General features: G+C 47.3%; 97 protein-coding genes and 1 riboswitch (2 of these 98 cut by a window edge). Of the genes, 74 read left to right on the forward strand and 23 right to left on the reverse strand.

Annotated elements, in window-relative coordinates:
* From MKY95_RS02485 to MKY95_RS02565, 17 genes are all read left to right on the forward strand, one after another.
* Positions 1-242 carry the 3' end of an arsenic transporter gene (locus MKY95_RS02485; protein ID WP_047840355.1) on the forward strand. Its footprint begins 1,051 nt before the window's first position, so only the last 242 of its 1,293 coding nucleotides appear in the window; the start codon falls outside the window, past its left edge; the stop codon is at positions 240-242.
* A gap of 308 nt (positions 243-550) precedes the next feature.
* Complete coding sequence (locus tag MKY95_RS02490; RefSeq protein WP_339196712.1) at positions 551-2,416, forward strand: PRD domain-containing protein; 1,866 nt, start codon at positions 551-553, stop codon at positions 2,414-2,416.
* A 17-nt stretch (positions 2,417-2,433) separates the two neighbouring features.
* Entirely contained in the window at positions 2,434-3,312 is an 879-nt protein-coding gene (locus MKY95_RS02495; protein WP_036616777.1) for a ketose-bisphosphate aldolase, read from the forward strand.
* A gap of 15 nt (positions 3,313-3,327) precedes the next feature.
* Positions 3,328-5,253, forward strand: a complete 1,926-nt coding sequence (locus MKY95_RS02500) for a PTS fructose transporter subunit IIABC (RefSeq protein ID WP_047840353.1) — start codon at positions 3,328-3,330, stop codon at positions 5,251-5,253.
* Positions 5,254-5,735: 482 nt separating this feature from the next.
* Positions 5,736-6,662: a phosphate ABC transporter substrate-binding protein gene (locus MKY95_RS02505; RefSeq protein WP_339196717.1), complete on the forward strand. Its 927-nt coding sequence runs from the start codon at positions 5,736-5,738 to the stop codon at positions 6,660-6,662.
* Positions 6,663-6,804: 142 nt separating this feature from the next.
* A complete protein-coding gene (pstC, locus tag MKY95_RS02510; RefSeq protein ID WP_100528178.1) occupies positions 6,805-7,713 on the forward strand; it encodes a phosphate ABC transporter permease subunit PstC in 909 nt (302 codons plus the stop codon).
* Between the two features lie 2 nt (positions 7,714-7,715).
* The gene (pstA, locus tag MKY95_RS02515; protein WP_036616846.1) at positions 7,716-8,603 is read left to right on the forward strand and encodes a phosphate ABC transporter permease PstA; all 888 of its coding nucleotides are present in this window, start codon (positions 7,716-7,718) and stop codon (positions 8,601-8,603) included.
* 12 nt (positions 8,604-8,615) lie between these two features.
* Positions 8,616-9,371, forward strand: coding sequence for a phosphate ABC transporter ATP-binding protein PstB (gene pstB / locus MKY95_RS02520; protein WP_036616781.1), 756 nt, complete (start codon positions 8,616-8,618; stop codon positions 9,369-9,371).
* A gap of 199 nt (positions 9,372-9,570) precedes the next feature.
* On the forward strand, positions 9,571-10,587 hold the full coding sequence (locus tag MKY95_RS02525) for a phosphotransferase (protein ID WP_339196721.1): 1,017 nt from the start codon (positions 9,571-9,573) through the stop codon (positions 10,585-10,587).
* Between the two features lie 192 nt (positions 10,588-10,779).
* Positions 10,780-11,490, forward strand: a complete 711-nt coding sequence (locus tag MKY95_RS02530; protein ID WP_047840351.1) for a response regulator transcription factor — start codon at positions 10,780-10,782, stop codon at positions 11,488-11,490.
* The gene (locus MKY95_RS02535; RefSeq protein ID WP_339196724.1) at positions 11,487-12,977 is read left to right on the forward strand and encodes a HAMP domain-containing sensor histidine kinase; all 1,491 of its coding nucleotides are present in this window, start codon (positions 11,487-11,489) and stop codon (positions 12,975-12,977) included. The genes MKY95_RS02530 and MKY95_RS02535 overlap by 4 nt, the downstream gene beginning before the upstream one ends.
* Entirely contained in the window at positions 12,913-14,073 is a 1,161-nt protein-coding gene (locus MKY95_RS02540; RefSeq protein WP_127547824.1) for a hypothetical protein, read from the forward strand. Before MKY95_RS02535 ends, MKY95_RS02540 begins: the two co-directional genes overlap by 65 nt.
* Positions 14,074-14,277: 204 nt before the next feature.
* Positions 14,278-16,053, forward strand: coding sequence for a collagen-like triple helix repeat-containing protein (locus MKY95_RS02545; RefSeq protein WP_339196726.1), 1,776 nt, complete (start codon positions 14,278-14,280; stop codon positions 16,051-16,053).
* A gap of 134 nt (positions 16,054-16,187) precedes the next feature.
* Positions 16,188-16,312, forward strand: a riboswitch (glycine riboswitch).
* A 280-nt stretch (positions 16,313-16,592) separates the two neighbouring features.
* Complete coding sequence (gene sdaAB / locus MKY95_RS02550) at positions 16,593-17,282, forward strand: L-serine ammonia-lyase, iron-sulfur-dependent subunit beta (RefSeq protein ID WP_074093257.1); 690 nt, start codon at positions 16,593-16,595, stop codon at positions 17,280-17,282.
* The gene (gene sdaAA, locus MKY95_RS02555) at positions 17,272-18,210 is read left to right on the forward strand and encodes an L-serine ammonia-lyase, iron-sulfur-dependent, subunit alpha (protein ID WP_339196729.1); all 939 of its coding nucleotides are present in this window, start codon (positions 17,272-17,274) and stop codon (positions 18,208-18,210) included. The genes sdaAB and sdaAA overlap by 11 nt, the downstream gene beginning before the upstream one ends.
* A 187-nt stretch (positions 18,211-18,397) precedes the next feature.
* Positions 18,398-19,612 carry an ABC transporter permease gene (locus tag MKY95_RS02560; protein WP_315372319.1) on the forward strand — a complete coding sequence of 405 codons (1,215 nt, stop codon included), beginning with the start codon at positions 18,398-18,400 and terminating at the stop codon, positions 19,610-19,612.
* Between the two features lie 54 nt (positions 19,613-19,666).
* Complete coding sequence (locus MKY95_RS02565) at positions 19,667-20,179, forward strand: helix-turn-helix transcriptional regulator (protein ID WP_076329668.1); 513 nt, start codon at positions 19,667-19,669, stop codon at positions 20,177-20,179.
* A gap of 140 nt (positions 20,180-20,319) precedes the next feature.
* Here the strand turns inward: MKY95_RS02565 and MKY95_RS02570 are convergent, their stop codons facing one another.
* Entirely contained in the window at positions 20,320-22,074 is a 1,755-nt protein-coding gene (locus MKY95_RS02570; RefSeq protein ID WP_339196733.1) for an alpha-glycosidase, read from the reverse strand.
* A gap of 227 nt (positions 22,075-22,301) precedes the next feature.
* Here MKY95_RS02570 and MKY95_RS02575 point away from each other — a divergent pair, with 227 nt between their 5' ends.
* From MKY95_RS02575 to MKY95_RS02595, 5 genes are all read left to right on the forward strand, one after another.
* Entirely contained in the window at positions 22,302-22,985 is a 684-nt protein-coding gene (locus MKY95_RS02575) for a response regulator transcription factor (RefSeq protein ID WP_339196736.1), read from the forward strand.
* A gap of 26 nt (positions 22,986-23,011) precedes the next feature.
* On the forward strand, positions 23,012-24,553 hold the full coding sequence (locus MKY95_RS02580; RefSeq protein ID WP_339196738.1) for a HAMP domain-containing sensor histidine kinase: 1,542 nt from the start codon (positions 23,012-23,014) through the stop codon (positions 24,551-24,553).
* An 80-nt stretch (positions 24,554-24,633) separates the two neighbouring features.
* On the forward strand, positions 24,634-25,548 hold the full coding sequence (locus MKY95_RS02585) for an ABC transporter ATP-binding protein (protein WP_047840345.1): 915 nt from the start codon (positions 24,634-24,636) through the stop codon (positions 25,546-25,548).
* On the forward strand, positions 25,545-26,261 hold the full coding sequence (locus tag MKY95_RS02590) for an ABC transporter permease (protein WP_036607500.1): 717 nt from the start codon (positions 25,545-25,547) through the stop codon (positions 26,259-26,261). Before MKY95_RS02585 ends, MKY95_RS02590 begins: the two co-directional genes overlap by 4 nt.
* Before the next feature lies 1 nt (position 26,262).
* On the forward strand, positions 26,263-26,997 hold the full coding sequence (locus MKY95_RS02595; protein ID WP_036672186.1) for an ABC transporter permease: 735 nt from the start codon (positions 26,263-26,265) through the stop codon (positions 26,995-26,997).
* Between the two features lie 93 nt (positions 26,998-27,090).
* Here the strand turns inward: MKY95_RS02595 and MKY95_RS02600 are convergent, their stop codons facing one another.
* On the reverse strand, positions 27,091-27,651 hold the full coding sequence (locus MKY95_RS02600) for a DapH/DapD/GlmU-related protein (protein ID WP_101314919.1): 561 nt from the start codon (positions 27,649-27,651) through the stop codon (positions 27,091-27,093).
* A gap of 679 nt (positions 27,652-28,330) precedes the next feature.
* On the opposite strand from MKY95_RS02600, the gene MKY95_RS02605 reads away from it, so the two are divergent.
* On the forward strand, positions 28,331-31,039 hold the full coding sequence (locus MKY95_RS02605; RefSeq protein ID WP_339196745.1) for a PAS domain S-box protein: 2,709 nt from the start codon (positions 28,331-28,333) through the stop codon (positions 31,037-31,039).
* Positions 31,040-31,203: 164 nt separating this feature from the next.
* Here MKY95_RS02605 and MKY95_RS02610 read toward each other — a convergent pair whose 3' ends face one another.
* A complete protein-coding gene (locus MKY95_RS02610; RefSeq protein WP_036607494.1) occupies positions 31,204-32,157 on the reverse strand; it encodes an L-lactate dehydrogenase in 954 nt (317 codons plus the stop codon).
* 545 nt (positions 32,158-32,702) lie between these two features.
* Here MKY95_RS02610 and MKY95_RS02615 point away from each other — a divergent pair.
* Both MKY95_RS02615 and MKY95_RS02620 read left to right on the forward strand, forming a co-directional pair.
* On the forward strand, positions 32,703-33,389 hold the full coding sequence (locus MKY95_RS02615; RefSeq protein WP_053061335.1) for a hypothetical protein: 687 nt from the start codon (positions 32,703-32,705) through the stop codon (positions 33,387-33,389).
* A gap of 105 nt (positions 33,390-33,494) precedes the next feature.
* Positions 33,495-34,346, forward strand: coding sequence for a protein kinase (locus tag MKY95_RS02620; RefSeq protein ID WP_339196751.1), 852 nt, complete (start codon positions 33,495-33,497; stop codon positions 34,344-34,346).
* 216 nt (positions 34,347-34,562) lie between these two features.
* Here MKY95_RS02620 and MKY95_RS02625 read toward each other — a convergent pair whose 3' ends face one another.
* Entirely contained in the window at positions 34,563-34,772 is a 210-nt protein-coding gene (locus MKY95_RS02625) for a hypothetical protein (protein ID WP_074093270.1), read from the reverse strand.
* Positions 34,773-34,979: 207 nt separating this feature from the next.
* Here MKY95_RS02625 and map point away from each other — a divergent pair, with 207 nt between their 5' ends.
* Both map and MKY95_RS02635 read left to right on the forward strand, forming a co-directional pair.
* Positions 34,980-35,726: a type I methionyl aminopeptidase gene (gene map / locus MKY95_RS02630; protein WP_036607489.1), complete on the forward strand. Its 747-nt coding sequence runs from the start codon at positions 34,980-34,982 to the stop codon at positions 35,724-35,726.
* A gap of 174 nt (positions 35,727-35,900) precedes the next feature.
* A complete protein-coding gene (locus MKY95_RS02635) occupies positions 35,901-36,914 on the forward strand; it encodes an NADP-dependent oxidoreductase (RefSeq protein WP_036607487.1) in 1,014 nt (337 codons plus the stop codon).
* A gap of 119 nt (positions 36,915-37,033) precedes the next feature.
* Here the strand turns inward: MKY95_RS02635 and MKY95_RS02640 are convergent, their stop codons facing one another.
* Entirely contained in the window at positions 37,034-37,519 is a 486-nt protein-coding gene (locus tag MKY95_RS02640; RefSeq protein WP_176873064.1) for a cytochrome c biogenesis protein CcdC, read from the reverse strand.
* A gap of 217 nt (positions 37,520-37,736) precedes the next feature.
* Here MKY95_RS02640 and MKY95_RS02645 point away from each other — a divergent pair, with 217 nt between their 5' ends.
* Genes MKY95_RS02645 through MKY95_RS02655 form a run of 3 tightly spaced genes read left to right on the forward strand, consistent with a single transcriptional unit; the run spans position 37,737 to position 41,499 of the window.
* The gene (locus MKY95_RS02645) at positions 37,737-38,891 is read left to right on the forward strand and encodes a HEAT repeat domain-containing protein (RefSeq protein WP_339196756.1); all 1,155 of its coding nucleotides are present in this window, start codon (positions 37,737-37,739) and stop codon (positions 38,889-38,891) included.
* The gene (locus tag MKY95_RS02650; RefSeq protein WP_339196759.1) at positions 38,872-40,314 is read left to right on the forward strand and encodes a glycosyltransferase family 2 protein; all 1,443 of its coding nucleotides are present in this window, start codon (positions 38,872-38,874) and stop codon (positions 40,312-40,314) included. Before MKY95_RS02645 ends, MKY95_RS02650 begins: the two co-directional genes overlap by 20 nt.
* 54 nt (positions 40,315-40,368) lie before the next feature.
* The gene (locus tag MKY95_RS02655) at positions 40,369-41,499 is read left to right on the forward strand and encodes a hypothetical protein (protein ID WP_339196762.1); all 1,131 of its coding nucleotides are present in this window, start codon (positions 40,369-40,371) and stop codon (positions 41,497-41,499) included.
* A gap of 1,263 nt (positions 41,500-42,762) precedes the next feature.
* On the opposite strand, the gene MKY95_RS02660 is transcribed toward MKY95_RS02655, so the two are convergent.
* A complete protein-coding gene (locus tag MKY95_RS02660) occupies positions 42,763-43,335 on the reverse strand; it encodes a TetR-like C-terminal domain-containing protein (protein ID WP_036607476.1) in 573 nt (190 codons plus the stop codon).
* Positions 43,332-44,063: an MBL fold metallo-hydrolase gene (locus MKY95_RS02665; RefSeq protein ID WP_076254456.1), complete on the reverse strand. Its 732-nt coding sequence runs from the start codon at positions 44,061-44,063 to the stop codon at positions 43,332-43,334. The genes MKY95_RS02660 and MKY95_RS02665 overlap by 4 nt, the downstream gene beginning before the upstream one ends.
* Positions 44,064-44,493: 430 nt before the next feature.
* On the opposite strand from MKY95_RS02665, the gene MKY95_RS02670 reads away from it, so the two are divergent.
* Together MKY95_RS02670 and MKY95_RS02675 are read left to right on the forward strand one after the other, a co-directional pair.
* Positions 44,494-44,958 carry an Rrf2 family transcriptional regulator gene (locus MKY95_RS02670; RefSeq protein WP_047840338.1) on the forward strand — a complete coding sequence of 155 codons (465 nt, stop codon included), beginning with the start codon at positions 44,494-44,496 and terminating at the stop codon, positions 44,956-44,958.
* Positions 44,959-45,221: 263 nt separating this feature from the next.
* Positions 45,222-45,848, forward strand: coding sequence for a nitroreductase family protein (locus MKY95_RS02675; protein WP_076329674.1), 627 nt, complete (start codon positions 45,222-45,224; stop codon positions 45,846-45,848).
* Positions 45,849-45,963: 115 nt separating this feature from the next.
* On the opposite strand, the gene MKY95_RS02680 is transcribed toward MKY95_RS02675, so the two are convergent.
* Both MKY95_RS02680 and MKY95_RS02685 read right to left on the reverse strand, forming a co-directional pair.
* Positions 45,964-46,647, reverse strand: a complete 684-nt coding sequence (locus tag MKY95_RS02680; protein WP_076329675.1) for an S-layer homology domain-containing protein — start codon at positions 46,645-46,647, stop codon at positions 45,964-45,966.
* Positions 46,648-46,792: 145 nt separating this feature from the next.
* A complete protein-coding gene (locus MKY95_RS02685; protein ID WP_179087964.1) occupies positions 46,793-47,653 on the reverse strand; it encodes an AraC family transcriptional regulator in 861 nt (286 codons plus the stop codon).
* 235 nt (positions 47,654-47,888) lie between these two features.
* Here MKY95_RS02685 and MKY95_RS02690 point away from each other — a divergent pair, with 235 nt between their 5' ends.
* From MKY95_RS02690 to MKY95_RS02720, 7 genes are all read left to right on the forward strand, one after another.
* Entirely contained in the window at positions 47,889-48,944 is a 1,056-nt protein-coding gene (locus MKY95_RS02690; protein WP_076329676.1) for a lactonase family protein, read from the forward strand.
* Positions 48,945-49,138: 194 nt separating this feature from the next.
* Positions 49,139-50,506, forward strand: a complete 1,368-nt coding sequence (locus MKY95_RS02695; RefSeq protein WP_083677579.1) for a helix-turn-helix transcriptional regulator — start codon at positions 49,139-49,141, stop codon at positions 50,504-50,506.
* A 365-nt stretch (positions 50,507-50,871) separates the two neighbouring features.
* Positions 50,872-52,617, forward strand: a complete 1,746-nt coding sequence (locus MKY95_RS02700) for a rhamnogalacturonan lyase (protein WP_218640812.1) — start codon at positions 50,872-50,874, stop codon at positions 52,615-52,617.
* Between the two features lie 484 nt (positions 52,618-53,101).
* Complete coding sequence (locus tag MKY95_RS02705) at positions 53,102-54,181, forward strand: sulfate ABC transporter substrate-binding protein (protein WP_036672174.1); 1,080 nt, start codon at positions 53,102-53,104, stop codon at positions 54,179-54,181.
* 87 nt (positions 54,182-54,268) lie between these two features.
* On the forward strand, positions 54,269-55,105 hold the full coding sequence (gene cysT / locus MKY95_RS02710) for a sulfate ABC transporter permease subunit CysT (RefSeq protein ID WP_036672173.1): 837 nt from the start codon (positions 54,269-54,271) through the stop codon (positions 55,103-55,105).
* A 67-nt stretch (positions 55,106-55,172) separates the two neighbouring features.
* Positions 55,173-56,048 (forward strand): sulfate ABC transporter permease subunit CysW, encoded by an 876-nt coding sequence (gene cysW, locus MKY95_RS02715; protein ID WP_036672171.1) that lies wholly within the window; start codon positions 55,173-55,175, stop codon positions 56,046-56,048.
* A gap of 156 nt (positions 56,049-56,204) precedes the next feature.
* On the forward strand, positions 56,205-56,444 hold the full coding sequence (locus MKY95_RS02720; RefSeq protein WP_036607453.1) for a YezD family protein: 240 nt from the start codon (positions 56,205-56,207) through the stop codon (positions 56,442-56,444).
* Between the two features lie 98 nt (positions 56,445-56,542).
* On the opposite strand, the gene MKY95_RS02725 is transcribed toward MKY95_RS02720, so the two are convergent.
* Together MKY95_RS02725 and MKY95_RS02730 are read right to left on the reverse strand one after the other, a co-directional pair.
* The gene (locus MKY95_RS02725; protein WP_036672170.1) at positions 56,543-58,183 is read right to left on the reverse strand and encodes an extracellular solute-binding protein; all 1,641 of its coding nucleotides are present in this window, start codon (positions 58,181-58,183) and stop codon (positions 56,543-56,545) included.
* A 251-nt stretch (positions 58,184-58,434) separates the two neighbouring features.
* Positions 58,435-60,756, reverse strand: coding sequence for a helix-turn-helix domain-containing protein (locus tag MKY95_RS02730; RefSeq protein ID WP_036672169.1), 2,322 nt, complete (start codon positions 60,754-60,756; stop codon positions 58,435-58,437).
* Between the two features lie 364 nt (positions 60,757-61,120).
* On the opposite strand from MKY95_RS02730, the gene MKY95_RS02735 reads away from it, so the two are divergent.
* Complete coding sequence (locus MKY95_RS02735; RefSeq protein WP_036672221.1) at positions 61,121-63,832, forward strand: S-layer homology domain-containing protein; 2,712 nt, start codon at positions 61,121-61,123, stop codon at positions 63,830-63,832.
* 934 nt (positions 63,833-64,766) lie between these two features.
* On the opposite strand, the gene MKY95_RS02740 is transcribed toward MKY95_RS02735, so the two are convergent.
* Entirely contained in the window at positions 64,767-65,654 is an 888-nt protein-coding gene (locus tag MKY95_RS02740; protein WP_036672168.1) for a hypothetical protein, read from the reverse strand.
* Positions 65,655-65,834: 180 nt separating this feature from the next.
* Here MKY95_RS02740 and MKY95_RS02745 point away from each other — a divergent pair, with 180 nt between their 5' ends.
* The 4 genes from MKY95_RS02745 (at position 65,835) to MKY95_RS02760 (ending at position 69,944) form a co-directional block, all read left to right on the forward strand.
* On the forward strand, positions 65,835-66,653 hold the full coding sequence (locus MKY95_RS02745) for a DUF1629 domain-containing protein (protein ID WP_036672166.1): 819 nt from the start codon (positions 65,835-65,837) through the stop codon (positions 66,651-66,653).
* A 28-nt stretch (positions 66,654-66,681) separates the two neighbouring features.
* A complete protein-coding gene (locus tag MKY95_RS02750; protein ID WP_036672164.1) occupies positions 66,682-67,110 on the forward strand; it encodes a GNAT family N-acetyltransferase in 429 nt (142 codons plus the stop codon).
* 318 nt (positions 67,111-67,428) lie between these two features.
* On the forward strand, positions 67,429-68,061 hold the full coding sequence (locus MKY95_RS02755) for an NAD(P)H-binding protein (protein WP_036607440.1): 633 nt from the start codon (positions 67,429-67,431) through the stop codon (positions 68,059-68,061).
* Positions 68,062-68,264: 203 nt separating this feature from the next.
* On the forward strand, positions 68,265-69,944 hold the full coding sequence (locus MKY95_RS02760) for an NAD(P)H-hydrate dehydratase (protein WP_339196777.1): 1,680 nt from the start codon (positions 68,265-68,267) through the stop codon (positions 69,942-69,944).
* A gap of 880 nt (positions 69,945-70,824) precedes the next feature.
* Here the strand turns inward: MKY95_RS02760 and MKY95_RS02765 are convergent.
* From MKY95_RS02765 to MKY95_RS02780, 4 genes are all read right to left on the reverse strand, one after another.
* The gene (locus MKY95_RS02765; protein ID WP_036607433.1) at positions 70,825-72,477 is read right to left on the reverse strand and encodes a methyl-accepting chemotaxis protein; all 1,653 of its coding nucleotides are present in this window, start codon (positions 72,475-72,477) and stop codon (positions 70,825-70,827) included.
* A gap of 26 nt (positions 72,478-72,503) precedes the next feature.
* The gene (locus tag MKY95_RS02770; protein WP_339196780.1) at positions 72,504-73,511 is read right to left on the reverse strand and encodes a BMP family ABC transporter substrate-binding protein; all 1,008 of its coding nucleotides are present in this window, start codon (positions 73,509-73,511) and stop codon (positions 72,504-72,506) included.
* A 368-nt stretch (positions 73,512-73,879) separates the two neighbouring features.
* On the reverse strand, positions 73,880-75,490 hold the full coding sequence (locus MKY95_RS02775; protein WP_339199892.1) for a gamma-glutamyltransferase family protein: 1,611 nt from the start codon (positions 75,488-75,490) through the stop codon (positions 73,880-73,882).
* A gap of 124 nt (positions 75,491-75,614) precedes the next feature.
* Positions 75,615-76,514 (reverse strand): glucose 1-dehydrogenase, encoded by a 900-nt coding sequence (locus MKY95_RS02780; protein ID WP_036607429.1) that lies wholly within the window; start codon positions 76,512-76,514, stop codon positions 75,615-75,617.
* A 155-nt stretch (positions 76,515-76,669) separates the two neighbouring features.
* On the opposite strand from MKY95_RS02780, the gene fosB reads away from it, so the two are divergent.
* Together fosB and MKY95_RS02790 are read left to right on the forward strand one after the other, a co-directional pair.
* The gene (gene fosB, locus MKY95_RS02785; protein ID WP_036607427.1) at positions 76,670-77,089 is read left to right on the forward strand and encodes a metallothiol transferase FosB; all 420 of its coding nucleotides are present in this window, start codon (positions 76,670-76,672) and stop codon (positions 77,087-77,089) included.
* A 135-nt stretch (positions 77,090-77,224) separates the two neighbouring features.
* Positions 77,225-77,428, forward strand: a complete 204-nt coding sequence (locus MKY95_RS02790; protein WP_036672153.1) for a hypothetical protein — start codon at positions 77,225-77,227, stop codon at positions 77,426-77,428.
* 120 nt (positions 77,429-77,548) lie between these two features.
* Here the strand turns inward: MKY95_RS02790 and MKY95_RS02795 are convergent, their stop codons facing one another.
* Entirely contained in the window at positions 77,549-78,799 is a 1,251-nt protein-coding gene (locus MKY95_RS02795) for a helix-turn-helix transcriptional regulator (protein ID WP_036672152.1), read from the reverse strand.
* Between the two features lie 184 nt (positions 78,800-78,983).
* On the opposite strand from MKY95_RS02795, the gene MKY95_RS02800 reads away from it, so the two are divergent.
* From MKY95_RS02800 to MKY95_RS02880, 17 genes are all read left to right on the forward strand, one after another.
* Positions 78,984-79,178 carry a hypothetical protein gene (locus tag MKY95_RS02800; RefSeq protein ID WP_036672150.1) on the forward strand — a complete coding sequence of 65 codons (195 nt, stop codon included), beginning with the start codon at positions 78,984-78,986 and terminating at the stop codon, positions 79,176-79,178.
* A gap of 121 nt (positions 79,179-79,299) precedes the next feature.
* Complete coding sequence (locus MKY95_RS02805; RefSeq protein ID WP_051449819.1) at positions 79,300-80,310, forward strand: 3-oxoacyl-[acyl-carrier-protein] synthase III C-terminal domain-containing protein; 1,011 nt, start codon at positions 79,300-79,302, stop codon at positions 80,308-80,310.
* Entirely contained in the window at positions 80,249-81,637 is a 1,389-nt protein-coding gene (locus tag MKY95_RS02810) for an ATP-grasp domain-containing protein (protein ID WP_051449818.1), read from the forward strand. The genes MKY95_RS02805 and MKY95_RS02810 overlap by 62 nt, the downstream gene beginning before the upstream one ends.
* Complete coding sequence (gene lysA, locus MKY95_RS02815) at positions 81,638-82,924, forward strand: diaminopimelate decarboxylase (RefSeq protein ID WP_036672146.1); 1,287 nt, start codon at positions 81,638-81,640, stop codon at positions 82,922-82,924. It abuts the gene before it with no gap.
* An 18-nt stretch (positions 82,925-82,942) separates the two neighbouring features.
* Positions 82,943-83,203, forward strand: coding sequence for an acyl carrier protein (locus MKY95_RS02820; protein WP_036672144.1), 261 nt, complete (start codon positions 82,943-82,945; stop codon positions 83,201-83,203).
* Positions 83,203-84,081 carry a hypothetical protein gene (locus MKY95_RS02825; RefSeq protein ID WP_156946136.1) on the forward strand — a complete coding sequence of 293 codons (879 nt, stop codon included), beginning with the start codon at positions 83,203-83,205 and terminating at the stop codon, positions 84,079-84,081. Before MKY95_RS02820 ends, MKY95_RS02825 begins: the two co-directional genes overlap by 1 nt.
* A 20-nt stretch (positions 84,082-84,101) precedes the next feature.
* Complete coding sequence (locus MKY95_RS02830) at positions 84,102-85,058, forward strand: 3-oxoacyl-[acyl-carrier-protein] synthase III C-terminal domain-containing protein (protein WP_339196788.1); 957 nt, start codon at positions 84,102-84,104, stop codon at positions 85,056-85,058.
* 15 nt (positions 85,059-85,073) lie between these two features.
* A complete protein-coding gene (locus tag MKY95_RS02835) occupies positions 85,074-85,796 on the forward strand; it encodes a hypothetical protein (protein WP_036672138.1) in 723 nt (240 codons plus the stop codon).
* A complete protein-coding gene (locus tag MKY95_RS02840) occupies positions 85,796-86,953 on the forward strand; it encodes an acyl-CoA dehydrogenase family protein (protein ID WP_051449817.1) in 1,158 nt (385 codons plus the stop codon). Before MKY95_RS02835 ends, MKY95_RS02840 begins: the two co-directional genes overlap by 1 nt.
* Positions 86,946-87,914, forward strand: a complete 969-nt coding sequence (locus MKY95_RS02845; RefSeq protein WP_036672135.1) for a hypothetical protein — start codon at positions 86,946-86,948, stop codon at positions 87,912-87,914. Before MKY95_RS02840 ends, MKY95_RS02845 begins: the two co-directional genes overlap by 8 nt.
* Positions 87,915-87,932: 18 nt before the next feature.
* A complete protein-coding gene (locus MKY95_RS02850) occupies positions 87,933-89,321 on the forward strand; it encodes an MATE family efflux transporter (protein ID WP_036672133.1) in 1,389 nt (462 codons plus the stop codon).
* 27 nt (positions 89,322-89,348) lie between these two features.
* Positions 89,349-90,530 (forward strand): arginase family protein, encoded by a 1,182-nt coding sequence (locus tag MKY95_RS02855; protein WP_339196792.1) that lies wholly within the window; start codon positions 89,349-89,351, stop codon positions 90,528-90,530.
* Positions 90,531-90,532: 2 nt separating this feature from the next.
* Entirely contained in the window at positions 90,533-91,510 is a 978-nt protein-coding gene (locus MKY95_RS02860) for a hypothetical protein (protein ID WP_339196795.1), read from the forward strand.
* Between the two features lie 25 nt (positions 91,511-91,535).
* Positions 91,536-92,843 carry an insulinase family protein gene (locus MKY95_RS02865; RefSeq protein ID WP_339196798.1) on the forward strand — a complete coding sequence of 436 codons (1,308 nt, stop codon included), beginning with the start codon at positions 91,536-91,538 and terminating at the stop codon, positions 92,841-92,843.
* The gene (locus MKY95_RS02870; protein ID WP_339196801.1) at positions 92,836-94,059 is read left to right on the forward strand and encodes a pitrilysin family protein; all 1,224 of its coding nucleotides are present in this window, start codon (positions 92,836-92,838) and stop codon (positions 94,057-94,059) included. The genes MKY95_RS02865 and MKY95_RS02870 overlap by 8 nt, the downstream gene beginning before the upstream one ends.
* Positions 94,060-94,089: 30 nt before the next feature.
* Positions 94,090-94,896, forward strand: coding sequence for a 4'-phosphopantetheinyl transferase superfamily protein (locus MKY95_RS02875; protein ID WP_339196804.1), 807 nt, complete (start codon positions 94,090-94,092; stop codon positions 94,894-94,896).
* Between the two features lie 107 nt (positions 94,897-95,003).
* The gene (locus MKY95_RS02880; protein WP_339196807.1) at positions 95,004-96,848 is read left to right on the forward strand and encodes a S9 family peptidase; all 1,845 of its coding nucleotides are present in this window, start codon (positions 95,004-95,006) and stop codon (positions 96,846-96,848) included.
* Between the two features lie 149 nt (positions 96,849-96,997).
* On the opposite strand, the gene MKY95_RS02885 is transcribed toward MKY95_RS02880, so the two are convergent.
* Complete coding sequence (locus tag MKY95_RS02885; RefSeq protein ID WP_036607386.1) at positions 96,998-98,032, reverse strand: aminoglycoside phosphotransferase family protein; 1,035 nt, start codon at positions 98,030-98,032, stop codon at positions 96,998-97,000.
* Between the two features lie 21 nt (positions 98,033-98,053).
* On the reverse strand, positions 98,054-99,028 hold the full coding sequence (locus tag MKY95_RS02890; RefSeq protein ID WP_339196809.1) for an SMI1/KNR4 family protein: 975 nt from the start codon (positions 99,026-99,028) through the stop codon (positions 98,054-98,056).
* 212 nt (positions 99,029-99,240) lie between these two features.
* On the opposite strand from MKY95_RS02890, the gene MKY95_RS02895 reads away from it, so the two are divergent.
* Positions 99,241-99,948: a hypothetical protein gene (locus tag MKY95_RS02895; protein ID WP_339196812.1), complete on the forward strand. Its 708-nt coding sequence runs from the start codon at positions 99,241-99,243 to the stop codon at positions 99,946-99,948.
* Positions 99,923-100,327, forward strand: coding sequence for a DUF6516 family protein (locus MKY95_RS02900; protein WP_076319485.1), 405 nt, complete (start codon positions 99,923-99,925; stop codon positions 100,325-100,327). Before MKY95_RS02895 ends, MKY95_RS02900 begins: the two co-directional genes overlap by 26 nt.
* A 109-nt stretch (positions 100,328-100,436) precedes the next feature.
* Here MKY95_RS02900 and MKY95_RS02905 read toward each other — a convergent pair whose 3' ends face one another.
* The gene (locus tag MKY95_RS02905) at positions 100,437-101,468 is read right to left on the reverse strand and encodes a ribonucleotide-diphosphate reductase subunit beta (protein WP_036607380.1); all 1,032 of its coding nucleotides are present in this window, start codon (positions 101,466-101,468) and stop codon (positions 100,437-100,439) included.
* Positions 101,469-101,836: 368 nt separating this feature from the next.
* Complete coding sequence (locus MKY95_RS02910) at positions 101,837-104,155, reverse strand: ribonucleoside-diphosphate reductase subunit alpha (RefSeq protein ID WP_036607378.1); 2,319 nt, start codon at positions 104,153-104,155, stop codon at positions 101,837-101,839.
* 773 nt (positions 104,156-104,928) lie between these two features.
* On the opposite strand from MKY95_RS02910, the gene MKY95_RS02915 reads away from it, so the two are divergent.
* A complete protein-coding gene (locus MKY95_RS02915; RefSeq protein WP_017690882.1) occupies positions 104,929-105,255 on the forward strand; it encodes an MTH1187 family thiamine-binding protein in 327 nt (108 codons plus the stop codon).
* A 184-nt stretch (positions 105,256-105,439) separates the two neighbouring features.
* Here MKY95_RS02915 and MKY95_RS02920 read toward each other — a convergent pair whose 3' ends face one another.
* A complete protein-coding gene (locus MKY95_RS02920) occupies positions 105,440-106,564 on the reverse strand; it encodes a PsbP-related protein (RefSeq protein ID WP_036607376.1) in 1,125 nt (374 codons plus the stop codon).
* Between the two features lie 445 nt (positions 106,565-107,009).
* Here MKY95_RS02920 and MKY95_RS02925 point away from each other — a divergent pair, with 445 nt between their 5' ends.
* The 6 genes from MKY95_RS02925 (at position 107,010) to MKY95_RS02950 (ending at position 112,219) form a co-directional block, all read left to right on the forward strand.
* The gene (locus tag MKY95_RS02925; RefSeq protein WP_017690880.1) at positions 107,010-107,114 is read left to right on the forward strand and encodes a hypothetical protein; all 105 of its coding nucleotides are present in this window, start codon (positions 107,010-107,012) and stop codon (positions 107,112-107,114) included.
* A 43-nt stretch (positions 107,115-107,157) separates the two neighbouring features.
* On the forward strand, positions 107,158-107,265 hold the full coding sequence (locus MKY95_RS02930; protein ID WP_017690879.1) for a hypothetical protein: 108 nt from the start codon (positions 107,158-107,160) through the stop codon (positions 107,263-107,265).
* A 263-nt stretch (positions 107,266-107,528) separates the two neighbouring features.
* Positions 107,529-107,840 carry a hypothetical protein gene (locus MKY95_RS02935; RefSeq protein ID WP_017690878.1) on the forward strand — a complete coding sequence of 104 codons (312 nt, stop codon included), beginning with the start codon at positions 107,529-107,531 and terminating at the stop codon, positions 107,838-107,840.
* Between the two features lie 1,117 nt (positions 107,841-108,957).
* Positions 108,958-109,554 (forward strand): sigma-70 family RNA polymerase sigma factor, encoded by a 597-nt coding sequence (locus tag MKY95_RS02940; RefSeq protein WP_036607374.1) that lies wholly within the window; start codon positions 108,958-108,960, stop codon positions 109,552-109,554.
* On the forward strand, positions 109,551-110,516 hold the full coding sequence (locus tag MKY95_RS02945) for an anti-sigma factor (RefSeq protein ID WP_036607371.1): 966 nt from the start codon (positions 109,551-109,553) through the stop codon (positions 110,514-110,516). Before MKY95_RS02940 ends, MKY95_RS02945 begins: the two co-directional genes overlap by 4 nt.
* A 191-nt stretch (positions 110,517-110,707) precedes the next feature.
* Complete coding sequence (locus MKY95_RS02950; protein ID WP_036607368.1) at positions 110,708-112,219, forward strand: HD domain-containing phosphohydrolase; 1,512 nt, start codon at positions 110,708-110,710, stop codon at positions 112,217-112,219.
* Positions 112,220-112,223: 4 nt separating this feature from the next.
* Here MKY95_RS02950 and MKY95_RS02955 read toward each other — a convergent pair whose 3' ends face one another.
* Positions 112,224-112,877, reverse strand: coding sequence for a phosphatase PAP2 family protein (locus tag MKY95_RS02955; protein WP_036607365.1), 654 nt, complete (start codon positions 112,875-112,877; stop codon positions 112,224-112,226).
* A 477-nt stretch (positions 112,878-113,354) separates the two neighbouring features.
* Between MKY95_RS02955 and MKY95_RS02960 the strand changes: the two genes are divergently transcribed.
* Positions 113,355-114,770, forward strand: coding sequence for an ATP-binding protein (locus MKY95_RS02960; protein WP_036607362.1), 1,416 nt, complete (start codon positions 113,355-113,357; stop codon positions 114,768-114,770).
* 208 nt (positions 114,771-114,978) lie between these two features.
* Positions 114,979-115,343 carry the 5' end (the start) of an MFS transporter gene (locus tag MKY95_RS02965; RefSeq protein WP_235193865.1) on the forward strand. Its footprint extends 793 nt past the window's final position, so only the first 365 of its 1,158 coding nucleotides appear in the window; its start codon is at positions 114,979-114,981; its stop codon lies off the right edge, out of view.

Consider the following 115,343-nt stretch of genomic DNA (forward strand, 5'->3'; position numbering starts at 1 on the left):
GCGCACATACCGAAGGTATCATTCAGGAAGCATTGATCTATGCCAATGTCATCGGTTCCGACCTGGGTCCCAAAATGACCCCGATTGGATCACTTGCCACATTGCTGTGGCTGCACGTTTTATCTCGTAAAGGTGTGAAGATCACATGGGGGTATTATTTCAAAGCAGGTATCATCCTGACGATCCCGACACTGTTGATCACGTTGGCCGGATTGGCGCTGTGGCTCTGGATTTTAGGTTAGTACAATCGTAATTACATTTGGAACCAGAACAAACCGTTAAGGGCCTAGTGTAGGTAGTGTTTGTAGGGATCGCGTTTATTGTCATGGATGTAGTGGTACTATACACACAAACCAACCTTTTTAGAAGGTTGGTTTTTTTGTGTTCTGTTTTCCTTCCCAAACGATTCTTAAATAGAATACTAACTTAGAATTTTAAAAAAGTGGGTATCATAAACGAATACACGATCACTTCCTAACTATTAGGAAAGAGTATAGGCTTGGTGGATATAAAGCGCTTGCATTAGTATGTGTGTAAGGAGGAAAGCCAAATGAGAAAACGTTACATTAAGCTATTAGAGCATTTAAAACAATCTGAGCATGATTTTGTGAGTGGAAGCGAATTAGCTAATCTATTTAATGTAACGACTAGAACGATTCGCAATGACATCAAAGAAATAAATGAAAATTATTTAGATAAAGCAATGATTATTGGTAATACTCGCAAAGGATACAAGTTAGTCGGGGATTTATCCAGCCTGTATAAAAATGAAGATGATGACGAAGAAAGAGCGTTTCATATTATCAAAGCACTGTTATCGCAGACTGATTTTATTACGTATGAGGATCTGGCTAGAACGCTTTATTTTTCGACTCAAACGATCCGAAAAGACGTGCAAAAATTAGTGCAAACGATTCAAGCAGAAAAGCAGAACATTGAAATTGAAGCGATTATTTTCCAAGGTATCCGGCTTAAAGGAAGCGAAGTTGAGAAGCGGATTTTGCTCAAAAAACTAGTCACTACCGATTGTCTCAAACACATGCCGATAGACGAAGCACTGCAATACTATTTTGGCGATTGGTTCAACGAATCTTCTATTCATTTTATCTACGCTTGTATTGAAGAAGAGGTTGCCAAGTATAATTTATTGCTAAGTTTTCAAGAATTATTCTCGATCTGTGTGAATGTTTTGATCAGTCTTAAACGAGTAAGTCTTGCACAAAAAATAACTGAACAGGATATGAGGTTGGATCATACAAGCTTTGAAGAATTAAAAATAGCCCAATCTATTCTGATCCGTCTGGCTCAAGAAATGGATATCCCTTTTGATGAATATGAGTATCAGTATTTAGGTTACCTGCTGATCGCATTGCAGATCTTACCTAAAAAGAATGAAGAAATCGGGCATGAACACGTGAATGAAATGGAACAAAAAATCAAATCAGTGATCCAAAAAGTTGGAGAGCAATATGGATTCATTAGCTACAAAAACCAAGAGTTACTTGATCGATTATTAGCTCATATTACCAAATCATTATACCCATTAAAGTATTATTTCCCTGTCGAAAATCCTTTTATTGCTCAAATAAAATCAGAATATACCCATGCTTATAATGTCGCAGTTGTGTTGGCAAAAGAATTGCAATTTTGCTTAAATATCAAAATACCCGAAAATGAAATCGGTTACTTGACGTTACACATTATGGGCATTATTGAGAACTCTCAAGATAACAGAAAACGGATTGCAATTATTTATGGCAAAAATCTATTAGTCGGCAAGCTATTGGAGCGTAAGATTAATCTCTATTTTCCGAATATTAGAATCGATAGTCTATTAGCTAATCATGAAATACATCTTCTTCCCGAAGGAATTGAAACGATTATCACAACGAGCGAGATTGCCGAACAACAGCAGTTAAATTTACAAAATATCATTCTGGTAAGTGAAATGATTACAAGTGATGATATGAAGAATATTTCGATTCAGTTAAATCGTGGACTACTCAAATATTATTTATCACCAGATGATGTTTTTTTCCTAAATGAAGACAATCCAATTGATTTGTTAAAAAAACTTACAGAACTAGGCGATATTCAGCATTTATATACCAGTATTGTGGAAAGAGAAAAAATGTCGAGTACCAATATTGGGAATTTGGTCGCGATGCCCCATCCATTTGATTGTGGAGATAACAAAAAACTACGTGTACTGGTAGCGATTAATAAGCAGAAAATGCTATGGGGTGATCAGATGGCGCAGATCATTTTTCTGTTTATTCCGCCGAAAAATCAGAAGGTGAATAACACCAAATTTTTCGAAGAAATTTACGATGTGTTTAAACAGACCAATATGACAGAAAAACTACTCCATATCACCAATTACGATGAATTTTTGGAAGTCTGGTCTTCCAAATAAATCTAGGAGGAATTCAAATGTTAATTAATATGAAAGATTTACTTAAAGTAGCGTATGAAAATAAATTTGCAGTCGGATCATTTAATGTAGCCAATAGCGAGTTCGTCAAAGTGGTCATTACAGCCGCAGAGGAGCAGAATTCGCCTGCAATTATGCAGATTCACCCGAATGAAATTGATCTAGTCACTGATGGGTTTATAGCTTATGTGCGAGAAGCGGCATCCAAGTCCAAAGTACCGTTTGTTATTCATCTGGATCATGGAGCGACGATCAAAGATATTACGCGTTCGATTCGCAATGGGTATACATCAGTCATGATGGATGCATCTCATTTACCTTTTGAGGAGAATATTGCGGCAACCAAGGAAGCGGTTGAACTGGCTCATCTGGTCGATGTATCTGTAGAAGGTGAACTAGGTACGATTGGGAGTAATGAAGGCAGCTCGGAAGGTGGGGCTGACGAGATACTGTATACGAATCCAGAAGAAGCGGCGATTTTTGTAGAACAAACAGGTATCGATACACTTGCTGTCGCTGTAGGTACTTCACATGGTATTTATCCTCAATCCAAAGATCATTCGATCAAAATCGATCGTTTGAAACAAATTCATGAAAAAGTAAAAATTCCGTTAGTGCTGCATGGTGGATCAGATAATCCTGATGAAGAGATTAGAGAAGCAGTGAAGCATGGGATAGCGAAGATCAATTTATCAACCGATATGAAGCGAGCATTCTACAACCAATTAAGAGCGACACTCGATGCAAATCCGAAAGCATATGAACCGGATCAACTGATGCCTGAGGCGACCAAAGCGGCAACAGAACTGGTGAAGAAAAAAATGGATCTGTTCGGTTCTACGGGTAAAGCATCCCTTTATAAACTGGGAGAAATTTAAGAGGAGAGATCCATCATGAAGATTTCTAATGTCTTAAAACCAGAAAATATCATATTAGATGTCACCGCTACGACCAAAGCCGAATTAATAGATGAATTGTCGCAAAAGTTAAACGATAACGGCTATTTAAGCGATATTGAGCAATTTAAAAAAGATATCTGGGCACGTGAAGAACAGGTTCCTACAGAAGTGGGATTCGGAATAGCCATTCCACATGCCAAGTCTACTGGAGTGCAGTCCCCTGCCATTATTATGGGCAGATCATTAAGCGGTATTGAATATAGTACCGAATCATGTAATTTATTTTTTATGATTGCAGTCGATCAAAGCTCTTCATCAGAGCATTTGCAAACATTATCCAAAATTTCGACCTTTTTGATGGATGAACTATTTAGAGCGAAACTTATCCTTGCTCGAGATCAAGAAGAGATTGTCCGTTTATTTGAACAGGCAGAAGAGCAAGATGCGCAGGCACTTCAACGTCCTAAAAAGCATGCTGGCAAAAAAGTGGTTGGAGTTACAGGCTGTCCTACAGGAATTGCCCATACGTTTATGGCCGCGGAAGCATTGAAAAATGCGGCCAAGGAACTCGGTGTACACATTAAAGTGCAAACCAATGGATCAACAGGTGTTGGAAATCAATTGACTCCTGAAGATATTGCTGAAGCTGATGGTATTATTGTGGCGGCAGATGTCAAAGTCGATATGGATGTTTTTGGCGATCGTCCAGTGATCAAAACCTCTGTCAAAAATGGAGTCCATCATGCACAAGAGTTAATTGAAGATGCGATTGCTGGAAAAGGTGTCGTTTTGAATCAAGGCAACAGTAATCTTAAAGAAGCAAAAGAAAAAACACGTTTAAAGCAGCCTAAAATATACAGCCATATTATGAATGGTGTATCCTTTATGATTCCTTTTGTAGTGGCAGGCGGTATATTGATTGCGCTTTCGTTTATGTTTGGTATTCATGCGGCTGACCCAAATAGCCCGGACTATAATGCTTTCGCCGCTTTTTTAAGTACAGCAGGGGGTAGTGCTGCTTTTGCATTGATGGTTCCTGTATTAGCAGGGTATATTGCGTATAGTATTGCTGACCGTCCAGGATTGGCACCTGGTATGATTGGAGGTATGCTGGCGACTATTGGAGGTTCCGGCTTTTTGGGAGGTATGCTGGCTGGATTTATCGCCGGTTATACGATCATAGCTCTGAAAAAATTAGTCAAAGGCATTCCTGACTCACTGCAAAGCCTGTCACCTGTGCTGATCTTGCCATTAGTAGGTTCATTTATAACCGCCTTGATTATGTATTTTGTCATCAACAGTCCGATGGCTTGGATCAATGAGTCGTTACAAGGTTGGCTAAATGGTTTAACAGGTTCTAATGCTATTTTATTAGGAGCACTTCTGGCAGGAATGATGGCATCTGATATGGGAGGGCCGATTAACAAAACAGCATCTGCATTTGGACTGGCAATGTTCGCCAATCAAATCTTTGAACCTTCTGCTGCTCTGATGGTTGGAGGTATGGTTCCGCCACTGGGTATTGCATTAGCCACAACATTATTTAAGAATAAATTTTCAATCGAAGAACGTAATGCAGGCAAAGCCGCTTATATTATGGGTGCGTCGTTTATTACAGAAGCCGCGATTCCTTTTGCCGCAAATGATCCCTTGCGAGTTATTCCATCCAATATTGTAGGTGCAGCGATTGGTGGAGGAATGAGCATGGCTCTAGGTATTTCGTTACAAGCTCCTCACGGTGGAATCTTTGTTATTCCCATTGCGGCAAGTAATCCATTATTGTATATTGTCTGTATTTTAGTTGGTTCCATCATTACAGCTTGTATGATTGGATTGTTAAAGAAACCTGTATATCAACCAAAAAGTAATTCAAGCGACCCGTCAGATAAAAAAGCCTTAACAACTATGAAATCTGCATAAATTCTCTAACCAGCTGGTGCCATGCACTGACTGTGAGGCAGTTTTTGTTTGTTCTATATAACGGATTGATTCAATATCTACATTAAGTATTTACACAAGGCCAGCCTTTTATAGGGCTGGCCTTTTTTGCCTACTCCCCAGGCAGGAGATTGAAATGCCTGAGATCCAACGAGCACAGCGCAGGGAACGGAACGATTGTGGAAAAGCGAAGCGTTCGCCTTTATCCCCGGATGTATTCCTTGAAAAAAGTAAATCATATAAATCCGGGGATAACAGCGATTGAAACAACGTCCGTTCCCGAAGCGGCCACTTCAGCGCAACTTGTCTCAGATGATTTTCAATATACAGCCGATATTTTTAACATTGCGTTTACAAAACACTGATTTTAAGATGACATACCGAAACTACAATGAGTAAAGAGTTGATGGTGAACAAACAAATTCACAAAACGCCATCACTACATTGGGGGAGGAAAACAAAACATGTTTAAAAAGTTGCCGTTTATTTTGATGACCTTAACGTTCGTACTGGTACTCGCAGCATGCGGATCGAAAAATGACGCTGGTACAGAGGGTGCCGCAAGCAATGGATCAGGAGAAGCTGCTACTGAGCTTAGCGGTAACATTCTGGCAGTCGGATCGACAGCATTGCTACCTCTGGTAGAACAAGCTGGACAGAAATTTATGGCAGTTGATGAATATAAGAACGTAACGGTTCAAGTTCAAGGTGGCGGTAGTGGTACTGGTTTGACACAAGTATCTGACGGACAAGCTACAATCGGTAACTCTGATGTATTTGCAGAAGAGAAACTGGAGGACGAAGCCAAAGTAAAAGAACTGGTTGATCATCAAGTAGCAGTAGTAGCTATGGCGCCAGTTAGCAACAAAGATTCAGGTGTAGAAGATTTGACGAAGCAACAACTGATCGACATCTTCTCCGGTAAAGTAACGAACTGGAAAGACGTTGGCGGCGCGGATAAAGCAATCGTTATTGTAAACCGTCCGAGCAGTTCCGGTACTCGTGCAACTTTTGAGAAGTATGCATTGGGTGCAAAAATGGGTGATATCCAAGGTTCGATTCAAGAAGATTCTTCTGGTAACGTAAAAAAATTGGTATCTGAAACGCCAGGTGCTATTGGTTACCTCGCCTTGTCTTACTTGGATGACAGCTTGCAAGTGTTGAAATACGAAGGTGTAGAAGCAACAGTTGAGAACGTAGAAGCAGGAACTTATCCAGTGTGGGCTTACGAGCACATGTACACGAAAGGTAAGCCAGATGCAGCAACACAAGCATTCCTGGACTACATCTTGAGTGACGAAATTCAACAAAATGACGTGACAGAACTGGGATACATTCCAATGTCAGGTATGAAAGTAAAACGCGATGCAGCAGGTAATGTGGTTGAGTAATCTTTGAACTTGCGCATACAGCGAAAGAGGCGGACTTAGGTCCCGCCTCTTTACGCGGTTTGCTCTAAAATAATCCCATATTTTGCATTAATTCTACTATAGAAGGATGGTTGTTATGGAACAGACCGAAGGGGGAACGGTAATGAATAACAAGTTGAAACCGCGCCGGCCCTTAAAAGAGAAACATTATTGGGAAGAGTGGACGGGACGGATCTATACGTCGATTTGTGTCGTTTTCCTGATCGTTGTCATGTTTTCCATTGTTTATTTTGTAGCGTCCAAGGGACTGTCCACATTTTTCCAAAATGGAATAAGCATCAGCGAATTCCTTGGTGGAAAAACGTGGAATCCGACCGGAGAACCTGCGTTCTACGGGGCATTACCGTTCATCACAGGTTCTTTCATTACAACCTTGCTTGCAGCATTGATCGCAAGTCCGCTTGGCCTGTGTGCAGCGCTCTTCATGACAGAGATTGTCCCGGGTAAAGGCAAAAAGATCTTGCAGCCTGCGATTGAGCTCTTGTCCGGAATTCCATCCGTTGTATACGGATTTATCGGTCTGAGTGTCATCGTACCTTTGCTTCGCAGTATCTTTGGTGGAACAGGCGTCGGGATTGCAGCCGGATGTCTTGTTCTCGCGGTAATGATTCTTCCTACGGTAACAAGTATTATGGCGGATGCATTGTCCGCGTTGCCAAAAGGATTGCGTGAATCCTCCTACGCACTGGGTGCCACTCGCTGGCAAACCATCTACCGTGTCATTATCCCAACGACTTTGCCAGCTTTGTTGACAGGTGTCGTTTTGGGTATGGCCCGTGCTTTTGGTGAGGCACTTGCAGTGCAGATGGTTATTGGTAATGCACCGCATGTTCCAACATCCTTGCTCGAATCAGCTTCAACATTAACAAGTGTAATTACACTCAGCATGGGTAACACCACGATGGGTTCTGTTCATAACAATGCACTGTGGAGTATGGCGCTTGTCCTGTTGGTGATGACATTTGTCTTCGTCATTCTGGTTCGCCTGCTTGAAAGGAGAAACCGGGTATGAAAATGAAGGCAAAGACGGTAGATAAAATTGCAACATCCGTTATCGTTGTACTAGCCCTGTTCATTGTTATTCTATTGCTCGGTCTGCTTGGCTTCATCATGTATAGAGGCATTGGACATATTAGCTGGAACTTCCTTACAAGTGCACCACAGTTGCTTAAGGGTGGCGGCGGGATTGGTCCACAGCTCTTCAACTCCGTATTCTTGCTTGTTCTGACCCTGCTTGTTACCATTCCACTCGGATGGGGCGGCGGGATTTACATGGCGGAATACGCCAAACCAGGCAAGATTACCAGCTTCATTCGTCTGGTCGTTGAAGTATTGTCATCATTCCCATCCATCGTTATCGGTTTGTTTGGTCTCTTGCTGCTAGTAAATCAATTTGGTCTTGGTTTCTCCCTGATCTCGGGTGCCTTGGCTCTGGCGATCTTTAACTTGCCACTGATGGTGCGTACTACGGAGCAGGCCTTCCGTGCCGTTCCGAAGGAACAGAAAGAAGCAGGTCTGGCGCTTGGACTGTCCAAGTGGAAGATTATCACTTCGATTCTGCTACCTGTGGCATTGCCGAGCTTGATTACGGGTACGATCCTGGCATCGGGCCGGATCTTCGGTGAAGCAGCCGCGCTGATGTTCACCGCAGGTATGAGTAGTCCACCATTGGACTTTACAGATTGGAATCCGACGAGTCCAAGATCACCTCTTAATCCTTTCCGTCCGGCAGAGACACTTGCTGTCCATATCTGGAAAGTAAATAGTGAAGGTATTGGGCCAGATTCCAAAGAAGTGGCAGCAGGGGCATCCGCCGTGCTTGTCATTCTCGTGCTGGCGTTCAATCTAAGTGCACGCTGGATCGGTCGGGTTGTATTCCGCCGCATGACAGCTTCGAAATAAGGAGGAACCAACATGGCCATACCTTTTGGTACGGAACAGTTAAGCATATATTATGGACATTTCCAGGCGGTCAAGCAGATTAGCCTGACGTTTCCTGAAGCAAGCGTAACGGCTCTTATTGGGCCGTCTGGTTGCGGTAAATCCACGTTCCTCCGGTCACTCAACCGGATGAACGACGAGATTGCCGGTTCCCGTACAGAGGGACATATCTGGATGGACGGTAACGATCTGAATGAGCCTGGAACCGATGTAATCAAGCTTCGCCAGAAGATTGGCATGGTGTGGCAGAAGCCAAATCCTTTTCATAAGTCCATCTACAACAATATCGCGTTTGGCCCCCGCTACCGTGGTACGAAGAGTAAGAAGGCACTGGATGAAATTGTGGAAAAAAGCTTGCGTCGTGCTGCGCTCTGGGACGAAGTAAAAGACAGACTGCATGAATCAGCTCTGTCTCTCTCTGGCGGACAACAGCAGCGCCTATGTATCGCTCGCGCTTTGTCTGTTGAACCACAGATCCTGCTGCTCGATGAGCCGGCATCTGCACTTGACCCGGTATCTACGGGTAAAGTTGAAGAGTTGATTACCGAGCTCAAGAAGGAGCTACGGATTGTTATTGTTACCCATAACATGCAGCAGGCGGCACGCATCTCGGATTACACAGCTTATTTCTATCTGGGAAGCATGATTGAGCACGGGGATACAGAGCATATTTTCACGAACCCGGACAATCGTCTGACGCAAGAATACATTATGGGTCGTTTTGGTTAATTGGATCATGGAGTGTAACATAGAGCAATAGACAGAGAGATAGAGAAATAATAGAGACAAAAGAAAGCACAGTGCCTGGACGGTTGTTCGGGGGTTGTGCTTTTTTAATTTATAATTTTAGTGGGATTTTCTGTATGCGGGATAAACATTATGCTACGATATTTAGTGTGAAGAGAACGTTTACATGACTTCGAAGGAGATGTTGATAATCACTACGGATCAGATGTCTTACGACCATATGGCAGCTCAGATTATACAGAACTACACTATTGAGAAACCTGTCGTTTCATATATTCGTCATAATGAGAATCTGACATATCATGTCGTTGATGAAGCAAGCGGGCAGAAGTATCTGCTACGGATACACCAAGCCGCATATGCAAGTATGACAGGCATTCAGCATACGCTTTCTGCGCTGGAGGCAGAGATGAATCTGCTTCATGAGTTAAATGCAACGACAGCATTGCGCGTGCAACATCCGGTACGCAATGCATCGGGTGAATGGGTCACGCTATGGACAAGTGAGGCAGGGAAAGAGATTTGTTGTACGGTACTGGAGTGGATTGAGGGAAGGGACATCCAGCAGGGAGAACGCCTGACAACAGAGCAGATCTATGATCTGGGGGCACAACTGCAGATGCTTCATCAATATGGGCGTGAGCAGAATCAGACAGATCGAACAAAGGTGCGGCCGGCATATGGCAATAGCCATGAGAACTTGGTCATGCTAGGGCAGCTAGAGGAAGGTGTCCGACTGGGGATTTTTACAACGGAAGACTTTGATCTGCTTCGTGAGACGTTTGAGAACATTAATGAGCAGTTAGAAACATACCCGCATTACGCAGGGACATGGGGGATCATTCATGGGGATATTACTCGCAACAATCTGCTGATAACGGAGCAGGGGATTTCCATGATTGATTTTTGTCTACACGGTTATGGTTATTATCTTTTTGATGCCGGAGGGGCAGCACTTATGTTCAATCGGGAGGAACGTGACATATTTTTATCCGGTTATACCCAACAGATCGCACCACTGACGGATCGTGATATTCGATTGATGGAAGGGTTCATGTTGATCTTTACACTGGGTTATTATGCTTTTCAGATGGCGAATGAGTCGAGGCACGAATGGATGAAAGATCGCATGCCGAAGCTGTGCAGTAAGTATTGTAGACCCTATGTACAGAACGAGAGCATCTTCTATGAGTTATGAGGTGTTTCCTTTTCTAGGAGCTATAACTTAGGATTAAGATTGTGAATATTACCTGGGCGTCCTGAACAATCGGGGTGCTCTTTTTGCATGCATTAGATAACGATCTTAATGGACATTTATGAAGAAAGTATAAACTCTGAGGAGAGTCAACTTTTCTTAGCTACAATATAGTCATGGGAGGATGAAGCAGCGATGAGAGACAGCGAAAATATATTGCTGGTGGAGGATGATCCGGAGATTGCCCGTATTTTGAGAGATCATCTACGTCATGAGGGTTATGGGGTAACTTGGGCATCAAGCGGTTTGGAGAGCTGGGAAGACTTTAGGGAGGGAACCTATCAATTAGTCTTGTTGGATCTGATGCTGCCGGAAATGGATGGGTTCACGGTATGCAAAAACATTAGACTGATCAGCGATGTTCCGCTGCTCATGATGAGTGCTCGAATCGAGGAAGAGAGCAAAGTCAGGGGGCTTGGGCTGGGAGCTGACGATTATATTACGAAGCCCTTCAGTCTAACGGAACTTACAGCTCGCATTAAATCTCATCTGAATAGGTACCGCAGATATCAGGGCGTGGAGCCGGATTCGACAGATAGACAGTATAACGATGGGTTATCGATTGATTATTTGAATCAGCGCGCACAGGTTCATGGAGAACATGTGGCACTAACCAACAAGGAATGGGCTTTGCTCATACTGCTTGCTTCTCATCCGGGCCGGGTGTTTACCAAGGCGGAACTGTATGAACATGTCTGGAGTCAGCCAGAGGCGGGGAACTCGAGTACAGTCACAGTTCATGTGAAGAGCCTTCGGGCCAAGCTTGGTGACGAGCCCCATCATCCACGCTGGATTCAGACGGTGTGGGGCAGTGGTTACCGGTTCGTGGGGGAGCCTGAGGAATGAAGTTGAAGTACTGGTTAATGCTTGCCTTCCTCATTGTAATGCTGTTGCCTGTCGCTGCTGGGTGGGCGCTGTACTCCCTGTATAACTATTACAATGATCAGCGTGCCGTAACGGAATATGTGGAGTTGTCCGGACAATTGGCTCCTATTGAACTGGCTTTATCTGACCCGGGACTGTACCAGCTGCACTCGCCTGATGCTTTCGCTGCACTCTCTGAATTGGAGAATGGTCGGGTGAACTTTGCTCTGTATTTACCAACAGGGATTCGGGTGTACACATCAGAGGGGAGTACATGGTCTGCTGGAGCTTACACCGTTGGGGGGGCGGAGCTGTATCGTAATTTGTACAACTTACAGATTCGTCATCGTACATTCTCGTTGAAGAAACCCGTATGGGAAAAGGGTGAGTTGGTCGGCATTTACGAAATCGTCATGCTGCGTGGAGATTGGCTGGAAGGCATATCCTTGCGGACTACCTGGGTCATGGGTCTCGCTGCTACTTTCTTTATTCTGTTATACGGAACAGTGCTGTGGTTGCTATCCCGAAAGCTCTTTCGGCCGATGAAATATCTCATAGAACGAATGGATGCTTTTGCACGGGGAGAGGCTGCTACGGATGTGGTACCTGTTCGTCATGATGAAATGGGCATCTTGCTCCAACAGTTTGATGCAATGCAAGACAAGATCAGACATACTCAGGCCGATGTGGAGAGGGAGCAAAAAGAAAAAGAGCTCATGATCGCCTCGTTATCCCATGATCTGAAAACACCGTTGATGTCCATTAGTGCCTATACGGAAGTACTTAACGGTGATCGTCAACTGAAACGCCTTGAAAGGCAGGAATATCAGGATGTGCTGCTCGGAAATGTGGAGCGGATGAAACAGATGATTAGTGAACTTGAGATGTATACGGCGTTGGGTTCCAGTGAATCGGAGATGGCCATGGTTAAGGTGGAAGGTGAAGAGTTTTTTGATATGCTGCTTGGGAGCTATGAGGGACTTGCCGAGCGTGGTCAGATTGACGTGAAGATGGATGTCCGCACAGATCAACTGTACCGAGTTCATCCCGAACAACTGATGCGCCTGACAGATAATCTGATAAATAATGCACTACGCCACACAAGGACGAACGGTGTAATAGGACTAGGGGTTATTGCTTCAGATTGGGAGCTTCCTGAATGGATTATTCCTTCGCTTAGAGCTGAATTGGATAACTACAGGGCGGGAGCAACATTGATCATAGTACAAAACGAAGGTCCTGCTATTCCTGAAGAACAGCTCATTCGTATCTTCGAACCCTATGTTCAACACCAGAATCAGGAGGAGAAGACATATGCAGGTGGTTCGGGATTGGGATTGAGTATAGCCAAACGGGTTGCAATAAAGCACGGAGGGGATATGCGCATGTGGTCATACGAAGGATATGGAACGCTGGCAGTATGCCGATTGCCTGAACATGGAGAATGTAAACGCAGAGAGGGTGGATAAGATGATGAAAAAAGGATGGATGATGCTGGGTACTGCTGTGTTGGCAGGCGCCCTGCTTGGAGGTTGCGCGGAGAAGGATATGCTGTCTATGTCAGGAGATGAGATGATTGAGAAGGTTGTCTCAGCAGAAACAGAACCCGCCTCGTATTATGCGGAAGGTGTGATGAAGATATGGGCGGATGACAAGCTGACTAACACGATGCAAATTAAGGAATGGGTAGATGGTGAAACCGGACGAAAGCGCACGGAAACATCAGAGAATGGCAATGTCAGTTACGCAGTTAATAATGGAAAGAAGATCATCATATATGAAAAAGAAACAGGGGCAGCATATTCCATGGATGCATCATCCGTGTCACAACAACCTAATCAAACCCAGAAGCAAATATTGCTCGATCAACTAGAGCGGTTACGTACTACGCATGATGTGAATATGATGGGACAGGAGAAACTTCATGGACAGGACGTCATTCATATTGAATTGACACCAAAAGAAGAAGGCGCATTCTCCATATCTTCAGAGTATTGGGTAGATCCCAAAACGTGGATGATTGTCAAAGTAAACAGCGCGTATGGGGATGGAAAATCAGAAATGGTCTATGATCCGATTCAGTATGACCCTGAATTCACAAAGGATACTTTCGTAATTGACATCCCTAAGGAGGTCGATGTGAAGGACTTGACCGATATGATGCAGAATTCCGAAGTGACCCTAGAGGAAGCGGAAAAAGCGTTGGAACAGCCGTTCCTACAGGACATGAGTGGAGAATTCGAACTATCACGGATCGAAATGTCTACATCGCGCGGTGAGCTGAGCAGAGATGAAGTAACCTTGTATTATGTAAGTAACGACAAGGTAGAAGTCAGCCTGACGGTATTCAAGATGCCGGAAGAAAATGTGGACGATACACTAATACCGGATGAAGCCGAGATTAAGGTTCGTAACACCGAGGGTTCATATATGAAGAGCATTCGGAACATATCATGGAGTGAGAATGGCTTACGGTACTCCATCATGGGTGAAAACGAAGGATGGACAAAGGCAAAGTTGCAAGCTTGGGCGGAAGCACTGACCCTTCCCAATCCGTCTAGATGAGCTAAAGAATAATAAGGTTGCCGCAGAAACGAAGCGGCAGCTTTTTTTGTATATTCTCCTTTTGGTGTGGTGGATATCTATTCGATCTCCTTTCAGTCCATTCCAAAAAGGCAAGAGGCAACTTCACGTTTACAGTTCAATATGCATATTCATAGAAGACAATCTTGATTTGGTGATGGAGGCAGGAGAAGGGGGCATCGCAGGATGGCTGTTTTATCAACAGGGCCAATAGAAAATAATATAGTGGTGGGAAGCGGCGAGCGTCCTACACAGAGAATTACAGTGAAATTAGACAATTGGAGTCTCACTAGTTTCTCTACCGTTCTGGTTCAAGGATATTATTTGAATGGTGTTCGCACACTATACGTTGAGGAATTGTTTAATGTTTTGCCTAACCAGGTTATAACAAATGACTATTATGCAGATTTGGATGCATTTGAGTTTATATTTATCACAGGTGATGATACGGAGGATGAAGTTCAGATTTCGGTATGGGGGAAAAACGAGAACGGTCAACTGGTAACGGCACATCGTTTGGTGTCTGAGGAATTGTTAGGAGCGAACCCCGGTCTAGTCGGGGTAACGGGTGCGACTGGAGCTACAGGGACAGCAGGGGTTGCGGGAACAACTGGTCCTACAGGGGCTACAGGTGTTACAGGACTGACAGGAGTTACTGGTCCTCCTGGAGGAACTACGGGATCGACGGGAGAGACCGGTGTCACTGGGACCACGGGGGAGACAGGATCTACCGGAGTGACGGGTATTACTGGGAGTACAGGAATAACAGGAACGACTGGAGTCACCGGGAGCACAGGGGAGACAGGGTCTACTGGAGCCACAGGTGTCACCGGTAGTACGGGAATAACAGGAACGACTGGGGTCACTGGGGCTACAGGTGCGACAGGCGTAACTGGGGCGACCGGAGTTACTGGAGATACGGGAGCGACAGGACTGACAGGAACGACTGGGGTCACTGGTGTTACAGGCGCAACAGGCGTAACGGGGACGACCGGAGTTACTGGTGTTACAGGCGCAACAGGCGTGACGGGAGCGACCGGAGTCACTGGAGATACAGGTGCGACAGGATTGACGGGGGCGACCGGAGCTACTGGTGCAACGGGAGTTACGGGAACGACCGGAGTTACTGGAGCTACGGGAGTGACAGGCGTAACGGGGACGACCGGAGTTACTGGTGTTACAGGTGCGACAGGCGTAACGGGGACGACCGGAGTTACTGGAGATACGGGCGCGACAGGACTTACAGGAACGACCGGAGTTACTGGGGCTACAGGTGCAACAGGCGTAACAGGGGCGACTGGAGATACTGGTGTTACAGGTGCAACCGGATTGACGGGAGCAACAGGAGTCACTGGAGATACAGGCGCAACGGGAGTAACAGGGACGACCGGAGTCACTGGTATTACAGGTGCGACAGGCGTAACGGGAACGACCGGAGCCACAGGGGTTACAGGTGCGACAGGCGTGACGGGAACAACCGGGACGTCCGGAGTAACGGGAGCAACGGGAGCGACCGGAGTCACAGGGGTTACAGGTGCGACCGGATCAACAGCAGCTTCTGCTCCTGCGGATTCTTCCTTGTTTGCTGATAGCCAAACCACGGCGTTGGGTCTTTCATTAGTAGCTGAAACGACGATTCAGACACTTAATGTACCTGTAGTGGCAGGTCAACGCGTGAAAATCGATAATAGTACACAAGTAGCAATAGTTGTAGGATCTAACTGGAGTATTGCGTATAACATTAATCTGAGACGTAACGGAGTTTTAATTAATCAATTGCAACTCTCACGAACCGGTAATGCTTCGGGAACGTTGAGGTTTCTTTCCTCCAACACTTACGTGGATACATCCCCGACTACAACGACTAATGCATACACGATAAGTATCCAATTTACGACAACTAGCAACGTCACGAGTGCCTCAGCGGAAGTGAGAAATCTGAATGCTATTCGTTTCAGTTAAAATAGACATCGAACTTATGATAATTACACGTTACTTTTGTTGACATATATGATATTGTACATTACTCTATGGGTATACTTGATCAAAAATTTAGAAATATACCAATTCGAATCGAATTAAGATAATACAGCGGATGATAACGAGCGGGAGAGACCTGGGTTAGCCGAGCAATATGGCTAGTGTTCAGGCACCGAAGGAGCAAGCTACTGCGCACCCGGCGCAGTGGTTAATCTCTCAGGTAAATGTACCATCGTTGGACGCAACTCTGGAGAGTGCGCGAACTGCGCCACCCAAGGGGTATATGATCAGTCAACCCGGTGAACTTGTCTGTAATCGCAGGCAGTGTACCCTTGTCGTGAGACACTGCTGATCGTGAAACTCTCAGGTATCGAGGACAGAGAGAGGGCCTGAGGCCTTCTTCTGTCCTTTTTTGATGTCATCATATCCAAAATAAGGGACATTGTGGATGGAACTCCGGGATCGAAATGACGAATACATTTTACAAATATGAATCATGATTAATAATGGAGGGTTACAAGGTGCGATTTAAAGATGTTTTCTCAATTATTGGTCCGTCGATGACGGGGCCTTCAAGTTCACATACAGCTGGAGCGGCAAGGTTAGGGAGAATTGCTCGACAGTGGCTAGGATGTACGCCAGATCGTGCTCGGCTGACGCTGTACGGTTCATTTGCAGATACGTATCAGGGGCACGGAACAGATCTGGCACTGATCGGCGGTCTGCTGGATTATGTCACAGACGATCCGCGTATCCCGGATGCAGAGCAATACGCAGAGGAAGCGGGCATGGAGGTTGAGTTTTATACAAGTGGCCTGCCTGCTCCTCATCCGAATACGGTCAAAATTGAGTTGTGGCATGGAGAACGTGCCTGCTCCTTAATCGGTGCATCCATTGGTGGTGGAAGCGTATCCGTGCATTCGATGAATGATTTTCGTGTTCAGATTAGTGGTGAGTTTCCAACACTCGTTCTGCGGCATGCGGATAAAGCGGGCGTACTCGCGTCAGTGACGTCCACGATCAGTTCATCCGGGGTTAACATCGGGTATATGCAGGTGGACCGGAAAGCCCGTGATGGCGAAGCGCTTACCGCGATGGAAATGGATGGTGTGCCTAATCCTGATATGCTCAAGCGTCTAAGGGAGCTGGACCATGTATTGGACATTCGTGTCATTGATTTGAAGAGAGGAGTTGATTCGGATGCGGTTTAAACATTTGCACGAACTGAATACGATCTGTACAGCAGAATCCAAAACCATTGCTCAGCTGATGATCGAGGAGCAGGTTCAGGAGACCAATACACCGGAAGCGGATGTTGTGAAGCAGATGTCTGAATATTATCAGGTGATGAAGGAAGCGGTACGCAAAGGGTTAACGGAAGATACGACATCACGCAGTGGATTAACAGGTGGAGACGGCAAAAAAATGGCCGAGTACATTCGCAAGGGTGAGACTTGTTCAGGAGATGCTTCCGCACTTGCCATGGCGTATGCCCTGTGTGTATCTGAAGTGAATGCCTCCATGGGCCGGATCGTGGCAACACCAACAGCCGGTTCCTGCGGCATTATCCCGGGTGTTTTTATCAGTTCACAGGAGCGATTTGGCTGGACGGACGAACATTTGGTGAACGGGTTGTTCTGTGCGGGAGCGATTGGTTATGTTATCGCCAACAATTCATTTATCTCCGGCGCCGAGGGTGGCTGTCAGGCGGAAGTGGGTTCCGCTATCGGCATGGCTGCGGGTGCCATGGTTGAACTGCGTGGAGGTACACCGGAACAGGTCGTTCATGCCGTTGGTTTGGCGTTAAAAAATACACTGGGCCTTATCTGCGATCCGGTCGCAGGCCTTGTTGAAATCCCGTGCATCGTCCGTAATGGACTGGGTGCAGTTACGGCGCTGGCTGCGGCTGACATGGCCCTGGCCGGAGTGCGTAGTGCCATTCCGTCAGACGAAGTCATCGATGTCATGCTGGAAGTAGGCAGTGCGATGCCGAGCCGCCATCGGGAGACAGCCCAAGGTGGACTGGCCCAGACACCAACCGGCCGCAAAATGATGCAGAAGTTGGCTAAACCGAAGGCAAAGCGTGCAGAGCCTGAGACGGAGTCGTCTACTGAAAATGATGCAGAACCTAAGACGTAATAGGATTGATATGAAAAGCCGGTACAAATCTTCCTGGTGAAGAGATGTATCGGCTTTTTTTGTCTTTTTCCAACGAAGAAAAACAAAAAAACATTGACGATCTATATATCGATTAGATATATTAATTGTTGTCATATATCAATGCGATATATATAGGAGCGAAACAAAATTAAAGGAGATGGATAGAATGAAAGGTATTTTCCAGACGAGTCTGCTGTTTTTGAAAAACGGAGCCACCATTGTAGGTTTAATTACGGCTGTGCTGTTTCAGGTTTTTTTTAACATCATCTGGCTTAGCGGATACGACCAGGTTAACGAAAGAATGACTCAATTGGCTGTCACCATCGTGAATGAAGATGGGGTAGCGGCTGAACCAGTGGCTAAGTCTTTGGCGGCAGGTCTGAATTTCGAGATCAAACCATCTGAATCGATGCAAGAAGCACGACAGATGTTAACGGATCGGAATGTGTACATGATTATTGAGATTCCATCAGGTTTCATGCAACAGGCAGAAGACTTGTCAAAACCGATGACAGTGAAGTATGTGATGAACGAATCAAACGTGGCTACCGTGAAAAGTGTGATGCAGAACGTAGCCGCACAAGTTACAGCGACGTTGAACCGTGAAGTACAAGAGAATGGCATTCGCGGAGTGCTGAATCAGTCCGGTATGACTGCTGATCAATCCGATGCGCTTGCGGTAGGGTTATCTTCACGCGTGGAGGCAGAGGTGGAGCGACTGAATCCTGTTGATAATTTTGCTTTCTCCATGGTACCGATGTTGATTGTAACCGCTACGTTTACCGGAGCAATGTTGCTTGGCATGAATCTGCAAAAAGTGTCTGGAGAACTGAGTGGCAGGGCAGGGAAATGGGAGCGCTTCTGGGCCCGCAACATCGTTAATGTTGGTGCGGCATTTATCGTCTCGCTCGTTGGATCGGGGATGATGCACATTATGGGGGTATCGTCAGCAGCCGGTTGGTTCATGTTATGGCTGTTCCAGTTGCTGGTCACCATATCTTTTATACTCATGGCTCAGTTGAGCTTGTTGTTGCTTGGCAATGCTGGGGCTTGGTTAAACAGTGCGCTGTTGCCTCTGCTGATGCTGTCCTCGGGATCAACGATTCCGCGAGATGTAATGCCTGACTTCTACCAAGTGATCGGTCATTATCTGCCAGCGACTTATGCCGTAGAAGGGATGATGAACCTTGTGCTCGGAGGAAACGGAATTGGCCGGGATGCGATGTTGCTCGCCGTAATCGGTGGTGTAACACTGACTCTGGGTGCGCTTTGCATCTGGATCAGACGCTCCGGCCCGGTACGTTCTGAAGCTCGTAGGGAGGACCAGCCTGCTGCTGTGCCTGTTGCTCTGAAAGCAACCGTTTCGTCATCTGATCATTGAACAAGGGGTACTGATTGTGATACGTTAAGGGGAATGGAAAGGAGCGGTACACCGATGAACACGCAGCATGTCATCCTCGGAATACTGCACAATCAGCCAAGTTCCGGATACGAGATCAAGCAGTACTTTGAACAATATTTTTCATTTTTCTTTGATGCCAGTTTCGGCACCATATATCCTACACTTGCGAAGATGGAAAAGTCAGGATTGCTGACTAAGGAATCGGTGAAGCAGGAAGGGAAACCTGATAAGAACGTGTATTCATTGACCCCTGAAGGAGCAACGCAATTTCACGCCTATTTAATGAGTCCTTTGGAAGCTGAGGTATTTCGTTCTGATTTTCTGATGCGGTTGTATTTCGGAGAGTTGGCGGATGAAGATACCGTAACGGGTTGGATATCCAGCCAGTTGAAGCGAAAGGAAATGTTATACGCTGAACTTCAGCGCCAGATGGAGGAATTCGGCGAACGTATTTCGCCTGCACAGCGTCTGTGTCTGCAAGTGGGGCTTGTACAATATGAGGCCACCATCCAGTTGCTCAAGGAACAGCTGGTTCGGCCAGAGTAATCCATGGCCATAATGAATAACGTCAAAATCAAATAGGTGCTCCACAGATCAGGAACAGATCTGGGAGCGCCTATTTCGTTTGATATGCCGATGAACTGAACAGACTCCAGTCTTGCATATGAGCAAGTATAGCTTGGTGTTTATATGAGACTAGTACTCAGTACGGCATATCCATACGCGGGCAGTTCAATGGCGAGTATGCCATCTTCCTTGGCAGTACGATGGTTTCCGCCGAATAACTCGGTCCATTCCTCGTCACCAGCCTCCAGCTCGACAATAGCCGTCTCATCTGATCGATTGAACAGAACCAGAATGCGTTCCTCCTCATTTTGTCGCTCAAATACCAGTTGGCTGCCATCGGGACGAGCCTGCAGGAAACGAACGGTGCCTTCTGCACGCAGGGCAGGATGAGCATGACGTAGGGAGATCAGTTTCTGATAAAAGTTAAACAGCTCTCGGTCCTGCTTTGCTTCATCCCATTCCATGCATTTACGGCAGCCCGGATCATGTTCGCCGTCCATGCCAATCTCGTCTCCGTAATAGATGCACGGAGCACCCATATAACTGAACTGGAATAACGCAGCCAGCTTCATCTTGCGCTGGTCGCCTTCACACAGTGTGAGCAGCCGCGTGGTATCGTGGCTGTCCAGCAAGTTGAACGCCACTTCGCTGGCCTGAAGCGGATAACGGGATAACTGTCGCCCGATGGAGTTTGCGAACTGTTCGGCGTGCATCGTATTTTTCACAAAGAAAGCATTCACGGCATCGGTAAACGGATAGTTCATGGACGCATCGAACTGGTCACCTTGCAACCAGGAGGAAGACTCGTTCCATACTTCGCCCAGAATATAGGCATCCGGATTAGCCGCTTTGACTACACGGCGGAAATCACGCCAGAATGCATCGTCCACTTCGTCTGCCACATCCAGCCGCCATCCGTCCGCACCTACTTCCTTGATCCAATACTCGGCAACCTCCAGCAGATAGGCCTTAACCTCAGCATTCTCCGTATTCAGCTTTGGCATATGCGCTTCGAATCCGAAGGTCTCATACGTTGGAATGCCGTCCTTCACGTCCAGCGGGTATTCATGTACATGGAACCAGTCCTTGTATTTGGATTGTTCTCCGTTCTTCTGCACATCCACAAACGGCGCAAATGTCTTCCCGGAATGGTTGAACACAGCATCCAGAAGTACGCGAATTCCACGTTCATGGCACAGCTCGACCAGTCGTTTCACGGTATTTGCGTCACCAAAGTGCCGGTCTACCCGCAGGTAGTCTTCTGTATCGTATTTGTGATTGGTAGTGGCTTCGAAGATGGGTGTGAAGTAGATCGCATTAATGCCAAGATCGCTGATGTAATCCAGATGGTCGATCACGCCCTGAAGGTCACCGCCGAAGAAATTGAAAGGTGTCGGCTCACCACCCCACGGCTCTACCTTTTCCGGACTAATATCCGGATTGCCGTTGGCGAATCGTTCAGGGAAAATCTGATAGAACACTGCATCCTTAACCCATGCAGGGGGTGTGAATACAGCTCCAGCATGAATATAAGGGAACTGGAACATACGACCCGGATCGTCTGGTTCTTTTTCCTGGAAGTCCGTCTCGGTCATCCAGATCTGTTCGTCTCCGTTTTTGAGCAGAAAAGAGTACTTCAGTCGGTGGTAGGGAGGTTTCACCTCACCCTCGAAGTAATCGAACATGGAGTCAGAGGTGAACTTTGTTAAGGGAACCAGCGCTTTGGTTGCATCCCACGCATATTTATCCCCGGTCAGGGCATGTACCTCGGTCAGATCATTCTTTTTGGCACGCAGGCGCAGATGGATTGTATCTTGGTCATAGGCATAGGCCCAGTTTCGTTTCGGTTGATGATAAATAGCTTCCAGCAACATAATGATTTCCTCCCGTCAGGTGTAGCACTGATATGTACTTGTTAGACTTGATTAATATGACATTCCCCATGTTAATGGATAAGCTATAATTAGCATGTGTGGTAACGTAAAGGACTTCAACATTTGCTCAACAAGACATGAATCCATATGATATAGACAGCTTTTATCATGATGATGCTCAGATATATCATTAACCCAATGGGGGCAGAAAGGAAACGAATATTCGGATGAAAACCAAACTGTTATATATTGAAGACGATACGGAAATTGCGACTTGGGTCAGAGCCGATCTGGAGGAACGCGGTTATGAGGTGGTGTGGCTCGGCAGTGGTGAAGGCGCAGCGGAGGCCGCTGTCGGTTGCTCACTCATTATTCTGGATGTCATGCTGCCCGGACTGGATGGATTTACGGTGGGCCAGCGACTGAAAAAAGAACATCCCGCCGTGCCCATTGTCATGCTCTCGGCCAGAACGTCCATTGACGATAAGTTGCACGGTCTTGATTTTGCCGATGACTATGTGACCAAACCATTTCACCCCGATGAACTGGCTGCCCGGATTGAAGTACAACTGCGTAAGGCAGGAACAGCGGTATCCACGGATACAGCCCTGAAGCTGGATCATCTCTCCATCTATGAGAAGGACAATCGGATCATCAATGAGGAGACGGGGGATGAGATTATTTTATCGGGAAAACAGTTCCACATCTTCGCCTACCTGCTACGACATATGGGCATGATTCGAACCAAAGAGCAGATCTATGAAGCCGTCTGGAACGAGCCCTATCTGGATGGGGACAAGACTTTAATGGTACATATTCGACATCTACGCGAAAAGCTGGAGCTTGATCCGGCCAATCCGGTAGTTATTCAGACGGTCCGTGGTGTGGGATATCGTGTGAAAAAGCCATGATTCGGTGGTTCAAGGAACGGAAGATCATGAAGGGAGAACGGAAGGGAGAACGAAGCATGGAGCAAAAGCAATCCGGGCGGCGTAAGCTTCGCTTTGGGCGGTCCTTGATGTCCAGATACATCATCCTGATCTTGGCGGCTGTATTATTTGTCCCCGTCATTCTTCCGATCATGTCCATCATATATGTTGTTGTAGTGAATAACACGAATATGAATCAAGCGGCACCTTATGGTGACGTTACCCAGATCAGTAACCTCTGGTCGCTTGAAGCGGAGAACCTGGATGGTGCTTCGGATGAAGAGATTAAGGCCCAGTTGGAGCAATTACATGGCTCGTATCCCAAAGCTTCCATGTATCGTGTGAAAGCGAGCGGTGAGACCCTCTTTATTCTCGGTAGTGAAGATGTAACGCTTCTGAAATCCACGTCGCCGGATGGCAGGACAGACACGACATTGAGATGGTCACTGGATTCCGGGCAAACGGCAGAGACCCGAATTCCAGCCGAATGGAATGCGAACAATACCGTGCAATTCATGAAAGAAGCTTCCTTTCGCGATCCGTTGACCGTAGTTTCATATATTGGCGGGGGTGAAAAGGACAGAGGACAGGGCTTCATGATCATTGAAGTGCCGAGATCACTTCTGCAAATGAATCACAGTAACGGGCTGCTGGAACTTTTGTATCTCGGCATTGTAATGACCATCATCTTTCTGAGCTTCATCATGATGTCGATTCTCTTCTTCGCACGCATTCGCAAACGACTTATTCGTTTGCAGACAGCCATGATGACCACAGGCAAGGAAGGCCTCCCGCTTCCGGTAGATATCCGCCAGTCAGACGAGATCGGTCAACTGGAAGAAGCCTTCAATCAGATGGTGCATCAACTGTCCGACAGCCGTCACCGTGAACGCGAGGAGGAACAATTGCGCAAACGTCTCATTGCGGGGCTTTCCCACGATCTGCGTACCCCGCTAACGGTGATTCGTGGACATATGCATGCCTTGCACAAGGAAGAGCTGAGCGAGCAAGGTGACCGTTCATTACATCGCATGGAAGCAAAGATGGAGGACCTCGGCGGGCTCATTGACAACATGTTATCCTACAACTTGCTCACGAGCGGGAAATATACACTGAAGCTGGAAGAGAAAGATATACTGCGGATCGTCAGGGAAACGGCGGCCGCCTGGTACCCGGTCTGGGAGAAAGAGCAATTCGATATTGATATTGACCTGCCAGAGGAACCGTTGATTTGGCATATGGATGAACAGGGCATGCGCCGTATTCTTGATAATTTGTTCCAAAACGTGATCCGTCATGCCGCCAGCGGGAAATATATTGGTATATCTACTCAGGAGATTCAGGGTGAGACGGCCATCGTTATTCAGGATCGGGGTCCGGGAATGCAACCGAATTCCGACACAAAAGGCACAGGTCTAGGCTTATCCATTGTAGACCTGTTGATTCGTGAGATGGGTCTGCGCAAGCGGGTAGACAGTTCCGATACGGGTGTCCAGACATATATCTACAGTGGTAAGGGGAAACAGGGAAACAACAAACCGCTGAAATAGCTTTTTTAAACTAAACTTAAACTAGAGACTACTTTGGCTTTAACCTTGGAAGGTTACGATAGTTCCGAGGTGATCATACAGTGAGTGAAAATATTATTCAAACGGCTAATCTATGGAAAACATACCGGGACCGTGCAGCGGTCCGTGAACTTGATCTGCATATTAAAAAGGGAGATATCTACGGCTTCCTCGGTCCCAACGGCGCCGGCAAAACGACAACGATTCGCATGCTTCTCGGCTTGATTAAACCAACCAAAGGTGTGATCCGTGTCTTCGACAAGGATATCCGCAAGGATCGCATGGATATTTTGCGCCGTGTGGGTTCCTTGGTTGAATACCCGTCCTATTACGGACATCTGAACGCAGTAGAGAATCTGGAAACTTTGCGCCGCATCATCAATGTACCAAAATCAAGAATTGCTGAAGTGCTGTCCATTGTAGATCTGACCAAGGATGCCAAACGTTCGGTGAAGGGGTATTCCCTTGGGATGAAGCAACGTCTGGGTATTGCCAGCGCTTTGCTGGGTGAACCGGAGCTGCTGATTCTGGACGAACCAACAAATGGGCTTGATCCTGCCGGTATTCAGGAGATTCGGGAACTGATCAAACGCATGCCTCTGGAACACGGCATTACCGTTCTGGTTTCCAGCCACTTGCTGAGTGAAGTCGAACAGATGGCAAGTCGCGTTGGTATTATCCGTGAAGGCAAGATGGTGCTTCAGGATACTATCGCAAGTCTGCATAGTCAGACGGGTAGCTCTATCCGGTTAACGGTTTCCGAGCCGGAAGAGGCTATGAAGCTGGCGAGAGAACAGGGACAATTTGGTCAGCAACAAGGTGCTGCATTAACGTTCCCTTATATGGATAACAGTTCAGTGGCACTGCTTGTGCGCCGATTAATTGAACAGGATCATGATGTGTATCGTGTAGAGGAACAGCGTCAGTCGCTGGAAGATCTGTTCATGCGGGTCATTGGCGAGGGGGCTTCCATATGACCGGGCGTGCATTATCGTCAGACTGGCTCAAGATTCGGGGGAAAGGGATCTGGTTTCTTGTCTTTCTGGCCCCTCTTGGATTGACAGCGATGCAGGCGCTTAATTTTGGCTTACGGCTGGACTATCTGAAAGAGCAGTATGCAGATAACCTGTGGGGCGGATTATTGGGCAATGTGGTTGTTTTTGTGCCCTTGTCTCTGATGCTGGGAGCAACCATTCTCAGCTCCATGATCGCCAATGTTGAGCATGAACAGGGATCGTGGAAACAGTTGCTCGCGATGCCCATTCCCAGACCAGCCGTGTATTTAGCCAAGTTCCTGCTTGCTTGTGTGCTGCTGGTGATCTCCTGCCTGCTGCTAACCGCAGGAATTGTGGGTCTGGGTCTGATCCTCGGATTCCATGCCAGCGAAATACCTTGGACACATGCGATCAAGCTGGGTCTATTGCCTTTGGCTGGTGCACTTCCGGTGTTGTCACTGGAGTTGTGGCTCACGATGGTTAACAAGAATCAGGCGCTTCCCGTCACCCTGGGTATCGTTCTCGCGATAACGGGTATGTTCTCACTCAGTATCTCACCAATCTTTCCGCTCGCATGGGCACAGATGGCCTGGAATGGGCCTAATCCATACCTGTATGCAGGCATGGGGGCAGGTCTAGGGTTATTAATCCTGTTGCTGGGTATGGTGCATTTTAGCCGGAAGGATGTGGCCTGATATGAGCTTTGCGACAACGTACTTCCGAATCTTGTCCGCTGAACGATTGAAAATGAGCAAATCGCCCATATGGCTCCTGATTCTGCTGAGTCCACTCATTGCGCTGCTCATCGGACTGTTGTCCACGCCATCGGGCAATTGGCAGGTATTGATGACCACGATGGTTTTCCTGCACGGATTGTTATTGTTACCGATGCTGACTGGTGTGTTTACGTCCTTTGTCTGCCGTTTCGAACATGCAGGTGGAGGGTGGAAGCAGATGCTGGTTTTACCGCTCACACGTTCAGGTGTATATGCAGGTAAACTGACGATTGTACTCATGCTTCTGGCGGGCACGCAAGTATTGTTGCTGATGTCCATTCTGCTGGCAGGCATGTTTCACGGCATTACGATGCCAGTACCTTGGGGATTCTTGGTAGGTAAACTGCTGCTTGGCTTGCTGGCCTGTATACCCCTGGCTGCCCTGCAGATGTTCGTTTCATTGGTGTGGAGCAGCTTTGCCGCACCGCTCGCACTGAATTTTGCATTGACCATACCGAATATTCTCATTGTAAACTCGGCGACATATGGGCCGTATTATCCATGGGCACAACCGATGATTCTGATGACACCCGTGGACGGCGCAGGTTTCGGAGCCTACAATGTTCCACTGATCACAATGCTGGCGGTTGTTGGAGGCAGTGCTGTTATTTTCATTGGAATCGGCATGATGTATTTTGCGAAAAAAGAAATCTGAATAATCCGTTACACCCTTGGTTATCGTAAGTCAAAATCCTCTTTAAGCAAAACATGCAAGCTCTATTGTATGTATGCTTCAGGAGGATTTTTTCTAATGTCTGACCCACCCATCATGAATGGTCAACTCCCGAATGATTTTGGCTGGTGCTCCGGCTACAAGTGTATTTTCGGGTACATCTTTGGTCACCGTGCTTCCTGCTGCCACAACTGCATTTCTGCCAATGGTCACTCCGGGCAAAATAAGCGCGCCTGTACCAATCCAGGCATTATCCTGAATCACAATCCGCTTGGCAGTCTGGCTCCCGTCATCCAGCGAGTCAATCCGGTGGTAGGCACTGTCGAATATGCTTGTTCGAGGACCAATCATGACATTATTGCCGATGGTCACTTCAACGTTAGCGGCAATCCCCACACCTGCATTAATCATGACGTCATCGCCAATCGTTAATCGCGCGCCTTTGACCACCGTTAACTGGGTTCCCCAAGGTTTGCCTATGATGTTAAGTCGTTTTCCTACCTGCAAATCACCCAATTTATTCAGATAAACCTTACCCCTGATTCGTGGCAGCAGGCCCATTGAGGGCTGGATTTTACCAAAGATGGCCAAACCTCTTAGTTTACCGTAAGCAATTTTAACTCTGTTGGGCAGCATGATTCATCCGTCCTCTCCGTAGTCAAAAAACTTTTTTTAAAGATTATAGCCTTTTCGATACAAAATGTATCGTTAATTTTATATCGAGGCATCATAAGAGCGGCTTATCTCTCTTTCTTTGAGAAACTTTGTTTCAGGCGGGGGTCAGGTTCATCCTCTCAACTCGCTAACGAATCTGAGGAGTACTATTCAAGGATTTGAAGTGATCTCAGCAATCTAAGGAACCTGAGACATGTTATATCCAATGAAACAACCGTTTGCAGCGTATATGACAGGGGATTATGGGGATTGACGTGTCTGATGTTCCTTAAAATTTAAAAAGGGCACATGGACGCCAAATAAGATGTCCTGAGTTCTTTAGAAAATCGTTTAGCCATCCGCCAGAATCAGCTGACTTGGAATTGAACTTCAAGCTTGTTAGAGACTTACATTGATCCTTGTATAAATTGCCTGCCTTTGAAGACGACTCCTGAGTAATATTCAAATTCCAAGTATTACCTCACACATCATGTGAATTGAATCATAGATTGTAAGCAAAATGAGACGAGAATCTGGTAAAATAAAAAAAGCTGTTTCTAGGCAGGCTTACATGGTTATTCGAGGGTAGGCCCATTTTTGTAAGGGATAATTAATCCCTGCTGTTAGATGAAGATATTGGCTGAGAAAAGAGGGGTAAGCCTTGGATATTAATAAAACGGAAACCCTGAAGCGCATTATTTCTGAGGGAAGTTCTTACCAATCACTGTTTTTTAACCATCCGGATGCCATTTATGTAATGGACATCCATGGAAACTATATTGATGCTAATCCCTCGGTAGAGCGGATATCTGGGTATACACTGGATGACTTGATTCGTATGAATCAGAGTGAGATCTGTCCTCCGGACAGTGAAAATTCACGCAAACAATACATTAAAGAGGTACTGGCTGGACGTTCAGTCAGTAATCCCATTACTTTTTATCATAAAGATGGTTCCCTGAAACAGGCAGAGATAACGTATGTGCCTATAACGGAGGGAAAAGAAGTTGTAGGAATCTATGGCATTGCCAAAGATGTTACCGATATCCTGGAAGTGCAACGTGAGCTTAAGGAGGCACAGGAGAAATATCAGGTGCTGGCTGACCATGCACAAGATCTGATTACAACTTGTGCTACGGATGGCGAATTGTTATACGTTTCCCCTTCCGTGTACACCTTACTGGGTTATAAGCCGGAGGAAGTCATAGGTAAGTCCTTCAAGGATTATTGTTATTCGGGAGATTATCCGGACCCTATGGATCTTTCCAAGATCGGCAATGGCTGCAAGATGCGTGTGTTGCACAAGAAGGGACATTATATCTGGATGGAGACATTGGCGAAACCTGTTGCTGGAGAGCGTGGCAAGAGTGTCCAGATTGTAAGCATCAGCAGGGATATTACCCAGCATAAGGATGCGGAAAGACGTCTTCGGGAAAGCCGTCAGCGATACAGATCGTTGTTCGAACATAACCCGGCAGCTGTGTATTCATTGAATCTGGAAGGTAAATACAGCGCAGTGAACAGCAAACTGGTGCAAATGTTGGATATTCCGCGCAATAAGCTTATTGGCCAGTCTTTTTTATCCAATCTGGATAAATGCGAAGTGCAATATGGCAAACATTATTTTGACATGGTGAAGCAAGGCGAACCGCAATATTATGAGACCCGAATCGTTAATTCAAGTGGTCGGAAGATTGAAGTATCTGTTACGAATGTGCCCATTATTGTGGATAAGGAAATGGTGGGCGTCTATGGGATCGTGTCCGATATTACCGAGCGCAAGGAATACACGGAACGGATTCAGGAGCTCAGCAAGCAACATGAGCTGATTCTCAACACGGTTACAGAAGGAATATTTGGTTTGGATGCGGATGGAATCACCATGTTTATGAATCCAGCAGCAGCTTCGATGTTCGGTTATGAGGCGAAAGAATTCATTGGCAAAAACTCACATCCCATCATCCATCACACCCGTGCAGACGGAAGTCATTTGCCACAAGAAGAATGCCCGATCCACATGACCGTGTTGGATGGACAGATACGTTCAATCAAGGAAGATGTGTTCTGGCGTAAAGATGGCAGCAGCTTTCTGGTGCAGTATCAGGTGACGCCGATTATTGAACAGGGACAGATTCAGGGCGCGGTGGTTGTATTTAATGATGTGACTGGCGAACGTGAAATTGTACGTGCCAAAGAGACAGCTGAGCTGGCAGCTCAGGCCAAGTCGGAATTTCTGTCGATGGTTAGCCATGAGATCCGGACACCGATGAACGGGATCGTGGGGATGACAGAATTGTTGATCGGTACCGATTTATCGGAAGAACAGCGTGAATATGCCGAGATTATTCGAGACAGCGGCGATGCTCTGCTGAACATCCTTAATGATATTTTGGACTTCAGTAAGCTGGAATCGGGGAAAATGGCACTGGCTTATGAACCATTTGCATTACGCAAGATGTTGGAACAGGTTGCCGAACTGTTTAAACCGCTTGCAGATGAGAAACATCTGGAGATCAGATATCGTCTCAATCCAAGCATTCCTGAGTTCATGGTCGGTGACGCCATACGTATCCGGCAGATTCTGGTGAACTTGGTTGGCAATGCGCTCAAGTTCACAGATCAGGGAAGCATTGAGGTTGCCGTGGATATTATCAAGGGTAGAAAGCCTGAAGACAGTGTTCTTGATTTTGCGGTGCAAGATACGGGAATTGGCATCCCGGCTGACAAGCTGGATCAGTTGTTTCAGTCCTTCTCTCAACTGCATCCGGTGATTAACCGGAAGTATGGTGGTACCGGACTGGGACTGGTCATCTCCAAGCGACTCGTGGAGATCATGGGAGGTAGTATCAGTGTCGAGAGCATAGAAGGGGAAGGCTCAACCTTCCGGTTTGCTGTTCCTGCGGCGAGTGTAGATGCTTCAGCAGAACAGACAGCAAGTCAGTTCCATCATGATCGCACACGTCAAAGTGATAAGGTGGCCATGCGTATTCTGGTGGCGGAGGATCATCCGGTGAACCGGAAGATTTTGCGAGAATATCTGGAGAAGCTCGGATACCACGCAGATGTATGTACTAATGGTGTGGAGGCAATTGATGCCATCTCTCAGAATGCTTATGATATTGTCCTGATGGATATTCATATGCCTGTGATGGATGGACTGAAGGCGACAGACCTGTTACACCGCCTAATTCCACAGGATCGCATACCTCCAATCATCGCAGTTACAAGCAATGCCAAACGTGAAGATAAGGAAGCTTGTCTGGAGATTGGTATGCGTGACTTTATTAGCAAACCGGTTATGCTGAGTGAGTTGAAGCGAGTGTTACAGCAATGGGGGCCAAGGGACGAACCTCAGCTTGCACCGAATTGAACAACTACTCAAATCAATTATGAAATTGATTCATCTGGCTGTGAAAAATAATAAACACAAACATGCCAATAAAACTCCTCGGATGGAGTGTTATTGGCATGTTTGTGTCGGCAGGCTTTTGAAGTTGAGCCGAAGCATACAAAGTGGAGTTGTATACGAATGGCTTATACCAATGTCAGACGATTGATGTTACCTGATAGGATTTCACAGGAATTGTTGAATTTCTCACGTTCCGTTGCATCCAGATTCAATTCGATAATCTCTTGAATACCATTGCCACCGATGATTGCAGGAACACCGACGCAGACGTTATGTTGCTCATACTCTCCATCCAGGATAGCTGATACGGCGATGATCTTGTGTTCGTCATTGAGGATGGAACGAGTGATATGCGCGAGGGCATTGCCGATTCCGAATTGGGTAGAACCTTTACGGGTAAAGATTTCCCAGCCGGCATCCTTTGTTTTGCGTGCAATATCCTCCAGATCCAGATGTTTGAAGCGCTCCTTGTGCTGATCCATGATGTGCATAATCGGTTTGCCACCGATGGTCACATGCGACCAGGCCACGAACTGGGATTCTCCATGCTCTCCGAGAGCATAACCATGCACACTGCGTGGATCGATGGAGAAGACTTCAGACAGCAGTGTTTTGAGTCGTGAAGAGTCAATGGACGTGCCTGTACCGATGACGTGTTCGCGCGGGAGGCCGGATAATTTCCATACCATATAAGTTACTATGTCAACCGGATTGGCAGCGACGACAAAAATCCCGTTAAATCCACTGTTCATGATCGGGACCACGATGTCTTTGGCAATCGACTCCGCTTCCTCCAGAATATCCAGCCGTGTCTGTCCTGGCTTGGGATTTGCCCCGGCAGTTAAGATAATAACATCCATATTGCCACAATCGGCGTACGTGCCTGCATATACCTTGGTGCGGTTATGTGTGAAGTCCATACAATGGGAAAAATCCAGTGCCTGTGCTACAGCACGGTCATACGTCCGGTCCACCATCATAATTTCCCTGCATATCGATTGATTAATCATGGAATACGCACAACTCGAACCGACAAGACCCGCCCCGATCACCGCTACTTTGCCTGATTTGCCTAACACTGCCGTTCAGCCCCCATTTAGATTGATATTTATCCGTTACTAATGCGTCCTATGTTAAGTATAGTCCTTTATTTTATGCTGGAATCCACTTCTACGTTACATAAGATAACACATGAAAAAGCTGCGCAGCAATGATATCCGCTATCGCGGGAGCGTATTGGAGTAACGGAGTTAACAAAATTGACATGAATAATCCATAATCATAAGATTTGACGGCGTTTGCACCTGTGTCATTCGACATGACAGCATTCATGTTTGTTGTCGGATTGGGGGTTATTTGTGCGGATCATATACCTGACAAAACTTCTTAGGAATCCGCAGAAACAGAACAAAACCGCCAAAGGGATCTGCCGAGAAGCTGACGAATACATACGGACAAGCAAAAGATAAGCATACTTGATCCATGAGACAGGTTGCCCCGATCCGATGACGGTTCCATAAAGGAACGCTGAAGCCATAATGTTTTTATTCAAGAATCAATTTCATAACTCACTAAAGGTATTATGAAATTGATTCCCAAAAGACTTCATTCCGGGAGGGAATTAATGATGATTGAAGAAGCAGGAGCAACGACGGAAACGGCCAAGAGCCTGGGCATAGGTGCCAGTACTCTTCGTAAATATGCGGCGGCACTGGAAGAACAGGGATACCGGTTCGAACGGTCAGCCAACAAATCCAGACTATTCAAGTCCGACGACATCGAGTGCATTGAACGGCTGATGACTGAACTCAGAGAGCATAATCTACCCTTGGCTGATGCTGTGGTGACTGTATTGGCTCCAGAAGCACCTGTAGCTGTAGTAGAAGTGGATGTCCCGGTGGTGGGAATTGAAGGTCTGTCAGAGGCGGAATGTGCAGCGACAGTCATGTCATCTGTACTCCCTGAAGAACCTGAAATAATGGGTAATCTGAGATCCTATGAAGGTCTGGGGCAACTGGTAAGTGAGGTGACTTATGGTGCTGTAGAACAACAGCAGGATGATCGGGTACAGCTGCTGCAACAGCGGGTCGATGAACTGGAGCTGACCCTTCAGCATCTGGCGGAGACACATATGGCGCTTCAGGAACAGATGGAAAAACAGCGTCTATGGATGAACGAGAAGCTGGAAGAGGAGCGGGATCGTGAACTCGTAACCAATCTGCGCAGTTTCCAGGGAAGAAAACGCAAACCCAAAGGAGTATCCCTGCGTATGTTGTTCGGGTTCCTGCCCAAGAAGCATAAGGAAGCTTGAATGACAGGCTCTTGCTCATCGTGATTTTGCATTATGGGCCTGATATAATAAGCTCCATACAACATGAAGACTGGCAACGAACTGCTCAGTATAGATAAAGACTGAGTGGATCAGGAAGCTGGCGTGGGAGGATCTGTGGAGCTGCGACGAAGTTGGCAAAGATTGCTCGGACTATGGACGGATCGTCCTCGGCGGGAAGGCAAGACCATTGCTGAGCGTTATACAATACAGGAATTGCTGGGTATGGGGAGTTATGGGCTGACATACCTGTGTACAGATGACCAGAACGGCAGGGAAGTGGCATTAAAGGAGTCCAAGCCTAGCAAGGGCAGACTCTCTGCGCACCTGTTGGAGCGGGAGGCGGACGTGATGAGACGTCTGCATCATCCGGCGATCCCTGATCTATTGGATGTGTTCACATCCGGGAGACGAAGTTATATCGTTACCGAGTATATTCGTGGACAGACGCTGGAAGATTGCATATTTGAGCAAGGTCTTCGATATACGGAGCGGGAATGTCTGGAATTGGCAGGTCAACTGCTGGCTCCGGTGGCTCATGTGCATGAGCAGGGATATATTCATGGAGATGTGCGGATTCCCAATGTTATTTTACGTGAAGGGATGGTGCATTTGATTGACTTTGGCCTGGCGAGACGCTTGGGGGAGCCGTTGTTGCCGGAGCTAAAGCGACGTATGCGTGAAGTCCCTGAGCCTGAAGATGAGCCGGCTACACCGGATCATGATTTGCAGGATATCGGCCACTTTCTTCTCTTTATGCTGTATTCGGCTTATGAGCCAGAGAAGGGCCGTGAACCCGCCAGTTGGCAGGAGGAACTTAAGCTTACGCCGGAATTGCACCAGATGCTGGAGCGACTCCTTGGACTCCGTCCAGGTTATGAGGGTGGAGCGACGGAGTTACAGGCAGAGATTGAGAATGTGTTGCTGAAATTACAATGAAATAAGCTCTGTAGGCGGACCTATATTTGTTATCCGTGACCTCTTCGTATGATATCTGCAGGGGTCTTTTTCCTTTTTGCTATATAGAAACAATAAAGGGGTGTTCTGCTGGCCGTAAGTACGGCTGGCGAACACCCCTTTATTACATATTCATTTATTGTAGCGTCTAATAAGCTGGTGTGATCATTGCTCTTTAAAACCAGTTGTGTTAGCAGCTTAGCTGGAGCTGTATTTTCTGCTTTTGTAATACCCGGAGCCACTGCGGCTGTCCCGGTATTTCACATCTGAAGAAGAATAGCGCTTGTAGGAACGCTTGCCTGAGGAACTGCTGTGACGTTTATATGAGCGCCTGTCCGAGGAGCTATGACGTTTGCGGTGAGATGAAGATTTGGAATCGATAAGTTTGCCAATAATCTTTTTGAACATGAGCTTTCACCCTTTCGACTTCAACTGTTTTAAGCATATACGCAGCTAAATCAGAAGGGGTTTCGATTTTTTCATGGATAATTGTATTCATTGGACAGGAGCTTGGCGTATAATAGGATGTTGCTGATTGCGCGGAATTTTTTATTTTGAGCGTTTAGCGTTACAATAGAGGACAGGATAAGATTTTAACGGACAGGAGCAGTTGTTATGATTACAATAAAGACCAAAGAACAGATTGAATATATGAAAAAAGCCGGAGAAATTCTCGCCGCATGCCATAGAGAAATTGCAAAGATGATTCGTCCAGGCATTACGACACAGGAGATCGACCAGTTTGCAGAAGCTTTTATGAAGAAAAATGGCGCTACGCCGGAACAAAAGGGATATAACGGATACCAATATGCGACATGTGCGTCGGTTAATGATGTGATCTGTCACGGGTTTCCGGGAAAATATGCACTGAAAGACGGCGATATCGTTACAATCGACATGGTCGTTAATCTGAATGGCTGGCTGGCGGATTCGGCTTGGTCATATGCCGTAGGTGAAGTGACTCCGGAAGCACAACATCTGCTGGATGTAACGAAAAACTCTCTGTACAAAGGCATTGAACTTGCCGTGGTGGGCAACCGGATCGGAGATATCTCCAATGCGATTCAAGTGTATGCAGAAGGTGAAGGCCTATCGGTTGTGCGTGAGTTTATCGGACACGGCATTGGTGAGAAGATGCATGAGGAACCACAAGTCCCTCACTACGGTCCGCCTCATCGGGGTCCGCGTCTCAAGGAAGGCATGGTTATTACGATCGAACCGATGCTGAATATTGGTACGTTCCGAAGTAAGCTGGATTCAGATGGATGGACTGCTCGTACTTTGGATGGAAGTCTGTCTGCCCAGTATGAACATACGATTGCGATTACGGCGGATGGTCCAGTGATTTTGACAGCACAATAATAGCCAAAAGCAGCTACAATGTGACGATATTTGCATATTTCAAGGCGGCCCACGTTTGTGAACCGCCTGTTTCGGTTTAAACTATTAAGAAGTGATAACACAGAGCCAGTGGTAAGTGATCTCAGCTGACAAGGGTTAACCTTGCGTCCACTTGGCAACAAGGAGGTAATTTTGGTGTCTTTAAATAAACAGATCGTACTTGCTTCTCGTCCCGAAGGTGCCCCATCCAGAGAGAATTTCAAATTCATTGATGCACCTCTTCCTGAACCGGAAGCTGGGCAAGTCCTGGTACGTACATTATATTTGTCGGTTGATCCATACATGCGGGGCCGCATGAAAGATACAAAATCCTATGCTGCACCGTACGCGTTAAATGAAGTGATCAAGGGTGGAGCCATTGGACAGGTTGTGGAATCTTCGGAACCGAATCTGCGCAAAGGTGACCTCGTATCCGGTATGTGGGGCTGGCAGCAATATGCCGCAGTGAATACGGCTGATCTTTCGCTAATTGATACCGAAGAAGCACCAATCACGGCTTATCTGGGTGCGCTGGGCCTGACGGGTCTGACGGCTTATTTTGGTATGGAGGATATCGGCAAACCGAAGGACGGCGAAACGGTTGTTGTATCGGGAGCAGCCGGAGCGGTAGGCATGATTGCAGGTCAGATTGGTAAAATTGTGGGAGCACGCGTGGTTGGTATTGCAGGCTCTGATGAGAAATGCGCTTATTTGAAAGAAAAGCTGGGCTTCGATGTGGTGTTGAATTACAAAAAGGAGCAGGATATGTCAGCGGCCATTGAACGGGCTTGCCCGGACGGTGTAGATGTCTACTTTGACAATGTGGGCGGGGACATCTCGGATGCAGTCTTGCGCCACATCAATCGGAATGCACGTATTCCGTTATGCGGTCAGATCTCGTCCTATAATCTGGAGAAGCCGGATATCGGGATGCGACCACAGACGCTGCTGTTAACAAATACAGCATTAATGAAAGGTTTCCTGCTGGGTGACTATACGAAATCCTTCAAGGAAGGCCGCGCCAAGTTGGCGAAATGGATCAAGGAAGGTCATATCCAGTATGAAGAAAACATTGTGGACGGGTTCGAACAGACGCCGGAAGCATTCATGGGTCTTTTCTCGGGAGATAATCTGGGCAAGCAACTGGTTAAGGTTGCAGATCCTGAATAGATATTGAATGGTTTACATGTACAATTAGGTTGAAAACGAAAAGACACGTTCTGCACACCGAGGGTGCAGCAGAACGTGTCTTTTTTATCTGTAAATCTATGCGTGGTCTATGTAGGTGACTAGTGTTCGGCGACCAGCACTTCTTTGTAGTGTTTGTACATATATACACGCCAGCGTACAATCATGCCAAAAGCCAGCAGGAAGAACAATCCGCCTGTTTGCGGAATACTTACATATCGCTGAATGACTTCATGCAGGATCAGGCGTACGGCCAGCAATCCAAGCAAGATAAATGCAAAGCTGCGAGAACGTGTGGCAAAAATTTCTTCACCTACTCGTTCAAACCGTGTACTGCGAATGAGGGGATAGGAGAAGAGGAACCAGCCCACCAGAAACGCAATGAATGCCCAGAGTAGAGGAACATGAGTCTCCGGTACAACAAACATGAGAAATCCTGTGCTCATGCCGAGCGGAGGAATAAGGATTTTACGAATGGTCACCGGTCTGTGACTGGCTTTCATGCGGATGAAGATGGCAAGCAGTGCCATGACAAGCATGCCCACGGTTGCTCCGATTTGCAGGTAGTACGGACTGATTTGAGCCACGTAGAACTCCCTCTTTCTGGAATAATATGTTATCCGGAGATCCGGAACCCAATACGAATTGCCGGAATTTTCAGTTCCTATTATATCACAAACGCAGAAAGCCGATAGAAAGCTTAGTGTATCATATACCCGATATGTATTCACAGGGTGTATTTGAAAATTTTGTATTATTGTGCCCGTTGTAAGGCCGTTTATTCGATTAAGGGGAAATCATGCAATGATTGGACAACAATGGATGTATATCAAGCTTATCGGCTCACATCATAGAGGGTGGCTTGCAGGTAATACAGATTGGTTAGTACATGTGGTCAGCCTCATATGTGCAAGTGTACTAGCTTTTTTGCTGGTTATCTACAGTTACATCTTATGGATGAAATATAGCAGTAGACGCAGGGAAAAGGTTAAGACGGTACTGATGCAGGAATTACTTTCCGAAGATTCGGTGTTACAGCAGTATCTGGGCCAAGGAGAAGTGAAAGCTGACTTACTGAATATGAGTGGAGATCAACAGAGTGTTTTGCAGCAGCTGTTATTGCAACGCCTTGCTCAAGGTCCGGAAGAGCACGAGATTCTGCGAGTTCGTCTGTTATCCTGGCAAGTCTTTGGAAGTTCATACCGGTCGGTTCTGAAGACGGGAAAGTGGAGTGAACGGGTCAACACGTTGTTATATATTGAACAGTTTCATATGATAGAGCTTCTGCCCAGGTTAGAGGATATGCTGCGGGTTACTTCCTGTACGCCGCTTGAACGCTTCATCATATTGCGCATATATGCCAGAACCGGTTATTTCAGAATCGTGAAGGAATTGTTGCGTGAGCAATATGTATGGTCCGATTCGCAGTATCTGCAGATTCTGCTGTTGCTTACCGATTCATCCTGGACTCGTCTGAAGGATCATTTTAAGGATGTACCTTACCAGGTCCAGTCTAATATCGTCCATGCCATTCGTATTCGAGATGACCAAACGGAGGGTGCCGTTGTTCTACTGGAGAAGCTCATTCTTGGAGAGGATGCGTTGCTGCGTACCCACGCTTATCAGGCATTGGCTCAAGTGGGCAGAGGTCGCGAAGAGTTACTGAAGGGGCTGTTGCTGGTATGGAACGAATCTGGTGAGGAAAGGCAACGCTCTGAAAGACTAACAGTGACCCAGCTTATGGGCACTGTTCATGCAGATGCTTTTATTCCTAGACTGAAGGTAATGATGGGTGATCCTTCTTTTCAGATCCGACAGGAAGCGGCGAACTCTCTTGCCCGGTACGAGCAGGGACTTGAAGAACTCCGGGATACGGCTGTAAACCATCCGGATAAATATGCAAGGCAGATAGCGGAGGAAACGCTGGAAAGGATGCAGTATGGACGAAAGATGGATTGAGATGCTGCGGAGTTTTGTTTTGGCATGTTACGAGGGGATATTTATCTATCTGGTGTTAGCGATTGTGATGTGTAGTGTTCTGGTAGTTGCTGCCGCTCGCACAATGATCCGCCGGAGGGATCTAGACCCGCTGCAATATCATGAGATGTTGGATGAAGAACTGGCTCCTGCGGTATCCCTGCTTGTTCCGGTGCGGAATAGCGAGGATACGATCGTACAGCGAATCAGTTGTCTGCTGGATATGCAGTATGCACGTTATGAGGTTATTATCATTAATGATGGATCAGAGGATGAGACCATGCGGCGTCTAAAAGAAACCTATGATCTGATGCCCATTCGGAGTAAAGTTCATTATTCGGGACTCGGCCAGGAGACAGCTCAGATTAAATGTGTCTACCAATCCAGATTACATCATCGTCTGGTTGTGATCGACAAGGCGTATGGGGGACGAATGGACTCCCTGAATGCCGGTCTGAATATCTCGCAATATCCTTATATCGCCTCTGTTGGACCCAGGACAGTTCTGGAACGGGATGCATTGGTGAAGATTATGAAGCCCGTTATGGATGCTCTCCCAGGAGAAGAGGTCGTTGCTTGTAGTGGACGAGTAGATCTCATGGCCTCCAGAAATACGAATCAAACGGATTTAACCGACAACGACGCAAGAAGGACGGGCAGTACGTTGTTTGTAATGCAGACCATTGAATACGTGCGTGCTTTTCTGATTAGCGGTGTGGGCCTTGTTCGTTATAATATTAATGTGCTTTTATTTACGTCTGAAGTATTCGGTATATTCAAAAAGAACCGGGTGTTGGAAGTTGGAGGTTACAAGCGCGATGACCAGGTCGCTCACATGGAACTGGTGATGCGGTTACAGAAACATATGAAGCAGATTCGGGAACGTGGCCGTATTATATATATTCCCGATCCGATCTGCAGGGTAGAAGTACCCGGTACATGGCATCAGCTGTGCAGACAGCGTATCGGTTGGCACATGCAGCTTGCAAGCAGTTTATGGACTCAGCGGAGCATGATCTTCAATCCGGCCTATGGCTGGATGGGGATGGTATCCATCCCGTATTTTATTTTGATCGAATTGTTGGGGCCTGTGTTGGAACTGGGAGCGATCGTGCTGTTCATTGCAGGCATAGGGCTACAGTGGGTGGATATTAACCTATGCATCATTCTCGTTCTGCTACTGACCCTCTATGGTTCCTTGTTGTCCGCAAGTGTGGTGATGTTCGAAATATGGTGTTCACGCAAGGCATATACGTCCCGAGAGGTGACACGTCTGTTGTTGTATGCATGTACGGAGACGTTCTGGTTCAGACCGCTGAATAACATATCCCGTATATATGGCATGTTGCAGGCTATGGGATTGCGGAAGGCAGAGGAAAAGGACAGCAGACATGGATTAGGGTAATCTAACGATCGATCCTGACAATACCTTGGAACAGAGCAAGGAGGAATACGCTTCATGAAAAAAAGTTACAGGCCAGCCACGATGTGGACGTTGGCTTGTTTTACAGTGGTATCGGTGGTGCTGGTTGTCCCCTGGATTATGTGGCAATCCCAGGCCCCGATTCCACTGAACATCATGATTATTGACAAGAGCAGACCGGACTTGTCCTATCAGGGGCACAAGGGGTTGGTTTGGCTTCTGAATCAACAGAAGATTGTACAGCACACAGGGGAATACTACTCGTATGAAGAGGATTATTACGGCTATGATCTTCAGAACGGGCTTCCACGGATGAAGCAACTACTGCCTGATGAGGTGACAGATACGGATCTGATCTATCTGACGGCGAATCGGAGTAGTCTGTCTGCACAGAAGAGTGAAGGGAAACAAGGCGGAATCTATGAAGGATTAACGATATACGATGTGCAGAAAATCCGCGAGGCTGCGTATAAAGGGGTAACGATTGTTGCCGAATACAGTGCATTGGCAAATACGGCTTCCAAGATGACCAGAGAGCAACTATACCCCATCTTGGGTGTGGACAGCAGTGGATGGCAAGGGAAATCGGTATCTAATCTGCAAAGTATAGAAGAAGTACCCCGTTGGATTCGGACGAACTATGAGCAGCAAGAGAAGAAGAAATGGTCTTATCACGGAGCGGGTATGCTGCTGATCCATATGGATGGACAGGTCATGGTACTGGCGAAAGGTCCGGATGTGAAGACAGGCAATATACAGATTGCATTTACACCGGAAGGCAGTGATTGGAGCGGCATAACCCAGGATATACATTATAGTGGCTGGTTCGATATCATTGTGCCGCAAGAGAAGAACTCCATACTGGCCTGGTATAAGACGGATCTGACGGAGATAGGTGAGCAGAAGCTGGTGGATGCAGGAATTCCTGCGGAATTTGCTGCACTGGTCCGGTACGACGACTATAATCGGTCGTATTACATGGCAGGGTCCTTTGGAGAGATGAAGCATTATTCCTTCTGGCGCCGAATCCGGGGATGGGAGGTCGTCCGGTCCAAGCTTACGCCAGATCAAAAAGATATTCCGGACATGTTCTACTGGAAGGTGTATGTGCCCGTGATGAAGCATATTTTAAATGAAGTGCAGGACGGACGGCAGCAATGGCCATAGATAGATTATCGAGAACCGTTTCGATGGAAAAAGGGAAGCCAAAGTCCATTCCACCTTGCGAGAGGAACGGGAGATGTACATATTAGAGAAGTGCGTAGATGTGAAAGGCAAAAGTGCGGTTGAGAGACAGGGCGGATCAAGTAAGGATCAGATGGCCAGGTGAAATGGGACTGGGACTGGGTAGATCGAATATGTTTCAGACTCTTACCGCCCTGAACAATGGGAGTTGTAGCTAGATCCAAAACAAAAATTGTCCCGCTGCGGCGTACATGTAGTGAGATCTATTAAATGATTCGTATTAGGACACGTATTAAAATAAGTACTAAAGTGTGCATCACGACCAGGGTAAGCTCCGTATCTAGAATCGCCCCAATGTGTGTACTGAACTGTAGCGTGATCTATACATGAATACTAATAAAGCATGTACTACCATGTGCATTACGAGCAAGGTAAGCTTCGTATCTAGAATCGCCCCAATGTGTGTACTGAACTATAGCGTGATCTATACATGAATAGTAATAAAACATGTACTACTATGTGCATTATGATCAGAGTAAGATCCTTATCGAGTATCGCCCCAATGTGTGCACTGAACTATAGCGTGATCTATGCATGAATAGTAATAAAACATGTACTACCATGTGCATTACGAGCAAGGTAAGATCCTTATCTAGCCATGTATCCGCATCCGCATGATCAACGCAATTTGGAGCATGAACGCTCCGTATTTAGCTCCATAACACAATGTGTGTCTGGATGTGTGCCGCTATGGCAATGTGATTTGAAGCACCGTACGTAGCACGTTCTAACGAACTCAGCACATCTTATATGTCCTAATTTGGTACGTTGGTAAATGTAACGAATCACAGACACGTTAAATGACGGAATATACTCATTATTCCTGTCCCGCAGCCAGTTTTCTGCGAAATAGGACGTGTGGAGTTCGTTAGTTGTTGTTATTCGCTCTAATTGCCGCTATAGAGTGTCCTCGGTTCGTTAGATTTTGGTCAGAGGGCACCGATCATGGCATCGTGCAACCGAGGCGCCACTTTTCTCTGTATTAAATGAAATTGTAAAGAAAGAAATTATAAAGAACACAAGCGGATGAAAGATGAATTCAAAGTGGATGTTAATGTGTTAAAAGTCATTGGCGCAACTATAACATTATTACTTCCAAATCTATGGGATGATCCAATACACGGCAATGTAAAAAGGACTGCAGATCCTCTGCAGTCCTTTTTCATGATGCAATGCGTGCCTTAACTAGTCCTGGTGAAGATGCCGGAGTCCGTGCAGGAAGGCGGATACGGTCAGACGCAGACTTTCGTCCGGATCAAAGTCCATGCCGAAGCCGCCTTGTGCCTCAATGGAGGCAAATCCATGGCAGAGGCTGCGCAAACCACGAACGGCGTGCAATGCTTCCGCTTCGGTGAGCGGGTAGGGCTGCAAGCTGTGCAGCAGCAACTCCAGCGTGGCTGTGCTGGCCGCGGCGAGCTGTGGCTCCTCGCGGTCCGGGGCATGAAATGAGGCTTCGTAGAGCCCGGGGTGCTCGCGGACGAAGCCAATGTATGCCGCAGCGATGGCCTGAATGGCATCATCGCCAGTTCGGTCAGCGATAGCCGCGGTTAATGCGCGGCTAAGCTGTTGCACGGACATCAGCGCCATTTCCTGGCGAAGCCCGGGGAGTCCGCTGATGTGGTTGTAGAGCGACGGCGAGCGCACATCCAGCCGCTGTGCCAACGCGGCCAGTGTCAGCGCCTGAAAGCCGTCGCTGTCAGCAAGCTGGGTGGCAGCGCTGAGCAGAGCGCCGCGATCCAGCCCTTGCCGGGGGCTCATAGTTGCCCCCCGGCAAGATCAAACCGCTGCTGTGCATCAGCGGTTGCCGCGCGCATGGCGGCCGCGGGCTGGCGCAGCATCCGTCCGTGGCCTACAGCCAGCACGGACGGTTCCAGCTCCGCCAGGCGCTTCGCGCTGGCCAGAGCCGCTTCGCGGTTCCACGTCGCCAGCGCGGGGAACGGGAAGAGCGGGCGCACGCGGCCGGATACGGCAAGGCCGCCTTGCAGCTGGTACGCGTCGCCAGCGATGAGCACGCGGCTGCGCGTATCCATGAAGGACATATGCCCCGGCGTATGTCCTGGTGAGGCAACGGCGACCAGTGAACCAATCTGGTCACCGTCATCCAGCAAGTGGTTTGGCTGGGTGCGCACCGCTTTGGGCTTAGGCACGCCGCCGCGTACCGGGGTTTGAGGCTCACCGGGAAGAAGGGAAGTATCACCCGTCAATAGACGTGCATCTCGTCTGGAGATGAAGACCTCGGCTTGGGGCAGTGCCTCTGTGAGACGATCCAACGCACCAATATGGTCGCTATGCGCGTGAGTCAGAATGATCTTGGTAATGGGTTTTCCAAGGGACTGGGCAGTTGCCAAAATCCCCTTAAGACTGACCGGTATTCCGGCATCAATCAGGGTTAAACCATCTTCCTCTTCAACCAGGTATACGTTCACAGGGAAGAGTCTTGGGAAAAACGTAACTTGAACGACATCAAATTCTCGGGTAATACGCATCGTTAAACCCTCCTTAAAACTAATGGTATTAGTATAATAACTAATGGGATTAGTTTTAGCAATACCTGTTGTTTAATTTATTCAAATAGAAAAAATTTAAAATAATGATGCACTTTACAAAAAAAGCGTTTTCAAATTGGGGAATACCGATTATAATAATCACGTAAGCCCTTTCATATGTCTATCTTATTGGAGCCCTTCGCGTAGCGGAAGGCTCACTTTTTTGTTCTTTTTGGATTAAAATGAAGACGGGATGTTCATCCTAGCTTAATTATGTTGATGAGCTGTAAGTATTGGTATAACAGGAAAAATCACGTTTGATCTCCATGCTGGGTGAAAGTTGACAAACATAACTGTTATTCATATAATGACAGTTATACTTACCTTGAGTTGGAGTTCATCGGTGTTGTAAGCCGGGAAGGAGTAAGTTATGAACAGTGAATTTACCATAGCGGTGCATTGTCTTGTTTTTCTGTCGATGAGAGATGAGTGTATGGCCAATAGTGAAGATTTGTCCCAGAGTGTGGGTACACACCCGGCCAGAGTCCGTAAGGTACTTAGTGTTCTGCGCAAGCATGGTTACCTGACGACCAAGGAAGGTGCTCATGGTGGGTACTTGCTTAGCCGTCCAAGTGAAGAGATCAAGCTGGGAGAATTGTACAGACTGGTAGCTGGTGGTTCACTCGGTCCCAACTGGTGCTCAGGGGAGTCCGGTTCATCATGCGTGGTATCTTCCAATATGCAGGATGTGATGGGGAACATTTATAATGGTGGCGAAGAGGCGCTCAGCGCTTATTTTGATCGTATATCCATTCAGGATGTGAAAGAACGCATAGGTCATGGGGAAACGTTAAACTTATCGCTGAAGGGATTATCTGCAAAGGAGAAGTCCTGACGGAGTCCACAACGAATGGTCCTCCATGAATAGGGTCTTGGTTTAGTCAGGCATGGTGGACAAGTTACGGCATGGGCGTATGCTCCGGTGAAAGATCCATTGATGTTCTCAAGCGATTCCGGGCATAACCTGAACACAGATGAGGAGAGATCGTCTGCGCTGATGTTATTTTCGGAAGGAAAATCCCTGGTAGAGTAAACTTCGAGATCACCTTGCGAAAGTAAAAGAAGTATAAACAAACTAGATTCTGGGGAGTGGAACACATGTCAGGCATTGAAAAAAATGAAACACTTCGCGTTATTAGCGAACGCCATGCTGTCAAAAAGTACGAAAAAGGTTTTGAATTGCCTGAAGCTGATCTCAATGCGATTCTGACAGCAGCTGCGGAAGCACCATCTTCATGGAACCTGCAACACTGGAGATTCCTCGTGATTGAATCCGAAGCAGACAAAGCGAAAATGCTGCCAGTTGCTTACGGTCAAAGTCAGATCGTGGAAAGTTCAGTTACGATTGCTGTTCTTGGAGATTTGGAAGCAAACCGTAACACCGTAATCTACGATCAAGCTGTTGAAGCAGGCGCACTGACTGCAGAGGTTCGTGACGCATTGGTTGGACAGATCAACGGTGCTTACCAAAGCCCGCAAATCGCTCGCGATGAAGCGATCCGCAATGCATCCTTTGCTTCCCAAAATATTATGATTGCTGCACGCTCCCTGGGTTACGATACATGTCCAATCGGTGGATATAATCCACAAAAACTGATGGAAACATTCAACATTCCTGCACGATTTGTGCCAACGTTGTTGATTACTGTAGGTAAAGCTGCACAGCCAGCTCGCCCATCAGGACGTTTACCGTTGTCTGAGGTAGTTGTTAAAGGTTCTTTCTAAGTTAGAAAGTTAAATCTGATGATTGCATCAGTGATATAGGTATAATACAAACGGCCGCACTTTCCTGTTGAGGGAAGGTGCGGCTGTTTGGCATACTGCTTCCACCAAGGAAGTATTACTTCTCAGGTGTTTCCGGGATTTGTGGTGCATGGAACGATTCCATGTACTCGATTGCGTTATACATCATCACTGCTGCTTCGGCGCGAGTAATCGTTTGTTTGGGATTGAAGTTTCCGTCGGCATCCAGTTCATTGATTTTGAGAACGAGTGAACGCTGAATGGCACCTTGATACTCTGGCGTCAGCTCCTGTTCGTCGGTAATGTCCACAGGTTTGATATTAATCATCGGCAGACCGCCTTTGGCTTCGATGCCTTGCATCAGGAACAGTGTGAATTGTTCACGAGTAAGCGGTTTGGACGGATCGATACCCTGTGACATCTGAATGCCATTATATTGTGCGCGGATAAATGCATCACTGTACCATACGCCATCTTTTACAGCAGAGAAGTAGTCACTTGGTACCGGCATTTTGATAAAACGAATCGTGTCCAGATTCAGATTCAGGCCGTCCGCAATCAGTTGAATGCCTTGAGCGGTATTTAACTCCAGTTCAGGTTTGAACAAGCTGTCACTCACACCTTTGATGAATCCATCTTTATGGAGAGATTCGATTTTGTTTGCTCCTGCGATACCTTGAATATCCGTGAATTGGGCCTGCGCAGCGTTGATCGGGCCTGCACTTAGAGACAGCGTGAGCAGAGCTCCCGCAGTTAATGTAGCAAGTATATTTTTTTTCATGATAGGTTCGCCTCACTTTTCCAGGGATGATCCCTTTATATAAAAGTTATTTGCCCCTATAGACGACCCTTCTGTTCAAAAGGTTGCTGGAATTTTCCAACTGAATTCATAATTATTCAGATAGGGCTAAGTAAAGGCATTGCCTCTAACCTTTGGATTTATTTCGATAATCTGTGGGTGAACGTCCCATCATTTTGCTGAACAGACGGGAGAAGTAGTAAGGGTCCTTGAATCCAAGCTCGGAGCTGATCTGCTTCACGGTCCAATCGGTAAAATCCAGATAGCGGCAGGAATGTTGAATCTTCAGCCGCAGGAAATAATCGATGGGCGAATGCCCCGTAGCTTGCTTGAATAACTGAGAGTAATGAGGGACAGACAGCCGCGCGTGAGCCGCCAGTTCCTTGAGGGTGATTCCATTCTCCAGGTGCTCCAGCATATATTGAACGGATTGTTCGGCCGCACGTTTGCTGCTCACGATCCCACCATCTGACCCTGTCGTCTCCGGTCCATAAGCGAGCATGCCCAGCATATAGCCAATAATCTGGGAGGCATACGTCATCGTCTGCATGGAGTAACCCGTCTCAAGTGCGCCGTAACATTCATGAAAAAGCTCAAGCCATTTCTGAGCCTTGGCCGGTGGCATGGTAGTAATATGATGAGTTAACAAGGGTTCTATGTAGGATAAAGCGTGTTCCCCGCGCAGATGAATCCAGAAGATGCTCCATGGTTCAGCTGCGTTGGCTCCGTACACATGGGGGACATGTGCAGGTAATATAACGAGGTTTCCCGGGCTGACATCATATGTCTTGCTGCCATCCATCGTATACCAGCCTGTGCCTTGGACACAGTACATCAGAATGTGTGATTCACAACCATTGGGACGGTCACGGTAATGATGCTCTGCCTCGTGAAAGTAACCGATATCGGTAACATATAATCCGGACGTGACCGGATAAGCTGCGGTTTCTTGCAGCAGGGAGTCCGGAAGCACAATGAGTTTTTGCATACGAAATCCGTCAGATTTACGCTGTAGGGGTGGTCTATTGTTAGGTCTCATACTTTGTATTATGGTGAGAGGCGATAAGGGAGTCAATGACAGATATGAGAGCGCTCACCGGAGGTGTTCTCGATTTAGAAAGCCACGTTACAGGAAGTGAAGCAGTTGCCCGTGAATTGGGTAAGTACATACCAGTGGGAAGAATCAGAACAGTGAATATACAAGATAAGGGAGAGATTTAGATATGGAACCAGTCAAAAAACAGGAAACGCTTTTCTATACAGGTACGTATGCGTCAGCGGATGAACCCGGAATATTCCTATGTGCATTGAATGCGGATACAGGAGAGATGCGAATCGTCAATCACATGGATGGTGTGGATAATCCGTCTTATCTGGCGCTAAGCCCGGATGGAAACTGTCTGTATGTGGCGAGTGAGACGGACGAGGGAGAGGTGTTGGTCTATCGGAGAGATGCGGCAACGAGCGAGCTGCACCTGATGGATCGAAAACAGACCAGAGGGGCTTCTCCATGTTATGTGTCTGTCTCCAAGGATGGTCAGTGGGTGTTCTCATCCAACTATAGCAGCGGCAGTGTCAATGTATTCCCGGTTGGCGATCAGGGGACGCTTGGTGAGATGAGTGCATGGGTGGAGCACACGGGAAGTGGAATCAATGAAGAACGCCAGGAAGGGCCGCATGCACACTCCATTCAACCCGATCCGTCCGGGCAGTATGCTATCGTATGTGACCTCGGTCTGGATCAGATCATTGTGTATCGCTTGGAAGAGGGACGTCTGGTTACCCATCGTGAGATGGATCAGCCACCAGGCGCAGGGCCAAGGCATCTTGTGTTCCATCCCAACTCGAAGTGGGCTTATGTGATCAACGAATTGGACAACACGGTTACGGCATTCCTGTACGATGAGCGCAGAGGGGAGTTCACTACGGTACAGCACATTTCCACACTTCCAGAAGGGCATAAAGGAGAGGGTACGGCTGCAGACATCCGTGTATCTCCATGTGGACGTTTCCTGTATGCATCCAATCGGGGAGATGACAGCATCGTGCTCTATCATATTGATCAGGAGAGCGGTAAGTTGGAAGCCGTAGAGTGGACGTCCACGATTGGGCAGACACCGCGCAACTTTAATATTTTGCCAGGTGGGATTCTGGTTGTGGCGAATCAGGACAGCAATAACCTCGTAGGTTTCCAGATCAGTGAAGAAGACGGACGTCTGACGCATAACGGGTTCAAGCTAGAACTGTCTCGTCCGGTATGTATTGCTCCTGTGGTATAAAAGTTGTCTATAAGCTGTGAAATCATGGAGAAACACATGGTTTTACAGCTTTTTTAGGCTTTTTAAGCGAGTAACTTGAAAATGGTGGATATTATAACATTTTTTATTGACCCTCGTTCGAACGTTCATTATGATCATAATATAGGGTGAAAAAAACCTGAAATCTGGATGTTACACGAAGGGTGGTGCTTTCCTTGGAACCTGCAAATTCAATTCGGGAGCAATTAACCCAGTTTATCGATAAGAACAGTATGACGCTCTCCCGATTCTCGGAAGTATCTGGCATTAATACAGGCACAGTTAGTCGTATTCTAAATGGGAATCGTCCCATATCCGTGAGTCAGTTGATTGCGATATCATCAGGAATGGGCGTGGCAGCGGATCATTTTTTTGCCGACTATGTGGAAGAATGTTTTGCTTATTCCGTATCCATGCGGCGGATCAGACCGTTTATTCTCCGAAGTGCGGAGTTGAATCGGCTGGACTGCATTGAACAGATTCTTTATCGGCTACTGGACGACCTGGATTATGCGACAGAACTATTTGAGATGGCTGAACAATTATTTGAACAAAATCAGCGGTCTGCGGCGGCATTGTTATATAAGAGTGTGAGTGAAGTTGAGAAATATCAGCATTCCGAACGGCTTGCGATGTGTCAGTATCGATTGTTTCTAATTGGACAAGGAGAGAACCTGGAGGAAAATCTAAGGTTGGCTATCTTGTTCGAGCCCTATGTTGACCGGTTGGATGAGGGGTACCAACTTGAAGCCTTCAAAGATCTAATCCATGCTTTTGGCTCGGTAAATAAATGGAGCGAAGTTAAAAATTTCGCTGACAAGATGTTACAGTTAGCCAAAATTCAATATAATACAATTAACATTTCGGAACGACAAAATCAGGAGTGGAAACTAACAGTACGGCCACTTTACTTTTATATACTATATGCTTGGTTGATTCAGTCGACGGTATTTGAGGAGCAGGGAGACTATGACAAAGCATTAGAACTTGTGGGGCTTTATGCAAGTGGACAGAGCTGGGTGCGGGAGGACGATGAGGAGTCTCGACGTGTGCTGAAGCAATTCGAAGAATGGGCAACGGCTAATAAGTATCTCTATCAGATGTTATCTGGGGATATAAATGTTGTTAAAAAATATGCAAATTACATCACACAATACCCGGATGAGATATTTTTGGCATTACGTTACATCATCCAGGCAGCGAATAAGTTTAACTGGAATATTGATGATATTTTAGAGCGTTTCTCGGATTACATTCCTTTACGTACATACAAGACAGAATTTGGACAATACAATTCTTCAATGATGGATCAAAATTATGCAAAACTTCTAGGGGAATTGGCGATATACTATTTAAACCACAATCGCGATGTTGCAATAAGTCGAATTTTAGAAGGATTGAACTTCTCTATCCAAAAAAATAATGATCTCAATTTCATTAAATATGTAATGGCTTTTCTTGAAAAAAGCTTTAGTAGTGAAAATTTTGAAGACAAGGAAAAGCTTAAATTACTAATTAATGAAATGCAGCGAATTAATGCTTAATAGAAGTACTTCAGTTCTGAATCTATTTAGCATTATGATTAAACTGTAATATACTTAACGCAGTCGAAGGAAAAATCCTTTGGCTTTTTTCCTTTACCACCATCCAATTACTAAATTAGACCTATAGATGGAATTATATGTTTAATTTAAAATGAATATATTAAAGCGCTTACATAAAAGATGGCGCTACAAGGGCATCGGGCTTACCAAACCAATTGGGGAGGCAATTGTTTATGGGGAATCGATCATCATTGTGGAAGCGCACATTACGTACAGTAGGAGTATCGTTGTTGAGTTCCGCGTTACTGATTACTTCGCTTGGCCTTGGCAACACGTCGGTAACACATGCAGCGGGTCCAAGGCAGATGGAATATCTGGATCGCGGTGTGGTGGCTGTGAAGACCGGGACAGGTGTGTTTATCAGTTGGCGGCTTCTGGGAACGGAAGGATCGAATGTATCGTTTAACGTATATCGGGATGGAACCAAGGTGAACGCATCGCCCATAACAAACAGCACCAACCTTCAGGATGCAAGCGGGACGAGCAGTTCCAAATATACGGTTCGCGCTGTCGTCAGTGGAACGGAGCAAGCTGCTTCAGCGGCTGCAAGCGTATGGGGCAATAACTATCTATCTGTACCGCTCAGTGTACCTGCAGGTGGGACAACGCCCGATGGAGTAGCCTACACCTACAGTGCCAACGATGCCAGTGCAGGTGACCTGGATGGTGATGGTGAGTATGAATTGATCGTGAAGTGGGACCCTTCCAACTCCAAGGATAACTCCCAGAGTGGTTATACCGGGGAAGTGTTTATCGATGCCTACAAATTAAACGGAACACGCCTCTGGCGGATTAGTCTGGGCAAAAATATCCGAGCGGGTGCTCACTACACCCAGTTCATGGTGTACGATCTCGACGGTGATGGCAAAGCCGAAGTTGCGATGAAAACAGCCGATGGCACCAAGGATGGCACTGGCGTGGTCATCGGGGATGCAAGCAAGGATTACCGTAATTCTAGCGGTTATGTGTTGTCTGGTCCCGAATTCCTGACGGTTTTCAATGGACAGACTGGCAAAGCGCTCTCCACGGTGAACTACGAACCGGCGCGTGGCAATGTATCCAGTTGGGGAGATAACTACGGCAATCGGGTGGACCGATTCCTTGCCGCCATTGCTTATCTGGATGGAGAGCGCCCAAGTCTGGTCATGGCGCGTGGGTACTACACCCGCACAGTGCTCGTGGCTTATAACTGGCGGAATGGACAGCTGACCAAACAATGGACATTTGATTCCAATACCTCCGGTAACTCGGGTTATGCCGGGCAGGGCAATCATAATCTGAGTGTGGCGGACGTAGACGGAGATGGGAAAGACGAGATCGTTTATGGTGCCATGGCGGTGGATGATAACGGCAAAGGATTGTACACAACAGGGCTTCATCATGGCGATGCCATGCATTTGAGTGACCTCGACCCGGACCGCCCTGGACTTGAGGTATTTCAGGTTCATGAGACGCCATCCAATGCCGGAGTGGAGTTCCGGGATGCAGGTACAGGCCAGTTAATCTGGGGGGTCAAAACAACAAAGGATATTGGACGTGGCATGGCGGCAGATATCGATCCAAGATATAAAGGTGCCGAAGTATGGGCAGACGGCAGTCTGTACACAGCCAAAGGGCAGAAACTCGGGACAACCCTGCCTTCCTCCACGAATTTTGGCATCTGGTGGGATGGGGATCTGCTCCGTGAACTGCTGGACAGCAACCGAATCGATAAGTGGAACTATGCTAACAGCACAACGATGAACCTGCTCACCGCTTCCGGCGTATCTTCCAACAACGGAACCAAGTCTACGCCGAATCTGCAGGCCGATCTGTTCGGGGACTGGAGAGAGGAAGTGGTATGGCGGACGAATGACAGTTCAGCACTGCGGATCTATACCACAACAGCAGTTACGGACAAACGCATCTATACGCTGATGCATGATCCAGTGTACCGTCTTGGCGTCGCTTGGCAAAATGTAGCCTACAATCAACCGCCACACACCGGTTTTTATCTGGGAGAAGGCATGAGCACACCACCGGTACCCAATATCCGGTATGCAGGCAGATGAGGAGTGGACAAGGTGTGGCTGTCCAATTCCGTTCATGTTTTCAATAGCCAGCGAAGTATGGGATTCGCTGAAGGGAGCAACGGACGCTGGTTCGTTGTTCCTCTTTTTTTACCAATAGGCCAGAAATCCGGTAAAAATCGGAAAAAACGTTTGACAGGTATATAGACTGCCTTTATTATACGTATATAACTTACTAAACAGGTAGGAATAATAAAAAAATGAATTTGTTTTCATTGTGAAAACAGTCATTTTACAGACAGATGCAACCATGCAACCTGAACAGAATAACGTTCTCACCGTATAGACGGAGGAACACCGCAGCGCATCCTTTCCAGATGGAGCATGCACGGCCTTTAAGCCGGCATGACTTTATGGGGAGAAGTGCGCGGGGGTTCCTCCGTCTTCTTGTTTTTTACGGGGCGTTTGATCCTGTTCAGCCGGCCTGAGGTAGTCATGCAGATCTATATCGGGGGGAGTGTTATTTATGAAAAAGAGAATTCATAAGGGTATTTTGGTTGGTCTGGCACTGGTGTTAACAGGGGTACTGGCAGCATGCGGATCGGATAGCGGCGGGTCCAGTGCAGCAGGAACATCGGGGGGATCGGAAGGCGACACAGAAAAGGCCAAGGCCATCGAGCTGCTGAATGTTTCCTACGATCCAACGCGGGAACTCTATGAGCAATATAACAAAGCGTTTGCGGCGCATTGGTTGAAAGAGAAAGGCCAGGAAGTGACCATCAAGCAGTCCCATGGGGGATCGGGCAAACAGAGTCGTTCTGTTATTGACGGACTGGATGCAGACGTGGTGACGCTGGCATTGGGATACGATATTGATGCGATTGAAGATAAAGGTCTGATTAATGAAGGCTGGCAGGATAAATACGAGCATAACAGCTCTCCGTATACCTCTACGATTGTCTTCCTTGTACGTAAGGGTAATCCAAAGGGCATCAAGGACTGGGATGATCTGATCAAAGGGGATACCCAAGTCATCACCCCGAATCCCAAAACGTCCGGCGGGGCGCGCTGGAACTATCTGGCGGCATGGGGATATGCCCTTAAGCATAATAACAATGATGAAGAGAAGGCGAAGGAATTCGTTGGTGAATTGTTCAAACATGCGCCTGTGCTGGATTCGGGTGCTCGCGGATCTACAACGACGTTTGTTGAACGTGGCATTGGTGATGTGCTGCTTGCCTGGGAGAATGAAGCTTTTTTATCGGTAAAAGAGCTGGGTCCGGACAAATTCGACATTGTCGTGCCTTCGGTTAGTATCTTGGCAGAGCCGCCCGTTGCGATTGTGGACAAAAATGCAGACAAAAAAGGAAGCCGCGACGTGGCGGATGCCTATCTGAAATATTTGTACAGTGAAGAAGGACAGACGATTGCTGCTGAAAATTATTACCGCCCAACGCTGGACAGCGTGGAGGAAAAATTCAAAGATCAGTTCCCGGCACTTGAGCTGTTCACGTTGAAAGATGTATTTGGCACATGGCGGGATACTCAGGCCAAACATTTTAATGACGGTGGTATCTTCGACCAGATCTATGTTCCAGGCAGCTAAGGTTGCTCTGTTCAATGAACACCCGATCAATCGCGCTGTGAGCGGCCAACCAGCCTTACCGGCTGAAGGCAGAGAGGATGAACGTGCATGAGCAAGGTGGTTGTGGCGCGGAGACGCACATTGCCGGGATTTGGATTAACGATGGGTTACAGTGTGTTCTACCTGAGCCTGGTTGTACTTATTCCACTGGCTGCGCTGTTATTTAACTCAACAGGACTGACGTGGGCAACCATGATTGAGGTTGCGACCAATCCCAGGGTACTGGCTTCCTTCCAGGTCAGTTTCTTGACCGCAGGTGCAGCGGCGCTGATTGATCTCGTGCTGGGACTACTTCTGGCATGGGTGCTTGTTCGGTATGAATTCCCGGGCAAAAGGTTGTTTGATGCGGTCATTGATCTGCCTTTTGCCTTGCCGACAGCGGTAGCAGGGGTTGCTCTTACGGCGATCTATGCCGGCAATGGCTGGATTGGGCAGTTTGTAGAGCCTTTGGGCATCAAGCTCGCCTATTCACAGGCAGGGATTACGCTGGCGCTGATGTTTATCGGAATTCCGTTTGTAGTTCGCACGGTGCAACCGGTGTTGGAGGAGCTGGAGTCTGAGGTGGAAGAGGCGGCTGCCACATTGGGGGCAGGAAGATGGCGGATATTCCGTACGATTCTGCTGCCAGATCTGATCCCACCGCTGCTGACGGGTTTTGCTCTGGCTTTTGCCCGGGGCATTGGCGAATATGGCTCGGTTGTATTTATCTCAGGCAATATGCCGATGAAAACGGAGATTGCCCCCTTGCTGATCATGGCCAAGCTGGAGCAGTTCGATTATGCAGGCGCTACAGCTGTAGCTTTGCTGCTACTTCTAGTTTCTTTCATCCTGCTGCTGATTATTAATTCCTTGCAGCGTTGGAGCAGAAAGGCGGGCAGAGCATGACAATGAAGCATGGTGGAGTAAGGATATTAAAAGACGTCACTCACCCAAACCAAAGGAGGTGCAGCATATGGCGGGTTCTGTTCCACTGAGCCCTGTTCCACCCGTTAAGACCAGCCGTGGAACTAACCGTGCAACAACGGAAGCTCCCTGGGTCAAATGGTTGTTGATTGGACTGGCAAGCCTGGTACTCATATGGCTGCTTATTTTGCCACTGGCCATTGTGCTCATGGAGGCGTTGAAGCAGGGCTGGGGTGTGTACATCGCGGCTCTTACCGAGCAGGATGCCATGTCTGCATTGAAACTCACGTTATTAGTTGCGGCGATTACCGTACCGCTGAATACGATATTTGGTGTGGCTGCTGCATGGGTCATTACCAAGTTCCAATTCAAGGGCAAGGGACTCATGATCACCCTGATTGATCTTCCCTTTTCCATCTCGCCTGTGGTGGGCGGGTTGATCTTTGTATTGGTCTTTGGTTCAAATGGGTGGTTTGGGCCGTGGCTGTCCGAACATGATATCAAAATCATTTTTGCGCTGCCAGGCATTGTCATTGCAACGTTGTTTATTACCTTCCCCTTTGTAGCCAGGGAGTTGATTCCATTAATGGAGGACCAGGGAACCCGGGAAGAGGAAGCGGCGGTTACGCTGGGTGCTTCCGGGTGGCGAATCTTCTGGAGTGTAACCTTGCCCAACATCAAATGGGGACTGCTGTACGGTATTATTCTGTGTAATGCCCGCGCTATGGGCGAGTTCGGAGCCGTATCTGTGGTGTCCGGGCATATCCGCGGGGAGACCAATACGTTACCACTTCATGTCGAGATTTTGTATAACGAATATCAATTCTCGGCTTCATTTGCCGTAGCTTCCCTGCTCCTGATTCTGGCTCTTGCCACGTTGCTACTCAAGAGCTGGCTTGGACACAAAGCCGTTTCAGAAAAGTGATGATGAGAAGAAGAAAATACAGATTGACAGCTACTGGAAGCCCTGCTAATGTATAAACCAAGTATATAGGTTGGATAAGAATGATTTATAAATCCGTTGGATGACAGCGTACTTAGGAATATGGCGGGCAATAGCCCGAGAAGAGGAGGCGGCTCTATGGCTAAGCCGTTAAAAGTGGATGAGGTATGGTTGGACCGAATTGCCGGACAGCTGAATGACATGGAGTTTGGTTCATTGCATATCGTGGTGCACGAAGGTCAGATTGTGCAGATGGAGCGGACCGAACGTAAGCGTTTTGAAAACACGCCCTCAGGCAGCGCCTCCAAATCCGGAAGCACGGCACGAAGCAGTTCAGCCCGTTCACTACGCGGATCAAATGCGAGTGCGAAGGGATAGAGAGTGACGTGGCGTCAGGAATCTAGGATTGGTGCATAGGAACACAAATGTATACTTTCCAGAAACTCATGGGAAATGCATGTTCCAGATCTTCCTACCTATTGTGCACGACTTGTCTCCATATGCTCCGTATACCAATGATTCGCTTCAAGCAATACCTGTTGCCCACCTGCATCCATGAATTCTTCCACAAAGGTATCGAAATACCCCACAGGCTGATCACCAGTGATGATGGAGATGTACGCTCTGTCTCTCATGCGAATCAAATCAGATGAATATTGAATCAGGGCAGGGGTTGCAACCTCCAGGCGATTATAGATACCATTCTCCGTCAACCCTGCAGATGCAGCCCACTGTTCACGTTTATCCGAGGGTGTACCTGGAACCGTCATGCCGATACTTGAGCCGATCATATTAATATAATTCTCCATTCTGTTGTATGGGTAAAGTAAATGGAACGAGTTTGAATCTTCAGCGCTCCAATTCCAGTGTTTTCCTGGAAGGCCATACTCCATTTTGATCTGCTCCTCCGGATCGGGGTTGGCACTTACATAATCGAGTATCTCCAAAATTTTCTCCAGTTTTCCCGGCTCCTTCGCAGCCTCAGCACCTATAGCAATAAAATTCATCAGCAGATTGTTCCCTTTTGAACCGCTATGTCCATCAGGCCCAATAACAGGAGAACCAAATACAACCTCTGCAGTTGCGTTCTTCTGTAACAGCTCATTAACATTGAACGAGGCTCCCACTGGAGTTTCTTGGCCATGTTCATTAAGGACACTGTAGTCTCCCTCTTGATTCCAATGATAATAGTTGCCCATCGAGGTCATCCCAATTTTTCCATTAATAAAAGCATGGGATAGATGTTTATAGCCACCTTTATTTTCACCGGTTATGAACTCAGGGTCGATAATTCCGTCCCGATACCACTTTTGCATATAAGCCAATGCTTTTTTCATCTCAAGCTCCAAAGCACCGATCACAAGTTGGTTGTTTTTTTCATTAAAATACAGTTGCTCGGTGAAAACGGACTGTCCAAAGGCGCCAAACACGACATTTAAGCCCTCTCTGGATAGGCCATACGTATCTTGTTTACCATTTCCGTCTGGATCATCTTTGGCAAAGGCATACATAACCGTTTCAAATTCATCTAATGTCTTTGGCACCTCCAGACCAAGCTGCTTAAGCCAGTCCTCTCGGTATACAACAGGGGTTCGATAGATGTTGGTCTGATTAATGGCCGGAATTCCATATAAGCCACCGTTTATTTTTCCATACTCTAGGTAATGTGAATCATAATCACGAATTCGCTGTACGATATTTGGCGCATATTGTTCAAGGACTTCCGGGGAGATTTCCGCTAAGACCCCTTGCATTTGATACTTAAGCAGATCATGCGGTTGTCTGATTCGGAACAGATCGGGTATTTTCCCTTGAGCAAGCTCCAGGTCCAGCAGTTCCTCGTACCGCTTGTTCTCAAGATTCCACACCTCCAGATCGACATCAAACCTATCCTCAATATATGCAATCATTTCCGCGTCCTCGGGAACAGGGATATTTTGATGCATAGTCCAGGATATCGTATACTGCGGTGTTGTACTCTTCTCAGCGCTTGCTAGATGGTCCTGCTGTTGCACTTGTGCTGTTTCTCTCCCTAAAAAGGTACACCCACTTGTAAATACGAGAAGGAGGAGCATTGCGGAATATAGACATAACTTTCTTGAAAGGTTAAGGTTCATAGCAGCTCCTTTCCTGATTTCAAATTCTATATAGGTTTAATCAAAGAATATTTACACGGACACTCCGATGACAGAACAACCTTCCGATCGCTGTTATTCCCAGATTTCTTTTGATTCCTTCTCTAAAGGAAGAAATCCGGGAATAGCGTATGCTTCCGAAGTAGCTTTCTTTCAGAAAGCTTTTAGGCGAACGCTTCGCTTCTTCAGGTTCTTTCTGTCCTCTCCGTTTTTGTGTAAATGTTAAATTGACCCTATATAGATCCCTGTTCCATTAGATTGCGCATGAAGTTTTTTGGTGTACAGCCGTGAATTTCTTTGAACTTCTTAATGAAATAGGCAGGGGTACGGTAACCGACCGTACTTGCGACCTGCTCAACCGTAATTTCACGCTGTGTCATGAGTTCCAGTGCACGTTCCATTCTTTGATTCGTAACATATTCGGAATAAACAATCCCGGTTTCTTCCTTGAAAAGTTTACTGAGATATTTAGGGCTGATGAATACTTGTTCTGAGACATGATCCAGTGTGAGATCGCCCGATAAGTGCTCGTGAATATAGGCTTTGACAGCCGAGATGGTATCCACACTTCGTACCTCACTGCGCTTCTCCATCTGCATCACAAATTCGGTCACGAGATGAATCATCCATTCCGAATAGCGGTTGATATTGTAGAACAATGAAAATTGTTTGTACATATTCAATGAGCTCGCCTCGGTGGGTTGCAGGCGCACCTGATTAATACACTCAGCGTAAATAGATACCGTTTTTAATAAGATGATCCGACTGTATTCGGCTGAATAGGGGCCTTCTTTTATTGTCGCGACCAATTCCTGAATGGCCTGAACCGTACCTTGCACATCCCGAGTTTGCAATTTCTTTTCAAAGTTTACGAGGTATGACTCCGGGATCTCCAGACTGCTGGCTTCCCTGTTCAGAAGATCAAGATCCTGAATGGCAGACTGCTCGGGAAAGAAGTAGCTGTATCGAATCAGGGTATTCGCCTGATGATAGCTTGTGTGAATCTTCGTGAAGTGCTCTACCCATCCGCCTAACGATAGTACAAATTCCAGACCAAATCTGCTGCTCGCCTCAGCGTGAATAAAGTCTACAATGTGATCAGAGAGCGGTTCTTCGGGTTGGTTGGTACAGATGATTACGGCTATTTTGTGATCCTGCAATTCCTCTGCCAGCAGTTGAGTTCCATCCATTTCTGCAATCTCCAGTTGCTGGATCATCGTATACAACGTATGCTGCAACTGTCGTGGCTGCAGATCCTTCCACTTCTCATTAACAGGGTCAATGACGATGCAACGGAAGCGAGAGTAGGCCATTGAAATGTGAATAGACTGGAGCTGTTCCGTAAGTTCCTCGGGTGTAAATCGGTTATTTAACATATTGAGCATGATACTATGCTTAATCATTCTGTGATTGGCCTGTAAAGTTTCTTCAAGACTATCAACTTTATTGGACAGACTGTTAAACGTTGTATCGATGAACCGATATTCGTCCTGCTTTAAGCTGGTTGGGCTATCCATCCGGCTCTTGATGTTATTCATGATTCGTTTAAGAGGACTATAGTTGGCCCTGGTAAAGATGGACGACATCGCTATCCCAACTGCAACAGCCAATAAACCGAGAAGAACCGAAATCTCCTTCAAGCTATCCAATTTATAATAAAAGCTTTCATTAGGTGTGGTTGTGTAGATTCTCCATGCATTTCCTTTAAATTGATCTTGGGTAACGACATGAGAGTCATAGTTAAATACAGGTTTGAAGCTCGCATCTGAAGAATGAAAGGTGAGCAGCGACTGCGTCAGATTCTCCTCCGTGGAGTTGCCTATCAACGTTTTGTCCGCGGCAGATATGACAGTTCCATCCTGATCGATGATTAATGTATTTGCATAGTCAGCAGGGAGCATATTTTTAATGATCTGACTGATCGCTGATTCTTTGATATCAATCGCAATCATGGCCTTACTGTCTTGTCCAGACGATTGAAACGGGTAACTATGGACATAGGAAATTAGAGGACTCATCTTGCCCTGTTCCCGTGATTCGATATAAACATCCTGAGGCACCATGCGAGTCTTCATCCATAAGGAGCTTTCTGGATTCTCTTTCATCGCAGTAATCCAATCCGTCGTATGATCCACACTCGAAGGCGTGTCCTCATAGAGCAACAGCCCATATACAGAGGAGACGATGAAGTGGTTCTTCGTATCGTACACATGAATAGCTTCAATGAGATCGGAATAATTTTGCACCATATTTTTGAGGGACTGTTCGATGTCCAGGATTTTACTATGGTTTCCTTTTAAGCTATCTAAATCGATACTTGCGGCGTTACCGAGTGCCAGGGACAGATAGACCTGATTCACCTTCTGGATAACGGAGCTCTCAATAGTATTGACAGTGCTTTTCAGCGAAAGTTGATTATTGATTCGAATCTCTTTGCTGTATTGATGGGAGAAGAAGAGGTATAGAATGGAGCCGAAAAGAAGCGCAATGACAAGAACGACAGCAAGGTAGGAAAGAACCATCTTGGATCTTACAGATTGAAATGGCTTAAGCATTCTTTTTCCCCCTTTATGTCTCTTTTCTAAACAACTTCATCATTATATAGCAGGCCGAGGACTAGAAATCATGTTGATCGAAATTTAACAAACTCCCACTCCATAATTTACTTTCAGTTAATAAAGCGTTTACAAAAGTAGGTATTTTAATTGATAAATGTAGTATCTAACTCCATTTTTCTTGGCATATGAGCTCCGGAACGTACGATTTTGATATAAAACGGAATTTGTTCTATAGATGCGAAACGCTCCCTAATGCTACAGTAACGGCAGATCAGACATCTGTATAGAGTCTTTCTTACTCATTTGCAGATGCAGAAGCAAAAAAATAATTTACCATAACGGGAGCGTGTATTTGCAAGCCATGAGAAAACCACTTAAAAAGTCACTGGCATTACTTCTAATGTTGTCTATGGTAGGTCCGACATTTGCAGAGAAGAGTTTTGCAGCCGATCAGAAGATTCAGTTCTCTGATATTAAGGGACACTGGGCGGAAGCGAATATTCAAGCATGGGGTGATGAAGGATTAATTCGAGGTTACCTGGATCGTTCATTCAAACCGAATACGTATATTACCAGAGCAGAATTTATGAATTTGGTAAACGGTGCTTTTGGATATTCCGGACAAGCTAAAATTACCTTTAATGATGTGTCTGAGAGTGCATGGTATTACGAAGCAATTTCTATTGCAAATGCGAATGGATATATAGATGGATACACCGATGGCACAATGAAGCCGCAAGATCCGATCACCCGTCAAGAAGCAGCTAAAGTGATCGCTGGCATTTTGAATTTGGAGTTAAATGAAACAGCAGCGAATGTATTTAGCGATTCATCGTCTATAGCGGCGTGGAGCAAGGGAGCTGTAGGTGGAGCGGCAGCAGCGAAAATTATCTCTGGATATGCAGATGGAACCTTCAAACCGCTTAATTCCATTACTCGTGCCGAAGCGGTGTCTGCGCTCGTTAAAGCTGTGGAAACAGATGCTACTACAGCTGCCAAACCAGCTAAGCCAAAAGGAACGGCAACCGTTCTGAATGTTAATCCCCCAGCAGATGAAGCTCGGTTATCCGCCGTGAAGCACGGAGCCAATGCCGGAGACGACACCTTAAAAAATATTGCGGAAACCAATCCGTTTATTGATATTTTAGACGGTTTTGATCAAGTATGGTCCATGAACCTAGCGGATTGGAGAGATGGAACAGCGGCAACTAAAATTGGAGCTGACGGGAAAAATGCAAAGTATGGAGATGGACCGACTCCATATTATGACGGCTTTAAGAATGATCCAACCGTAGCAGTTGCTGATCAGAAAACATATGCAAATGAAGAGATCCGAAACAAAGCAACTTGGGAAGCCAATATCAAATATGTAGAAAAGGTCACGCAAAATCGCACAGGTGAAGAGACATTGGCAGCCTATTATGATGACCAAAGAGATAAGATCTATAGCGTGATGGAGGGCTTTGGTCCGTTGGCTAACACGTATGTAGATATCATCAAGCCAAAGACAAACGTTGAACGAACGGTGGACGAGATGAATGTGGTATTGACCGAAGAAACAGTGGAAGATGAAAGCCAAGGCATTGGAGATTGGGAAGCAAAGACGGAACTTGCAGACTTGGTTCATTTAGTTGATCTGGTTCGATTTAAAATTCCTGCCTCATCTAATCCCTCTAAATATTTCTACTCTTCCCCTAGACCGTGGAGAATGAATTCCAATGGAGAAGTGAAAGAAGTTGTTGACAGCAAAGGACTGCCTGTATGGGAAACCTTGGGCGAAGGTGAGAAAAAAGAAGTACCTTTGGCTTCAGGCGGCACCAAATCAACAGGAGAAAAACATTACCAGCAATACGAAACTAACGTTAAGCTTATTCCTGCGTTAACGTATGTCAAACGAATCGCTGAGGATGGAAGAGGGAAAGATGGCGCATTTCCGAGCGGACATACCAGTGCAGCTTACTTATCCGTATTTCCTTTGGCATACGCTACACCAGAACGATTCACTGAATTGTTAACGAGAGCAGCTCAGTTGGGCGAGAATCGAATCGTAACGGGGATGCACTCACCGCTTGACGTTATAGGAGGAAGAATACAATCCACAGCCATGGCTGCATATGCACTTAATCAGGCTGAGAATAAAGATGTGTTAGAGAAAGGTTATGAGAATGCAGGAGAAGTATTTGGAGCTGCAGCCAAGGAAAAAAATATGAGTCTGTATGAGTATGCACACACCGTAACAGAGGATTACACGTTCAAGAGTGCTTACGATGAACACAAATGGGAAGATCATGATGCCAATAAAGCCTTCTATAGAGAAAAGATGACTTACGGTCTACCACAAACCGGAACCAAAGGTTTGGCTCCAGTTGTACCGCAAGGAGCAGAAGCCCTGTTAGAAACACGTCAACCGTATTTAACAGATGAGCAACGCAGACAAGTATTGTATACAACATCCATTGACTCTGGATATCCTGTACTGGATGAATCCAAGGGCTGGGGTAGAATTGATCTGGTCACGGCTGCGGATGGCTACGGCGCATTCTTGAACAATGTAACTGTGGATATGGACGCTTCCAAAGGGCGCTTCAATGCAGAAGACTGGTGGAGAAATGATATCACCGGTAGTGGAATGCTCACGAAAAAGGGGACAGGCACCCTTACATTGACAGGGAAAAATAGCTACACTGGAGGAACATTGCTGCAAGCAGGAACGCTGGTAGCAGAATCTGCAACTGCTTTTGGTACAGGTGATCTGTATGTGGAAAATGGAACAGTTGTCGTTGATGTCGACGGAGCACTCAACTTAAATAGGAACTTTACCATGGATAACGGTACGTTGGAATTGGTAGTGACTGACAACAACAGTCAGCTGAATGTTGGCAGAAAGCTCTATATTGATGGAGGAAGTCTCAAACTCGACTTGTCCAACTATAAGATTGAAGGTTCCAAAGATATTACGTTAATCACGGCTAATGGAATTACAGGTGAATTCGACAGTGTAACTGCCGAAGGTTATGACGTGACTGTCACGTACGAAAAAGGCCACGTCATTGCACATGTTGTAGCCAAATAAGTGCAGTAATTATGCATGATACAAAGTGAACTAAAGAATGTTACACATGCGACTTCGATGACAGAATAACTTTCCGATCACTGTTATCCCCAGATTTTTTTGATTTCCTTCTTCAAAGGAAAAATTCCGGGGATTAGCATATGCTTTCGATGGAGCTTTCTTTCAGAAAGCCTTTAGGCGTAGCGAATGCTTTCGAAGTAGTATTCTTAAAGAAAACTTGTAGCTTCGCTTCTTCACGTTATTTCTGTCCTCTCCGTATTTGTGTAATTATTAAAGTTCGTTTTATATCGTTCAATTCTTCGCAAGAAAAGATTATAGAAAAGGGCTTAAACTACAATGTAGTTTAAGCCCTTTTTGCGTACAGATACGTTGGATATAGGGGATGTTTTCAACACGTGCTGAAAGCCGAAGTGTATCTGAACGTGTCCGGAGTAGGCAAGCGCTAAATACTGAATGTAAGAGCAAGCAATTAGGACGTCGCAAAAGCGATTTTCCTATTTTCCACTACCAATGAGAATTTTCGCTTCGTACGAGAGGGACACGAGGTTTCCTCTCAGTCGCGTTTGGAACAGAGCATGAGCAGGGGTTGAGCGCTAACGAATCTGAGACACGTTATATCGAAATGTACGGCGTTTTAGAGCGTTTTTATCGAGCGATTTTGGGAAATAACGTGTCTGAGGTTCTTTACAATTTTGAAAGAGGCTGTAGAGGCCGAATAAGACGTCCTGTGTTCCTTAGAAAATCGTCTGGCTACTCAATAGGAACATCCAGACGGGAGTTCCATAATTTTGGGACACTGACATACATCATCGTATAGCATGCCGAGTAAGGAGACACGACCTGATCGGTGAAAATCCAGCCGAGGGAGGGCCAAGTCTCGTATCATCGATGTGGGTATCTAAGTTTAATCATACGGAAGCGGCTGAATCGTAGGTTATTCGTCGGTGTTGGTACCAGATGTACGACGTGTATTTCCTTCCAGTTCCGTAGAGACTTGCTTCGTTGGTTCCAGATCCGTATGTCCTGCGTAGGGGCGCTCACTTCGAGAGCGTGTCCCAGTCAACCCGAAACCCGAAGTGAATATAATCAGCTGTAATCCAAGGGCGTAGGGCGCAGCAATAGGTCCAATCAGATGGAGCAACGAGCATAGCGCGATCAGCAAGGAGAGCATTTTGGTTACTGTACTTGACCTATCCCGGCGTGGGCTGGCCCAGAGCAGGTAACCATATATTATGGTGATCATCAGGGAAATTGCGCGAATCCATGGCAAGATGCTGTCCCATGAGTCCACAGGCACGTCCAACATCCGCTGACGAAATACCAGATCTATAACCAGAAACCCTGTAGCCGCCAGTGCGGCTGGTTCGGCTGCAGGCCGAAGGATGGTCCATACCGCTGTGCCCCAATGATCTGCATGAGTCTCCCGGCTGAGTTCATCCGATAATACGGTGCATTCCCGTTCCAGTGCTCTGTGCATCAGTCCGATTCTGGCAGGGTCATGATCCTTAATACAGTCACGGATCTGGTCCTGCAGCTGAAGAGATAGGTAAGATGCAGCTTTGCAGGCTAACATTGCTGTTATCAGATCGTCATGTTCGTGTTCCGATCGTTCATAATTCCGATTTTCCTGGATGGTAAGTTGTCCCAAGAGGGCTGTACTTATGTATAATGTATCTCGTATCCTTCTCATTCGCCTTTCGTGGCTGCGGCGAACTTCAGTGGCAGACCATATGTATATCCCCAGAAGCAAAGCCATGACTCCAAACAGCACAGCCACAGCGCTTGGGCGCGATGTTAGATCTTCAATCCAACTTTGAAACACACTTGTTCCTCCTTTGCACCAACTTCACGTATCATGAAACACGCTTCACGTAAGCTTTCTCTCACTATTACACAGGAAGTAGATGAATTCAAGCAGAATTCATATGTTAAAGTCATGATACTTAGAGTAGCTCAGTGACACAGATGTAATTATAATAGAAAGATTTTAAGGTGGGGAGAAATGAAATTTTATAGGTTTAATCATGATACGAAAACGAAGGTCCTAGCTTCAGTGGAAGATGATCATCATCCAATTAATAGTGATTTCCACGGTCAATCTAAAATAAAAGGATGGACAACAATAGGTTTAGAAACCCTTTATAAAAAATCATACAAGGATTTTCCGAATTACCATATCGGTAAACCTGTGTTCTCAAAAAGAGTTAAAGAGATGATGGAGAAAGAGAGTTTATTAACAAGCGAAGTAGAATTTTTGCCCATAACGAATGATAATATGGAATTGTTCATACTAAATGTTACTAATATATTGGACTGTGTTGATTATCATCGTTCTGATATTGGTAGATTCAAAGATGGGTCTTGGGCACGGTTTAACAAGCTTGTATTCGATCCTGCCAAAATACCGGAAGGAACGTGTATGTTCAAGATTAAGGAAACTCCTGGTGTTCAGGTTTTTGTTACAGAAAAGTTTAAAGAATGGATTGAAGAGCGTAAGCTCAAAGGGCTTAACTTTTCCGTGATATATGATTCTGACCTTACAAATGAAATGGAAGAAGAGCAGCAACGGGGATATGATGCAGCTCTTGAAGAAATTGAACGAAATAAAGGAGAAGAGTATTCCTATGATGATGCCCGTGAACTTGTAGATCAGGGAGAAACCATGGCTAGCGGTCTGTGGAGGATTCGGCTGGATTATCAAGGGAGGTTATGGCTAGGTCAGTTGCTTCAAGATCTGTCTTACCAGTGGATTATGCCTGTATATATCCCGCCGGTTTTGCTGTTGAAGTCTTGGCATGTGGTTGACAGAATAAAAGAATAATTTATTTTGTTGGAGAGGGGCACAATTCATGGATCATGTGAATATTGAACACACACCACCCGCAGCATTGGAGTATCTTGCCCTGCGGCAGATCGCGGGTCTTAGTCCAATGAGCAGGGAAGGGGCGGAGATTGGACTACCGAATAGTCTGTTTGCCGTATGTCTGCGTGAAGAGGATATGTTGGTAGGTATGGGGCGAGTGATTGGAGATGGCGGTTGCTTCTTTCAGGTCGTTGACATTGCCGTACACCCGGATGTTCAGGGAATGGGTTATGGAAAGCTGATCATGAGCGAGATTATGAATTATCTGCGTGACGTTGTGCCTGCTCGCGGTTTGGTCAGTCTGCTGGCGGATGTTCCGGCTGATCGTCTGTATGCTCAATTTGGATTTGAATATACCAGCCCAAAATCGGAGGGCATGTGGTGGAGGCAGGGAGAAGAAGGGCCGACTGCCTAGCGGAATGAAAACTGAATTTTGATGCGAGACTACACTTCATATGATTATGAAATCATCTCCGTATAGCCGCATTAGCGGCTTTTTTACATGAACCGTATTGCTTGATGGGGAGGAGAGGGGATGCTTCTGAATGGCGGTGTTTCCTTCGATCACGCAGTGAAGATTGTTTTTCTACATATAAGCTGTAAGAGATAGGTTTACAAGATGTCACATCCGGTTTAAGATGGCGTGAGCCGTTTAAGGTATATAACAATAGGATTAAGTATTAAAATAACGGTAAGTTGATGAAATGATATCTACAGAAAAGAGGGAATTCATATGAAAGTAGCCATTTTTGGAGCAACCGGAGCGATTGGCAAGATGATACTGTGGGAGCTGATGGATCGTGGGCATGAAGTGACAGCGGTGGTGCGTGACCCTTCGAAGGTTGAGATGGTTCATGAGCGTTTGCGTGTAGAACAGGGAGATCTGCTTAACCCGGATCAGGTGGCTGATTTTGCAGCGGGTCAGGAAGTGGTTGTGAGTGCATATGGACCGAAGTTTGGTGGAGAAGAAGAGATGCTGGAAGTGACACGTTCGTTGATCGAGGGTGTGCGCCGGGCAAAAGCAGGACGTCTGGTTGTAGTTGGTGGAGCGGGAAGTTTGCTAACCGATTCCGGGGATATGCTGATGGATACGCCGGGATTCCCGGAAGAAGTCAAACCACTCGCAAAAGCACATGCAGAAGCATATGACCTGATTGAAGCATCAGGTATTCACTGGACTTACATGAGCCCTGCGGCGACAATCACAACAGGACGTCGAACAGGCCAGTTCCGGGTTGGCATGAACCGGGTGATTACGGATGATATCGGGGAAAGCTCGATTTCGGTTGGCGATTTTGCAGCGGCTTTGGTGGACGAACTTGACGATCCGCAATTTATACAAGCACGGTTTACGGTAGGTTATTAAGTGTAGACAGGCTTTGGAATGGATGATTTAATCTGAAGGTCTCGTACACGGGATCGATAGAGTTTTCGATGATGTACCGAGTGGATCGTGGTAACTGGATGAGGTAAGAGGAAAGATAGCGACACACATATAAGATGCAGCGTTTAGGTGCAAAGTTGCTACTTTTAAGTATGAGATGAGCTTGTCACGGGGAGGGATGAACGTTGTTTATCGTAACCGCTGAACAGATGAGAGCTTTGGACGAGTATACCATTCATCAGCTCGGTATTCCGGCAGCAAGTCTGATGGAGAATGCAGGTCGCGCCATAGCCGAGGAAGTGATCAAGCTGTGCCGGGAAGTGCAGGCAGAAGGCTGGTTTGTGGATTCAGGGCAGCTTGGCTATAGCAGCAAGACCGATGCGAGGCGGGCACACACCGGGCCCGGTGATCGGCAAGGTTATGGTGGCGACATCATCGCCGATCCGGCGCTGGTGATGGAGCGCCCGGGAGATCAGCAGTGGTACATGCTGATCGGCAAGGGCAATAATGGCGGCGATGGGCTAGTGGCCGCGCGCCATTTGGTTGAAGCAGGGCTTGGCGTGACATTGGTCTACGCCGATGCCCCTGATGCACTGCGGGGCGAAGCCGCAGTGCAACGGGATGCCGCCGCGAAGCTTGGCATCCCTGCTCTTGTCCACGGGCGCGAAGCCGTGGACTTCAGCCGGTGCACAGGCATCGTGGATGCGCTGCTGGGCACCGGGTCGCGGGGAGCGCCGCGCGGAGCTTACGCGGCGCTGATTGAGGCGGCGAACGACAGCGGCAAGCCGGTCGTGTCCGCCGATGTGCCAAGCGGGCTGGACGCCGACACCGGAGAGGTGTACAAGCCCTGCATTCAAGCCCGGGTGACCGTATGTCTCGCGCTGCTTAAGCGCGGGCTGGTGCAGTACCCGGGTGCTTCTGCTGCGGGGCGCATTGTGGTGCGCGCCATCGGCATTCCCGCGCGACTTGCGCCAGAGCATGGCCCCTCGGTCCGTCTGCTGACGGACGAGGTGCTGCGCGGTGCGCTGCGCGTGGATACAGGCCGTCTACGGGCACCGGACGGCCACAAGGGCACCTACGGCCACGTACTGTTGGCCGCAGGAAGTCTGCCGATGAGCGGCGCTGGCCTGCTCTCGGCCAAGGCCGCGCTGCGCGCAGGCTGCGGGCTCGCCACATGGGCGCTGCCCGCGGCATTGCTGCCGCATGTCATCGGCACCGTGCCCGAGCTCATGCTCGCTGCCGCCGCCGATGGCGAAAGCGGAGAATGGAACGCGGCTTCCGCCGACGCCGTGCTGCGTCTTGCGGAGAGCCGCGACGTGCTCGCGACCGGCCCAGGCCTTGGCCTCTTCCAGGGCGACACAGACTGGCTGCGCCGTCTGTGGCAACATACGGATCGTCCGCTCGTCATCGACGCGGACGCCCTCAACATGCTGGCAGACGCTGGCCCACATGGGCCTCGCGACTGGGGCCAGCGAAGTGCCGCGACAATCCTGACGCCGCACCCTGGCGAGATGGGCCGACTGCTGGGCATGTCGACCCAAGAGGTGCAGCGTGACCGCATTGGGCACGCTGCAAAATACGCCCGCGAGCAGGGCGTGACCCTTGTGCTCAAAGGAGCACGAACGGTCATCGCAACGCCGTCCGGCGAGGCGTACATCAACACCACCGGGCACGCCGGCATGGCGACTGGCGGTGCCGGAGACGTATTGACCGGCATCATCGCCGGTCTGCTTGCCCAAGGGCTCAGCGCGGAGCAAGCCGCCGCGTTCGGCGTATATCTCCACGGACAGGCCGCTGAACGTGCAGCACTGCTGCGCGGTGACCCATCATCCCTGCTGGCCGGAGACATCATCGACGCACTGTGAGGATAGGGCAGGTGTGGGACTAGCTTATGGTTTTGGGTTACTGTCTATGACTAATCATTTCTAAACTGCAAGTGATCCAACGAACTAGCGCACCAGCGCATTAAAAGTAGATGAGTGCACGATGTCCATTGCTCAGTGCTCACTACCCAATTCCCAGTGCCCTAACGAACCTGATACACCTTATACCACGGTTTACATCGAGGAGCAAAAGCTAACGAACCTCATCCACGTTATTTCTGTGTATTTCAGATAAAACACCTGAAAAACCGGACTAAATTAGTGAATAGAGTGCCTGAGATTCGTTAGGTTTTATAACATGCAATTAATGGCCCAATAAGGTTTGCTCAGTTCGTTAAACGTTTGGATCTGAAATGTTGATGCCTTGTTATCTATATAAGTTGATCTAAAGAATATTTACACTGGACACTCCGGTGACAGAACAACCTTCCGATCGCTGTTATCCCCAGTTTTTTCTTTTATAAATTAGGAAATCCGGGGATAGCATATGCTTCCGAAGCGGCTTTCTTTCAAGAAGCTTTTAGGCGAAGTATATGCTTCTGAGGCAGCTTCTTTCAGACAACTTTTAGCTCCGCTTTTTCAGGTTCTTTCTGTCTTCTCCGTTTCGTGTAAATGTTTAGTTCAATTTATATACTTTCATATCTTTGAAACGAATTAATGGTTGGATGAAACAATGATTAGTACTGAAAAGGGGAGCCCTGTCATGATGCATGACGGAGGCTCCCCTTTATTTGTTTGTATGTTCACGCTACCTAATCCTGGCTCGGCTATAACCTGCCCATAACATGCCTATAATCTGCATCTAACCTGCATCTCAACTACATCTGAACTACGTCCAACCCAAAATTCTCCGGCATCCTGCTTACAGACGGAATCGCAGCAATTCCTGATGCATCTCTGCACTAATATCACGCAATGTCTTCACCTTGATACTTGCATCAGCGAAGGAACGTTGTTGTTCCGACGTGGAGGCGGTAATCTCTTCACTGCTGGCAGCCGACTGCTCGGTGATGGCACTGATATTTTCGATGGCTTGTTGCACCTGTGTACTGAGTTCATTGGAGTGTTGCATGTCCTCAGCAAGCTGATGGATACCCGTACTAATGCGCTCCACACTTTCACGAATAGCAGAGAAGGATTCGCGAGTCTGGCCAGTGGCTTGTTCCTGTTCGCCGAATAACTGCATGCTTTGTGCTACAGAGTTCTTCACCTTGTCCATGGAGGTTGTGATCTCGCCCACAGCCGCATAGATATGTTTGACCGATTGCGCAGATTGTTCGGCGAGTTTGTTCACCTCGCCCGCAACAACAGCGAAGCCACGTCCGGCTTCTCCAGCGCGAGCAGCCTCTATGGAGGCATTTAACGAGAGCATGGTTGTTTGTTTGGCAATCTCTGATACATATGCCGTCATCGTAGTGATTCGAACCGCGCTTTCTTCCAGTTCCCGCACCGTTTGTTCCACCTCGGCCATCGCCATACGATTCACTTCGGCCAAGCGGAGTTGCTCCGCTACAGCCTTATTACCTTCCTCAACGGTAGTTAATACTTCACGACCATCGATTACCGATTGGGAAGTGGCCTCCAGATTGCTATTGAAGGTAGACTGCATTTTGTCCACAACCATCACTGTTTCACTCAGATCCTCGGCAATCTTTTGACTGCCAATTGACAGTTCCTCCGTGGTGCGGGATACTTGCTGCACAATCGCTTGGGCTGTATCATTACCGCGGTCAATATCTTGTGCCATCAGATCGACACGATGACCCGCTTCACCAATCGACTGAATAATGCCGCGGATATTATGAGTCATGGTACCGAAGGAACGACTCAGGTCATCGAGTTCATCTTTGCCCCGAGCTTCCGGTAATTGTCCGGTCAGGTCACCGTCCGCAATTTGTCCAGCGGCGTCTTTGAGTGTTCGAATACGCTTGGCAATCTGACGTGAAGTATACATATTAAACAGCATCACGGCGACGAGCAATACGATAGCTCCTGCCAGAGCGGCTTGCCACGTTTGCTGAATGTCACGTTCCAAATCGACGGTATATTGATCATAACGATCCCGAGTCATCTCATCTAACGAATAGATATCATTCTGTATGCCCCGAACCCGAGTGCTGTAACGTTTCGCTTCCGCACTGTTCATCGCACTCATCGCTTCGGTGGCTCCCTGGTTGAGAGCTTCTAATTTTGTCTCGATGGACTGAATAAGTTGTAACTGCTGATCTGTTTCGAGCAATCCGTCCGTAAGCTCCTGAATCATCGTTTGGCCTTCATCCAGCAAGCGAAGCACGGCGTCCTGGTTTCCTGCTGTCATGGAGAATGAGTAGACATCCAGCGCTTGCTGGGTCTGAATCTGATTGGCGTTCAGTTCACTCACCTTGAGCATGGCTGGTACCAGATTTTGATTTTTGGCATTCATGTTGAGCAATTGCATGATAATATAAGCGACTAGCACAAGGCATAGAAGTAGTGAAATTAGAGCATTAAGTATCAGTTTTCCCTGTAGTTTCATATGCGTACCTCCTCGTATCCGATGGGTTATTGATCAAGCGTAATTTTGATTTGACCGGAAGAGATCTTAGCCTTCAGATCTTCGAAGGTTTGCTGTTGTTCATCACTGAGCGTGATATTATGTAGAGCAGTCAGACCCACGGCGTTCTCCGCCAGCCCCTCCACGATTTCCTTTTGAGGGAAGGTATGATTGTTTTTAACAAACGTGTTAACGGCATTGTAGATAGAGACATCCACATTTTTCAGCATGGACGTAAGAATGGATTTTTCCGCCAAAAAGAATTGATCGGTATCTACACCGATGGCGTATTTCCCTAATTTCTGAATCTCCGTCAGTGCGCCTACGCCTGTGAGACCGGCAGCAACGTAGATCACGTCAGCGCCCTTTTCCTGAATCATCTCTGCAGCCAGTTGTTCACCCAGCTCGGCATTGCCAAAGTCCCCTGCGTAGACGACATCAACGGTTGCATTCGGCTTGACAGCCAGAACACCTTGTTTAAAACCCTGCTCGAAATTACGAAGGACCGGTATCTCTATTCCACCAAGGAAGCCAACATGATCTTCCGTTGAAGCCATAGCGGCAATAACACCTGCCAGATAACTTCCTTCTTCCGCCCGGAATGAAATGGAGGCAATGTTAGGCAGTTCGGACTGACTGTCAATCATGAGGAACTGCTGGTCAGGATATTTGGCTGCAACTTTCTCCATATCCGCTTGGACAGCATCACTCAGGCCGATAACCAGATCGAATTTGGCTTGCGCAAACTCTTCAAATGCAGCTTCGGCATTGTCGCCCGGTTCACGATAGTCAAAGACAATGCTTTTCTCATTTCTGGCCTGAACCAGTCCATCAAAAGCAGCATCATTAAAAGAACGGTCACCCAGACCCACTTCCGTAAGCACGATCCCAACCTTTGTTCTTGTGTCTGTTGCCGTTGTTGTATTGTTGGCTGAACATGCCCCCAGGATCAGTACCGTCAGGATCATCATTATGGTGAGACCTAGACCTGCGCGTCTGTTCTTGTTTGTTTTCATGTGTTGGTACCCTCATTTCTGTAGTCGCATTTTTCTGTTTTGCGTGATTCCTTAGCTCCAGGGAAGTACGTGTGCATGATGACACGTATGGTGAGGATTTCCCTTTATCTATATCGGTCAGAAAGGCACTGTGATTTATGGTATGTAGTGAAAATTTACGAAAAAATAAGTATTTTTCATGAATTACACATTATTTTTACATTTCTCTGGTTAAAAGGGTACATAAATATCTACAGTATGTTGTTTACTGATGTTAGAAGTCGAAAAAAGGCACAACAGAGATGACATGAATCATCTCTGTTGTGCCTTAAAATTTCACCCTATACGGATGATAAGGTGATCATCCTATTATAAAAATGACGCGAGTTTTACCAAGCCGCAATCGAGCCATCCGCTCGGGTTTCCGTACCCCCGCATAATACGCCATTGTCCGGGTTGCGCCAGATGATCTGACCGCGTCCAAACTGGGATGGATCGAGTGCCACTTGAATATCATGTCCTTTGCGGGCGAGTGCCTGAGCGATATGCTGCGGGAAACCCGGTTCCACGAGAATTGTTTTGCCCTTCGTCCACTGCCAGCGCGGAGAATCCAAGGCGGCCTGTGGGTTCAGGTGATAATCGATCGTATTCATAACCACCTGCACATGACCCTGTGGCTGCATGAAACCACCCATGACACCGAATGGCCCAACCGCTTCGCTGCCACGGGTAAGGAACCCCGGAATGATCGTGTGATACGTTCGTTTGCCTGGCTCTAGGGCGTTCGCATGATTAGGGTCCAGTGAGAAGTTGTGTCCACGATTCTGCAAAGCAATCCCTGTTCCCGGAACAACGAGCCCAGACCCGAAGCCCATATAGTTACTCTGGATAAACGAAACCATGTTGCCTTCACCGTCCGCCGTAGCCAGATAGACTGTTCCACTTGCACGTGGATCACCTGCCTCAGGTGCTCGTGCGGTATCACCAATGAGTTTGCGCCGTTCTTCCGCGTATGCCTCGGACAGCAGTTCCTCCACCGTCACACCCATTTTGCGTTCTTCAGTAATATATTTCTCCCCATCGGCAAATGCCAGCTTCATGGCTTCAAGTTGCTGATGATATGCCTGAACAGATTCTTTCTCGTCGAACTCGTAACCTTTCAACAGATTAAGCGCCGCGAGAGCAATCAATCCTTGTCCATTCGGTGGAATCTCCCATACATCGTAACCACGATAGGAGACGGAGATGGGATCAACCCACTCCGGCTGAAAAGCCTTCAGATCTTCGTGAGTCAGATAACCACCGTGCTCTGCCATAAAGGAGTGAATGCGCTCTGCCAGTTCTCCTTCGTAAAAGTCTCGTGCTTCGCTCTCGCCAATCTGGCGCAAAGTCGCCGCATGATCCGGCGAGCGCCACATCTCTCCAGCTGCGGGAACACGCCCGCCTGGAGCAAATGTCTCAAACCACGCACGCCCTACCTCCGCATCACCCTGGCGTGCATAGATCTCGGCTGCCCTTGCCCAGTGGCGGGCCAGCCCAGGCGCAAGCGGATAACCTTCCTCCGCATAGCGGATGGCCGGTTCCAGCGCTTCCGCCAGCGTGAGTCGCCCAAAACGGCGGCTCAGCTCAGCCCAACCCGCCGGTGCGCCAGGCACCGTCACCGGAACAACCCCAAGCTTCGGCATCTCCGTATGGCCTGCCGCTTGAAGCGCCTCAATGGATATGCCCTGAGGCGCAGGGCCGCTGGCATTCAGGCCATGCAGTTTGCCCTCGGTCCAGACGAGGGCAAAAGCATCGCCTCCAATGCCATTGGACGTTGGCTCCAGCACCGTGAGTGCTGCCGCAGTTGCAATGGCGGCATCAATGGCATTGCCGCCTTTTTTCAATACATCCAGACCAGCTTGTGCAGCCAGTGGCTGTGACGTGGCGACCATGCCTTGTTTCGCATACACAGGCACGCGGTAAGAGGGGTACGGTTGGTAGAGTGGATCGAAGTTCATCAGGTTGTTCAGCTCCTTGTCGCTAGATGTCAGGCTCCGGCATAACCGGATCATACTCCTAACCCTCTTCGCAACTGAACAACCGATATCCTGCCACACCTGCCAAATCCAACCTGACATCAGCCTATGTCGTTACCATATCGCCGCCATTTACATGAATGCATTCACCTGTGACGTAGGATGAATCGCGGGAAGCGAGATAAACGTAGGCTGCCGCCAGTTCGTAAGGCTGACCAGCTCGACCCATGGGTGTATCTGTTCCAAATACCTGTACATCCTCAGCGGAGAAACTAGCAGGAATGAGCGGTGTCCAGATGGGTCCCGGGGCGACGGAATTCACACGGATTCCCTGTGCAGCGAGTGATTGGGCGAGTACACGAGTCAGCGATACGACGGCTCCTTTGGTAGAAGAGTAGTCGATCAGTTGAGTGTTGCCTTTATATGCTGTAATGGAAGCCGTATTGATAATGGAGGCACCTCTGCACAGATGGGGGAGAGCGGCCTGAATCAGAAAGAAATAGGCGAACACATTGGTCTGAAAGGTGTGATACAGCTGTTCCTCTGTAATATCAACGATGCTTGGCTGCACATACTGTACGCCATGATTGTTGACCAGAATATCGATCTTCCCGTAGGTTTCCATGGTTGTGCGAATGACGGCTTCACAGTTTTTCTTTAAGCGGAGATCAATCTCGATTAAGAGACAGCGCTGTCCCAGTTCTTCGATCCGTTCACGAGTCCTTTCGGCATCTGTCCGTTCATATAGATAAGCAATGACGATATCCGCACCTTCCTTGGCAAAAGCGATGGCGGCCGCCCGGCCGATTCCACTGTCACCACCCGTAATAATGGCAACTTTACCTTGGAGTTTGCAGCTGCCGATATAGGCAGGATCTTCACTGATCGGTTCAGGCACCATCAGAGTTTCCAGACCGGGTTGCTGGTCCTGATGCTGGGGTGGAAATGCCAGCTTTTGCTCCTTGCATACCGTTTTCTCACCATAAAAAGGATAGACAGGATTCATTCGCTTTACATCCTCCTCGAACGTTCATTGATACGGATAACCTATGCATTCGCCCAGAAGAACGTGCGGGAGGAAACAGCAGAGCGGTTGTTTTTTGCGCAGAATATACCATAATAAGGGTAGATCCTTAAATCGATGGAGGTGTCAGGAGCCACATGAATATTCAAGGAATTAATCATTTGTGCTTTTCCGTATCCAATCTGGAGCGGGCCATTACCTTTTATGAGCAGGCTCTCGGTGCCCAAATTCAGGTGAAAGGACGCAAACTGGCTTATTTTGAGCTTGCCGGTCTGTGGATTGCCCTGAATCAGGAGGATGTTATTCGCAACTATACGGAACGAACCTATACCCATATTGCATTTACCGTTACAGAAGAGGAGTTCGACGCGTCTGTACAGCAGCTGCGAGCAGCCGGGGCGGACATTCTTCCTGGAAGGCCCAGAGATCCCCGGGACGCATTATCTGTTTATTTTACTGATCCGGATGGTCATTTGTTTGAACTGCATACAGGTACGATGAAGCAAAGGCTGGATTATTATCGCGAAGACAAAGATCATATGACCTTTTATACGTGAGTTTCATGTGCAAGTAGAGGTAAATGGTAATTAACGTATTTAAAGTCATTGCAATTATCCGTAAAATACGTCTTAGGTTGCCAGGAATCGATGGTGGACTATGCTACCCGATTATAGACATGAGGAGAGATGAGCATGGAGAGTAAAGGAAGCAAATACGTTACAATGGCAAGTGAACTCTGCATGGTTACCATCATGCTTCTACCTTTTATTGCAGGACAGCTTCATGTTTCGGGAGCACATGCAGGATCGGCTAAGTTTAGTGGTCAGCAGGGACAAAAGCATGCCGTATCTACGGAAACGCTGCTGGAGCTGAATGATCCTGTACCTGTTCGATGAGATTGATCCTGTGCCCTTTCACCGTGGATTCCCGGAAGTGGGGTCCCTGTTCAGAGACCCTAAAATCCATCTGTTCATTTCCCTATGTCCTCAGTTGTTAGATGAAGAAGGTATCCGCTTTTATTTGATAAATGACTTATAATCTTCGTAGTTCATTTTACGCTCTTGCAGGCTTAGCAGGAGGAGTTGATGGCTGATGTCAGCCTCGCGATTTGCAGAGATGCGTTTAAGCAGATCGTGACTCATTCTTAAAAAGTAATAACCTTCATTGCTGTTGTTTTTCTCATGAAATACAATACCCAGCAAGCGATACAGTTTGGCACGAAGCATCCCTTCATCTTGCTTATCCAGCAGTTGGAGGGCTTCTTTGATGATGGCCTCTGCCTGTTCTGGCTCACGCTGTTCCAAATAAACTTTACTGATTTCCTCTAATATGGAAGCCTTCTTGTGGGGAAGATTGCGTTTATCGTAAATTCGTGCGCATTCATCCAGCAAGGGGAGGGCTTCTTTTTTTTGCCCCATATGAAGCTGGATCACGGCGAGGTTGTGAAGTGCCAGAACGTAGGATTCGCTGCTCGCCTGTTTATAGGCCTGTACGGATCTCTTGGTCCAGTCATAACTTAGCAGCATGTGTCCGTCCTGTTCGGACATATAATAGGCTTTGCCCAAACCCAGCGTAATCTCGCCATACAGTTCCGGTTGTCCGGCCATCTGGGCTTCCTTCTCCGCTTTGAGATAGTAGTTTAACCCCTCATTCACATTGCCTAGTCTTAAATGAGTTGTGCCAAGAAAGGTCAGCGATTGGATGTGTTCTTCCTGTAGATGTTTGAGTCTGCTGCTGTACGTATACGCCTGTTCATAATGTTTCCGGGCAGCATGAAACAGCTCTGCATGAAAAGCCGCTCTCCCCATTTCCAGATAATATTCAACAATACGTTCCCTGTCCCCCGTTCGAATGACCGTAAATGCTGCGTTTTCCCCTTCATCCAAGGCTTGTCGATAATCCCCAAGTCTGTTGTGACTTCGCAAAATGAGCAGGTAGGCTTCAGACTGATCCGATGTATCCTCCGTCAGTGTCAGCACTTTACGAGCTATGCGGATGCAGGCAGAATCATTCTGCTCGGCGTAACAGGCTTTGGCCTTTTCCAACACAGCCTCACCAATATCCGAATCTGTCGATACACTTCCTCCCAAAAAAAACTCCATGGGTGTATTAAGTCTCCTGGCAATGATTTTTAACATACGCTGCGAGGGAACGGCTCTACCTTTTTCGATAAGGCTGATGTAAGAACGCGTCATATCCTCACCTGCCAGTTGCTTCTGAGACAGTCCAAGCTGCTCCCGGATTTGCCGGATTTTGGGTCCGAGCATGATCGTTCACCGTCCCTTGAATATAGTTTGATTGGAATGGAGATGTGATTGGTATGTTGGGTCCATCGAACGTGCAGAAGCAGGGGTAAGGAGAGTGAGAGGTTCATTTACCTCCATTTACAGTTTAAATCCAATTTGGGAGATTATAGAATCAGAGTATCCAAGATGAAAGGAGGAGATATGAATGGTCATTAAAGCGACTCCCATTACACTGGAGCAACTGAAGCGCAAAGAAGTTGAAGCAGCACAATTGGAAACGAATGTACTGGGCGAGGCACGTGAAGTCAGTGCACGCGCGGTATCCGCTCGCGCAGTTGAAGCTCGTGCTGTAGCGGCTCGTGCTGTAGCAGCTCGTGCAGCAGCGGCGGCTCGTGCCTGATTTTTCCTACTTACTTATTGCATTACGCTAGATTCATAGATGGGAGCTTCTGCGGAAGCTCTTTATCTCCCTATATTTCAGTGAGATTCGTACGTTAGTGATAACGAGGTGTCTGAAGCCGATGCATATCAAGCAAATATGGTCTTACATTCCGGAGCACATTGTGCCGATCAGGGAACTGAACGAGGTGCTGGGACTCAATAATGCCCAGACGAAGGTACTGGAAAAAATTCATGGTTTGAAACAGGTTCGGCAAGACAGGGATGGAGATCTGGCTTCGTTGCTTGGGCGCGTATTAACCCAGGTGGTAAATAACCCGGAGATCGCTCCTAACTCGATTAAGTATATCATTTATTGCCACACAATTCAGGAAAATTTCCCCTTTCCTATGAAAGTTTTGCAAGCCCTGAAAAGGGCTTACGGGTTGCAGCATGCCATCGCGTTTTCGCTTACGCAGCAGAACTGTGCATCGGGTTTAATTGCCCTGAATGTTGCCGAGACATTGCTGCCTTCATTGGAAGCGGATGATCATATTTTAATTTTGACAGGTGAAAAAACCTTTAGTCCCGTTGTGCAATTGATCCCCAATACCACCGTGATGGGAGAGGCATCAGCCGCCGTGCTGGTGGGTAACAAGGGTAACGGAAGTCGTGTCGTTGGACTGACGAGTGTTACCCTGGGCCAATTCTGTAATGTACTAACGGGAACCCCGCAGATTCTCAGGGAGTTTCAGGAAATCTACACGCCTCGGTTATGTGAAGCCATTGTTGCAGCCGTGGAGCAGGCGGGTCTGGCGCTGCAGGATATTCGATACATCGTCCCACACAATGTGAATCTATCCTCGTGGAAGAAGGTGGCTATCCGTTTATCCTATCCCCTTGAACGCATATATACGTCCAACGTACAGGAGATCGGACATTGCTTCTGTTCGGACCCATTTATTAATCTGCAAGCCATTCTAGAGCAGAAGTTGTTGCAACCAGAGGAGTATTATCTGCTTGTTACGGTCGGACTTGGGGTTACATTCAGCGTAGCAGTGATGCAGTATGCAGGAATAGGAGGGGATGGCCTTGACCACCGTATTGACGGATTTTTCGAGCAAGCTCAAGTGGGCGTTAACGGGCCAGCATGACGTTACTTTTATCTATCTGAACAATTTTGAGGTGGAGGAGTACTGGAGTGAAACGGGTATTCTCAAGCTGCCCTCATTAAGCATAGGCTCGGCTGCGGACGTTGTTAATCGGATGGAGGAACTGGGTGTTTTCCTCGCCGGAGAGAACGATATTATCCTGCTCAAGGGGCCGCCGAATCAGGGATTCATGGCAGATGCACAGGCGCTTGGGTTTGGTCGCTCCCGATGCATAACGGTGGAGCACAATGATCCGGCACTGAACATTACCGCGAATCTTCTGAATTGTCCAAGGACAATGGACAAGCTGAGAGAGCTGTCACAGGCTGCTGGAACGAATGTTTATCTGGTTCCCTTTGGAACCTCGGATCAGGAAGAGGAATTCTCCCGACGAACCGGCATTCCGCTGGCTGTTCCATCTTCAGATATCTTCCGCAGGGTGAATGACAAGGGGTATTCCCGCCGTCTCAACGCGGAGCTGGGTATTCGCCAAATTCCAGGCGTTGAATGCACGTCTTTGGATGAACTGGTGTCTGGTTTCGATCAGCTAAAGGCCGTTCTAGAGCAGGGTGGACGCCTTGTGCTGAAGGATTCCATGGGTGTATCAGGCAAGGGAATTACCGTCATCACCGATGAAGCCAGGTTTCACAAATGCATGAGCATGCTGGAGAAACAGGCTAGCAAAAAAGGAATTCGACAAATCAACTACGTGCTTGAACAATGGATTGATAAAATCTGTGACCTGAATTACCAGATTCTCATCGATCGATCCGGTGGAGTCGAGTTTCTTGGCGTAAAGGAATCGTTGGTAGAGCAAGGCGTACATCAAGGGCATCTCATGCCTTCGCGGCTCAACGATGTTCAACTTGAGGTTATTCGTGAAGCGGCCATGCGAATTGGAGCAGCTCTGTATCGAGATGGATACTACGGCATTGCCGGCATGGACGCCATTCTGGACGAGGACGGTACAATCTGGCCCAATCTTGAGATAAATGCCAGGTTTAATATGTCTACCTATCAGACCAACATTCAGTATCAATGGCTGCCCGAAGATCAATGTGGATTGGCGAAAAAATATACGCTCCGGCTCAATCACCTGCTGGAATACGGAGTACTTCGTTCCCGGTTGGGTACGTTGATGTTCGAACCGGAACGCGGCGAAGGATTATTGATTAATAATTTTGCCACAGTCAATGCGGCATTCAGAAGTGAGGGGACCTTGTTCTCCGGACGTCTGTATGGCGTGATTATTGCGTCCTCCCCTGAACGGCTGGGAGTGATCGACGAAGCGATAGAAGCCGTCCTATCTTCCATTAATGAGGTGATGTGAGTGTCTAAGGAATATCAGATTCAGCAGTTGCCTGTTTCGGACATCGCCGAGAGATTCGGGACCCCGCTGTATGTATATGACGGGGATGTGTTGCAGCAGGTGTATCAGGAGCTTAGGGGATTGCTTACGCCTCAAGTGGAGCTGTTCTATTCATTGAAGGCCAATCCCAATATTTCGATCGTACACATGCTCCGGGAGATGGGAGCACAGGCAGAGGTATGTTCCCTGGCCGAATTGCATACGGCTGTACAGGCTGGAGTAGCAGCAGAAAGCATTATTTTCCTTGGACCCGGAAAAAGCGATGACGAGATTACGGCATGCATACGTCTGGGCATATATGCGATCGTGTGTGAATCGTTCCAGGAGCTGGAGCGCATAGAGATCATCGCTGCAAGTGAGGGGCGAATCGTGCCGGTGGCGCTGCGAGTGAATCCATCCTTTTCTGTTAAAGGCTCCAGGCTGACCATGGGTGGCAAACCACGTCAGTTTGGTATGGATGAACAAAGTGTGCTCCAGGGGAAAGAACAGTTCGAGAGCTTCTCCCATGTGGAGATCATGGGACTTCACGTGTACATGGGAACCCGCATGTTGGATGTAGAGCCGATCGTTCAGAATACCCGCCATATTCTGGAATTGGCTGATCGAATCGAGAACGAGCTGGATATCACGCTGCGTATGGTCGATGTAGGCGGGGGATTGGGCGTGCCCTACCATGAAGGTGAGCAGTTCCTATCCATAGCCGCACTGACAGAACAGTTGAATCCAATGTTCGAATCGTTTCGGCATAGTCATACCAACACCCGGCTGTTCATGGAGCTTGGGCGATATCTGGTAGGCACCTGCGGTATGTTGGTCAGTCGAGCTCTATACGTCAAGCAATCGTATGGAGAGCACTTCGTCGTAACCGATGGTGGAACGAACTGCCATATGGCGGCGGTGGGCACAGGTTCTTACGTGAAGCGTAATTTTCCGATTGCCTCCCTGACGCGTTATGGGGAGTCCCCTGTAGCCGAATACAATATTACGGGTCCCTTATGTACGCCGAATGATGTTGTTGGGAAACGGGTATTGCTTCCTCCTGTTGAACGGGGCGATCTAATCGGTGTTTTTCATTCGGGGGCCTACGGACCAACGGCTTCTCCCACACACTTTTTGAGTCATGGAAGTCCGGCGGAAGTGCTGATTGTCGCTGGGGAGGCTCACTTGATCCGTGAGCGGGATACTCCGCAGGATCTACTGTCCAAGCAACGCTTGATTAAAATATCCCATACGGCAATAACCAATTGATGAGGAGAGATGATGATCATGACAACTGCAGTATTGCTTGAAGAGATCAAAGGTGCCCTTGCTGAAGTGTTGAATACGGAAGCCAGGGAGGATATTCAATTAAGCACATCTTTATTTGACGAGCTGTACCTGGATTCGACCTCGGTTCTGGAACTACTGATGACGCTGGAAGACCGGATTGAAGGTCTGGAGATTGACCCGGATGATCTGGAGCCCGATGTATTTGATACGGTAGGCTCCCTGGCTGCTTATATTGAGAAGCAGCTCATTGCGGCCTGATGGCTTCGCCTGTTGCCATACGGGAGATGGGAGTCAGGTTGTTCTCGGAGAAGAAGCCTCCGTTCGAACATCCGGAACTGCTGCGATTTCATCAAGATATGCTTGCAGGTACTCAGATCAAGTACGACGTTCAACTTTTGCAGGGGCGTAACAACAATGCCTATCACGAGATGAGTGTGGAACTGCTGGAAGAGACGGGACTTGATCGGGTCATGCAGGATGTGGATGTGTTGCTGCTGGCATACAATTTTCCGAATACCCGCCCGGATATATCAATTGTGAATTATTTGATGGATCGTTATCAGGCCCGTTTTATCAGTTTTGCTGTAAATGATCTTGGTTTTGGTGCTCCTTTTGCGGCGCTCCACATGCTTCAGCATTATCTGGGCAGAGAAGGTTACATGAAAGGCATGCTGCTGGTCATGGATCAGACGGCTCTCCCCTATGAAACGATGGAACTTGTTTCGCCGCCTGGACCGGACACGGCCGCAGCCATATACCTTGATCGGATGACAGGCGTAGGACCTTCCCTGCTTGGTGTAGAGATGCGACATGCCGAGCATTCCGTAGCCGATACTGCGGAGATGGTACTTGATCGATTATGTGTCAGGGCATCCATTCACCGGAATCAGATTAACCTGCTCATCCATCCTGATCTGGAGCAGCTGTGCAATCAGGCTGCTTGGTACAGGGAGTGTGGATCGAAGAGTTATTATGATCCATCGCGCTGGAGTGCAGCGCCATTCTTCGCATTACAGGAGTTACTGGAAGAGAAGGACGGGGGCGAGTACATATGTCTTATGCATCTGGAGCAGACGGATTCGTTTGTTCACGCCTTGCTGATCCGAACTTGTGAATGGAGTATGAATGGACACTAATCGCAGAAGGAGGGAGAACATTGGGGTTCGGTATTGTGGATATTGGCGTCTATTTGCCTGAACAGATTCAGCAGCCGGAAGAGGTGCTGGCTGCCCTGGAGCTTGGAAAAGGCGAGCTTCAGTTTCTGCGCAAGTACCACCGCCTGGAAGGTGTGCCTGTAACGGAACCGGGCCAGATGCTTGACGATACGATCGCACAGGCTGTGGAACGGCTCCAGACCAGACCTGCCCTTTCCGGAATCGACCTTGTTCTCTATGTCCATTCCTTTCAGGTGCAGACACCGAGCGATTACAGGCTTGTGCAGCGTGTCCTTCAGCGCTTCGGGCTTGAACATGTACCGTTCTATGGCATATCCCAAATGAACTGTGCATCGTCGATAGCCGCTCTTCAATGGCTTGAGCGAATCTCGCAAACGCAGCCTCACATTCGGAATGTGTTGTTGATCTGTGCGGATCAATTCAATTTTTTGCCTCCCGAATGGCGCTATCTGCGCAAATCGGCCATTCTGGGTGATTCTGCCGTAGCTGTTCTATTGAGCAGAGAGAGCTGTCAGCATGTCGTTCAGGCGGCGCATGTGCTGCGAGATACCCGGTTCCATACTGGTTATCATGCAACCGCCGATGAGATCTCGGCATTTAACCGATTGTATGTGGACCATATCATTCAAGGGATGGAAGAGCTGCTGTCAACGCAAGGCCTGAGTTTCGAAGATGTGAATCATATTTTTCCCCATAATGTGAACTGGACTACCTGGAAGGAATTCTCGCGACGTACGGGAGTTGGACTTGAACGGATATATCTGGATAACATTCAGCGAATCGGACATACCTTTTCCACCGACCCGTTCATTAACCTGAGTTCGGGATTGGAGCAGGACTGGGTGTGTAGGAAGGGACGCTCCATCATGGTCAGTATCGGGCTCGGCAGTTTTTTTGGTTTTGCACTGGTGGAGCATGGAGGATGCGAAGAAGAATGAACAGGAGGAATGACAATGCACGTTATTGAATTCCAGGGCCCAGATGCTAAGCCCGTCGGATCAAAGGCAGCAGGCAACCCCGTAGCTCCGATATCGGAAATGTTGGAGGCAAAAACCTTACTGGTGAACAATCGTCCAGTGCTTTTGGCAACAGGTCCCTACGTGCTCGCAACCGCTCATCTCATGGAACAAGATGCTTTACTTTGGCATGAACAATCAGCAGGGCTGTATCGTTGGAACCAACTACATGCCGTTCATGTGCAGGATCGGATGCTTGAGCCCTCTGGACTACTGTTATGCCGGGTACAGCCGAACGAGGGCGAGAAGGCAGAGACATCAGGCGAGAAAGTGACCTCGAATGAGCTGAGAACACGCCTGCTTGAGTTCCGCGTAGAGCTGTGCAAGGCTGGATTGGAGCAGGTTCGCAGGCATTTGTCGGTGCGAATATCGGGCGGGCAATCCACGTTTCAGCACCAGCTCGTGAAAGGCATGGTCGCTGACATCCTGACAACGCTCTACATGGCGGAAACGTTGCCTGAAGACCGCTTCCTCTCAGCAAATCCAGGTCTTCCATCGGTCCGGGTTCATGCGTGGATACATCAGGAATTGGACGAAGCTTTCAGACAGATTCAACGTCTTGGCGGCGGTTTCGGTTTTTTGAGACATGGCGTATCTGCATATACATATGCAGGCCAACTGGTGAAAAACATGCTGTTGCCAGCTAAGGAGGAATATTGATGATTACTCCATCAACAATTGCGATATTCGAGCATGTGATGAAGCAGTATGCTGTGGAGCTTCGTCAGATCGGCCAGACGATTGACCGGGAGCCAGACCGACTCACCGATTTTTTGCACACGTCTGCCCTGCAGGCCATCAATCATATGATGATTCCCCCGGAGTATGGCGGCCAGCCAATTGTAACCATAGGTCAGGATCGATATTATGGACTCTCTTCGCTGGAAAGAGTCATTACGATCGAGCAGTTGTCCGCAGGAGATGCGGGCGTTTTTCTGGGAGGACCTGGGCCTTCCATGTCCAGCATCGTCATGATTGACTTGGGCGATGAGGAACAGAAGGAGCGCTTTTATAGCCACTTTCTGAAAGGTCCGGCCTGGGCTGTTTTTGCCTTGTCAGAGCCGGAGAAGGGTTCAGATGCAACCGAGATCAGCACGCGGATTACGCGACATCCGGATGGGGGAATGGAGCTAACCGGACATAAATTCTACATTGGGAACGGACACCGGGCGAGTATTGGACTGGTATTTGCCCAGACCAATCGTACGCCTCTGGGCATTCAGGTCGCTATAGTTGATCCTTCTCTGCCGGGTTTCACAGCAACCCCGCTGGACACGATGGGGCTTCGCGGTCTGCAACTCAGCCATCTGCAATTCGAGGCTTTCCCACTGGAAGAGAAAGATATTCTGGGTCGTCATTTAAGCCCAACCAAGCGTGGACTGTGGGGAGCACTGCGTACATTCCACCGGATGCGCCCTAGTGTGGCGGCATTGGCGCTTGGTGTTGCACAGGCTGCTTATGATTATGTTGTGGAGCACAGAACGATCTTCACAGAACGTGAAAAGACAGAATTGGAGCGATTGGAGATGCGTCTGCATGCGCTACGCAGCATGATTCGGAATGCAGCAGTAGAGATTGACCATGATGCGAATAAGGGATATCTGGCTTCCCTCAGTAAAATACGGGCTGCGTCAGTTGCCGAGGAAGCGACGGAATGGGCACTGGAGATGATGGGGCCAGGTTCCATGCTGGAGCATCCTCTGTTGAACAAATGGTATCGCGATGCAAGGGCCTTTGAGTTCATGGAAGGCACAACGTCCATTCAGAAGATTAGCGTTTTTCAGGCGTATGCCAACGGGAAGATGCAGCATGTCTGATTCACTTCATGGTGATATTGGCGCACCAATCTATGTGGATCATATTTGCTGGCTTACTGCGGAGGATCATCTGTACACGCTGGATTGGCCAACACCGGATGATTATGTTTACGTATCGCCGCACATATACATGGAGGATCACTACTATGGTCGCGTGGGAACGCTGACTCGCTCCCTTATGGCAGACGGGAGACGGGTGACAGCCGGTGATCTTGCGCTTATGGTGCTGGAGCAGTTGGGTACAAAGCCGCATTGGGATTGGTTGATCCTAGCCCAAACCTGTCCAGAACGTCATGCGCTGAATGCTCCACTTGCCCGAATGCTTGAAACGGCGCCGTGGCGAGTTGATCATCCACTTGGTATTACCCATATGGGTGCGCTCGCAGGCACCGAGGCCATTCAGGTTGCTCTTTGGAGCATGCTTCCTAACGAACGGACTGCGATTGTTCTGGTGGAGCAGCGAATTCTCCATGATGATGGACAGATTGCATATGGTCAACCATCTGAACCTAAGGGTGATTTGGGCGACATGGCGGTGGCGCTTGAGGTAGGCCTTGGTCAAGGAGCGTTGCAGATACACTATGCGGGAAAACGGATCATTAGATCGGATGATGCCACGGCTTTTTCATCCGAGGCACTCGGCATGATCCGCGAATGGATGGATAGCCATGGAGCCGTGCATGTCATTCTTCAGTCGAGACTGGGATTACGTCTCAATGGCAGTGCTGTTTTGCATATTTCCCCTTCTAAGACCATCTGCGTACCACGAACCGATTATCAGAGCGGTGATGTATGGATACAGCTGGCAGATAAGCTAGAGCGGGGGATCATCAGGCCGGATGATCGGGTCATGCTCGTCTCATGGGATGACGATCGGATGATATCGGCTTGTTGCGTGCATGTGATACGTCTGCCGATCCTCAGCAGGCTTACAATGAATCAAGAAATCAAGACTTCATGAATTGTGGAGGTGAACCCCATGCAGGGGATCGATTATACGGCCGGCTCGATCCATCGTTTGTTATTCCGTACGGCCGTTCCGATGCTGCTCGCTTCTCTGGTTAACGTGATTACACAACTGGCCAATGTATTCTTCTTGGGTCATACGAGTCAAAGTGTATTATATGTGCTCTCATTGTATATTCCTGTCTCATTCGTCATGATTGCCATCATCGAAGCGATGCAGCTGTCTGTTCAGGTCGCGGTGGCGCGCAGTCGTGCCGGGGGCTCACGTGCATTTACCCAGCTGTTCGTGCACATGATGGGCAGTGCAATGCTGCTTGCCATTCTGACCGGGGGCATTGTGATGTTACTGACCCCTGTGCTCTCATGGTTTTACCGTGTGCCTGCCGACATTGGGCCCATGTTTACGCTGTACGTAGGGGGCATGATGGCAGTGAGCATCCCGGCTGTCCTGGCGGCGGTGACCAGTGCGGCGTTACGAGGACTGGGCCGGGCACAGGCAGCTTCGTGGAACGCGGTTGGGATGGCGATGCTAAACATTGCTCTTGTGTATACATTTGTGTCGGTCTTCGGGTTGGATCTGAAGGGCATCATCTATGCCAACCTGATCACTTCCGTCTTGTCCTTGGCCATCTCCCTGCTGATTCTGTTCATTCGTCGGGAAATGATCTTTGAACGCTTTGCTTTTGCCCAAAAACATCTGATGGCCCTCAGGCATGTCGGTATTCCTGTGTTCATCTCGTACTGCATGATTTTTCTGAGCACATTTTTTTTCAATAAAATTGTTAGTCACTTTGGCGAAGGGGCGGTTGCTGGCTTTGGCGTTGGTTATCGAATTCAGACGATGGCGATCCTGCCGGGTATCGTGATTGGATCGGCCATCGGCATTATCATCAATCATAATTTGCAGTCGCCACACCGGCCAAGGGCCTATGCAAGCTATCGCCAAGGTCTGCTGCAATCCTTTGTTCTGTACGTGATCATTGCCGTTGCCGTCTGGATCTGGCGAGATCCGCTTATCGCATTTCTGATCGAAGACGCAGCAACCCGAGCCGAAGCGGCAAGGTATCTGTCCATCGTGGCTCTTTCCTATATTGGCATGGGTCCCATGATGACAACGTTGCTGACGATGGAACAGAGCGGGCGCGGATACCAGGCCATACTCCTGAATGCGGTGTATTTTCTGATTATTATCGCACTTGGCTGGGGACTGACTCGGGCCTTCAATGAGGTTACTTACTTCTATGCGGTGATTGCTGGCATGAATGTGGTCGGCATGTCGTCGTTCTTGCTGCCTTTCATGCGAATGCTGAAGCGGGAATATGTGGAATCGTCTGCGGATAAGGACATCAGTACAGATGGTGAAGCGACGTTGCCGAATAAGAGCTATTCCACACAGACTTGACTCTAACTACGTACAGGAGGTTTTTGCATGACAACATCAGAACCTGCTTATCTGGTACGTCGCATTGCAGATACGTGGATCGCTGCGGATGAAACGTTCAGTCAGTTTTATGAGCTGGAACCTGCGAAAGAGCTGGAGCCACAACGCCCCCCGGATTTGCCGGGGGTGGAACCTGCGGAAGCGCCTTTTTTTTTGTATGAGCCTCTCATCGGTCATCGGGCTCCTCAACTGGGGATCTTGGGTATCCCTCATTCTGGTGGGACAAGCATGTTAAACTCCTCCGTTGCCGGACTTGCGCATGCGTTACGTGTAGAATCGTGGAAAAAGGTCATCTATCCATCGTTACAAGAGTCCGGGAATTCGAGCTTGTACGATATTGGAAGTGGGAGACGATTGCTTGAGAGCGTAACCATGCAGGATTGGGGTACTTGTCTTATGAATGAAGCGGAGGCGGATACAGCTGTTCCTTATCAAAAGGGGCTTGCGGCCGCACTGGATCATGCGCTGGATCAACAGGCGCTATTGTGCTGCATTGGCGGAGACCATTCTATTACGCATGCTGTGCTTCAGATGATGGCAAAGGCCACGGGCAGTCGAAGGGTGCTGGTACAGTTCGATGCCCATCATGATTGCGGTATCGATGCCATTCATCAGGAGCATCCCAGTCACTCCAATTTTGTAAGACATCTGCTAGAGCAGGGTACGGTTGCTGCTGTTGTACAGATCGGCCTGCGTGGTCTTCGCTCAGCAGATCAGATGTACAGCCATACTGGCTTGATTCAGATATCGGCAGAGCATATGACACCCGAGAGGGTGAGCCATGTTCTGAACGAGGTAAGGCAGAAGTACGATGTCGACTCGGCTTATTTAACTTTTGACTTGGATTCCCTTGATCCGGGAAGCTTCCCGTTTGTTGATTTTCCGATTGCTGCAGGACCGACGTGGCAGAACATTCGAGACTGCGTTATTGCAGCGCTGGAGGTCCCGTTATCTTATGAAGGGATGGATATGGTTGAAGGACAGGGTGTGCAATCGGATCGGCACATTCCCGGACAATATGAGCTGGCGCTTCGGATGTTGGCCTATATGGTGGATGGCATCGACCGGAATCGTCGGCGGTTTAAAAATTCTTCCAGTATTAGAGTAGCCAGAGAAGAGATGCTGTCGGGAGCGGGAGTATCCATGAATCAGGGTATACAGGAGGTGTAAGGATGAAGGATTTTCGTACATTATATACGTTACATCGGGAACAGGTCAGGGAGGAGCTGTATCGGGAAAAGACAGACGGAATTCGACTGGGATTCTTCTATGCGCTAATGAATATTGTTAAGGAACTTTCGCCTCTTCAATTGGAAACGTCACCGGAGTTGATCTGGATGGATTACCTAGCTTTTTTGCGGACGGTTGATGAACACAAAAAAAACCCTTACTCCTTTATGGATTGGGATGAAGTCGAGGGGCTTGAACATTTGCAAGCGACTTTGCAGGAAGGTGGGGCTTTGTTGACCTGGCATTATGGATTCGTCAGGCATAATATGATCACCATCGGACAGGAGATTCGCGCAGGCCACATGAAGTCCGGATTACCCTTCTATCTGGTGGCTGAGCAGGGCACCGTAGAGCAAGAACAGAAGCTGTCGTCCTGGAATACCCTACGGCAGTTTGCAGGTGCTGATCTGTTGAATGCCGAGGATGAGATGATTGGCATACGATTGTATTCTCATTTGCGGAAGGGAGGTTCATTCAACCTTTTCGTAGATGGTCAGACCGGGTTCAACGCGGATAATCGCGCAGTGGAGCTTCCTTTCCTGAGTTCACGCATCCGGACGAGGAGCGGTATTTTTCGTATTTTAGCCAAGACACGCAAGCCTGTATGCCCCTATTTCATGACATTGACTGAAGATTTTCGTTCCAAAATTGTCTTCTTGCCGCCTTTCATATTAGAAGGGGATATTCATGAATCAGCAGGACGTGTATATGAGCCGTTTCGCAATCAACTGCTGAAGCAGCCTGCATTATGGAGATTCTGGGACCGTCACCATCAGCAAGTGATTCACTGGAAAGAGGATGAGACTAATCTTCATTCAGCGGAAGCTGAGAGTCAGGTGGACTGGTTCTCCAAGCCGCTGGAGGGATTCGGTCAGCTTGGACTGAACACCGCGAGTGGCATGATCTACAATTTGGGTTAACCGTCAGATAAGGGGGGAGGCAAGGATGCAGTCTTTCATTACGGAGCAGTACAATCGTCTATCGGTCCATGTGATGCCAACAAGCCAATACGCTAATTGTTATCTCCACCTTGGTATCGTTAACGAACAGGGAAGGATTCCCTCAGCTGTATTTGCAGTCATTGTGCGGCTGCTTTTCAGGCAGGATTCACTCGGCAAAAGAAAGCTACAGCAGCAACTATGGTCCATGTATGCCGATGAGCTAAGATGCGAATTGGAGCAGAAGGGGGAGACTCAACTCGCATCCATCCGGTTGCGTATCCCTGCAGGGTTGCTGCCGGGGACGGAAATGCGGACGCTGGATGCGTTGAAGCTGCTCGCAGACATGATGTTCGAACCGAGCCTTAAGGGCGGATTTGATTTTGATGAAGCGCAGATCCAGGAGGAACTTGTTTGGGCAGAACATCATGCGGACTATGATGTTTCCAATTGGGACAAGGTGGTACAGGGGCGCAGTGTGGAATGGCTTGGATATGCGGAACGAAGCAGGGATGCCGACTTGGAGCAACTGCAACTTTGTGTGCGTAATGGTAAATTGCAGGAATGGTACCGGGAAGTGCTTTGTAGCCCAATACACATTTATGTGATCGGTGATTTCCAATCGGATGTGATGATAGCTCAGGTCATGGAGACCTTTGTGCCATTGCTTGTCACAGCTGAGGGGAGAGCTATCCCATCTGTGATCGGGCATGGTCAACCTACTGAGCGTCGGGAGGAAGGCGAGATGATGCTTGAACTGATGGATGTTCAGCAATGCAAGATTAATGTGACCTTCACCACCGGGTTGACGTATGGATCGTCGGATTATCCTGCACTGTTTCTGTTTCATTCCCTGTTTGGCGCTACGCCTGCGTCCAGGCTTCAATCCGAGCTTCGTGAACGAAAGCAATGGGTGTATCAGATTTACAGCACACTGGATGATTATCGGGGGACGCTTCATGTGACAACGGGAACAAGCAGTGAATATGTGACAGAGGTGCTTGAAGCGATAGATGCTGAATGGCTGAGGATATGCAGCGGAGACATTCAGGAAGTGGAACTGAATAGAGCGATTCAGAATGTGATGCATTATGTACAGGTGGGATACGATCTGCCTGAGCAGGTGGTCAACCTTCATATCGATCGAATGCTCAACCGGGTCCAGATGACAACTCCGCAATTCCTGGAAGCCATATCCTGCGTTACTGCGGAACAAGTGGCCGAGGTAGCCTCTGGCATGAAAAAGGCTGTCACCTGGATTTTGTATCCTGAGAGTGAATATTCCGCACCAGTGCAGGAGGTGACTCATGAATAGTATTGTGAATATCGCACCTGTCCGCAGGCGCTTGTCCAATGGTCTGTCGGTCCACATTTTCCCCGAACCCCAGTTCCATCATACTTTTGTTTCGTGGTCCGTGTCCTATGGCTCAATCCATGATGCAGCCCTGCCTGGCAGAGCACATTTCCTTGAGCATATGATGTTCTACAATCCGGATCAACGGCCCGTCAAGCCGCTATTTCATACTATGGGAGCTTCGACATCTGCATTGACGCGTTACGATGTAACGACTTATCAAATGGCCTGCACAGGTGATTTGAAACGAAGTCTGGCGTTGTTCTCCGGCATGCTCGCTGCTCCCTATTTCACCCCGATGCATATGGAACAGGAACGGTCCGCCATTCATCAGGAACTGTCTATGTATGCAGACCAGCCCTCCTGGCGAGCTTTGCAGCAGTTGACCCAGATGATGTATGGCAGCAATCACCCCATCACGCTGGATGTTGCAGGTACACCGGATAGTCTGTACCAAATGACAGCAGATGAGCTGAATCATGCCTACAACACTCGCTATGCCACAGGGAGCATGGCGATAGCGGTTGCCGGTCCGGTTGAAGCGGAGTTCATTACAGATATGTTGGAAAAATTCCCTGCGATGGAACCACTGGATGGTGCCTACCTGCCAGAAGTTACACTCGACTATTTGGTTGATGACTCCAATAAGCAATATCGGGAGATTGAATCCGGATTGTCCTTGCCACTTGTAAGATATGGGTTCCGTGCCCAAGATGGGATGCAATTGAAGGAGCAAATCGCTTGCATGATCGGCATTGAAGCTTTACTGGGTGAAACTTCCGATTTCTACGCCGAATGTATGGAGTTGGGTCTGCTTCATAAGGGTGCAGAATGGGACCACTATTATCGCAAGCAATTTGCCTTTTCGAACGCTTGTGGGTATTCAGCAGATCCCGTTTCTTTATATAACCGGGTTGAGGAGATGTGTGAGCATATTCAGAACGGAACGCTGTCCCTACCCAATTTGAACTATGCACGGATGAAGTGGTTAAGCAAGTATTATGCAGACATGGATTCGTTAAAACAGCGATGTATGCATATCTCGGAATATGAGGTGATCGGACTGGATTATATGCAGCTCGGCACGTATGCACTTGAATTGACAGAAGAAGAGGTTAGGAGTGGTCTCAGAACTATTGCAACGTCTGCTCGTCTGCGGATGGTTGTTATACGTTAGCATGTAACACCGCATAGGGAGGAGGGCCTTATGGATTTCAGCACCGGAACAATCAGCAGTCTTCTGGCAATGAGGGAACAAGGGAATGATACGTTCACGCCATTTTCAGGAGAACCGGAGGTCCACATTTGGACACAGACTTTACCCATAAGGGAGGATCAACTGCAGACAGCGGCTGCCATGGAATCCGATGCAATGACTTCAGAAGAACATGAACGTATGGTCAGAATCAGCAGAACCTCACGTCTACAGGCTCATTGCTGGATGATTTCAAGGGATTTCTTACGAAGAGTACTGGCACAGTACATGCAGCTTCAGGCACGGGATATTCGATTTGAATACGGCACTTCCGGAAAGCCTTATCTCGTGGGAGGTCCGCAATTCAGCCTTTCGCATACAAATGGGCTGTGTGTACTGGCGATTGCATCCAGTAACAACGAGCTTGGCGTTGATGTGGAATGGGTACGTCCGTTATTGCGAGAGAAGGCCATCATCCAACGTTTCCTGACGGAAGAGGAGCGGGATCATGTGCTGGAAGCCATATGTTCCGGGGGGGAATCTTCTTCCCTGCTGTGGAAAGTCCTCACAAGCAAGGAGGCCTGCATCAAGGCTTCCGGTCAATCTTTATGTGGACAGTGGAGAAATTTAAATACGATACAAGCGATACGAAATCATGAGCAATTGCTGGAATGGGCCGGACAGAAGTATGTGCTGCAGTCTTTGAAAATGGGCAAAAGCTACTCCGCATCATTATGCGTGACAGGGAGGGAGATACCACTGATACGCTGGATGAATGTGGATAATCATATACAAAGCTACGAGGGAATTGGTAATTAAATCTTACATATCTATTGTCTAAACATTGGCATTACCTATAATATGGACAAATGGTACCTTAATTTACCAATGTTAAATTCGTTGGTTCAATTCCAAGGAGGTTTGTCATGATTCAGTTCCCTAAACCGGATGTCGAGCAATATTTTCAGACGTACCGTATTTCACATTTTGCCGTATCGGCAGACGAGAAACGTTTGTTCATGGACAGCAATCTGAACGGTCAGCCGAATATTTGGGCGATGGATTTGCCTGGAGGATACCCGTATCCTTTAACGTACTTGAATCAGAGCAGTCAATTTATCAAAGCAGACCCGCAGGGGCGTCATCTTCTTACTGCGTTTGATCGGGATGGAGATGAGAACTATCATCTATATGCACTCCCACCCGAGGGTGGTGTTCCACTGCCCGTGGTTCCGGCGGAACCGAATGATCGCTGTTATTTCGCTGAGTTGTCCGAGGATGGACAGCGTCTCTATTATGTCACCAGCGCGGGTAATCCGAATTATCTGAATTCACGCCGCATCGATCTGGAGACAGGGGAAGATGAACTGTTATACAGTGGAGAAGAGGTTACGAGCAGCCTGGTGGCTGTAAGTCCTGACGAGAAGAGTTATGTCATTTTAAAAATGTACTCCAATACGTATCAGACGGCGCATCTGTATCGTAACAATGAGGAAATGGAGATTTTGCCAGTCTCAGAACGCCATAGTCAGGTATCTGATCTGATTTTTGCAGATGATAATCGTCTTCTGCTCATTACCAATGATGACTCCGCATACGCCTATGTGGCTGAATACCGTATCGATACCCGCGAATTCCGCTTATTGTGCAGAATCGAAGGGGAAGATGTGGAGTTCATCCGCTGGCATCAGGCTTCCGAGACCTTATATTTCTGGACACTTACAGGGCCAGAGAATCGTATGTACGTATTGGGCAAAAATGCCGATGAGCCTCGGCGCATAGAGATGCCGCTGGATACGATAGAGCAGGTGAACGTTACAAAGGCTGGCAATGTGTATATCCTCGGACGTGGAGCGATCCAACCGCATAACATTTATCGCAAAATAGCAGGTGCTGAGTCCTGGGAGCCGCTGACTGCCAATCGGGTAACCGGACTGGACCCAAGTGATCTCGTGTACCCTGACGTTATTCGGTATAACTCCTACGACGGACTGGAGATTGAAGCTCTCTTGTTCAAAGCAAAACCAGAGCAAGCCAATGGTTACACCGTATTTTGGCCTCATGGTGGGCCGCAATCTTCCGAAGCAAAGTTTTTTCGGCCGATGTTCCAGATGATGCTCGCTCAGGGCTACCATATCTTTGCACCGAATTTCCGGGGCAGTACCGGATATGGTGCGGAATTCGTCAAGATGGTTGAGCGTGATTGGGGTGAGGGTCCAAGGCTGGACTGTGTTGCCGGGATCAACTGGCTGTTTGATCAGGGAATTACCTCGCCGGAGCGGTTGTTTGTGGTAGGTGGAAGTTATGGGGGATATATGACCCTGTTATTGGCAGGGCGCCATCCGGAGCTGTTTCGGGCTGCGGTCGATATTTTTGGACCAAGTAACTTGTTCACATTCCTGGAATCGGTACCGGAAGACTGGAAACCGATGATGGATAACTGGCTGGGTGATCCGGTCCGTGACCGCGAACGTTTAACGAAGGATTCACCGATTACGTATCTCGATCAGATGGTGAACCCAATGTTGGTCATTCAGGGTGCTAATGATCCAAGGGTCGTGAAGGCCGAATCCGATCAGATCGTGGCTGCGCTCCAGTCCAAGGGAATTGATGTGGAATACATCGTTCTGGATGATGAGGGTCATGGCTTCTCCAGAAAGACCAACGAGATTCTCGTGTATCGCCGGATGCTGGAGTTTTTGCAGAAACATCAGGAGTACCCGTTGCACAAGCTTAAGTTGAGAGATTCCATCGTTGATCGAAGTATATAGTGGTATGAAGAAAACCGCCGGAGATCGTCCTTGATCTTTGGCGGTTTTATGCGTATACCCGTATGTTGGGCGATATATGGAACGATAGATACGTTAGTTTGGAAGGCAGTTATCCATTGAGCGACAGTCCAAATCTACTAACTAATCTACTAATCCAGCAATGCGACAATCGAATCGATGGACTGCTGCGCCCACTGTGCAAAAGGCAGGTCGGCTGCCCACGTCACTTGTCCTGTCGCTTTGGCTTCCCCCCACCACAAGATACGCTGATAGAGCAGATGCATGCTGAGACGTGTGCGGAAGTGTTGGCATTTCTCCTCATCTGCTGCACAGACCAGATCCCGGTAGCAGAGAAGGAACTGTGCGGCCAGTTCTGGTTGACCCTCACGAACATACCTGGTGGATATTTTGGTTAGGTCGGCTGTGCCGTCTCCGAAATAGCCGGTTGTAAAATCGAACAAACCACTAATCTGCCACCCTGAAGAAAGACCGTCCAGATTTTGAATCAAAATATTCTCGACCTTGAAGTCTCCCATAACAAAACACGGAACAGCCCTGGACCGAAATGCCGGTTCAGCATTCTTGAATTGCTCATCCACCCACTGAACATCTTCATCCGTAATCACCGAGTACTGTTCAGCATTATGTAACCAGTGACGAATGGTTCCGTACAACCAGTCCAGATAATCGCCTGCAAAGGAAACAATCTGCTGCGCTACAGGATCATATTCCCCGGCATCAGGCACCTTCCAGCGATGAAGTTCAGCCAAAGTATGGGCAAACATACAGGCGATCTCTTCCTGATCTTGCTGTGAAAGTGAAGCCTGGAATGCTGGATCATACAGGTGATTCCCGGGCAGGCGTGGCATTATGGCATAACTCCAGCCTAGCAGATGGGTATCTTCATGTAATAAATATGGATCAGGGACAGGGATGGACGTATGTTTTGCCAGTTGTTCTACAAAGAACTTTTCTTCCTGTAACTGTCCTGCATATAAAGGATTGCCTTTCAGAATATACTCTCCACGGGAAGAGCGAATGAGCAGTGTCTGACCCATAACCCCTTTATCCGTTCGTTGATAATCTTCAAGGGTTCCCAGGTCAAGCTTATTCAGCGCATCCTGCAATGGAACTGCGGCCACTTCGCCAAGTTGATTGGAACCAAAATAAATACGGGTTGTCATATGGCCGGACCCTCCTGGGTTTTAGTCCTCATTCTCTTCGTCAGACAGGTCATACGTATCCTCATCGACCAATCCACGGATGAAAGCTTCAAAATTCGGCGCAAGATATGTAATCTCATAATCATTTTCCTGATCGACATGAACTACACAGGGTTCGCCTTCAGGGCCACATAAACGATAATCCAGCATAACAACATCATGACCAGCGGATGGACAATCACAGATCACAATCCCCAGGTCGGGGTATCCCCAATCTTCGATCATGAACCGACTTCCCAGCTCACCAGCGAGTGCGTATATTTTATCGTGTCCAATTCCCATAATGCTTGAAATGGCAATGTGATCCTCAGCCCAGGAAGTCGCTTCTTTGGTGGGAAATACAGTGAGCGCAGGGATACCGCCGTTTTGCGTATTCATCAGTTGAATATAGGAAGCGGGCAGCTTGTAACCCAATTCTTTCTCAATAGTCAAAATCTCTTCTTCATCAAAAGGTTCTGATACATGATTGTCCTGCGCATAATCACTCTGTACCCAGAACGTTGCGGGATCATAAGTCCCTGAAGCGGCTCTTAGATGGTTCTGTGTACCGCTCTGCTCCAATGCTGCGATATTCTCTTCATGGCGTTGACGATCCATTCGCATCTTCTCCGCTTGGGGACGAATCTGGCGAAGGAATTCAAGGGTAGATTCATCATGGGGCAGAAGTTCATCAGCTCTCTCAAAAGCCAGTAGTGCCTGTTCATAACTTGCTATATGACAGTATGCATAACCCAAGCGGTATTGCCAGAGCGGGTCGCTTACCCCTTGCTCCTGGACAGACAACAAATGTTGAACGGCTTCGCGGTAACGTGCGTCATTGTTATAGGCTCTGGCGAGTTGACCAATCAGATCATAATCCCGCTCTGAGACGGGGATTCGTTCAATATGTTCAATAATGAGACTGAATTGGTCCTGCTCATGCCACAAGTTGATTTGTTCCAGCAGTTCTCTTTCCATGAATAGGCCTCACTTCCGTAGGAGGGGTATGAATCTCTTTCATTATATAATAAGTATGTGTTGGTTGGAGAATGTATAAATCAAGCTCTTCGTAGCATACTGTTTAAGTATGCTTTAAGTTTAATCTATAAAGTTTAAGTTGTGTTTAACTTTGTTTAAGTATGATATTGAAAGTTAAACTTTACTATCCTATACTAGGAGTGTGAGGTGAGATGGATATGGGAATCACAAGAGTTGAGAAGAATATATTTAGTCAGAACACGGATGAGATTGCTTCTGAGTTAGTTCAGAGCTTGAGTAATTCGGATAATAGTATTTTACTGTTCAAAGTGCTGGCATTTGCAGTCAAAAATAATGCTGAATTTGTTCGTAATCTGGATGAATCTATCTTTGAAGATGCTGATATTTTTAGAGAAAAGTATGTTACTCTTCTCAAACATGCGTTAAGTCAAGCAGTGGATGTACCGACAGGTATTACAGACAGTGGTGTTCCTTCTATTGAAGCTGTACGTTCTTATACTCCTAAAGAATTATCTGTATTTTTTGGAGTGAGTATTACGACGATTTTTAACTGGATTGATCAAGGCCGTTTTATGGGAATTCAAAGAGCCGGGTCCAACAAACATAATCTCATCCCAGACAATACTACATATGTGTATGGATCAGGTAAGAGAACGACGATTAAAGAGATTGTGACTATGTGGAAAAAGGAAGAGGCAGAACGCCAATCCACAATAGAAGTTAGTGACCTGGATTACCACACAGGGCAAATTGCCTTATATGAAGATAAATACAAAGGGGAATTCGAACGGACACTCGGAACTAAATTGAACTTAACACCTGAAGAAGAAACCGATGCACAAGTTTGGAAACACCATTTGGGGAGGCAGCGTCTTGGCTTTAAAGATACCGAAAAGTAATTTTCGTTTTATTGAGAATGATTTTTCAGATATTATTATGGAGATTCGAGATGGTGCCCAGGGTCTTTCAAGCAGTGCTAGAACTATTCGTAAAACAATTGTCTTTAATGATTTATCGAAGATGTACTGTGTAGAGGAGATAGATCGAAACGGGGGATTCATCGAGTTATATTGGTATGATTGGTATGATGATCAAAAAGAGTTGATTATGAAATTCCATGCTCATTATCATCCTGATGAAACACCTGCTAATATCACGATGTATGACCCGTTTCATATTCATACGGCAAATGAAAGAAGATTGAATAATGGAAAATTTCAAGAATTATATACGATTCTTGAATTTATTAGATTAAGAAATATCTCTATTAAATTATAATAGTTCAACGCTGATATGATGTTTGTACATACGAATTAAACAACACTCCCTGAACTTAGGCATTATAGCCACAGTTCAGGGAGTGTTGTTTTTTATAATCTATTCTTTATTACAAATCGTCAAATCCGTTATCGTCGCCAACTTTACCGTAGTTACGGGATTTAGCTTCGAAGAAGTCGGTTTTGGTTGCATTTAGTGCTTCATCGGAGAATGGTTTTATCCAAGGCATGCAGTTTACATCCACACCTTCATATGCTTTTTCCATACCCATTAGACGCAGACGTTTGTTGGCGATGTACTTGATGTAATCTTCCAACTCGTTCAGGTCAATACCGCGCACGTTGCTGAGTGTGTAATGTGCCCAGTTGGTTTCAAGCTCAACAGCACGATGGATGGTTGTGTATACGTAGTCCATGTTCTCAGGTGTGTTCAGTTCAGGGAAGTCTACCAGCAACTGTTTGTACACTTCGGCGAAGAAGTAACAGTGTTGGTTTTCATCCCGCTGGATATACGAGATCATCTGGCTGGTTGCCATCATTTTCTGGTCACGGGCCAGGTTGTAGAAGAAGGCAAACGTACTATAGAAGAAGATACCTTCGAGTACCAGATCGGCGACCATAGCCTGGAAGAACGTCTGTGGAGACGGCTCGTCCCGGAATGTTTGGTAAATGTCTGCGATGAAACGGTTACGGTCAAGCAGGACTGGATCATGTTTCCAGTATTCAAAAATTTCCTTTTGCTCCCGATCAGATACGATCGAAGACAGGACGTAAGAGTACGATTGGTTATGAACGACTTCCTGTTGTCCGATAATGGCCGAGATCGCTTCGAGTGAAGAATCGGTAAAGTAACGTTTTACATCACCAACAAACATCGTTTGCATAGAATCAAGTACCGCGAGCAGAGAGATGTTGATTTTGAATGTACGTTGCTCTTCTTCATCCAGTTGAGCAAACTGGGAAGCATCTTTGGACATTGGAATCTCGTCTGCGATCCAGTGGTTAAGCAGCAGTACTTTGTACAATTTGTACATATGAGGCATGCGAATGTCGTTCCAGTTCAGGATACCGGAGCATTCACCTTCAATAATACGGGTTGATTGGTTAGGGGCTTCGGTGTTAAAAATTTTCTGTACTTGCATTGTTCCGTTCACTCCTTGAATGAATTTACACTGTATAACTACGATGACAGAACAACCTTCCGATCGCTGTTATCCCCTGATTTTTTTGATTCCCTCTTTTAAAGAGGAAAATCCGGTGATAAAGGCGAGCGCTCCGCTTCTTCAGCTTTGTTCTGTCCTCTTCGTTATCGTGTAATCATTAATTCTTTTATATATATTAGGGTTGTATAATGTGGCATCTATATCAACATCTTGCGATGCTGTGATCATTTTTTAGGCAAAAAAGAACCAGGGCAACGCCATTTTGCAATCAAAACAGGATGCCCTGGTGGTCACCTCGAATCTAGTAAATCTTCTCTATCATGGATAAAGCGTAAATTGCGCAAAAATCAAGATTCTTCAATTGTTAATGCCCGGCTACGAACATAATAAGTTGATTTCATGCCGGCTCTCCAGGCGTGCAGATGCAATTCCAGGAATTCTGTTGCTTTAATATCTGGTCGAACGTAGAAGTTGAAACTTTGTCCCTGATCGACGTGGCGCTGACGGGCAGCCGCCATATTAATGGAAGCATGTTGGTCCACCTGGAACGCCGTTTGGTAATAAGGGCTTGTTTTTTCGGACAGATCCGGAGCCGGATTGGCAATTTTGTAAGTTGTTTTCTCTTCATAAGATAACAGCTCATAGAGCGGATCAATACTAGCCGTTGAACCGGCAATAATGGACGTGGAACCGTTAGGTGCAATGGCGAACAACCAAGCATTACGTACACCGTTTTGTCGTACTTCGGCTTGCAGTTCTTTCCACTGTTCGGTTGTCACGAACTCGCCTACGCGCTCACCTGATGTGTACTCGCGTTGGTCGAAGTAATGACCACTTTCCCAATCGGAACCTTTGAATTTCGGATAATGTCCTTTTTCTTTGGACAGCTCCATACTGGATTTCACGAGCAGGTAGTTAATTTTTTCATACAGATTATCGTTATATGTTACAGCTTCTTCAGACTCCCAATGAATGCCTTCGAGAGCAAGCAGGTGGTGAAGTCCAAACGTTCCCAGACCGACTGCGCGATATTGGCTGTTGGTATATTGGGCTTGCAACACTTCAATGTTGTTAATGTCGATAACGTTGTCCAGCATGCGCACCTGAATTGGAACGAGACGCTCCAATACATTATGAGGTATAGCACGTGCCAGATGGATGGAGTTCAGGTTGCAGACAACAAAGTCGCCAGGCACTTTGGAAATCACGATGCGAGTTTGTCCATCCTTGGTTACGAGTTCTTCCTTTTCAATTACAGTGGCAGACTGGTTCTGCATAATTTCGGTACACAGGTTGGAGGAGTATACCATACCGTGTGCACGGTTAGGATTCGAGCGGTTAACCGTATCGCGGTAGAACATGTATGGCGTACCTGTCTCCAGTTGGGATTTCAGTACACGCTTCATGATGTCAATCGCCTGTACTGTAATCCGGGACAGCAGTGGGTGATTCACCGCTTCTTCGTATTTATCACGGAACGCACCTTCACCAAAGGACTCATCATAGAAATCTTCCAGTCCGAGTGCACGACCATTCTCGTCCTTCCAGCCCATCACTTTCTTCGTTTCGTGCGGACAGAACAGGCTCCATTCGCCACGGGTGGATACCCGCTCCATGAACAAGTCAGGCAGACAGATGCCGTGGAATACGTCATGCGCACGCATACGCTCGTCACCGTTGTTCAGCTTCAGATCGAGGAAGGCCAGAATGTCTTTGTGGAAAACGTCCAGGTACACGGCAATGGCACCTTTACGCGTACCGAGCTGGTCTACGCTGACCGCTGTATTGTTTAGTTGGCGAATCCAAGGGATTACACCGGAACTTGTATTTTGGTGACCACGGATATCCGAACCACGAGCTCTGACTTTGCCGAGGTAAACGCCGATGCCGCCACCCATTTTGCTCAGACGAGCTACATCCGTGTTGGAATCGAAGATACCTTCGAGTGAGTCGTCCACCGTATCAATGAAGCAGCTGGAGAGTTGACCGGCTACTTTTTTACCTGCATTGGACATCGTAGGAGTAGCAGCGGTCATGTACATGTTGCTCATTGCCCAGTATGCTTCCTTGACGAGATCCATACGTCTCTCGGCAGGCTCTTGGTGCATTAGGAACATGGCGATAACCATATAACGCTCTTGTGGCAGTTCCATTACTTTTCCATCAAAATCGTGAGCGAGGTAACGTTCTGCCAGTGTGAGCAAGCCGATGTAATCGAAGAGCAGATCGTTGCGGTAGTCAATGCACTCAGCAAGTTCGTCGATCTGTTCTTTGGTGTAACATTCCAGTAATTCTTCGCGGTAGATACCTTTCTTCACGAGATCTACAAGAAGAGGGTGGAATGCGCCATAAGGCTCGTCCGGGTAAGACTTGTATCTGCGGTTGGTAGCCGCTTTTTTGTAAAGGGAAGTGAGCAGGGAGCGTGCCGCTGCAAATTTCCAATTAGGCTCCTCTTTAGTTACCAATTCCAGTGCGCTCATGATAAAAGCGTTGCTGATTTCGTCTCCGGTAACTTCATCACGGCGGAGCTTGCTGTTTACCCCACGTACCAGACGTTCCTTGTCCAGCATTTCCAGTCCTTCCAGAGTACGGTCGGCATATACCGAGATGCGCATATCATCAAAGGCAAGCTGGCGGTTGTTCGGCTTGGTCACAACTTGTGGCATGAATATTCCTCGCTTTCGCATGTTAAAGATATAAATTGGAGAAATTCTTTATATAAAGAATTGAGTGTTGTCTTACGGTGAGAAAAAGGTAAAGGTTGCTTTTGGCAGACTGAAACGGCGGTGACAAGTTCATGTCTTAAATCGCTCAACTTGAGGAGCACAAAACAGCACAATTCAGAACATGCTCATATAAAAAGCATTCTCCCGCCTCGCGGCTGAAAATGCCCATGGATGCTCTGGCTTCCTTACTGTCTTAGAAGTTCTGGATATCGACAGAAAAGGGTGCTTATGTAAGCTTTGGTCTATTGCAGATGTGCCTGTAGTTTGAGGATACCGGATGCAGTCCAAACAGCCCCGTTAACCTCCATGTCAACTCTGTTTCGAGAAAGCGATTTACACCTACAGGGACGTGCCTTTGGAGGTGATTTCATCCTGTTTTTCGCGAGAATGCAGAAGGTGACTAATAGAAGCGGAGAAATCTAGTGTTACTACATTTTGTAGCTGTCAACATACTGTAACCCAACATATTGTGTTTGTAAAGTGGGCCGATACAGTAAAACGTAATTCCGAGTATACCATTTAAGCCAGGAATCCGCAAAGGAAAAGGACTGGAAGATTTGAAGATTTATCAAAAAAAATTTTTGGCCAATTTGAATGACGTCATCACGTCAGTTTGAATTGTAACGCATTCAACTGGTAGAATAAAAATAGTCAAAAATCGACTAAAATTAGCGGCAGCGGTTGTTCACGGGGCCCAGAGGAGGCGGAGCAAAATGGCAATAGCAGAAGTGACTGTAATTCCAATCGGAACGGGTACAACCAGTCTAAGCAGTTATGTGGCGGACATGCAAAAGGTATTGGAACATCAACGGGGCATTACATATCAGTTAACTTCCATGAGCACCATTATTGAGGGACCACTTAACGAGATCTTTACAGCAATTGCGGCTCTGCATGAAGCGCCGTTTCTGTCAGGAGCTCAGCGTGTTTCCACATCCGTCAAAATTGACGACCGTCGTGATAAACCGGATGCCTCCAGTATACAGAAGTTACAATCGGTTCAGGATAAACTGACGTCACTTCAGGCAAGACCTAATTAATGGTTTAGTATAAACATCCGTATATACGGTTATTCGGTATGTTATAAGTCATTAATTAAAGGTTAGATTGTGTCTGTCTGTGTAGTTAACGTGTATTTCTGACATCTATAAACTGAAAGACAAAAAAGACCCAGCTTAACGTTCATTAAGCTGGGTCTTTTTGTATACTCATTTAACATTTTAATTAATCTGCAACTACCAATGATGCACCAATCAACGTGGCGTTGGTGTAACCACCGCCAACATTTTCAAAAGAGAAGTTGGTAATTGGCGCACCGATAACCGTGGCATAATCACCATCAAGCAAATCTCCGGTCGTTGCAGGATATAACGCTATAATATCGTTTCCGTTCTCATCCATGACATGAACGATAGAGAAAGTTGCTCCGAGAGAGCTATCTTCTTCAACGGAAATGACTTCCCCGTTAACTTGTACGAAAGTATTGTAATAGTTGGCTACATTTTTATTCAGATGACGTGTCGTTACATTGGAGTCAACAAGCCCCTGTACCTTTTTGCTTAGTTCTGCCGTAATGGCAGGGAATACATCGTTATGTTTACCAAAGAAATCATAAGATGCCTGCTCCATAAAGGCTGTGTCTTCTGTAATGTACGGAGTTAACTCATTAAAGAAATCCGCAGCTGATGCCGTAACAGATGAATTTCCAGTTGTTGCAGTTGGTGCTGTTTGCTCCAGAGGAGCAGTAATGCTTAGGGAATCAAGGATATCTTTGATCTCATCCTGATTATAAGTATCCTTGGCGTAGGTTAACGTCATGGTATAGAGTTCTGTATTGGTCGGAATCAGATACTGCACAAGGATAACATCTGTACCCGAGGAATGCTTATAGGCTCCTTCCAAGACACCAGCGCTATATTCTTTATAAGGCTTGTTTGTGTAGCTGGTTTTTTTATAATCGGAAATGCCGATGCTTGAACCGCTTTGTGTGTAATAATCCACTATATTATTGGCGTATTCTTCAGGATTAATTGAACCGGTTGAGCTGGCCTCAATCGTCAGATTCATATTATCTGCAAATGTGACTGATGAAGATTGGTCTGAAAAAGCAGCTTTAATGGATGGAGCATTCATTTGACTTGTATCTACGCTTTTCCAGGATTCAGGATATGCAAAAGAAAATCCTTCTCCACTATATGTAGTGTATTTCGTAGCTTTAGCTTCTGTTGAGACAGTTTCAGTTGCCTTGGATGCTTCGGTCGTTTGGCTATTGGTTGTTGTATTTGTTTCTGAATTACCACAAGCACTAAGCAATGTGGCTAATGCCAAAATCGTAATAAGTTTCTTCATTATGTCTAATTTCTCCTAATGTGCTTCCCATCGGTTGGGATTTTTTCTAAGGTCATCATTTCGTTTGGGATAATCTGGTTTAGGTGGTGGGCATGGAAACTCCTTTCTATTTTATTAGTAAAATAATAACATAAATAAAGATTTCAGTATTCATAATTACTAAAAAGATAATTTATCTGTATTTAACAAGTTAAAAGCTAATAATATACCGTATGGGTATCCATTTTGAGTGATAGTACATACATTTGGTTGATATAACCGTGGGATTTATTTATGACTTAAACATATATGAACATAACATTCCGGCTTAAGAACTAACCCTTTATGTAGGTGCAATTAGCGAATAGTCGGTGGAAAAAAAACAGCCCATTTTCGACCTGAGCCCGGTCCCATGTGTGATTGGTGCATATAGTGAACTGTACCTCAAATCAAAGGAGGGGTTTACATGAGTGGAGTAGTAGGTGGATACGGCGGCGCATGGACATCGACTGGCGCGATCTTGGTTCTCTTTATCTTGTTGGTCATCATCTCTAAAGCATTCTTGATCTAATAAACCGCTTGGACCCTAATATATTTGTAAAGGAGGGTTCTGCATGAGCAACGTAGTTGAAGGCGTAGGATACGGCGGCTGGACATCGACTGGAGCAATCCTGGTTCTGTTCATTCTTCTCGTAATCATCACTAAATCTTTCTGGGTATAATATGGCGAGCTCTGCCGGGCAACCGGTGGGGTTTTTTTTCTAGAGGACAAGCATGGTGGAGAGCCAGGAAGATAAGATAGCTTGTGGTTGAACGGAAGAATTGGTGGAATTCAAGAAAAGGAAGGATGGCGTATGCTTCGAAAATGGGGAAGGTACCTCATGGCTAAACGCCCATTTTGTCAAAATGAGGGCGATAGCCCGGTCCAGAGGTAGGCTGAATACATAGCTTAGGGGTGTAGGCAAATGTTAAGGAGGAATGAACAATGAGCGAAGTAAAACCGAATTCACCGAACGGACAGGGACACGTATACGGACATATGGGAGGTTATGAGCATATGCAAGGATACCAATACACAGGTCATGAAATGCATGGGTATGGATATGGTTGTGGAACAATGCCAATGGGATATGGTTATGGATACGGACACCATGCCAATCAGGCTCCAATGATGCACGGTTATCAACAGGGTTGTGGAGTATCCTATGGTCATGGCGGCGGAAGCTGGGGTTCCATGGGTACGATCCTCGTACTGTTCATCTTGCTGGTCATCATCTCCAAAACGATGTTTATCTAAGGATTTGTGAGTGCAAGGGGACTTTGCTGATCGTGGATCGTTGTGATAGATGCTCTAAATAAACTCCGAAGTCTGAGTTCCATGTTGGGGCATAACGTACCTATGATTCAGAGCGGGACAGCGTAGGATTTCATCCTGCGGTGTCCCTTTTTTATTAGAAGTGAAGGAGCGTTGGGATTACTTTCTTTAACGAACTCCACAGACGCTATTCCATGCATTTTTGCAAAAATTGAAGGCTTAACGAATTGTAGATGTCTTATTATCTGAATCTGGGCATGTTTGGAGCCAATATTCATGAAGTGCCATGGATTAACGTGGCTGAGATTCGTTAAATTTTACATAGCACAGAAATCCCCAATATAAGGTGTGCAGGATTCGTTAGCGTCTGGTGAGCGTAAACATTTGCTTTAGAGGCCGAAGTTATTTGCACAATTGGAGAAGTAAGAAGTAAGAAGTAAGTATCGAGGAGTGCAGTCAGTGGGAGAATGGAAAAGTTTTAAAGCAGAGCCGAATTTATCTGGTTAGTCTGAAAAGTGGAAGGAGGACTTTTCTTAATGTAGGAACGGTGTCCGACAGTCTGTAGATGTTACTAAATTGGATATGTAGACATGGATAAACACCCGGAACCCAATTCCGGGTGCTTTGTGTATGTTTTCAATCTTCTCAAGAATAAGTGATATCCAAAACAACAAAAGCCCTACCTCTCTTTTGTCCTTGCGGCTCCGATGACCGCGCCAGTGTGAATGGGAACATCTTGTGAAACTCTGTACTACCGGGTTATTGTGATTCAGGTTCTTCAATCTTCATAGGTTAATTGTGCTTAGAGTTCGCTGCGGTCGCAGCATGAAGAAAATATTCCGGGGTTTAAAGAAGACAGAAATCATATGAGGTTGTTTAATACAACTCTTATAGTATACCACAGGTTGTAATTTTCTGCAATAAAAAGGAAAGCGCGACCAGAGCAGCATGTTTTCGGACTGTTTTTAAGTTAGAAAGTGAAAGGTTAGTTTGAAAAGATACAGAAAATTTTTCAAACTATTTCTTCATAGGGGTAATCCTCTTCAAAAGATTCTGCGTAGGTTATAATAAGAGGGAAGAAACAGAAAGGGGCCCTCGCATGACTGAATCGATGGAGGACAGCAGGTTAATGCGGCAGATCGCGGAACGTGATGCCTCCGCACTGGAGCTTTTATATGACCGTTATGAGCGAGCGGTGTATTCTTTTGCCTACCGGATCGTTGGTGATCCCATGACGGCAGAAGAGACCGTTCAGGAACTTTTTATGCGGGTCTGGAATAATGCCGAACGTTACGATGCCTCACAGGGGAAGCTGACCACATGGATGTTTGCGATTACGCGTAACATTGCAGTGGACATGCTGAGGCGGAAATCAAAAGGGGCAGCGACTACTTCAGTTGAACACGAGACACTGGCTGCCTATGCCGATGAACATACGAATACGGAAGAAGAAGTGCAGCGTAAATGGGAAGGTACCCGGATTAAAGAGGCGTTGTCCCAATTAAACGGTGATCAGCAACAAGTTATAGAATCGATTTATTATGCGGGATTAACCCAGCAGGAAGTATCCAGCCGATTCGGGATTCCGTTGGGTACAGTAAAGAGCCGTGTCAGGCTTGCCATGCGACAGCTCCAAAAGTTGCTGGCCGATGCTGAATTGCATCCGGACGCGGGAAGGGAGGGCATACATCCATGATAGAACGACATGAGGAGTGGTCTGATCTGGCACCGATGTATGTGCTGGGCGGACTGGAAGCAGAGGAAGTGGCGGCGTTTGAAGCGCATATGGCAACTTGCGAACCTTGCCGCCAGGAGGTAAGGGAATTGCAGGAAGTGACTGGCTTCCTGCCACTTGCGGCGGAACCTGTAGCACCGCCGCAAGGCATGCGAGCACGTGTGCTGGGCAACGTGCTCGGACATGTGCAGGAGAGCGCCGAGGCGAAGCCAGCGGCTACTCCTGCAGAGCCTGAAGCACCCGTGGTGCTTCAGGAGGATCTTGCGCCGCAGCCCGGGCCAGGCTTGCCGCCGGTAACGGCGGTGCCTGCGGCCCGGGTGGAAGAGGCTGCCCAGGCACAGCCATGGCAGCCACAAGCGCACGCGCGTGCGCGCATCAGCAGCGCCTGGCGCATAGCCAGTGCCGCCCTTGCGGCCGCGGCACTGTTACTGGGCGTGTACACGGCGCAGCTGCGAAGCCAGATCGACTCGCTGACGCAGCAAGCGGCGGGCTCGTCGGCTACGCAAGAGCAACTGGTGCAGGCACAGGCGCAGAATGCACAGCTGCAAGAGCAGCTGGCATCAGCTCTGAAGCCCGCACAGGGCATGCAGACTGGCGAGGCAGTGAAGCTGAATCCTGCAACGCAGGACATTGTAGCTCAGGGTCTCGCAACCATCGTTATTGACAGCAAAGGCACTCACCTGGTTGTGCAGGCTGAGAACCTGCCGAACCTGGAAGGCAACGAGGCTTTTCAGGTCTGGTTGATCAAAGGAGATACCCCTCAGAATGCGGGTACTTTCCTTAGTCGTGACGGAACGGGAGCGGTATACTACACATTGGATTCGGCCAACGACTATGATACGGTTGCCATCACGCTTGAACCGGATGCAATGGGAGATGAGCCGCGCGGTACAATGATTCTGGCTGCCAAGATTAAAGGATAAATATAGGATATATCACCAAAGGCTGCTCCGTCGTGGAGCAGCCTTTTTGTGTTTTCCAGTTCTGATGCCCATCCATTGGATTTTATTAATTTTTTTTGTCGGAGCAACCGATAAACAAATAGAAGGCAATACCCTTAATCTCCCTGTATCTCAAGGGAGAACTGGTTGCACATAGAGAGTGAGGGGTTCAGTTGGAAGCATACCGTTCATTTATCTTTCGCCTGATACGCAATTATCTGATCGGTTCACTGGCAGCTGTTTTTGTTGTCGGTACAGTAGTTATGGTATCTACTCTGCAAATACCCAATATTCAATTTGTTCGGCTCATCTTCATTGTACTGATTTCACTCTTGTTCATGCTGGTTGCAGAATTAATTACGCTGTGGGTGCAGCTAGGCCCCATAAGACAATTTTTCACTTCCGAGCATCACGAGAGAGACGAATTGAACCACATGTATGAGAAAATTCATCGTTTTCCGGGACAGACCATATATCGGATCATGGGTCCGCACATGCTTGGTTTCTCACTTCCGGCAGCCGGATTAACATTATGGATGATATCCACAGGGTGGCTTGAATTTCCTTACTTCTATACTGTCGTGGCCGCTGCGTGTGCCTTTCTGATTGCCATCATGCATGCGCTGATTGAGTATTACTTAACGGTGCGGGCGATTAGACCCCTGTTACTTGAGATTCGACATCGAGGCAAAGTCCAATACGGGATGGAACCTTCACTGGGAGGGCGAATCCTGGTATCGATCCAGCGTAAATTTCAGCTAAGTACGGCACTGATTGGCTTATTTCCTCTATTTCTATTTTTCCTGGCTACATATATCAGACTTCAGTATATGGACAGTGAATTTGCGAAAGAGTACATACTGTGGGGAATTCTCATCGTTGTTCTGGGCGCGGGGTTTGCGCTGGTGGGAAGCTGGCTGTTGATTCGTGATGTTCGTGATCCAGTTGCTGAACTGACGCATGAGATGAACCGAATTCAGGGGGGAGATCTTGGCAGACGAGCTCCGGATCTATATGCGGATGAGTTTTCGGCACTGATCTCCGGTTTTAATATGATGATTAATCGGCTGGAGATGAGACAGGAACGCAATCGACAGCTGTTGCAAAGTTATTTTTCTACGCTGGCTGCTGCTTTAGATGCCCGAGATAAGTACACGGCAGGACATTCCATGCGTGTGGCAGAGTATTCGCTGATGATTGGTAAGCTGAGCGGAATGAGTGAGGAACAGGCGGATTTATTGTACAAATCAGCCCTGCTTCATGATATCGGGAAAATCGGCATACCTGATGAGGTGTTGCTGAAGGATGGAAAACTAAGCGATGAAGAATTCGCAATTATTCAGACACATCCCGTGCAGGGAGAGAGTATTCTGCTCCAGATAGAACCCATTGATGCCATGGCTGACTTTCTGCCTGGTGTACGATCTCACCATGAGAGATATGATGGCAAAGGGTATCCGGATGGGATGGCAGGCGATGAGATTCCGCTATTTGGCCGCATCATTGCGGTAGCGGATGCCTTTGATGCCATGACGTCTGATCGACCATACCGGAATGGGATGAGTCATGAGAAAGCGCTAACGATTTTGGAAGAAGGAAAAGGGACCCAATGGGACCCCTATTTTGCAGGTTTGTTTATTGATGAATGGAGACGACAACAGCATCTTCAGAAACCATCGAAGTGAGGGATCAGCTGATCCCCTCTGTCCACTTCGATTCTTTTCTGCGTCTCCGGTGAAGAGCGAGGCCTGTTATGATGGTGAGAACACATTCGCCGAGTATGACCGCACCCAAGGCGTCATAGATTACATGTTGTTTGATCATTAGCGTGGATACTATAATAGTTGCTGCCCCGGCGGCCACCAAAATCTTGATGGGTTTGCGGATGCTTGGAACCGAGAGAACAGCACGCATAACCAGATAAGAGTGAAGAGAATGAATACTTGGAAAACAATTATAAGGACGATCCTGACTATAGAGCCATCCGAGGACAGATGCTCCCAGGCCTGTACCCGTCAGTTCCGGGCGCGGTACCATGGTCTGAAAGTTGAAGTAGATCAGATAACATATCCAGACACAGATATTCATGGATAACAAGACACGGTAATACGTCAGGCGATCTTTGGCACACAGGTAAGCGAGCACACCGAATACAAACGGGTACCAGCCCAAATATGGAATGGACATGCCAGGCACGTAGGGAATGATCCGGTCGAGCGGCGAATCAAGCACTACGAACCCGCGTTCTGGACTATTAAGAATATCATAGAAGAGCCCCATGACGGCCAAAGACAGCATTAAACTCAATGACAGCCAATAGGATTTGCTTTTTAACAATTGCACAACATCTTTCTCCTTTCATTCATGTTCCGACGAACATGACCCCAGCAAATAACTATATGAGTTGCACTATACATTCATTTACACGAGAACGCAGAGGACAGAAATAACCTGAAGAAGCGGAGCTAAAAGCTTTCTGAAAGAAAGCTGCATCGGAAGCATACGCTTCGCCTTTATCCACGGATTTTCCCTTTCAGAAAAGGGAATCGAAAAAATCTGGGGATAACAGCGATCAGAAGGTTGTTCTGTCATCGGAGTGGCAAGTGTAATTATTCTTTAGTTCAATCTATATAGTAGTTTAAATTTAAACAACAATATATTCTACTACGACCAGCGCACAAATTGAATCCTGATTTGTGTATTTTTGTGTATTTTTTTGACGAAGAAGGAATGCCGAAGCTTCAATGGGCATGATATGATAGAGACACATACGGACGAAGGTAATTTGGCCAGTAAAGTCGGTTCAACAGGAGTGAGTGAATGCAATTTTCAAAAATGTTCGTATTGAATATGGGGATGCTTATTACCATTGCATATCTTGCTAGTGTGTTCTATAAATATGTCGTAATACGTACCTCTTCCCGAGTGAAGCAGATCAGCTCCGTGCTTGTCCTTATTTTTGCAGGTTGGATCAGTACGGTTTTTGGGTTTCAACTCACCGATGAAGTGGTCTTTGATCTTCGATATGTTCCTTTAATTGTTGCCGTTCTAACGTATAGACAACCCTATAGCGTAATTATCGTGGGTATTGGAATTGGGCTGTCGAGGCTGACTTTTGGCATCACGGATGCTACATTGGCGGCAGTACTTAACATGTCTATTTTGGGCGTGATATGTGCAGGTCTGAATATATGGATGAGACGCAGCAACTACAGGCTGATTATTAAAGGAATCCTTGTTACAGTTATCGTCAATGTGGTCAACAGTATAAACATCGCTATCGTTGGTGTGATCCCGGCTACATACTTCTTTTCACATATTATGCCTTATACACTTCCTACAGGCATTTTGCTGAGCCTTATTTTTGCATTTATTTTACGTGATTTTCAGAATGAACAGAATCGAATTTTGCTGATCCAGAGTACAAACCGGCTATTGTCTGTGCAAAAGGAAGAGTTACAGAAAGCCCAGATTGTACTGGAGGATCGAGCGAAACAATTGATGATTGCCTCACAGTACAAATCCGAATTTCTCGCCAATATGTCCCATGAACTGCGTACACCACTGAACAGTGTCATTAACTTTGCCCAGATGATCAGCGAGAATGCCGACACGATGGATCAGGAGGATATTATACGTTTTGCCAATATGATCGACCACTCCGGGCAGGAACTGCTTACGCTCATTAACGATATTCTGGATCTTTCCAAAGTAGAAGCGGGGCGGCTGGATATTGTACTGGAGGATATCAGTGTCGCACAACTTACAGAAGATGCCATGAGCCACTTTCAGCTTGTTGCCGAGAAAAAAGGTATTCAGTTGGTTCTGGACAAAAAAACGGGACTGCCCGAGACGCTCTGGTCTGATCCCCAGCGGGTTCAACAGATTTTGCGGAATCTGATGTCCAATGCCATCAAGTTCACTCACCGGGGGAAGGTCACGCTGACCGTAAGCACCAAGCAGATTAAGAATGCAGGTATTCAGAATCGATGGCTTATTTTCTCCGTTCAGGATACAGGAATTGGCATTTCTGAGGACAAGCATCATTCCATATTTGAAGCATTTCAACAGGCTGACGGGTCGATTAGTCGAAAATTTGGCGGTACCGGACTTGGCCTGTCAATCAGTCGGGATTTAGCGAGATTACTGGGGGGATCGATTGAACTGGAGAGCGCTGAAGGTAAAGGAAGCACCTTCCATCTCTATCTCCCGTTGGACCGTGAAAAAATGAGTTGACAACCTTCGCGCCGTGAGTAGAATTTGGGATGACAACTAGCATCGACCGGCTTTTGAGACCCGGTCTAAGGAGTGTATCCCCATACAGAAGACGGTCAACGTTAACCCTCCCCCGTTAGCAAGCAAACCACGGCGCAAGGGTTCGACACAACGCACGAATTTATCGATTGCAACATGGGAGGGTGTACCGGCAATTATTTTACAGACCTTGCTGGGAGGCCCATTTTTAACCGGATTTCTGCTGTACCTTGGGGCCGGGTCGAGACATATCGGCTTTGTGCTCGCGATTACGACGTTTGTGAACATTGCCCAGATCGGAGCAGCTTACTGGATGCAGCGTATTCGCAGCCGTAAACGCATGCTTCTGTTATTTGTGGGCACACATCGCATCTTGTGGAGTGCAACGGGACTGATCCCGTTCATATTCCCCAAAGAGTGGTGGGTAAGCGTATATATTGGCGTGTATACGGTTGCTTTTATATCAAATACCATCGGCGGTATGATCTGGACTTCACTAATTGGCGATATCGTACCTGCTAAGGTGAGAGGGCGTTATTTTGGAATTCGAAATAC

It is taken from the genome of Paenibacillus sp. FSL P4-0176 (genome assembly GCF_037975265.1).
GTDB lineage: Bacteria > Bacillota > Bacilli > Paenibacillales > Paenibacillaceae > Paenibacillus > Paenibacillus amylolyticus.

What these genes read in the sequence shown, in the direction of transcription:
- MKY95_RS02490 (WP_339196712.1), top strand. Translation starts at nt 551, where the DNA reads ATGAGAAAACGTTACATTAAGCTATTAGAGCATTTAAAACAATCTGAG.
- MKY95_RS02495 (WP_036616777.1), top strand. Translation starts at nt 2,434, where the DNA reads ATGTTAATTAATATGAAAGATTTACTTAAAGTAGCGTATGAAAATAAA.
- MKY95_RS02500 (WP_047840353.1), top strand. Translation starts at nt 3,328, where the DNA reads ATGAAGATTTCTAATGTCTTAAAACCAGAAAATATCATATTAGATGTC.
- MKY95_RS02505 (WP_339196717.1), top strand. Translation starts at nt 5,736, where the DNA reads ATGTTTAAAAAGTTGCCGTTTATTTTGATGACCTTAACGTTCGTACTG.
- pstC (WP_100528178.1), top strand. Translation starts at nt 6,805, where the DNA reads ATGAATAACAAGTTGAAACCGCGCCGGCCCTTAAAAGAGAAACATTAT.
- pstA (WP_036616846.1), top strand. Translation starts at nt 7,716, where the DNA reads ATGAAGGCAAAGACGGTAGATAAAATTGCAACATCCGTTATCGTTGTA.
- pstB (WP_036616781.1), top strand. Translation starts at nt 8,616, where the DNA reads ATGGCCATACCTTTTGGTACGGAACAGTTAAGCATATATTATGGACAT.
- MKY95_RS02525 (WP_339196721.1), top strand. Translation starts at nt 9,571, where the DNA reads ATGTTGATAATCACTACGGATCAGATGTCTTACGACCATATGGCAGCT.
- MKY95_RS02530 (WP_047840351.1), top strand. Translation starts at nt 10,780, where the DNA reads ATGAGAGACAGCGAAAATATATTGCTGGTGGAGGATGATCCGGAGATT.
- MKY95_RS02535 (WP_339196724.1), top strand. Translation starts at nt 11,487, where the DNA reads ATGAAGTTGAAGTACTGGTTAATGCTTGCCTTCCTCATTGTAATGCTG.
- MKY95_RS02540 (WP_127547824.1), top strand. Translation starts at nt 12,913, where the DNA reads ATGGAACGCTGGCAGTATGCCGATTGCCTGAACATGGAGAATGTAAAC.
- MKY95_RS02545 (WP_339196726.1), top strand. Translation starts at nt 14,278, where the DNA reads ATGGCTGTTTTATCAACAGGGCCAATAGAAAATAATATAGTGGTGGGA.
- sdaAA (WP_339196729.1), top strand. Translation starts at nt 17,272, where the DNA reads ATGCGGTTTAAACATTTGCACGAACTGAATACGATCTGTACAGCAGAA.
- MKY95_RS02560 (WP_315372319.1), top strand. Translation starts at nt 18,398, where the DNA reads ATGAAAGGTATTTTCCAGACGAGTCTGCTGTTTTTGAAAAACGGAGCC.
- MKY95_RS02565 (WP_076329668.1), top strand. Translation starts at nt 19,667, where the DNA reads ATGAACACGCAGCATGTCATCCTCGGAATACTGCACAATCAGCCAAGT.
- MKY95_RS02570 (WP_339196733.1), bottom strand. Translation starts at nt 22,074, where the DNA reads ATGTTGCTGGAAGCTATTTATCATCAACCGAAACGAAACTGGGCCTAT.
- MKY95_RS02575 (WP_339196736.1), top strand. Translation starts at nt 22,302, where the DNA reads ATGAAAACCAAACTGTTATATATTGAAGACGATACGGAAATTGCGACT.
- MKY95_RS02580 (WP_339196738.1), top strand. Translation starts at nt 23,012, where the DNA reads ATGAAGGGAGAACGGAAGGGAGAACGAAGCATGGAGCAAAAGCAATCC.
- MKY95_RS02590 (WP_036607500.1), top strand. Translation starts at nt 25,545, where the DNA reads ATGACCGGGCGTGCATTATCGTCAGACTGGCTCAAGATTCGGGGGAAA.
- MKY95_RS02595 (WP_036672186.1), top strand. Translation starts at nt 26,263, where the DNA reads ATGAGCTTTGCGACAACGTACTTCCGAATCTTGTCCGCTGAACGATTG.
- MKY95_RS02600 (WP_101314919.1), bottom strand. Translation starts at nt 27,651, where the DNA reads ATGCTGCCCAACAGAGTTAAAATTGCTTACGGTAAACTAAGAGGTTTG.
- MKY95_RS02615 (WP_053061335.1), top strand. Translation starts at nt 32,703, where the DNA reads ATGATGATTGAAGAAGCAGGAGCAACGACGGAAACGGCCAAGAGCCTG.
- MKY95_RS02625 (WP_074093270.1), bottom strand. Translation starts at nt 34,772, where the DNA reads ATGTTCAAAAAGATTATTGGCAAACTTATCGATTCCAAATCTTCATCT.
- map (WP_036607489.1), top strand. Translation starts at nt 34,980, where the DNA reads ATGATTACAATAAAGACCAAAGAACAGATTGAATATATGAAAAAAGCC.
- MKY95_RS02645 (WP_339196756.1), top strand. Translation starts at nt 37,737, where the DNA reads ATGATTGGACAACAATGGATGTATATCAAGCTTATCGGCTCACATCAT.
- MKY95_RS02650 (WP_339196759.1), top strand. Translation starts at nt 38,872, where the DNA reads ATGGACGAAAGATGGATTGAGATGCTGCGGAGTTTTGTTTTGGCATGT.
- MKY95_RS02655 (WP_339196762.1), top strand. Translation starts at nt 40,369, where the DNA reads ATGAAAAAAAGTTACAGGCCAGCCACGATGTGGACGTTGGCTTGTTTT.
- MKY95_RS02660 (WP_036607476.1), bottom strand. Translation starts at nt 43,335, where the DNA reads ATGAGCCCCCGGCAAGGGCTGGATCGCGGCGCTCTGCTCAGCGCTGCC.
- MKY95_RS02665 (WP_076254456.1), bottom strand. Translation starts at nt 44,063, where the DNA reads ATGCGTATTACCCGAGAATTTGATGTCGTTCAAGTTACGTTTTTCCCA.
- MKY95_RS02670 (WP_047840338.1), top strand. Translation starts at nt 44,494, where the DNA reads ATGAACAGTGAATTTACCATAGCGGTGCATTGTCTTGTTTTTCTGTCG.
- MKY95_RS02675 (WP_076329674.1), top strand. Translation starts at nt 45,222, where the DNA reads ATGTCAGGCATTGAAAAAAATGAAACACTTCGCGTTATTAGCGAACGC.
- MKY95_RS02680 (WP_076329675.1), bottom strand. Translation starts at nt 46,647, where the DNA reads ATGAAAAAAAATATACTTGCTACATTAACTGCGGGAGCTCTGCTCACG.
- MKY95_RS02685 (WP_179087964.1), bottom strand. Translation starts at nt 47,653, where the DNA reads ATGCAAAAACTCATTGTGCTTCCGGACTCCCTGCTGCAAGAAACCGCA.
- MKY95_RS02690 (WP_076329676.1), top strand. Translation starts at nt 47,889, where the DNA reads ATGGAACCAGTCAAAAAACAGGAAACGCTTTTCTATACAGGTACGTAT.
- MKY95_RS02700 (WP_218640812.1), top strand. Translation starts at nt 50,872, where the DNA reads ATGGAATATCTGGATCGCGGTGTGGTGGCTGTGAAGACCGGGACAGGT.
- MKY95_RS02705 (WP_036672174.1), top strand. Translation starts at nt 53,102, where the DNA reads ATGAAAAAGAGAATTCATAAGGGTATTTTGGTTGGTCTGGCACTGGTG.
- cysT (WP_036672173.1), top strand. Translation starts at nt 54,269, where the DNA reads ATGAGCAAGGTGGTTGTGGCGCGGAGACGCACATTGCCGGGATTTGGA.
- cysW (WP_036672171.1), top strand. Translation starts at nt 55,173, where the DNA reads ATGGCGGGTTCTGTTCCACTGAGCCCTGTTCCACCCGTTAAGACCAGC.
- MKY95_RS02720 (WP_036607453.1), top strand. Translation starts at nt 56,205, where the DNA reads ATGGCTAAGCCGTTAAAAGTGGATGAGGTATGGTTGGACCGAATTGCC.
- MKY95_RS02725 (WP_036672170.1), bottom strand. Translation starts at nt 58,183, where the DNA reads ATGAACCTTAACCTTTCAAGAAAGTTATGTCTATATTCCGCAATGCTC.
- MKY95_RS02730 (WP_036672169.1), bottom strand. Translation starts at nt 60,756, where the DNA reads ATGCTTAAGCCATTTCAATCTGTAAGATCCAAGATGGTTCTTTCCTAC.
- MKY95_RS02735 (WP_036672221.1), top strand. Translation starts at nt 61,121, where the DNA reads ATGAGAAAACCACTTAAAAAGTCACTGGCATTACTTCTAATGTTGTCT.
- MKY95_RS02745 (WP_036672166.1), top strand. Translation starts at nt 65,835, where the DNA reads ATGAAATTTTATAGGTTTAATCATGATACGAAAACGAAGGTCCTAGCT.
- MKY95_RS02750 (WP_036672164.1), top strand. Translation starts at nt 66,682, where the DNA reads ATGGATCATGTGAATATTGAACACACACCACCCGCAGCATTGGAGTAT.
- MKY95_RS02755 (WP_036607440.1), top strand. Translation starts at nt 67,429, where the DNA reads ATGAAAGTAGCCATTTTTGGAGCAACCGGAGCGATTGGCAAGATGATA.
- MKY95_RS02765 (WP_036607433.1), bottom strand. Translation starts at nt 72,477, where the DNA reads ATGAAACTACAGGGAAAACTGATACTTAATGCTCTAATTTCACTACTT.
- MKY95_RS02770 (WP_339196780.1), bottom strand. Translation starts at nt 73,511, where the DNA reads ATGAAAACAAACAAGAACAGACGCGCAGGTCTAGGTCTCACCATAATG.
- MKY95_RS02775 (WP_339199892.1), bottom strand. Translation starts at nt 75,490, where the DNA reads ATGAACTTCGATCCACTCTACCAACCGTACCCCTCTTACCGCGTGCCT.
- MKY95_RS02780 (WP_036607429.1), bottom strand. Translation starts at nt 76,514, where the DNA reads ATGAATCCTGTCTATCCTTTTTATGGTGAGAAAACGGTATGCAAGGAG.
- fosB (WP_036607427.1), top strand. Translation starts at nt 76,670, where the DNA reads ATGAATATTCAAGGAATTAATCATTTGTGCTTTTCCGTATCCAATCTG.
- MKY95_RS02790 (WP_036672153.1), top strand. Translation starts at nt 77,225, where the DNA reads ATGGAGAGTAAAGGAAGCAAATACGTTACAATGGCAAGTGAACTCTGC.
- MKY95_RS02795 (WP_036672152.1), bottom strand. Translation starts at nt 78,799, where the DNA reads ATGCTCGGACCCAAAATCCGGCAAATCCGGGAGCAGCTTGGACTGTCT.
- MKY95_RS02800 (WP_036672150.1), top strand. Translation starts at nt 78,984, where the DNA reads ATGGTCATTAAAGCGACTCCCATTACACTGGAGCAACTGAAGCGCAAA.
- MKY95_RS02805 (WP_051449819.1), top strand. Translation starts at nt 79,300, where the DNA reads ATGCATATCAAGCAAATATGGTCTTACATTCCGGAGCACATTGTGCCG.
- MKY95_RS02820 (WP_036672144.1), top strand. Translation starts at nt 82,943, where the DNA reads ATGACAACTGCAGTATTGCTTGAAGAGATCAAAGGTGCCCTTGCTGAA.
- MKY95_RS02825 (WP_156946136.1), top strand. Translation starts at nt 83,203, where the DNA reads ATGGCTTCGCCTGTTGCCATACGGGAGATGGGAGTCAGGTTGTTCTCG.
- MKY95_RS02835 (WP_036672138.1), top strand. Translation starts at nt 85,074, where the DNA reads ATGCACGTTATTGAATTCCAGGGCCCAGATGCTAAGCCCGTCGGATCA.
- MKY95_RS02840 (WP_051449817.1), top strand. Translation starts at nt 85,796, where the DNA reads ATGATTACTCCATCAACAATTGCGATATTCGAGCATGTGATGAAGCAG.
- MKY95_RS02845 (WP_036672135.1), top strand. Translation starts at nt 86,946, where the DNA reads ATGTCTGATTCACTTCATGGTGATATTGGCGCACCAATCTATGTGGAT.
- MKY95_RS02850 (WP_036672133.1), top strand. Translation starts at nt 87,933, where the DNA reads ATGCAGGGGATCGATTATACGGCCGGCTCGATCCATCGTTTGTTATTC.
- MKY95_RS02855 (WP_339196792.1), top strand. Translation starts at nt 89,349, where the DNA reads ATGACAACATCAGAACCTGCTTATCTGGTACGTCGCATTGCAGATACG.
- MKY95_RS02860 (WP_339196795.1), top strand. Translation starts at nt 90,533, where the DNA reads ATGAAGGATTTTCGTACATTATATACGTTACATCGGGAACAGGTCAGG.
- MKY95_RS02865 (WP_339196798.1), top strand. Translation starts at nt 91,536, where the DNA reads ATGCAGTCTTTCATTACGGAGCAGTACAATCGTCTATCGGTCCATGTG.
- MKY95_RS02870 (WP_339196801.1), top strand. Translation starts at nt 92,836, where the DNA reads ATGAATAGTATTGTGAATATCGCACCTGTCCGCAGGCGCTTGTCCAAT.
- MKY95_RS02875 (WP_339196804.1), top strand. Translation starts at nt 94,090, where the DNA reads ATGGATTTCAGCACCGGAACAATCAGCAGTCTTCTGGCAATGAGGGAA.
- MKY95_RS02880 (WP_339196807.1), top strand. Translation starts at nt 95,004, where the DNA reads ATGATTCAGTTCCCTAAACCGGATGTCGAGCAATATTTTCAGACGTAC.
- MKY95_RS02885 (WP_036607386.1), bottom strand. Translation starts at nt 98,032, where the DNA reads ATGACAACCCGTATTTATTTTGGTTCCAATCAACTTGGCGAAGTGGCC.
- MKY95_RS02890 (WP_339196809.1), bottom strand. Translation starts at nt 99,028, where the DNA reads ATGGAAAGAGAACTGCTGGAACAAATCAACTTGTGGCATGAGCAGGAC.
- MKY95_RS02895 (WP_339196812.1), top strand. Translation starts at nt 99,241, where the DNA reads ATGGATATGGGAATCACAAGAGTTGAGAAGAATATATTTAGTCAGAAC.
- MKY95_RS02905 (WP_036607380.1), bottom strand. Translation starts at nt 101,468, where the DNA reads ATGCAAGTACAGAAAATTTTTAACACCGAAGCCCCTAACCAATCAACC.
- MKY95_RS02910 (WP_036607378.1), bottom strand. Translation starts at nt 104,155, where the DNA reads ATGCCACAAGTTGTGACCAAGCCGAACAACCGCCAGCTTGCCTTTGAT.
- MKY95_RS02915 (WP_017690882.1), top strand. Translation starts at nt 104,929, where the DNA reads ATGGCAATAGCAGAAGTGACTGTAATTCCAATCGGAACGGGTACAACC.
- MKY95_RS02920 (WP_036607376.1), bottom strand. Translation starts at nt 106,564, where the DNA reads ATGAAGAAACTTATTACGATTTTGGCATTAGCCACATTGCTTAGTGCT.
- MKY95_RS02925 (WP_017690880.1), top strand. Translation starts at nt 107,010, where the DNA reads ATGAGTGGAGTAGTAGGTGGATACGGCGGCGCATGGACATCGACTGGC.
- MKY95_RS02930 (WP_017690879.1), top strand. Translation starts at nt 107,158, where the DNA reads ATGAGCAACGTAGTTGAAGGCGTAGGATACGGCGGCTGGACATCGACT.
- MKY95_RS02935 (WP_017690878.1), top strand. Translation starts at nt 107,529, where the DNA reads ATGAGCGAAGTAAAACCGAATTCACCGAACGGACAGGGACACGTATAC.
- MKY95_RS02940 (WP_036607374.1), top strand. Translation starts at nt 108,958, where the DNA reads ATGACTGAATCGATGGAGGACAGCAGGTTAATGCGGCAGATCGCGGAA.
- MKY95_RS02945 (WP_036607371.1), top strand. Translation starts at nt 109,551, where the DNA reads ATGATAGAACGACATGAGGAGTGGTCTGATCTGGCACCGATGTATGTG.
- MKY95_RS02960 (WP_036607362.1), top strand. Translation starts at nt 113,355, where the DNA reads ATGCAATTTTCAAAAATGTTCGTATTGAATATGGGGATGCTTATTACC.